At 69.3% G+C, this 113,697-nt stretch carries 105 protein-coding genes, 3 tRNA genes and 2 pseudogenes (2 of these 110 only partly in view); 38 read left to right on the forward strand and 72 right to left on the reverse strand.

Features of this window, described 5'->3' with window-relative positions; all coding sequences use genetic code 11:
- A protein-coding gene (locus tag ASH02_RS00905) for a carboxyl transferase domain-containing protein (protein WP_327152741.1) crosses the window boundary here: on the reverse strand, nt 1–914 show its 5' portion. It extends 679 nt beyond the left edge of the window; the window shows 914 of its 1,593 coding nt (coding positions 1–914); it begins with the start codon at nt 912–914; its stop codon lies off the left edge, out of view.
- Between the two features lie 117 nt (nt 915–1,031).
- On the opposite strand from ASH02_RS00905, the gene ASH02_RS00910 reads away from it, so the two are divergent.
- The 3 genes from ASH02_RS00910 to ASH02_RS00920 all read left to right on the forward strand — a co-directional run bounded on the left by ASH02_RS00910 (nt 1,032) and on the right by ASH02_RS00920 (nt 3,383).
- Entirely contained in the window at nt 1,032–1,577 is a 546-nt protein-coding gene (locus ASH02_RS00910; protein ID WP_056684422.1) for an SACE_7040 family transcriptional regulator, read from the forward strand.
- 42 nt (nt 1,578–1,619) lie between these two features.
- Complete coding sequence (locus tag ASH02_RS00915; protein ID WP_056684418.1) at nt 1,620–2,198, forward strand: class I SAM-dependent methyltransferase; 579 nt, start codon at nt 1,620–1,622, stop codon at nt 2,196–2,198.
- A 273-nt stretch (nt 2,199–2,471) separates the two neighbouring features.
- Nucleotides 2,472–3,383, forward strand: coding sequence for an MBL fold metallo-hydrolase (locus ASH02_RS00920; RefSeq protein WP_056684415.1), 912 nt, complete (start codon nt 2,472–2,474; stop codon nt 3,381–3,383).
- Between the two features lie 96 nt (nt 3,384–3,479).
- Here ASH02_RS00920 and ASH02_RS00925 read toward each other — a convergent pair whose 3' ends face one another.
- From ASH02_RS00925 to ASH02_RS00940, 4 genes are all read right to left on the reverse strand, one after another.
- Nucleotides 3,480–4,181 (reverse strand): SWIM zinc finger family protein, encoded by a 702-nt coding sequence (locus ASH02_RS00925; protein ID WP_056684412.1) that lies wholly within the window; start codon nt 4,179–4,181, stop codon nt 3,480–3,482.
- The gene (locus ASH02_RS00930; RefSeq protein WP_057294110.1) at nt 4,178–6,901 is read right to left on the reverse strand and encodes a DEAD/DEAH box helicase; all 2,724 of its coding nucleotides are present in this window, start codon (nt 6,899–6,901) and stop codon (nt 4,178–4,180) included. Before ASH02_RS00930 ends, ASH02_RS00925 begins: the two co-directional genes overlap by 4 nt.
- Before the next feature lie 119 nt (nt 6,902–7,020).
- Complete coding sequence (locus ASH02_RS00935; protein WP_057294111.1) at nt 7,021–8,127, reverse strand: hypothetical protein; 1,107 nt, start codon at nt 8,125–8,127, stop codon at nt 7,021–7,023.
- 51 nt (nt 8,128–8,178) lie between these two features.
- Nucleotides 8,179–9,633, reverse strand: a complete 1,455-nt coding sequence (locus ASH02_RS00940) for a M28 family peptidase (RefSeq protein WP_057294112.1) — start codon at nt 9,631–9,633, stop codon at nt 8,179–8,181.
- A gap of 158 nt (nt 9,634–9,791) precedes the next feature.
- Here ASH02_RS00940 and ASH02_RS00945 point away from each other — a divergent pair, with 158 nt between their 5' ends.
- From ASH02_RS00945 to ASH02_RS00955, 3 genes are all read left to right on the forward strand, one after another.
- Nucleotides 9,792–10,916 (forward strand): GTP-binding protein, encoded by a 1,125-nt coding sequence (locus tag ASH02_RS00945; RefSeq protein ID WP_057294113.1) that lies wholly within the window; start codon nt 9,792–9,794, stop codon nt 10,914–10,916.
- 30 nt (nt 10,917–10,946) lie between these two features.
- Nucleotides 10,947–11,441, forward strand: coding sequence for a glutathione peroxidase (locus ASH02_RS00950; protein ID WP_056684399.1), 495 nt, complete (start codon nt 10,947–10,949; stop codon nt 11,439–11,441).
- A 158-nt stretch (nt 11,442–11,599) separates the two neighbouring features.
- Complete coding sequence (locus tag ASH02_RS00955; protein ID WP_056684396.1) at nt 11,600–13,156, forward strand: DHA2 family efflux MFS transporter permease subunit; 1,557 nt, start codon at nt 11,600–11,602, stop codon at nt 13,154–13,156.
- Between the two features lie 104 nt (nt 13,157–13,260).
- On the opposite strand, the gene ASH02_RS00960 is transcribed toward ASH02_RS00955, so the two are convergent.
- The 4 genes from ASH02_RS00960 to tpx form a co-directional block, all read right to left on the reverse strand.
- Nucleotides 13,261–14,721 carry a hypothetical protein gene (locus tag ASH02_RS00960; protein WP_057294114.1) on the reverse strand — a complete coding sequence of 487 codons (1,461 nt, stop codon included), beginning with the start codon at nt 14,719–14,721 and terminating at the stop codon, nt 13,261–13,263.
- A gap of 116 nt (nt 14,722–14,837) precedes the next feature.
- A complete protein-coding gene (locus tag ASH02_RS00965) occupies nt 14,838–16,973 on the reverse strand; it encodes a RecQ family ATP-dependent DNA helicase (protein ID WP_056890482.1) in 2,136 nt (711 codons plus the stop codon).
- A gap of 66 nt (nt 16,974–17,039) precedes the next feature.
- Nucleotides 17,040–17,531, reverse strand: a complete 492-nt coding sequence (locus tag ASH02_RS00970; RefSeq protein WP_056890483.1) for a glutathione peroxidase — start codon at nt 17,529–17,531, stop codon at nt 17,040–17,042.
- 124 nt (nt 17,532–17,655) lie between these two features.
- On the reverse strand, nt 17,656–18,150 hold the full coding sequence (gene tpx / locus ASH02_RS00975; protein WP_056684386.1) for a thiol peroxidase: 495 nt from the start codon (nt 18,148–18,150) through the stop codon (nt 17,656–17,658).
- Nucleotides 18,151–18,269: 119 nt separating this feature from the next.
- Between tpx and ASH02_RS00980 the strand changes: the two genes are divergently transcribed.
- Together ASH02_RS00980 and ASH02_RS00985 are read left to right on the forward strand one after the other, a co-directional pair.
- Nucleotides 18,270–19,601, forward strand: a complete 1,332-nt coding sequence (locus ASH02_RS00980) for an MFS transporter (RefSeq protein ID WP_057294115.1) — start codon at nt 18,270–18,272, stop codon at nt 19,599–19,601.
- Between the two features lie 128 nt (nt 19,602–19,729).
- Nucleotides 19,730–20,434 carry a calcium-binding protein gene (locus ASH02_RS00985; RefSeq protein WP_056890485.1) on the forward strand — a complete coding sequence of 235 codons (705 nt, stop codon included), beginning with the start codon at nt 19,730–19,732 and terminating at the stop codon, nt 20,432–20,434.
- Nucleotides 20,435–20,445: 11 nt separating this feature from the next.
- Here ASH02_RS00985 and ASH02_RS00990 read toward each other — a convergent pair whose 3' ends face one another.
- From ASH02_RS00990 to ASH02_RS01050, 13 genes are all read right to left on the reverse strand, one after another.
- Entirely contained in the window at nt 20,446–21,246 is an 801-nt protein-coding gene (locus ASH02_RS00990; RefSeq protein ID WP_057294116.1) for a 2-phosphosulfolactate phosphatase, read from the reverse strand.
- Nucleotides 21,243–23,201, reverse strand: coding sequence for a M13 family metallopeptidase (locus ASH02_RS00995; protein WP_056684373.1), 1,959 nt, complete (start codon nt 23,199–23,201; stop codon nt 21,243–21,245). The genes ASH02_RS00990 and ASH02_RS00995 overlap by 4 nt, the downstream gene beginning before the upstream one ends.
- Nucleotides 23,202–23,268: 67 nt before the next feature.
- The gene (locus ASH02_RS01000) at nt 23,269–24,240 is read right to left on the reverse strand and encodes an NADPH:quinone oxidoreductase family protein (RefSeq protein WP_056684370.1); all 972 of its coding nucleotides are present in this window, start codon (nt 24,238–24,240) and stop codon (nt 23,269–23,271) included.
- 21 nt (nt 24,241–24,261) lie between these two features.
- On the reverse strand, nt 24,262–25,476 hold the full coding sequence (locus ASH02_RS01005) for a M15 family metallopeptidase (RefSeq protein WP_056684368.1): 1,215 nt from the start codon (nt 25,474–25,476) through the stop codon (nt 24,262–24,264).
- Between the two features lie 98 nt (nt 25,477–25,574).
- Nucleotides 25,575–26,588: an electron transfer flavoprotein subunit alpha/FixB family protein gene (locus ASH02_RS01010; RefSeq protein ID WP_057294117.1), complete on the reverse strand. Its 1,014-nt coding sequence runs from the start codon at nt 26,586–26,588 to the stop codon at nt 25,575–25,577.
- A complete protein-coding gene (locus tag ASH02_RS01015; protein WP_057294118.1) occupies nt 26,585–27,358 on the reverse strand; it encodes an electron transfer flavoprotein subunit beta/FixA family protein in 774 nt (257 codons plus the stop codon). The genes ASH02_RS01010 and ASH02_RS01015 overlap by 4 nt, the downstream gene beginning before the upstream one ends.
- The gene (locus ASH02_RS01020) at nt 27,358–29,880 is read right to left on the reverse strand and encodes a GcvT family protein (protein WP_057294119.1); all 2,523 of its coding nucleotides are present in this window, start codon (nt 29,878–29,880) and stop codon (nt 27,358–27,360) included. The genes ASH02_RS01015 and ASH02_RS01020 overlap by 1 nt, the downstream gene beginning before the upstream one ends.
- Before the next feature lie 166 nt (nt 29,881–30,046).
- On the reverse strand, nt 30,047–31,036 hold the full coding sequence (locus ASH02_RS01025; RefSeq protein WP_056684356.1) for an ABC transporter substrate-binding protein: 990 nt from the start codon (nt 31,034–31,036) through the stop codon (nt 30,047–30,049).
- Nucleotides 31,037–31,081: 45 nt separating this feature from the next.
- A complete protein-coding gene (locus ASH02_RS01030) occupies nt 31,082–33,121 on the reverse strand; it encodes an ABC transporter permease (RefSeq protein WP_057294120.1) in 2,040 nt (679 codons plus the stop codon).
- Nucleotides 33,118–34,167, reverse strand: coding sequence for a quaternary amine ABC transporter ATP-binding protein (locus tag ASH02_RS01035; protein WP_056684352.1), 1,050 nt, complete (start codon nt 34,165–34,167; stop codon nt 33,118–33,120). The genes ASH02_RS01030 and ASH02_RS01035 overlap by 4 nt, the downstream gene beginning before the upstream one ends.
- Nucleotides 34,164–35,894, reverse strand: a complete 1,731-nt coding sequence (gene betA / locus ASH02_RS01040; protein WP_057294121.1) for a choline dehydrogenase — start codon at nt 35,892–35,894, stop codon at nt 34,164–34,166. The genes ASH02_RS01035 and betA overlap by 4 nt, the downstream gene beginning before the upstream one ends.
- Before the next feature lie 49 nt (nt 35,895–35,943).
- The gene (locus ASH02_RS01045; protein ID WP_057294122.1) at nt 35,944–37,416 is read right to left on the reverse strand and encodes an aldehyde dehydrogenase family protein; all 1,473 of its coding nucleotides are present in this window, start codon (nt 37,414–37,416) and stop codon (nt 35,944–35,946) included.
- A 132-nt stretch (nt 37,417–37,548) separates the two neighbouring features.
- On the reverse strand, nt 37,549–38,319 hold the full coding sequence (locus ASH02_RS01050) for an IclR family transcriptional regulator (protein WP_056890491.1): 771 nt from the start codon (nt 38,317–38,319) through the stop codon (nt 37,549–37,551).
- A gap of 102 nt (nt 38,320–38,421) precedes the next feature.
- On the opposite strand from ASH02_RS01050, the gene purU reads away from it, so the two are divergent.
- Nucleotides 38,422–39,309, forward strand: a complete 888-nt coding sequence (gene purU, locus ASH02_RS01055) for a formyltetrahydrofolate deformylase (protein ID WP_056684341.1) — start codon at nt 38,422–38,424, stop codon at nt 39,307–39,309.
- A 149-nt stretch (nt 39,310–39,458) separates the two neighbouring features.
- Here purU and ASH02_RS01060 read toward each other — a convergent pair whose 3' ends face one another.
- Nucleotides 39,459–40,898, reverse strand: coding sequence for a trimethylamine methyltransferase family protein (locus ASH02_RS01060; RefSeq protein WP_056684337.1), 1,440 nt, complete (start codon nt 40,896–40,898; stop codon nt 39,459–39,461).
- Nucleotides 40,899–41,019: 121 nt separating this feature from the next.
- Between ASH02_RS01060 and ASH02_RS01065 the strand changes: the two genes are divergently transcribed.
- From ASH02_RS01065 to ASH02_RS01085, 5 genes are read left to right on the forward strand one after another with little or no spacing between them, the layout of a single operon-like run.
- Nucleotides 41,020–41,799 (forward strand): IclR family transcriptional regulator, encoded by a 780-nt coding sequence (locus tag ASH02_RS01065; protein ID WP_056684334.1) that lies wholly within the window; start codon nt 41,020–41,022, stop codon nt 41,797–41,799.
- Complete coding sequence (locus ASH02_RS01070) at nt 41,796–42,491, forward strand: corrinoid protein (RefSeq protein WP_200951170.1); 696 nt, start codon at nt 41,796–41,798, stop codon at nt 42,489–42,491. The genes ASH02_RS01065 and ASH02_RS01070 overlap by 4 nt, the downstream gene beginning before the upstream one ends.
- A gap of 49 nt (nt 42,492–42,540) precedes the next feature.
- Nucleotides 42,541–43,422: a dihydropteroate synthase gene (locus tag ASH02_RS01075; protein ID WP_056684331.1), complete on the forward strand. Its 882-nt coding sequence runs from the start codon at nt 42,541–42,543 to the stop codon at nt 43,420–43,422.
- Complete coding sequence (locus ASH02_RS01080; RefSeq protein ID WP_200949904.1) at nt 43,419–45,455, forward strand: ASKHA domain-containing protein; 2,037 nt, start codon at nt 43,419–43,421, stop codon at nt 45,453–45,455. Before ASH02_RS01075 ends, ASH02_RS01080 begins: the two co-directional genes overlap by 4 nt.
- Nucleotides 45,382–46,098, forward strand: a complete 717-nt coding sequence (locus tag ASH02_RS01085; RefSeq protein ID WP_082563919.1) for a DUF1638 domain-containing protein — start codon at nt 45,382–45,384, stop codon at nt 46,096–46,098. Before ASH02_RS01080 ends, ASH02_RS01085 begins: the two co-directional genes overlap by 74 nt.
- 6 nt (nt 46,099–46,104) lie before the next feature.
- Here ASH02_RS01085 and ASH02_RS01090 read toward each other — a convergent pair whose 3' ends face one another.
- The 11 genes from ASH02_RS01090 to ASH02_RS01140 form a co-directional block, all read right to left on the reverse strand.
- The gene (locus ASH02_RS01090; protein WP_056684328.1) at nt 46,105–46,962 is read right to left on the reverse strand and encodes a methylenetetrahydrofolate reductase; all 858 of its coding nucleotides are present in this window, start codon (nt 46,960–46,962) and stop codon (nt 46,105–46,107) included.
- A gap of 107 nt (nt 46,963–47,069) precedes the next feature.
- Complete coding sequence (locus ASH02_RS01095) at nt 47,070–47,660, reverse strand: TetR/AcrR family transcriptional regulator (RefSeq protein ID WP_056684324.1); 591 nt, start codon at nt 47,658–47,660, stop codon at nt 47,070–47,072.
- Nucleotides 47,661–47,683: 23 nt separating this feature from the next.
- Entirely contained in the window at nt 47,684–47,875 is a 192-nt protein-coding gene (locus ASH02_RS01100) for a ferredoxin (protein WP_056684321.1), read from the reverse strand.
- Complete coding sequence (locus ASH02_RS27345; RefSeq protein ID WP_057294123.1) at nt 47,875–49,332, reverse strand: fatty acid desaturase; 1,458 nt, start codon at nt 49,330–49,332, stop codon at nt 47,875–47,877. The genes ASH02_RS01100 and ASH02_RS27345 overlap by 1 nt, the downstream gene beginning before the upstream one ends.
- A 217-nt stretch (nt 49,333–49,549) precedes the next feature.
- Complete coding sequence (locus ASH02_RS01110) at nt 49,550–50,317, reverse strand: ABC transporter permease (RefSeq protein ID WP_056684315.1); 768 nt, start codon at nt 50,315–50,317, stop codon at nt 49,550–49,552.
- Nucleotides 50,314–51,339, reverse strand: a complete 1,026-nt coding sequence (locus tag ASH02_RS01115; RefSeq protein ID WP_056684312.1) for an ATP-binding cassette domain-containing protein — start codon at nt 51,337–51,339, stop codon at nt 50,314–50,316. The genes ASH02_RS01110 and ASH02_RS01115 overlap by 4 nt, the downstream gene beginning before the upstream one ends.
- A 162-nt stretch (nt 51,340–51,501) precedes the next feature.
- Entirely contained in the window at nt 51,502–52,257 is a 756-nt protein-coding gene (locus tag ASH02_RS01120) for a maleylpyruvate isomerase N-terminal domain-containing protein (RefSeq protein WP_057294124.1), read from the reverse strand.
- Between the two features lie 39 nt (nt 52,258–52,296).
- Entirely contained in the window at nt 52,297–54,279 is a 1,983-nt protein-coding gene (locus ASH02_RS01125) for a hypothetical protein (protein ID WP_057294125.1), read from the reverse strand.
- Nucleotides 54,279–54,701, reverse strand: coding sequence for a cyclic nucleotide-binding domain-containing protein (locus tag ASH02_RS01130; RefSeq protein WP_082620762.1), 423 nt, complete (start codon nt 54,699–54,701; stop codon nt 54,279–54,281). Before ASH02_RS01130 ends, ASH02_RS01125 begins: the two co-directional genes overlap by 1 nt.
- Nucleotides 54,702–54,805: 104 nt before the next feature.
- Entirely contained in the window at nt 54,806–55,450 is a 645-nt protein-coding gene (locus ASH02_RS01135; protein WP_056684306.1) for a PadR family transcriptional regulator, read from the reverse strand.
- A gap of 33 nt (nt 55,451–55,483) precedes the next feature.
- Complete coding sequence (locus ASH02_RS01140; RefSeq protein WP_056684303.1) at nt 55,484–56,866, reverse strand: NAD-dependent malic enzyme; 1,383 nt, start codon at nt 56,864–56,866, stop codon at nt 55,484–55,486.
- Between the two features lie 107 nt (nt 56,867–56,973).
- Between ASH02_RS01140 and ASH02_RS01145 the strand changes: the two genes are divergently transcribed.
- The 3 genes from ASH02_RS01145 to ASH02_RS01155 all read left to right on the forward strand — a co-directional run bounded on the left by ASH02_RS01145 (nt 56,974) and on the right by ASH02_RS01155 (nt 60,542).
- Nucleotides 56,974–57,561, forward strand: coding sequence for a TetR/AcrR family transcriptional regulator (locus tag ASH02_RS01145; protein WP_200959027.1), 588 nt, complete (start codon nt 56,974–56,976; stop codon nt 57,559–57,561).
- A 56-nt stretch (nt 57,562–57,617) separates the two neighbouring features.
- Nucleotides 57,618–59,987, forward strand: a complete 2,370-nt coding sequence (locus ASH02_RS01150) for an MMPL family transporter (RefSeq protein WP_056684297.1) — start codon at nt 57,618–57,620, stop codon at nt 59,985–59,987.
- A 78-nt stretch (nt 59,988–60,065) separates the two neighbouring features.
- Nucleotides 60,066–60,542 (forward strand): SRPBCC family protein, encoded by a 477-nt coding sequence (locus ASH02_RS01155; RefSeq protein WP_057294128.1) that lies wholly within the window; start codon nt 60,066–60,068, stop codon nt 60,540–60,542.
- Here ASH02_RS01155 and ASH02_RS01160 read toward each other — a convergent pair.
- Entirely contained in the window at nt 60,539–61,201 is a 663-nt protein-coding gene (locus ASH02_RS01160) for a hypothetical protein (RefSeq protein ID WP_057294129.1), read from the reverse strand. The two genes, ASH02_RS01155 and ASH02_RS01160, sit on opposite strands and share 4 nt — an antisense overlap.
- Before the next feature lie 26 nt (nt 61,202–61,227).
- Entirely contained in the window at nt 61,228–61,830 is a 603-nt protein-coding gene (locus ASH02_RS01165; protein WP_056684288.1) for a nitroreductase family protein, read from the reverse strand.
- Between the two features lie 61 nt (nt 61,831–61,891).
- On the opposite strand from ASH02_RS01165, the gene ASH02_RS01170 reads away from it, so the two are divergent.
- Together ASH02_RS01170 and ASH02_RS01175 are read left to right on the forward strand one after the other, a co-directional pair.
- On the forward strand, nt 61,892–62,260 hold the full coding sequence (locus tag ASH02_RS01170) for a hypothetical protein (protein ID WP_056684285.1): 369 nt from the start codon (nt 61,892–61,894) through the stop codon (nt 62,258–62,260).
- Complete coding sequence (locus ASH02_RS01175) at nt 62,254–62,646, forward strand: hypothetical protein (RefSeq protein ID WP_057294130.1); 393 nt, start codon at nt 62,254–62,256, stop codon at nt 62,644–62,646. The genes ASH02_RS01170 and ASH02_RS01175 overlap by 7 nt, the downstream gene beginning before the upstream one ends.
- On the opposite strand, the gene ASH02_RS01180 is transcribed toward ASH02_RS01175, so the two are convergent.
- From ASH02_RS01180 to ASH02_RS01195, 4 genes are all read right to left on the reverse strand, one after another.
- Nucleotides 62,597–63,037, reverse strand: coding sequence for a VanZ family protein (locus tag ASH02_RS01180; RefSeq protein WP_056684279.1), 441 nt, complete (start codon nt 63,035–63,037; stop codon nt 62,597–62,599). The genes ASH02_RS01175 and ASH02_RS01180 overlap by 50 nt on opposite strands.
- Before the next feature lie 34 nt (nt 63,038–63,071).
- Entirely contained in the window at nt 63,072–64,367 is a 1,296-nt protein-coding gene (locus ASH02_RS01185; RefSeq protein ID WP_057294131.1) for a hypothetical protein, read from the reverse strand.
- The gene (locus tag ASH02_RS01190; protein WP_056684273.1) at nt 64,364–64,876 is read right to left on the reverse strand and encodes a SigE family RNA polymerase sigma factor; all 513 of its coding nucleotides are present in this window, start codon (nt 64,874–64,876) and stop codon (nt 64,364–64,366) included. The genes ASH02_RS01185 and ASH02_RS01190 overlap by 4 nt, the downstream gene beginning before the upstream one ends.
- A 161-nt stretch (nt 64,877–65,037) precedes the next feature.
- Nucleotides 65,038–65,868, reverse strand: a complete 831-nt coding sequence (locus ASH02_RS01195; protein WP_057294132.1) for an alpha/beta fold hydrolase — start codon at nt 65,866–65,868, stop codon at nt 65,038–65,040.
- A 207-nt stretch (nt 65,869–66,075) separates the two neighbouring features.
- Here ASH02_RS01195 and ASH02_RS01200 point away from each other — a divergent pair, with 207 nt between their 5' ends.
- The gene (locus tag ASH02_RS01200; RefSeq protein WP_056684267.1) at nt 66,076–66,324 is read left to right on the forward strand and encodes an SHOCT domain-containing protein; all 249 of its coding nucleotides are present in this window, start codon (nt 66,076–66,078) and stop codon (nt 66,322–66,324) included.
- A gap of 419 nt (nt 66,325–66,743) precedes the next feature.
- Here the strand turns inward: ASH02_RS01200 and ASH02_RS01205 are convergent, their stop codons facing one another.
- Both ASH02_RS01205 and ASH02_RS01210 read right to left on the reverse strand, forming a co-directional pair.
- Entirely contained in the window at nt 66,744–67,256 is a 513-nt protein-coding gene (locus ASH02_RS01205) for a hypothetical protein (RefSeq protein WP_057294133.1), read from the reverse strand.
- Nucleotides 67,257–68,436: 1,180 nt separating this feature from the next.
- A tRNA-Leu gene (locus ASH02_RS01210) sits at nt 68,437–68,520 on the reverse strand.
- A gap of 143 nt (nt 68,521–68,663) precedes the next feature.
- Between ASH02_RS01210 and ASH02_RS01215 the strand changes: the two genes are divergently transcribed.
- From ASH02_RS01215 to pknB, 6 genes are read left to right on the forward strand one after another with little or no spacing between them, the layout of a single operon-like run.
- On the forward strand, nt 68,664–69,404 hold the full coding sequence (locus tag ASH02_RS01215; protein WP_056684260.1) for an FhaA domain-containing protein: 741 nt from the start codon (nt 68,664–68,666) through the stop codon (nt 69,402–69,404).
- A complete protein-coding gene (locus tag ASH02_RS01220; RefSeq protein WP_056684257.1) occupies nt 69,401–69,874 on the forward strand; it encodes an FHA domain-containing protein FhaB/FipA in 474 nt (157 codons plus the stop codon). Before ASH02_RS01215 ends, ASH02_RS01220 begins: the two co-directional genes overlap by 4 nt.
- A gap of 4 nt (nt 69,875–69,878) precedes the next feature.
- Nucleotides 69,879–71,510 carry a PP2C family protein-serine/threonine phosphatase gene (locus ASH02_RS01225; protein WP_082599367.1) on the forward strand — a complete coding sequence of 544 codons (1,632 nt, stop codon included), beginning with the start codon at nt 69,879–69,881 and terminating at the stop codon, nt 71,508–71,510.
- Nucleotides 71,511–71,521: 11 nt separating this feature from the next.
- A complete protein-coding gene (locus ASH02_RS01230) occupies nt 71,522–72,904 on the forward strand; it encodes an FtsW/RodA/SpoVE family cell cycle protein (RefSeq protein WP_056684254.1) in 1,383 nt (460 codons plus the stop codon).
- Entirely contained in the window at nt 72,901–74,376 is a 1,476-nt protein-coding gene (locus ASH02_RS01235) for a peptidoglycan D,D-transpeptidase FtsI family protein (RefSeq protein ID WP_056684251.1), read from the forward strand. The genes ASH02_RS01230 and ASH02_RS01235 overlap by 4 nt, the downstream gene beginning before the upstream one ends.
- Before the next feature lie 28 nt (nt 74,377–74,404).
- On the forward strand, nt 74,405–76,168 hold the full coding sequence (gene pknB / locus ASH02_RS01240) for a Stk1 family PASTA domain-containing Ser/Thr kinase (protein ID WP_056890504.1): 1,764 nt from the start codon (nt 74,405–74,407) through the stop codon (nt 76,166–76,168).
- A 10-nt stretch (nt 76,169–76,178) separates the two neighbouring features.
- On the opposite strand, the gene ASH02_RS01245 is transcribed toward pknB, so the two are convergent.
- Nucleotides 76,179–76,928, reverse strand: a complete 750-nt coding sequence (locus ASH02_RS01245) for a DUF881 domain-containing protein (RefSeq protein ID WP_082563917.1) — start codon at nt 76,926–76,928, stop codon at nt 76,179–76,181.
- 69 nt (nt 76,929–76,997) lie between these two features.
- Here ASH02_RS01245 and ASH02_RS01250 point away from each other — a divergent pair, with 69 nt between their 5' ends.
- A complete protein-coding gene (locus ASH02_RS01250) occupies nt 76,998–77,492 on the forward strand; it encodes a cell division protein CrgA (RefSeq protein WP_056684245.1) in 495 nt (164 codons plus the stop codon).
- 570 nt (nt 77,493–78,062) lie between these two features.
- On the opposite strand, the gene ASH02_RS01255 is transcribed toward ASH02_RS01250, so the two are convergent.
- Entirely contained in the window at nt 78,063–78,902 is an 840-nt protein-coding gene (locus tag ASH02_RS01255) for a rhomboid family intramembrane serine protease (RefSeq protein ID WP_235532614.1), read from the reverse strand.
- Between the two features lie 101 nt (nt 78,903–79,003).
- The gene (locus ASH02_RS01260; protein ID WP_056684237.1) at nt 79,004–79,519 is read right to left on the reverse strand and encodes a peptidylprolyl isomerase; all 516 of its coding nucleotides are present in this window, start codon (nt 79,517–79,519) and stop codon (nt 79,004–79,006) included.
- A 145-nt stretch (nt 79,520–79,664) separates the two neighbouring features.
- Here ASH02_RS01260 and ASH02_RS01265 point away from each other — a divergent pair, with 145 nt between their 5' ends.
- Nucleotides 79,665–80,606, forward strand: a complete 942-nt coding sequence (locus ASH02_RS01265) for a sunset domain-containing protein (RefSeq protein ID WP_057294134.1) — start codon at nt 79,665–79,667, stop codon at nt 80,604–80,606.
- A gap of 20 nt (nt 80,607–80,626) precedes the next feature.
- On the opposite strand, the gene ASH02_RS01270 is transcribed toward ASH02_RS01265, so the two are convergent.
- The 5 genes from ASH02_RS01270 to ASH02_RS01290 form a co-directional block, all read right to left on the reverse strand.
- The gene (locus tag ASH02_RS01270) at nt 80,627–80,977 is read right to left on the reverse strand and encodes a DUF3817 domain-containing protein (RefSeq protein ID WP_235529988.1); all 351 of its coding nucleotides are present in this window, start codon (nt 80,975–80,977) and stop codon (nt 80,627–80,629) included.
- Entirely contained in the window at nt 80,974–81,750 is a 777-nt protein-coding gene (locus ASH02_RS01275; protein ID WP_162262565.1) for an SURF1 family protein, read from the reverse strand. The genes ASH02_RS01270 and ASH02_RS01275 overlap by 4 nt, the downstream gene beginning before the upstream one ends.
- Nucleotides 81,751–81,911: 161 nt before the next feature.
- Nucleotides 81,912–82,217, reverse strand: a complete 306-nt coding sequence (locus ASH02_RS01280) for a hypothetical protein (RefSeq protein WP_056684229.1) — start codon at nt 82,215–82,217, stop codon at nt 81,912–81,914.
- A 46-nt stretch (nt 82,218–82,263) separates the two neighbouring features.
- On the reverse strand, nt 82,264–83,295 hold the full coding sequence (locus ASH02_RS01285; protein WP_057294136.1) for a hypothetical protein: 1,032 nt from the start codon (nt 83,293–83,295) through the stop codon (nt 82,264–82,266).
- 50 nt (nt 83,296–83,345) lie between these two features.
- On the reverse strand, nt 83,346–83,903 hold the full coding sequence (locus ASH02_RS01290) for a TetR/AcrR family transcriptional regulator (RefSeq protein WP_057294137.1): 558 nt from the start codon (nt 83,901–83,903) through the stop codon (nt 83,346–83,348).
- Nucleotides 83,904–83,990: 87 nt separating this feature from the next.
- Here ASH02_RS01290 and ASH02_RS01295 point away from each other — a divergent pair, with 87 nt between their 5' ends.
- Nucleotides 83,991–84,383: a nuclear transport factor 2 family protein gene (locus ASH02_RS01295; protein ID WP_057294138.1), complete on the forward strand. Its 393-nt coding sequence runs from the start codon at nt 83,991–83,993 to the stop codon at nt 84,381–84,383.
- Here ASH02_RS01295 and ASH02_RS27420 read toward each other — a convergent pair.
- From ASH02_RS27420 to dnaA, 14 genes and pseudogenes are all read right to left on the reverse strand, one after another.
- Nucleotides 84,372–85,229, reverse strand: coding sequence for an Ig-like domain-containing protein (locus ASH02_RS27420; protein WP_057294139.1), 858 nt, complete (start codon nt 85,227–85,229; stop codon nt 84,372–84,374). The two genes, ASH02_RS01295 and ASH02_RS27420, sit on opposite strands and share 12 nt — an antisense overlap.
- A 29-nt stretch (nt 85,230–85,258) precedes the next feature.
- Nucleotides 85,259–85,774: pseudogene (locus tag ASH02_RS27425) on the reverse strand (Ig-like domain-containing protein); the annotation flags it as partial.
- Between the two features lie 29 nt (nt 85,775–85,803).
- A pseudogene (locus ASH02_RS27430) lies at nt 85,804–86,178 on the reverse strand (Ig-like domain-containing protein); the annotation flags it as partial.
- A gap of 144 nt (nt 86,179–86,322) precedes the next feature.
- Nucleotides 86,323–86,398: transfer RNA gene (locus tag ASH02_RS01315), tRNA-Ala, on the reverse strand.
- Between the two features lie 39 nt (nt 86,399–86,437).
- Nucleotides 86,438–86,563, reverse strand: a complete 126-nt coding sequence (locus ASH02_RS26845; RefSeq protein WP_235530147.1) for a DLW-39 family protein — start codon at nt 86,561–86,563, stop codon at nt 86,438–86,440.
- Nucleotides 86,564–86,601: 38 nt separating this feature from the next.
- A tRNA-Ile gene (locus tag ASH02_RS01320) sits at nt 86,602–86,675 on the reverse strand.
- A gap of 158 nt (nt 86,676–86,833) precedes the next feature.
- On the reverse strand, nt 86,834–87,346 hold the full coding sequence (locus ASH02_RS01325; protein WP_056684212.1) for a DUF3566 domain-containing protein: 513 nt from the start codon (nt 87,344–87,346) through the stop codon (nt 86,834–86,836).
- Nucleotides 87,346–90,027, reverse strand: coding sequence for a DNA gyrase subunit A (gene gyrA, locus ASH02_RS01330; RefSeq protein WP_057294142.1), 2,682 nt, complete (start codon nt 90,025–90,027; stop codon nt 87,346–87,348). Before gyrA ends, ASH02_RS01325 begins: the two co-directional genes overlap by 1 nt.
- Nucleotides 90,028–90,084: 57 nt before the next feature.
- Nucleotides 90,085–92,232 carry a DNA topoisomerase (ATP-hydrolyzing) subunit B gene (gyrB, locus tag ASH02_RS01335; protein WP_082599584.1) on the reverse strand — a complete coding sequence of 716 codons (2,148 nt, stop codon included), beginning with the start codon at nt 92,230–92,232 and terminating at the stop codon, nt 90,085–90,087.
- Between the two features lie 349 nt (nt 92,233–92,581).
- On the reverse strand, nt 92,582–93,208 hold the full coding sequence (locus ASH02_RS01340; RefSeq protein ID WP_235538937.1) for a DUF721 domain-containing protein: 627 nt from the start codon (nt 93,206–93,208) through the stop codon (nt 92,582–92,584).
- Nucleotides 93,198–94,457: a DNA replication/repair protein RecF gene (gene recF, locus ASH02_RS01345; RefSeq protein ID WP_082620764.1), complete on the reverse strand. Its 1,260-nt coding sequence runs from the start codon at nt 94,455–94,457 to the stop codon at nt 93,198–93,200. Before recF ends, ASH02_RS01340 begins: the two co-directional genes overlap by 11 nt.
- 6 nt (nt 94,458–94,463) lie before the next feature.
- Nucleotides 94,464–95,438: a phosphogluconate dehydrogenase (NAD(+)-dependent, decarboxylating) gene (gnd, locus tag ASH02_RS01350; RefSeq protein WP_082599582.1), complete on the reverse strand. Its 975-nt coding sequence runs from the start codon at nt 95,436–95,438 to the stop codon at nt 94,464–94,466.
- Between the two features lie 62 nt (nt 95,439–95,500).
- Complete coding sequence (dnaN, locus tag ASH02_RS01355; RefSeq protein ID WP_056684206.1) at nt 95,501–96,646, reverse strand: DNA polymerase III subunit beta; 1,146 nt, start codon at nt 96,644–96,646, stop codon at nt 95,501–95,503.
- Nucleotides 96,647–97,003: 357 nt separating this feature from the next.
- Nucleotides 97,004–98,470 (reverse strand): chromosomal replication initiator protein DnaA, encoded by a 1,467-nt coding sequence (gene dnaA, locus ASH02_RS01360; protein WP_056891719.1) that lies wholly within the window; start codon nt 98,468–98,470, stop codon nt 97,004–97,006.
- Between the two features lie 589 nt (nt 98,471–99,059).
- Between dnaA and rpmH the strand changes: the two genes are divergently transcribed.
- From rpmH to ASH02_RS01395, 8 genes are all read left to right on the forward strand, one after another.
- Complete coding sequence (rpmH, locus tag ASH02_RS01365) at nt 99,060–99,197, forward strand: 50S ribosomal protein L34 (protein ID WP_056684200.1); 138 nt, start codon at nt 99,060–99,062, stop codon at nt 99,195–99,197.
- A gap of 24 nt (nt 99,198–99,221) precedes the next feature.
- Nucleotides 99,222–99,560, forward strand: coding sequence for a ribonuclease P protein component (rnpA, locus tag ASH02_RS01370; RefSeq protein ID WP_056684197.1), 339 nt, complete (start codon nt 99,222–99,224; stop codon nt 99,558–99,560).
- A complete protein-coding gene (gene yidD, locus ASH02_RS25435) occupies nt 99,557–99,805 on the forward strand; it encodes a membrane protein insertion efficiency factor YidD (protein ID WP_082563911.1) in 249 nt (82 codons plus the stop codon). The genes rnpA and yidD overlap by 4 nt, the downstream gene beginning before the upstream one ends.
- A 33-nt stretch (nt 99,806–99,838) precedes the next feature.
- Entirely contained in the window at nt 99,839–100,786 is a 948-nt protein-coding gene (gene yidC, locus ASH02_RS01375; protein ID WP_056685222.1) for a membrane protein insertase YidC, read from the forward strand.
- Nucleotides 100,787–100,794: 8 nt separating this feature from the next.
- Nucleotides 100,795–101,313: a Jag family protein gene (locus ASH02_RS01380; protein ID WP_414858579.1), complete on the forward strand. Its 519-nt coding sequence runs from the start codon at nt 100,795–100,797 to the stop codon at nt 101,311–101,313.
- Between the two features lie 70 nt (nt 101,314–101,383).
- On the forward strand, nt 101,384–102,055 hold the full coding sequence (gene rsmG / locus ASH02_RS01385; protein WP_057294143.1) for a 16S rRNA (guanine(527)-N(7))-methyltransferase RsmG: 672 nt from the start codon (nt 101,384–101,386) through the stop codon (nt 102,053–102,055).
- A 116-nt stretch (nt 102,056–102,171) separates the two neighbouring features.
- Nucleotides 102,172–103,152 (forward strand): ParA family protein, encoded by a 981-nt coding sequence (locus ASH02_RS01390; protein WP_200959031.1) that lies wholly within the window; start codon nt 102,172–102,174, stop codon nt 103,150–103,152.
- Nucleotides 103,149–104,213: a ParB/RepB/Spo0J family partition protein gene (locus tag ASH02_RS01395; protein WP_057294144.1), complete on the forward strand. Its 1,065-nt coding sequence runs from the start codon at nt 103,149–103,151 to the stop codon at nt 104,211–104,213. The genes ASH02_RS01390 and ASH02_RS01395 overlap by 4 nt, the downstream gene beginning before the upstream one ends.
- 205 nt (nt 104,214–104,418) lie before the next feature.
- Here ASH02_RS01395 and ASH02_RS01400 read toward each other — a convergent pair whose 3' ends face one another.
- Nucleotides 104,419–105,189, reverse strand: coding sequence for a lysophospholipid acyltransferase family protein (locus ASH02_RS01400; protein WP_057294145.1), 771 nt, complete (start codon nt 105,187–105,189; stop codon nt 104,419–104,421).
- A gap of 46 nt (nt 105,190–105,235) precedes the next feature.
- On the opposite strand from ASH02_RS01400, the gene ASH02_RS01405 reads away from it, so the two are divergent.
- Nucleotides 105,236–105,955 (forward strand): GNAT family N-acetyltransferase, encoded by a 720-nt coding sequence (locus ASH02_RS01405; protein ID WP_235530145.1) that lies wholly within the window; start codon nt 105,236–105,238, stop codon nt 105,953–105,955.
- A gap of 2 nt (nt 105,956–105,957) precedes the next feature.
- On the opposite strand, the gene trxA is transcribed toward ASH02_RS01405, so the two are convergent.
- From trxA to ASH02_RS01440, 7 genes are all read right to left on the reverse strand, one after another.
- A complete protein-coding gene (trxA, locus tag ASH02_RS01410) occupies nt 105,958–106,284 on the reverse strand; it encodes a thioredoxin (RefSeq protein ID WP_056684178.1) in 327 nt (108 codons plus the stop codon).
- Nucleotides 106,285–106,399: 115 nt separating this feature from the next.
- Nucleotides 106,400–107,404, reverse strand: a complete 1,005-nt coding sequence (trxB, locus tag ASH02_RS01415; protein WP_056684175.1) for a thioredoxin-disulfide reductase — start codon at nt 107,402–107,404, stop codon at nt 106,400–106,402.
- Nucleotides 107,405–107,484: 80 nt separating this feature from the next.
- On the reverse strand, nt 107,485–108,243 hold the full coding sequence (locus tag ASH02_RS01420) for a hypothetical protein (RefSeq protein ID WP_056684172.1): 759 nt from the start codon (nt 108,241–108,243) through the stop codon (nt 107,485–107,487).
- A gap of 70 nt (nt 108,244–108,313) precedes the next feature.
- Nucleotides 108,314–108,970 carry an RNA polymerase sigma factor SigM gene (sigM, locus tag ASH02_RS01425; protein ID WP_156388765.1) on the reverse strand — a complete coding sequence of 219 codons (657 nt, stop codon included), beginning with the start codon at nt 108,968–108,970 and terminating at the stop codon, nt 108,314–108,316.
- A complete protein-coding gene (locus ASH02_RS01430) occupies nt 108,967–110,778 on the reverse strand; it encodes a protein kinase family protein (RefSeq protein ID WP_056684169.1) in 1,812 nt (603 codons plus the stop codon). The genes sigM and ASH02_RS01430 overlap by 4 nt, the downstream gene beginning before the upstream one ends.
- Nucleotides 110,779–110,843: 65 nt before the next feature.
- Nucleotides 110,844–112,472 (reverse strand): murein biosynthesis integral membrane protein MurJ, encoded by a 1,629-nt coding sequence (gene murJ / locus ASH02_RS01435; RefSeq protein WP_057294146.1) that lies wholly within the window; start codon nt 112,470–112,472, stop codon nt 110,844–110,846.
- A 52-nt stretch (nt 112,473–112,524) separates the two neighbouring features.
- A protein-coding gene (locus ASH02_RS01440) for a DUF6049 family protein (protein ID WP_057294147.1) crosses the window boundary here: on the reverse strand, nt 112,525–113,697 show its 3' portion. It continues 984 nt past the right edge of the window; 1,173 of the gene's 2,157 nt are visible here — the last part of the coding sequence; its start codon lies beyond the right edge, outside the window; the stop codon is at nt 112,525–112,527.

The raw sequence follows: 113,697 nt of genomic DNA on the forward strand, positions 1-113,697 counted from the left end.
ACGCGGCGGATCACCTCGCGGACGTCGTACGGCGTGCGGGTGTCGCTCGGCACCACGTCGTACAACGTCTCGGGCGCCTCGTGCGGCTCCTCCGGCTCGAGCACCTCCCACGGCGTGGAGGTGGGCCTCGGCACAGTCTCGATGATGCCGCGCACGATGGCCAGCGCGTGGGCGTCGTCGTTGGCGAGGTGGTCGACCACGCCGGACTTGCGGGCGTGCACGTCGCCGCCGCCGAGGTCCTCCGCGGTGACGACTTCCCCGGTCGCCGCCTTCACCAGGGGCGGGCCGCCGAGGAAGATCGTGGCCTGGTTCTTCACGATCACGGTCTCGTCGGACATGGCGGGCACGTAGGCGCCGCCGGCGGTGCACGAGCCCATCACCGAGGCGATCTGCGGGATGCCCTCGCCGCTCATGTTGGCCTGGTTGAAGAAGATGCGGCCGAAGTGCTCCTTGTCGGGGAAGACGTCGTCCTGCATCGGCAGGAACGCGCCGCCGGAGTCGACCAGCGAGATGACCGGGAGCTTGTTGGCGCGGGCGATCTCCTGCGCGCGCAGGTGCTTCTTGACCGTCATCGGGTAGTAGGTGCCGCCCTTGACCGTCGCGTCGTTGGCGATGATCACGCAGGTGCGGCCGCTGACCTGGCCGAGGCCGGTGACGATGCCGGCGCTGGGCACGGCGTTCTCGTCACCCTCCTTGCCGTACATGCCGGTCGCGGCCAGGGCACTGAACTCGAGGAAGGGACTGCCCGGGTCCAGGAGCCTGTTGACCCGCTCGCGCACCAGCAGCTTGCCGCGGTCGGTGTGCTTGGTGCGGGCCGCCTCGTTGCCACCGGCGCCGTCGTTGCGTACGGCGGCCAGGCGGTCGCGCAGCTCGTCGACGGCAGCCCGCAGGCCTCCGGACTCGGTGTCGGTCACGTGCCCTCCCAGAAGATCTTGTTGGTTAATGATCATTAACCGTTGCTTAGGCTACGACACAACCGAGGATTGCGCACCCTCGTCGTCCTGAACAGTGCGTGGCCTACTCTGTCGCGCATGAGCCGACGCGAACAGATCCTCGCCACCGCGGCGACGCTGTTCGCCGAACGTGGCTTCCACGGGGTCTCGGTCGGCGAGCTCGGCGCAGCGTGCGGCATGAGCGGCCCCGCGCTCTACAAGCACTTCCCGGCCAAGGACGCGATCCTCGCCGAGATGCTGGTCGCGATCAGCGAGGAGCTCCTCAGCGTCGGGCGCTCTCGAGTGGCCGCGTCGACCGACCCGCGCTCGGCCCTGGAAGCGCTGATCGACTGGCACATCTCCTTCGCGTTGGCCAACAAGGCGCTGATCGTCGTACAGGACCGGGACTGGGCCTCGCTGCCTGCCGAGGCGCGCGAGAAGGTCCGCACCCTCCAGCGGTCGTACGTCGACCTGTGGGCCGGCGAGCTGCGCAAGGCCGACGACTCGTTGACCCTGGTCGCGGCCCGGGCCAGGGCCCACGCCACGTTCGGCCTGCTCAACTCGACGCCGCACAGCGCCTTCCTGCCGGAGAAGGAGATGCGCCGACTGCTCCAGGACATGGCCGCCCGCGCGCTCGGCCTCTGACCGAGCCGGGTGGCCGTCCGTCGGCGTGGGAGACTCGGGAGCGTGAGCACCAGGTGGTTCGACGAGCGGTCCCTCGAGCAACGTGAGGACTACAGCCAGCGGTTCGTGAAGATCGCGGCCCAGGGCAAGGACGTCGACGGCGAGGCCAGGTTCACCGACGCGATGGCGAAGCGCGGCTCCCGGATCCTCGATGCGGGCTGCGGTGCCGGACGGGTCGCCGCCGCACTCGCCCGGGTCGGGCACGACCTGGTCGGCGTCGACGCCGATCCGCTGCTGATCGAAGCGGGCCACGAGCAGCACCCCGACGTACGCCTGGAAGTGCTCGACCTCGTCGACCTGACGCCGTCGCTCGGCACCTTCGACGTGATCGTGTGCGCCGGCAACGTGATGGTCTACGTCGACCCGGGCTCCGAGCCGCGGGTGCTGGCGGCGATGGCCTCTGTGCTGGTGCCGGGCGGCCGGGCGGTGTTCGGCTTCCACCTCGACCGGCCCTACTCGACCTCCGATCTCGACCGTGACGCGTCCGCTGTCGGTTGGACCCTCGAGCACCGCTTCGGCACCTGGGAGCTCGATCCCTTCACCGATGCCTCCGACTGGGCGGTCTCGGTCTACCGCGGTTGACCCGGCCCGTCGTCCAGCCCGAGCCAGCCGTCGACAGGCGCTGAGCGGATCCCCGGCCTCGCGCGTAGGTCCCCAGAGAGTCCATCGCGCGCTCGGTCGGCCGGGCCGATTGGCCTCGAATGCTGACCGCAGAGGGGGCCAATCGGATCGGCAGATGCAGCGAGACACCGACCTGGCCGTCGCCGTGAGCCCAACGCACACCCGACAGCACGCCCGCTGCGGAAGGACGTCGACACGGTCCTCCTCGGTCGGTCCAAGGTCTAGCCTCGGGCCATGCGCCTTCGCTTCGGACGCCCGGACCTCGCCCAGTACGCCGACCGGTTCGACGTACCTGCTGCGGACAGTGACCTCTCGGTGACCTTCCTGGGAGTGGCCACCCTGCTGGTCAGCGACGGCGAGACCTCGTTGATGACCGACGGGTTCTTCAGCCGGCCGAGCCTGCCCAGGGTGGCGCTGCGCGCGTTGAACCCGGACGACTCACGCATCGACACTGCGTTGAACCGGGTCGGCGTCGACCGACTGGCCGCCGTACTGCCGGTGCACAGCCACTTCGACCATGCGATGGACTCCGCCGTCGTCGCTGAGCGCACCGGTGCGCAGCTGGTCGGCGGCACCTCGACCGCGAACATCGGGCGCGGCCACGGACTGCCCGAGTCACGCATCGACGAGGTGGCGCCGGGCGACTCGCTGACCTTCGGCGACTTCACGCTCACCCTGGTCGAGAGCCACCACTGCCCACCGGACCGCTATCCGGGCACGATCGACACTCCCGTGGGTACGCCGGCCCGCGCGTCGGCGTACAAGTGCGGCGAGGCGTGGTCGACGTTCATCCGGCACGCGTCGGGGCGTTCGGTGCTCGTCCAGGGCAGCGCCGGGTTCGTCCCCGGTGCCCTCGCAGAGCAGAGCGCGGACGTCGTCTACCTCGGCGTCGGTCAGCTCGGGGTCCAGTCCGAGGAGTACATGACCACGTTCTGGCAGGAGACGGTGCGCGCGGTGGGCGCCCGACGCGTGGTCCTGATCCACTGGGACGACTTCTTCAGGCCGCTCGACGAGCCGATGCGGGCACTGCCCTACGCCGGTGACGACCTCGACGAGACGATGCGGGTGCTCGACCCGTTGGCGCGTGCCGACGGCGTCGACCTGCACTTCCCGACGGTGTGGCGTCGCGAGGACCCCTGGGCCTGAACCGACCACCAAGAATCCACGGTTCGGACGTCCAGAACCCACGGCTCGCGCATCAAGAATTGCAGGTTCGCGACGCAAGGATTGACGGTTCGTGGGTCAGAGGAGGTGGTCGACGTCGGCGCCTTCTTCGAGCAGCTCCAACACGCGTGCGGCCCGAAGGGCAGCATCGACTCCCACGTCGACATCCGCGAGAAGCTCGGGGTCTGCGCCGCCTTCCGCTGACTGGGGTTCCGTCTCGGCGCTCTGCACCTGGCGGGCGTGCAGCTGGGCGAGCAGCTCCTCGCGCGGGAGGCCGCGCAGGTGGAGCAGGGCCAGGGCGTCGTCGTCGATCAGCCAGGTGAACTGGGTCAGCACGGCGAGGCCGTGCACGCACGGCTGGGCCCACGCCTCGCAGCTGCACTCGGCCGACAGCTCCCCGCCGTACGGCAGCAGCTCGACGCCGGCGTCCTCGGCGTCCTCGACCAGCTGGTGCGGGAGGTCGCCGTCGAGCAGCCGGGCGATGCGCCCGGACTCGGCGGCCACCAGCTCGACGAACGTGGCGATGCCCTCACCCGACAGGGTGGGCATCGCGATCTGGACCGTCCAGGCGTCGTCCCCCTGCTGCACCGCGGCGAAGAGGCTGCCCCGGTCGAGGGTCAACGCGCCGACGTGCCCGCCCCGGGCCAGGGCTCGGCCGGTGCGCAGGTCGGTGAGGTGGTAGGCCGCCTCCTCGACGGCCCGCGACCAGGCCTTGCTCCACCACGGAGCTGACCTGGTCGAGCGGCGCGGGGCGAACCGGGGATGGGTGACCGCGCTCAATCGGTGCTCCGCAGGGTGACCAGGTCGCGCAGGTCGTCGTTGCTCAGCTCGGTCAGCGCCGCCTCGCCGCGGGCCAGCACCGAGTCGGCCAGTGCCCGCTTGCGGGTCAGCAGCTCGGCGATGCGCTCCTCGATCGTGCCGCGGGTGATCAGCCGGTGCACCTGCACCGGCCGGGTCTGTCCGATGCGGTAGGCCCGGTCGGTGGCCTGCTCCTCGACGGCGGGGTTCCACCAGCGGTCGAAGTGGATGACGTGGTCGGCCGCGGTCAGGTTGAGCCCGGTGCCGCCGGCCTTGAGCGAGAGCAGGAAGACCGGCACCTCGCCCCGCTGGAAACGGTCGACCATCGCCGAACGCTCCTGCACGAGCGTGCCGCCGTACAGGAACTGGGTCGGGACGCCGGTGTGCGCCAGGTGCTGCTCGAGCAGCCGCGCCATCTGCACGTATTGGGTGAAGATCAGCACCGCGCCCTCCTCGGCGAGCACGGTGCCGAGGAGCTCGTCGAGCAGGTCGAGCTTCTCGGAGCGACCGGCGAGGCGGGAGCTGGCCTGCTTGAGGTAGTGCGCCGGGTGGTTGCAGATCTGCTTGAGCCCGGTCAGCAGCTGGAGCACGAGGCCGCGGCGGGCGTGCTCGTCGGCCTGCTCGATGCGCTCCATCGACTCGCGCACCAGCGTCTCGTAGAGCACCGCCTGCTCGCGGGTGAGCTGGAGCGGGTGGTCGGTCTCGGTCTTGGCCGGCAGCTCGGGCGCGATCCCGGGGTCGGACTTGCGACGGCGCAGCAGGAACGGCTCGATCAGGTCGGCGAACTGGCGCGCCTTGGTCGGCTCGAGGCCGGACTCGATCGGGCCGGCCCACACCTTGCGGAACGCGTTGCGCGAGCCGAGCAGCCCGGGGATCGCCCAGTCGAGGATCGCCCACAGCTCGGTCAGGTTGTTCTCGACCGGGGTGCCCGACAGGGCGATGCGGGCCTGGCCGTCGATCGTGCGCAGCGCCCGGGCCGTGGAGGACTGCGGGTTCTTCACGTGTTGCGCTTCGTCGGCGACCACGAGGTCCCACTCGACACCGGCCAGCTCTCGCTTGCCCTTCGGCTGTCCGTCGGCGCGCATCGTGCCGTACGTCGTGAGCACGAAGCCCGATTCCAGCCCCTCGAGGGTGCGCTGGCCGCCGTGGAAGCGGCGTACGTCGACTCCGGGGGCGAAGCGGTTGATCTCGGCCTCCCAGTTGCCCAGCAGTGAGGCCGGGCAGACCACCAGCACCGGTCCGGTGTGGCCGCACTCGAGTCGGTGCAGGTGGAGCGCGATCACGGTGATCGTCTTGCCCAGGCCCATGTCGTCGGCCAGGCAGGCACCCAGGCCGAGGGAGCTCATCTCGGCCAGCCAGGTCAGGCCGTGCAGCTGGTAGTCGCGCAGCGTGGCCCGCAACGCGGATGGCGCGGCGAGCGGATCGCGGGTGGCGGCAGTGCGGATGCGCTCGCGTACCTTCTCGAGCGTCGCCCCGACGATCACCGACGTGTCGACCTCGTCGACGGCGATCGTGCCGGTCAGGGTGGCGGCCAGGGCCTGGGCCGGCCTGGCGGTGCTGATCAGCCGCTTCTTGGCCCGCTTGGCGACCTTGGGGTCGACCAGCATCCAGTTGTCGCGCAGCTTGATCACCGGGCTGGTGGCGGCGGCCAGCTCGTCCATCTCGGCCTCGGTGAGCGGGTCGCCGTGCAGGGCCACCTGCCAGTTGAAGCTGAACAGCGCGTCGGTGCCGAAGAGCCCGTCGACCAACGGCTCCTCCTGCTTGCCGCCCCCGGGCCGAAGGACCGCGCGGGTGGTCAGGTCACGCCCGAGCGAGCGTGGGAAGAGCACGTCGACCCCCCGGGCCTGGAGCGCGCTCAACCCGTCGTCGAGCAGGCTGGCGACCTCGATCGAGTCGAGGGTGATCTGGTCGGGGACGCGCAGCTCGAGGAGTCGCTCGAGCACCGGCCAGGCCTCGGCCGCGGCCCGGAGCGCCTGACTGGCATGGATGTGGGCGCGCGAGCCGAAACCGTGGGTGGCGTCGGCCGGGCGCTCGGTCCACAGCCGCGCGGCGTCGGCGAAGTGGAGCGGATTCTGCTCGTCGTGCACCTGGAGCACGAGGCGCACGGAGCCGCCGATCAGCTCCTCCTCGTCGGCCTCGATGCGCAGCCCCAGGGAGACGAGGTGGGGCAGGTCGTCGGGCCGGGCCAGCCGCGACACCCGCTCCTGGATGCGGGCGGTGACGTCGGCGTGCGGAGCCCTGCGCTTCAGGCCGCCGGGACCTCCACTGCCGATGCCGGTGGGGCGCGCGGGTCGTCGTACGGACGTGGAGGACGGGGCGGAGCGGGCCATCGCGTCGGCGACGGCGTGCACCACACCTCGCACGAGGCCGAGCGGGTCGGTGGTGCCGTCGTGGTCGCGGGACTCCGCGAGCAGGCGCAGCCGCTCCTCGTCGGCGTGCTCGAGCGTCGCGATGCGCCAGCCGCCGGTGCCGGGCTCGAGCTTGCCGGCAGCCACGAACTGCATGCCGAGCAGCGCCGCACCGGCCAGCAGACCCACACTCGGGTGCACGTCGTCGCGGCCGCGGGCCCGGGTCAGGACCGGAAGGGCGGCCCGCATCGGCAGGCTGACCGTGCGCCGGTCGTCACTGAACTCGACCACGCTGTCGCGGGCCGGGTCGGCGACGTGGAAGGTCGCCGGTCCGGTGACGGGGACGAAGCTCAAGCGGGGCCTCCCAGGTGGCCGAGGTGCGGGCTGCCGACGTTAGCCGGTGCAGCCGACAGTGTGCCGTGCCCGCACAAGCCACCTCGTCCCTGTCGCCGCCGGGAAGCGAACGGGTCCGCTCAGACGGGAGGCCGGGTCGGCGCCTGGCGGTTGTTCGGCAGCATGCCCAGCGCCCGGCCGACGGCCAGCGCGAGACCGATGGCGCCGAGCGCGGCCAGCACGACACCCCACCAGGTCGGGTGCTCGACCGCGAGCGCGAACGTGGCAGCGGGAAGGATCGAGGTCAGCATCGCCAGGATGAGCACGCGGTAGCCGTCGTGGCCGCGCAGCCACCAGGCGGCCGCCCAGACGAGCGTGAGGATCGCTCCGAAGACGAGCAGGAACCACACGTCGTTGGTGTAGGGGTTGTCCGGCTGCTTGGGCTCCCCTCCGTCCATCTCGTCGAACCCGGAGAACGCCATCGACACGGCAGCGATGGCGACGAGCGCCACCAGCGTGACCGCGTAGGCGCCGACCGCGAAGGAACCCACGATGAGCGCGGTCAGGTCACGGGTGGGCAGGAACCATCCAGCGACGGTGATCATCAGTGTGAAGACGAGGACGACGAGGCCGAGGGCGATGCCGAAGTTGTCGCCGTCGATGTCGTCGACGCCGTAGGTGTCGTCGAAGACCTGCACGTAGAGCAGGAAGATGCCGACGATGGCTGCGACCACGAACGCGGGCTGGCGGATCAGGTAGTAGCCGCCGGCGCAGAGCGCCACGATGACCACGCCGACGCCGTAGACGGCGAAGTCGTTGTCGTCCAGGCCGACGCCGATCATCTGGCCCACTCCGATGGCCCCGAGTGCACCGGGCCACGACATCAGGTTGGCCTTGCGCGCCGGGTCCTGCACGAGGAACCACCCGGCGGCGGCACCGGCCAGGAGGACGACTGTGGCACCGATGCCGACCAGGTAGTTCGACCAGTCGATGTCGCCGTCCTCGCGGGTCCACACGGTGGAGACGGCGACGGCCGCACTGAGCAGCGCCGTGCCGAAGACCACCAGGAGTACGTCGGGACGCAGCCACACCGGCACCAACGAGTTGGCGAAGAACGGCGCGCGTCCTGCGCCGGCACGCGTGGCGTCCAGCGCAGCCTGGGCCTGGTCGGGAGACAGCTGTCCGGCGGCCACGAGCTGGTTGAGCGCCTGGTACGTCGGGTCGTGCTGCTGCGGCATCTGCGTCATGACAGAACCTTCCCCCGGTGGCGCAGCGATCAAACGCGCGCCGCGCCGAGGTCACCCGGCAGAAGTGAGGGACACGTCGTCGATGACGAAGTCCGAGGCCAGGTAGGCGTCCTCGGTTCCCACGAAGGTGAGCGCCACCGACTGCCCGGCGTACGCCGACAGGTCGAGCGCGATGCTCCGGTAGTCGCCTGCGTCGAGGTTCGACCACGTGCCGAGCGTCGTGGAACCAGCCTTGACCCGGAGCGTGTCGTAGGCCTGGCCGGTGGTGTCCTCGTCGGTGTCGACCCTGAGCCAGAACGTGAGCCGGCCGGCGTCGGGCACGGTGACGGTCTGCGCGACGCTGTCGGTGTGCGCCCGGCCGTAGCCGTTGAGCCACGCCTTGCCCGAACCGCCGTGCGCGGACTGGTCGAGGTCGGTGGTGACCACGCCGTTGGTGGCCTGCCATCCGGTGGTGCCGTCCTCGAAGCCGCCGTTGGTGATCGCGTCGTCGCCGGTCGGCGGCTCCGTCGTGCCGCCACCGAAGTCGTGGTCGGCCCACGCCCACAGGGTGTCCGCGATCAGGTCGGCGTTCAGGTCGAGTGCCGCGGTGTCGAGGTTGTCGATGTCGTCGCAGGCGGAGTGGTAGCACGGGTCATAGGCCTGCCCGGCCTGCCCGCCCCACTTCGCGGCCTGCGTCGAGGTCTTGGTGCCCTCGGCGCCGGAGAACGTGCCGGCGGTGGGAATGCCGCGTTGCATGAACGCGGCGTGGTCGGAGCGACCGTCGACGTCGATGTAGTCGGAGTCGATGCCGGCCGCGTCGTACGACGCGGTCAGGCTGTCGCGCAGTTCGGTGCCGTTCGCGTCGTCGTCGTAGACGAAGTAGCCGGGGTTCGGCGAGCCGACCATGTCGAAGTTGAAGTACGCCGCCAGGTCGTCGACCTCCACTGTCGAGAGGCTGTCGACGTAGTGCGTGGAGCCGAGCAGACCGAGCTCCTCCGCGCCCCAGAATCCGAAGCGCACGTGGTTCGTCGGCTCCGCGCCGCTCTGCGCGAACGCGAGGGCGCTGGCCAGGATCGCTGCGGAGCCGGTGCCGTTGTCGTTGATGCCCGGCCCCTCGTCGACGCTGTCGAGGTGGCCGCCCATCATCACGGTGTTCGTCGGGTCGCCGCCCGGCCAGTCGGCGATCAGGTTGTACGACGTACCGGCCCGGGTGCTGAACGACTGCACCTCGGTGACGAACCCTGCGGCGTCGAGCTGGGCCTGGACGTAGTCGAGCGAGGCGCGGTAGCCGGGCTGCCCGGTGTAGCGGTTGCCGCCGTTGGCCTCGGCGATCGACTGGAACTCCTCGAGATGCGTGGTCACCGCGCTGAGCGGGATGTCCGGTGCGTCCGGCACGGCTGTCGGCTGAGGGTCGACAGTGGCGCTGCCGGGCCGGGCGGTGGCGCTGCCGGGCAGGGCAAGTGCGACTCCGGCGGCGAGGGTCGCGATGCCGGCCAGGGCCGCGATGCGAGTGCGTGCGGGTGTCATGCGGTGGATCCTCCCGAGTGGGGATGGCCGTCACCTCGACGGCCGGGTCGAGCCCAACACTCGGGTCTGGGCCGGAGTCCGGCAAGGCACCCGACCCCGTTAACTTTTGCCGCATCTCGGGTTGCGTTTGAGAACCATTCTCATTTAGGGTCGGGGCCATGCGTTCGTTCACCAGCCGCCAGACTCCCGTCGTCGTCCTTGCCGGCCTCACCCGTGAGGCCCAGGAGCCGGTCGAAGCCAGCCTCGCGTTCACCCTGCCCGACTCGGCCCTGGCCCGCTTCGAGCTCGACGTGATGGGCCAGACGATCACCCGGGTCGTCTCCGACGCGACCGGCATCCTCGAGCGCGAGACCGTGCCCCTCGACCACGCGTGCCTCTCCTGCGCACTGCGCCACGAGATCGTGCCGACGCTGGCCCGCCTGTCCGAAGCGGGTCGCTGGGCCTCACTGGTGCTGAGCCTCCCGCCGGCCGCCCACACCTCGGCACTCACCGCGGCCCTGCCGCCGATGCTCGAGCGCCGGCCCCTGCTGACCATGGGCGCGGTCGTCGCCGCCCTCGACGGGTCCCGCCTGCTCGACGACCTGTGCGGCGACGATCTCCTGCGCGAGCGCGACGACCAGCGCCACGCCGGCGACATCCGCGCCGTGGGCGAGGTGCTGGTCGACCTGCTCGGCGCTGCCGACCTGCTGGTGCTCGACGGCGCCGCTGACGACGTGGCCCGGGCCCTGGTCGACGAGGTGCGCGCCCCCGGCGCCGTGCTCGTCCCCGAGTGCACCGAGCTGACCGCCGGGCAGCTGCTCACCCCGGGCACCGCCCCGTCGTCGTACGACGCGCAGCAGCCGGCCTTCCTCCCCGCCCGGGTCGACGAGGACGGGGTCACCGACTGCACGTCACCCCTGGCCGAGGAGACAGGCGTCTGGACGGTGATGCTCGACTCCTGGCGGGCCTTCCACCCGCAACGACTGATGGACTCGATCGAGTCCCTCGGCGGTCACTCCTACATCGGTCGCGGCACCTTCTGGCTGCCCACCCATCCCGACAGCGTCGCACTGTGGGCCGGCTCCGGTGGCCAGCTGAGCATCGGCACCGCCGCGCACCGCCCCGTCCGCGGGCCCCGCACGCACCTGGTGATCACCGGATGCGACGAGCGGCGCGACCAGGTCCTCCACGACCTCGACGCCGCCCTGATGACCGACGCCGAGCTGGCCGCCGGCCTGGCCCGCTGGGTCGGTCGCGACGACGGCTTCGGCCCGTGGCTGGGTGCCCGCTCGGCCAGCGCCTGACTCCTTCCGGACTCCGGCTAGGCTCGCCGCATGAGCATCCTCGACGCCCCCATCGCCCGCCTCGACGGCACCAGCGCGACCCTCGGCGAGATCACCGGCGGCAAGCCCGCGCTGCTCGTCAACGTCGCCTCCAAGTGCGGGCTCACCCCGCAGTACACCGCTCTCGAGCAGCTGCACGAGCAGTACGCCGACCGCGGCTTCTCGGTCATCGGCATCCCGTGCAACCAGTTCGGCGGCCAGGAGCCCGGCACGTCGGACGAGATCGCCGAGTTCTGCTCCGCGACGTACGGCGTGACCTTCCCGATGACCGAGAAGGTCGAGGTCAACGGTGACGGCCGGCACCCGATCTACGCCGAGCTGGCCAAGGTGCCCGACGAGGAGGGTGAGGCCGGCGACGTGCAGTGGAACTTCGAGAAGTTCCTGATCGCCGCCGACGGCAAGGTCATCTCGCGGTTCCGTCCCGGCGTGACCCCCGACGACCAGCGCCTCGTCGACGGCGTGGAGCGGCTCACCTCGGGTTCCTGAGCCTTGCAGGTTTCCCCGGTGCACCGGGGAAACCTTCGCTCCCCACGGGACATCTGCCGTGGGGAGCGAATGTTCTCCGTGGGAGGTGAGTGAGGTCACGCCCCCGGACAGACAAAAGTAGGGTGCGCCGGACCTGAGCGCTTCCGTATTCTTCTTGGGTGTCTACAACCATCCCGGAGCCCACCGCCGCTCCTCAAGACGACAAGCTCGACAAGAAGGTCCTGATGGTGGCGGGCGTGGTCGTGCTCGGCGCGATCATGTCCATCCTCGACATCACGGTCGTCTCTGTCGCACTCGAGACGTTCCAGAACGACTTCGACGCCACCTCGGCCGAGGTTGCCTGGACCATGACCGGCTACACCCTCGCCCTGGCCTCGGTGATCCCGTTGACCGGCTGGGCAGCCGACCGCTTCGGAACCAAGCGCCTCTACCTGATCGCGGTGACCCTGTTCACCGCCGGGTCCGTGCTCTGCGCGACCGCAGGCGACCTCAACACCCTCGTGCTCTACCGCGTCCTCCAGGGCCTCGGCGGCGGCATGCTGATGCCGCTGGGCATGACGATCCTGACCCGCGCCGCCGGCCCGCACCGCGTCGGCCGCGTGATGGCCGTCCTCGGCATCCCGATGCTCCTCGGACCGATCTTCGGCCCGATCCTCGGTGGGCTCCTGATCGACAAGGCCTCGTGGCACTGGATCTTCCTGATCAACCTGCCGTTGGGCATCCTCGCGTTCGTCTACGCCCAGATCGTGCTGCCGAAGGACAACGTCGAGCCGTCGGAGACCTTCGACTGGCTGGGCATGATCCTGCTCTCCCCCGGTCTGGCCGCCTTCCTGTACGGCGTCTCGTCGATCCCCGAGGCGGGCACCATGTGGGACCGCGAGGTGCTCATCCCCGCCGGAATCGGCGCCGTGCTGATCATCGCGTTCGTGCCGTGGGCGCTGAACAGGCGCAACATCCACCCGCTGGTCGAGCTGCGGCTCTTCCAGAACGTGCAGATGACGATCGCCGTGGTCGCCATGGCGCTCTTCGCGATCGCCTTCTTCGGCGCCAGCCTGCTGTTCCCGCTCTACTTCCAGCAGGTGCGTGACGAGACCGCGCTGGGTGCCGGGCTGCTGCTGGCCCCCCAGGGCATCGGCGCGATGATCACCATGCCGATCGCCGGGTTCATGGCCGACAAGCGCGGTCCCGGCAAGGTCGTCATGGTCGGCATCACGCTGGTCACGATCGGCATGGCGATGTTCACCCAGCTCGACGACGACACGTCGTACGCCTACATCCTCGGCTCGCTGTTCGTGATGGGCCTCGGCATGGGCTCCACGATGATGCCGATCATGAGCTCAGCGCTGGCCACGTTGACCGACCACAACATCGCCCGTGGTTCGACGCTGATGAACATCACCCAGCAGGTCGCTGCCTCGATCGGTACGGCGCTCTTCTCGGTGATCCTGACCAACGAGATCAAGGGCAGCCGAGACGCCGGGATGTACGTGTTCCTCAGGTCCAAGCTCTCTCAGGCCTCAGGAGAGAAGGCCACCCAGCTGAAGGCGCAGCTCGACGCCATTGCTCCTGACGCACTGCCCGACCTGGCGTCCGCGTTCGCGACTGTCTTCATCGTCGGCACGGTCCTGGTCGGCTGCGTGCTGATCCCGTCGTTCTTCCTGCCCCGCAAGCCCCCGGAGAAGCCGGTCGACCCGACGGCGATGGTCGGCCACTGAGGTCTGGGCTCACGCTGCACTGACAAGGATGCGATCCGCACTCACCTGGTGACTGCGGATCGCATCCTTTGCCGCATTTCGGCTGGACAGGTCGGCTGCAGGCCTCAGACCGGCACCTCGTGGCCCGGCCCCCGGTGCACCGGCGGCGGAGGCGGCGGCGCCGGCATGCTGCCGTCGTCCTTGCGCATGTCGACGAGTTCGGCCGAGTGGTTGCGCATCTTGTTCTCGGAGTCCTGGTCGGCGTCGGAGTAGGCGTTGGCGGCCGCGTCGAGCTGCACCCCTGCGTCCCCGATGATGATGCCGTTGTCGCCGATGATGTCCTGGAGCATCGTCACGCAGTTGGCGTACTGGTCGGCGGCCCCGGTGTAGCCGTAGCCCAGCCCGGCGACGCGGTTGCGGGTGGCCGAGGGTGAGTTGATCGCGCAGGCGCTCGAGGCAGTGCGGGCATCGCCGGCGGCGTCGATGCAGGTCTGGGCGAACGAGCGCAGGTCCTTGATCTCCGAGACCTCGAACTGGTCACCCCGCACGCCCACGTCGTAGGGGTCGGTCGATCCGAGCAGGGCATCGGCACCCGTGCCGATGAAGGCGGTGCGCACGTGGAGCTTGTCCTGGAGCGCCTTGAGGTCGGTGTGGATCGCGTGTTCGGCGTCCCAGATCTCGTTCTCGAAGGTGGTCAACCCTGCGTCGAGCTTGGAGAAGACCGCGTCGGGGGTCTCGGCACCGAAGCTCATCTCCTTCGCCTGCTTCTTCTCACCCTTCATGGAATCTGCGACGGCGAGGCTCCCGACGGCGGCGGCCAGGGCCACCTGCCCGGCGACAGGGATGGCCACGCCGACCACACCTGCCGCGGCGGCGAAGATCGCAAGCGCGACCTTGTCGTCGGGCTCCGGGCCGTCGGCACCCTTCATCGCGGACACGGCGTGGTCGGCGGTCAGGGCGATCTGCTCCCGCGCCTTGGTCCACATCGCCTTCTCACGCTCGATGTTGCCCTTGAGCATGGCCAGGGCAGCGAACTGGTTGGAGAGGTTGGCGGGCCAGGTCTTGAGGTACTTGTCGCGGAACGCGGTCGCCGCCGCACCCGACCAGCCGAGCATCTTGCCGCTCTCACTGCCCACCTGCCACAGGTGGTAGTCGAGGTTGGTGCCCTCGAACCTGGTGTCACCGATCTTGAAGCCGCCACCGTTGAGCGTGGTGCCGGTCAGGTCCAGGTCGGACGACTCCCGTGCGAAGTGTTCGGGGTAGGGCATGCCCAGGTACTTGTCGAACAGGGGTGGGATCGCGGTCTCCCACTTCGACTTCCAGGCCAGGAAGGTGCCCGACGGGTCGAGAGGGGGCGTCACGCCGTTGTCGTGAGACGTGCGGATCACCGCGCCGGTCGACCAGTCGAACTCGACCTGGCATCCGAGTGCGGGTCGCGCCGCGAAGGTGTACGTGACGCGTGTCGGGTTCTCCTGATCGTCGGCCAACCAGTTGTTCGGGAACTTGGTGGCAAGGCGCATTTCGGCGAGGATCGCCTGCGTCACGATGTCGTCCACGGTGCTGGCGAGTGCGTCGTACGTCGACATGGGGTTCCTTCCCGAGACGGAGCGTCAGCTCCCGGTGTGCGTCCGGGGTTCCGGACACACAGGAGGTGACGCCGACAGTCCGGGAAAAGTTCGCGAGCGCCTGCCGACCGGGTGGATCAGGCCTGCGTGCCCAGGGCCAGCGGGTGTACGTCGGTCGCGCCGGCCTGCCTGAGCGCACGGGCCGCGATGGTCATCGTCCAGCCAGTGCCGACCAGGTCGTCGAGCAACAGGATCGGACCGGCCGGGATCTCGCCCTGCAGCGCGTAGCGCCGCAGCACGGCGGCCACCCGCTGGGCGGAGTTGGCGGACCCGTGCCCGGGCTCGACCGACGGGTCGACGATCGCGAAGCGGCCTACGACCGGCACCTGGAGGAACCGGGAGAGCCCGTCGGCGAAGTCGGCGGTGAGCGCTGCCTTGCGCTGGGACTCGACGAAGACGATGCCCGCGACCTGCGGCCGCCAGTCGCCGAGGACCTCGATGACGGCCTTGACCAGGGGCACGGGCACCGGGCCGTCCTCGGCGTCGTCACGGAACAGGTCGCGCAGGGCCTGCCCGTAGCCGAGGTCGGTCAGCCGGGCCACCGCGCGTCCGGTCGACGAGGCGTCGGCGATCTTGCCCTTGAGCTCGATGCCGAGGTTGGCCAGGGCTGTCGGCCACATCTTGCGGGGCGCGATCTCGACACCGGGCCTGGTGAGCTGGGTGCGCGCCTCGTCGAGCGAGGCGTCGGACACCTCGGAGTCGAAGGAGACGCCGCCACAGTTGTCGCACCGCCCGCACGGAGAGCCGACCTCGTCGTCGAGCTGGCTGCGCAGGAACGTCATGCGGCACTCGGTCGAGGAGATGTAGTCGAGCATCGCCTGCTGCTCGCGATCACGCGCGGCCTTGACCCGGTCGTAGCGCTCCTGGTCGTAGCTCCACGCCTGGCCGGTGGACACCCACCCGCCCTGGACCCGCTGCACGGCACCGTCGACGTCGAGCACCTTCAGCATCATCTCGAGGCGCGAGCGGCCCAGGTCGACGTACGTCTCGAGGGCCGGGGTGCCGAGCGGCTTCTCGGAGCCCTCGAGGGCGGAGAGCACCTGCCGCACCTGCGGCTCGGGCGGGAAGGCGAGGGAGGCGAAGTACTTCCAGATGTCGCGGTCTTCGAGGGCGGGCAGCAGCACGACGTCGGCCCGCGGCGTGCCGCGTCCGGCACGGCCGACCTGCTGGTAGTAGGCCACCGGTGACGAGGGCGCGCCGACGTTGATCACGAAGCCGAGCGTGGCGTCGAAGCCCATGCCGAGCGCGCTGGTGGCGATCAGCGCCTTGACCCGCCCGGCGGCGAGGTCGGCTTCAAGCGCCTCGCGCTCGGTGGTCTCGGTCTGCCCGGAGTACGCCGCGACGGTGTGGCCGCGGGCCCGCAGGAACGCCGCGATCTCCTGGGTCTGGGCGACGGTGAGGCAGTAGATGATGCCGGAGCCGGTGAGCGAGCCGAGGTGGTCGGCCAGCCAGCCCAGGCGCTGCTCGGCGGTCCTGAGCCTCACCACCGCGAGATGCAGGGACTCACGGTCGAGCGAGCCGCGCTGCACGAGCACGCCCGGCCCCGAAGGCTCGCCCTCGCTGACCGCCAGCTGCTCGGACACGTCGAGCGTGACCCGCTCGTTGGCCGTCGCCGTGGTGGCCAGCACCGGGATGCCCGGGCGCAGGTCGGAGAGCATGGTGCGGATGCGCCGGTAGTCGGGCCGGAAGTCGTGGCCCCAGTCGGAGATGCAGTGCGCCTCGTCGACCACCAGCAGGCCGGTGGTCGCGGCCAGCCGGGGCAGCACGTTGTCGCGGAACGACGGGTTGTTGAGCCGCTCGGGCGACACCAGCAGCACGTCGACCTCGCCGGCGTTGATCGCCGTCTCGATGCGCGTCCAGTCCTCGTTGTTGGTCGAGTTGATCGTCACCGCGTGGATGCCGGCGCGCTCGGCGGCGGCGATCTGGTTGCGCATCAGGGCGAGCAGCGGCGAGACGATCACGGTCGGCCCCGCTCCCTGGGCACGCAGCAGCGCGGTGGCCACGAAGTAGACCGCGGACTTGCCCCACCCGGTCTTCTGCACGACCAGGGCTCGCCGCTTGTCGACGGCGAGCGCCTCGATGGCCGTCCACTGGTCGTCGCGCAGCTCCGCGTCGTCGCTGCCCACCAGCGCCTTGAGGTGGCGTTCGGCGTCGGCGCGCGCAGAGCGGCGTACGTCGTCGGGGGCGGCGGTCTCGACATCGGGGGAAGTCATGTCCGCATGTCTACCAGCGGCCCCGGACAGTCCGTGACCGCCGTCCACAGGGTCAGGCGGCCGGGCTCAGGCGGCCAGCGCCTTCTCGATGTCGGCGCTGATCTTCTCCGGCTTGGTGGTCGACCCGTAACGCTTGATCACGGTGCCGTCCTTGCCGACCAGGAACTTGGTGAAGTTCCACCGGATCTTCCTGCCCAGCGCGCCGGGCTTCTCCGCGCGCAGCCACTGGTAGAGCGGGTGTGCGTCGTCGCCGTTGACCTCGACCTTCTCGAAGATCGGGAAGGTGACCCCGAAGTTCCGCTCGCAGAAGCTGCCGATCGCCTCCGCGTCTCCGGGCTCCTGGCCGCCGAACTGGTTGCAGGGGAAGCCGAGCACGGCCAGGCCTTGGTCGGCGTACGCCTCGTGCAGCTCCTCGAGCCCCTTGTACTGCGGGGTGAAGCCGCACTGTGAGGCGGTGTTGACGATCAGGGCGACCTTGCCGGCGTACGCGCTCAGCGGCTGGTCGGTGCCGTCGAGCAACCTGGCGTTGAAGTCAGAGAGGGTGTGCGGGGAGGGCATGCGGGACTCCTTGTCCGATTCGGCGGGCAGTGGTCATTCGGCGCCGACCGCTCATTGGATGGGCCCCGCGGGAAATGCGCCGAGCCCCGGTCGGGCGACCGGGGCTCGGAGAGAAGGAGTCGGGTCAGGCCAGCGCTGCGATCGCGGCGTCGTAGTCGGGCTCGGTGGTGATCTCGGGGACGAGCTCGCTGTGCACGACCTGGCCGTCGGCGTCGAGGACGACGACCGAGCGGGCCAGCAGGCCGGCCATCGGGCCGTCGGCCATGGTCACGCCGAAGTCCTCGCCGAAGGAGGAGCGGAAGGCGGAGCCGACCTTGACGTTCTCGATGCCCTCGGCGCCGCAGAAGCGGGCCTGGGCGAACGGCAGGTCCTTGGAGACGTTGACGACGGTGGTGTTCTCGAGGCCTGCGGCGAGCTCGTTGAACTTGCGCACGCTCGCGGCGCAGATGCCGGTGTCGATGCTGGGGAAGATGTTGAGGACGGTGCGGCCCTGGACGTCGGACGAGGCGAGCGAGGAGAGGCCCTCACCCACCAGGTCGAACGCCGGGGCGCCGGCGCCTACGGCGGGCAGTTCGCCGACAGTGTTGACGGGGGATCCCTTGAAAGCAGTGGTAGCCATGCCCCATTCCTACAGGGATCGTCCATGTCCACGCCGCGCGGGTCCACTCCTCAGACTCACGTTCACCCCTTACTCTGTTAAGTCAATGATCTTTATTGACTATCTTCAGGAGTGAGCACATGGCACCCACCGCAGCCTCCCCACGGAAGGTCGCGGTCGCCTCGGCGGTCGGCGCGACGATCGAGTGGTACGACTTCTTCCTCTACGGCACCGCCGCCGGGCTGGTCTTCGACAAGCTCTTCTTCAACGGCCTGAGCGGGCCGACGGCCCAGTTCGCCGCCTTCGGCACGTTCGCCGTGGGGTTCCTCGCACGTCCGCTCGGCGGCGTCATCTTCGGCCACTTCGGTGACCGCATCGGGCGCAAGACGATGCTGATCTGGACGCTGGTCATCATGGGCGTCGGCACCGCCGCGATCGGCCTGCTGCCCACCTACGACTCGATCGGCGTGTGGGCACCGATCCTGCTCGTCGTGCTCCGCGTGCTCCAGGGCATCGGCGTCGGCGGCGAGTACGGCGGCGCCGTGCTGCTCGCCGTCGAGTTCGCCCCGCCCGAGAAGCGCGGGTTCTTCGGCAGCTTCGCGCACATCGGAGTCCCGGGCGGGCTGTTCCTCGCCTCGGGCGCCTTCGCGATCGCCAGCCAGCTGCCCGACGAGGCGTTCCTGTCGTGGGGCTGGCGGGCCTGCTTCCTGCTCAGCATCCTGCTGCTCGGCATCGGCACCTGGATCCGGATGAGCGTCATCGAGACCCCGGCCTTCCAGAAGGTGCAGGAGGAGAAGGAGCTCTCCGCGATGCCGGTGACCGAGCTGGTCCGCCGCCAACCGCGACACCTCCTGCTCGGCATGGGCACCCGCTTCATCGAGGGCTTCACGTTCAACCTGTTCTCGGTCTACCTGCTGGCCTACGCGGTCAAGGAGGTCGGCGTGCCCAAGTCGACCGTGCTGAACGCGATCATGGTCGGTGCCCTGCTCGGCGTGGCGCTGACCGTCTTCTCCGGCCACCTCAGCGACCGGTTCGGCCGCAAACGTGTCTACAACACCGGCACCGTCGCCGCCCTGCTCTTCGCCTTCCCCGCCGCCTGGCTGCTGCAGACCGGCAACACCGTCGCGGTCGCGGCGACGTTCATCGGCGGCCTCGGCGTGCTGTACGGCGTGATCTACGGACCGTTGGCCGCCTTCTGGAGCGAGCTGTTCGACACCCGCTACCGCTACTCGGCGCTCAGCACGCTCTACCAGATCTCCGGGATCGTGGCGTCGGGGTTCACGCCCCTCATCGCGGCCTGGCTCGTCTCTCTCTCCGACGGGACGCTCTGGCTCGTGGCGACGTACAACGCCGCCATCGCGCTGTTCAGCCTGGCCTGCGCGCACTTCCTACCCGAGACCCGTGGCCGCGACCTGCACGTCGACCTCGCACCGCGGGTTCCCACGGGGCACGACGAGCTCGTCGGCGCCTGAATCGGTGCCCGTGCCGGAGCAACGCCCGGAGAAATCGTTCGCTCCGCCGCAACGTTTTGACCGCGTGGGGTGTCTAGGTGTGTGTAGGGCAGTCACGGGGGCTGTCCGCGCCTACGGAAGGTCCCTCCATGCGTTCGCTCCGGACTCTCGCGCTCCTCGCCGCCACCGCACCGCTGATCGCCGTGGGGGCACCTGCCTTGGCCTCGGCACCTGCCGCGAACCCCTCGACCCGTGCCGTCACCGCGCCGCCGACCTGCTTCGGCAAGCCGGCCACCATCGTGTCGCGCACCGGATCCTTCGTGCGGGGCACAGCGGGCGCCGACGTCATCGTGGTGCTCGGACACGCCAGCGTGTCGAGCCTCGGGGGCGCTGACCGCATCTGTGGCTCCCACCTGGTCAGGTCCGGCACGGGCAACGACAAGGTCTCCTTCCACCGTCGCGGGGTCGTCACCGACTACGCCGAGTTCGACCTCGGCTACGGGAACGACCTCCTGACGATGACGGCTCCGGACTCGGCCGTCATCAGCGCCGGCGGCGGCCGGGACCGGGTCCAGACCGGCGCCGGTTGGCAGTACGTCGACGGCGGCAACGGGGTCGACGTGATCAGCACCGGCCGGGGCCACGACGAGCTCCAGGGCGGGTCCGGCGACGACCTGCTCTACGGCCAGGACGGCAACGACGAGTTCCTCGGCGGCCAGGGTGACGACCTCATGTTCGGGGGCGAGGGCAACGACGTGCTGCGGGAGATTGTCGACCAGGGGTTCGACATCGGCCGAGGTGGCGCGGGCACCGACCGGTGCCGGGGAGACGTGGAGCGTCGCTACAGCTGCTGATCCGGGCGAGCTCAGTCGACGGAGGCGAAGCAGCCGTCGGTGAGCACCGGCACGACGTCGCTCACGTCGAGCTGAGAGGCCACCTCGACGTCGTCGGCGAAGCCCTTGGCCGCCAGCTCGCGCCCGCCGGCGCACGCGGCGACCTCCCCGACCAGCTCGGGCTCGACCGCGCGGAACGCCTGCTCGGCGACCCGGGCCTCCGGCGAGAGTCCCTCGACACCCAGGTCGACCAGGGCGGCCAGCACGGCGCCGGAACCCCACAGGTCCTCGGCGCAGGGCCGCAGTGAGTCGTCGGGCCACCGCTCCCCGCCGGCGATGACGGTCAGGCTCGGGGCGTGGCCGACCGCCGACGGCGCCCAGAGCCTGGTGGCCAGGTGTGCAGCGACCGCGCGACGGTTGCGCAGGCTGGCCGCCAGCACGGTGCAGCCGGAGTCGGCCAGGCCGAAGCTGATCGTCGAGCCGTTCGGACTGGGCAGCACCAGCCTGGTGATGTCGTGGCTCTGCAACAGCGACGCCGGCGACAGCGACACGTGCCGACCCTCGAGGGCGAGAGCCTCGAAGCGACCCACGGCCAGGGTGGCGCCCAGCCGCATCGCCAGCTCCTTGGCGCGGGCGTCACGCCACGGATGAGGGAACACCTCGATGCCCTGCTCCACGGCCACGGTCACCGTCGTGGTGAACGACAGCACGTCGACCACCACGGCGTACGCCGCCCCGGCCGGGCCGATCGTCGCCTCAGCGCCGGTCGGCCCCCAGTCGAACCGGACCGGGTACGCCGACTGGCCGTGCTCCGGATCGAACTCCGTGTTCACCAGATGCGCACGCGCTGCGAGGGGTCGAGCCAGAGCCCGTCGCCCTCGCTGGTGCCGAACGACACGTGGAACTCGTCGAGGTTGCGCACGATGTTGGCGCGGAACTCCGGCGGGCTGTGCGGGTCGATGGTGAGGTACTGCTGCTCCTGCTCGGTGCGACGCTTCGTGCGCCAGCAGTAGGCCCAGTTCATGAAGAGCCGCTGCGAGCCGCTGGCGTCGGCGGGCGCTCCCTCGACCGGCGCACCGAGCGAGATCTGGTAGGCCTTGTGGCCGATGGTCAGGCCGCCGAGGTCGCCGATGTTCTCGCCGACGGTCAGGGCGCCGTTGACCTTCTCGCCCGGGAGGTTGCGCGGGGAGAATCCGTCGTACTGCGCGATCAGGGCCTTGCTCTTCACCTCGAAGGCGGACTTGTCGTCGGGCGTCCACCAGTCGTTGAGGTTGCCGGCGCCGTCGTACTGTGCGCCCTGGTCGTCGAAGCCGTGGCCGATCTCGTGACCGATCACCGAGCCGATGCCGCCGTAGTTCTCCGCCGGGTCGGCGTCGGGGCTGAAGAACGGCTTCTGCAGGATGCCCGCGGGGAAGCAGATCTCGTTGGTGCCGGGGTTGTAGTAGGCGTTGACGGTCTGCGGCAGCATGAACCACTCGTCGCGGTCGACCGGCGCACCGATCTTCGCCAGCTGGCGGTCGGTCTCGAACGCCGCCGAGGCCGCCACGTTGCCGATCAGGTCGTCGGAGGTGACCAGCAGGCCGGAGTAGTCACGGAACTTCTCGGGGTAGCCGATCTTGGGGCGGAAGGTGTCGAGCTTCTCGTAGGCCCGCTGCTTGGTCTCCTCGGTCATCCAGTCGAGCGCCTCGATGGAGACTCGGTAGGCCTTGAGCAGGTTCTCGACCAGCTCGTCCATCAGCTCCTTCGAACGCGGCGGGAAGTGCCGGGCGACGTACTCCTCGCCGACCGCCTCGCCGATGGCGCCCTCGACGAAGGCCACCGCCCGCTTCCAGCGCTCGCGCAGCTCGGGGGTGCCGTTGAGGGTGCGGCCGTAGAAGTCGAAGTTGGCCTCGACGAACTCGTCGGGGAGGTAGGGCGCGGCCGAGCGCAGCACCCGGCTGAGCATCCACGCGCGCCACTGCTCGATCGGCACCTCCTCGAGCACCGTCGAGAGGTGCTGCAGGTAGGACGGCTGGCGCACGCAGGTCTCGGCCAGCGTCTGCTCGTTGCCACCGAGGTTGGTGGCGTAGGCCTTCCAGTCGAAGTTGGGGGCCAGCGCCTGCAGCTCGTCGTACGTCGTGAGGTTGTAGGTCTTCTGCACGTCGCGGGTCTCGGCGCGCTCCCAGTGGCCCTTGGCGAGGCGGGTGTCGACGTCGAGCACGGCACGGGCCGCGCCCGCCGGGTCGGCGATGCCGCCGAGGGTGAAGAGGCGCTCGAGGTAGCCGACGTACTTCTCGCGGATCTCGGCGAACTTCTCGTCGCGGTAGTAGGACTCGTCGGGCAGGCCGAGGCCGCCCTGGCCGATGTTGAAGAGGTAGCGGTCGGAGTTGCGGTCGTCGGTGTCGACGAACGAGCCGAACAGGCCCGCGCCGCCGAGGCGCTCGAACTCACCGATGAACGCAGCCAGGTCGCGTACGTCGCGCAGGGCGGAGGCGGCGTTGAGCAGCGGTTCGGCCGGTGTCAGCCCTCGGCGGTTCACCGTGTCGGTGTCCATGAAGGAGGCGTAGAGGGCGGCGATCTTCGCGCCGTTCTCGGACAGCGTGTCGCGCTGCGTCGCGGCGAAGTCCTGGATGATCTCGCGCACCTGCTCCTCGGCCACGTCGGCCAGCTGCACGAACGGCCCCCAGCTCGACCGGTCGCTCGGGATCTCGGCCTCGTCCAGCCAGCGCCCGTTGACGTGACCGAAGAGGTCGTCCTGCGGGCGGATGTCGGGGTTCATGCCCTCGCGGGCGTCATCGAGAATGCTCACGGCGACGACACTAACTGAGGGGTGTGCGTGCGGGAATCACCCGTTGGGGCCGAACTCGCGAGTAGGTCTACTTGTCCTGGAGGACGACGACCGACTTGCCGAGCGTGCGGCGCTCGTCCATGTCGACCAGGGCCTGCCCGAACTCCTCGATCGGGTAGACCCTGCCGATCGGCGGCTTGACCGCCCCCGACTCGAGGAACGGCATGATCGCCGTCCACTGCTCCTGCATGTAGCCGGGGCGCACCATCGCGTAGGCGCCCCACCCGACGCCCCGGACGTCGATGTTGTTGAGCAGGAGCCGGTTGACCTTCACCTCGGGGATGCCCTGCCCGGCCGCGAAGCCGACCACCAGCAGGCGGCCCAGTGGGGCCAGGGAGCGCAGCGAGTCGGTGAACAGGTCGCCGCCCACCACGTCGAGGACGATGTCCACGCCCTTGCCGTCGGTGAGTCGCGCGACCTCGTCCTTGAAGCCCTCGGGGCGGATCACCTCGTCGGCCCCGGCCTGCCGGGCGATCTCGGCCTTCTCGTCGGTCGAGACGACGGCGATCGTGCGGGCGCCGTACGCCTTGGCCAGTTGGAGGGTGGCGGTGCCGACGCCGCCGGCCGCGCCGTGCACGAGCACGGTCTCGCTCTCGCGCAGGTTCCCGCGTACGTCGAGCGCGAAGTGGGCGGTGAGGTAGTTCATCGGCAGCGCGGCACCCTCGTCGAACGAGAGCGTGTCGGGCAGCGGGAACGTGAAGATCGCCGGGCAGGCGACGCGCTCGCTGGCGCCGCCATGGGGCAGTACGCCGACCACGCGCTGGCCCGCCTCGAACCCGTGTGCGGCCTCGACCACGGTGCCGGCGAAGTCGACGCCCAGCGTGAACGGCGGCTCGGGCTTCATCTGGTACTCACCCCGGCTGAGCAGCAGGTCGGGGAAGGAGATCCCGACCCGGTGCACGTCGATGAGGACGTCGTCGGGGCCCGGCTTCGGCTCGGGGACCTCGTTGACGACAAGGGCTTCGGGACCGTCGTTGCTGACCACCTGGACTGCGCGCATGGACCCGACCCTAACCGGGGTTCAGCGGACCTCGAGCACCTGGTTCAGCTCGAAGTGCATGGGGTCGGTGTAGTTCCAGTCGCCGCCCCAGCCGAAGCCCCACTTCTTGAAGATGTCGACGACGGTGCGGTCCATCTGGCCGACCGTGCCGCGGCCGTTCTCGGCGGAGTTGATGTCGATCGCCATGCCGAAGGCGTGGTTGGACAACGACGTGGTGCCGGCGATGAAGCGCGGGTAGTAGCAGCCCGCGGTCTGGTAGACCTTGTCGGCCAGGTCGCGCTCGACGACCTCCTGGAGGGCCGCGCGCAGCTGCGGGAGCATCGCCTTGTGGCAGGTCACCCGACCCAGGATCGGCACCTCCTCGGTGCGGATGTTGGCCGCCACCCAGGCCGCGTCCGGGGTCACCCGGCCACCGATGACCCGGTAGTTGTAGACCCCGACCGCGGCACCTACCGAGGTCCCCGTGGGTACGGCGGTCAGTCGCGCGCCGGGGTCGAGGCCGTAGCGGGCGACCGCGTCGAGCATCTGGATCGAGACGTCGTCGTCGCCGATGATCTTCTGGATCGGCTTGCGCACCGACTGCGGCGAGGTGGCGCCGGTGGCGATCACCAGGGCGTTGCCCTCGACCATCTTCAGCTCCTCGCCCCACTTCTGGTTGACCACGAGGTCGACGCCGTAGGGCTGGTCGGTGTAGGCGCCGACGTGCACGGACGGCGCCTCCTTGTCGGCACCGAGGCGCACGAAGGCCTGCTTGTCCTGGATCCGCTTGCCGGTCGCCTGCGAGGTGGCGAGCTCGCCGCCGGCGACGCGGGTCCAGATCTCGTCCTGCTTGCCGGAGATCGTGAACCGGCGGAACGTGGCGGGGTCGACCGCGGCGAGCGTGACCACACGGTTCTCGATCGGCACCGAGGCAAGGGAGAACTGCTCGGCGGCCTCGACGCCCTTGAGGTCCTTGATCCGCTGGATCATGTCGTCCGAGAGCGGCTTCGTGCTGTAGACGAGGATGTCGGCGATCTCGAGCGACTCCTTGAGTGGCCCGGGCGGGTCGACCGCGTGGTCGGGGTCGGCCACCGGAACGCCTGACCCGGACCGGGACGGGCTCGGCGTGCTGGTCGGCGACGACTTCGCGTCGCCGGGCTCGTCCTTGCCGTCACCCTTGTCGCCGCAGGCACCCAGCAGGGTCGCTGCACACACCAGCGTCAGTGCTGCCGCGGTCGCGCGTCGACGTACGAACATCCGTCAGGTCCTCCCCCGAGTCGTGAAGAGTGTAGAGGGAGTGGCCTCGTGGGCGCGGGACGTGCTCGGCAATCCACGAGTGGCCCGCTGATTCGGTCTCAGGAGCCGGAGCGGCGCCGGATCTCCTCGACGATCGCGGGCACGACCTCGTGCATGTCACCCACCACCGCATAGGTCGCCTTGGCCATCATCGGGGCCTCGGCGTCGGTGTTGACGGCGAGGATCGTCTTCGAGCTCGCGCACCCGGCCCAGTGCTGTATCGCGCCGCTGATCCCACAGGGAACGTAGAGGTCGGGGGCGATCCGGCTGCCGGTCTGCCCCACCTGCTCGTGGTGCGGACGCCAGCCGAGGCTGGTGACCACGCGGGAGACCCCGAGCTGCCCACCGAGGAGGTCGGCGAGCTCGCTCACCGCGCCGAAGCCGTCGGGTCCGCCGGCGCCACGCCCCGCGCCCACCACCACGCGCGCCGACCTCAGGTCTCCGGACCGGTCGGGGACGCCGGGCTCGGTGGACACCACCCGGGCGACGAGGTCTCCGGCGTCGAGCGCCGGCTCGAGCTCCTCGACCACTGCCTCGGTGGCGGCGTCGGCCGGTCTGGCCTCGACGGCGTGGCCGGCCACCGTGAACACGGCCGGGCGCGCGGTCAGCTGCATCTCCTCCAGCGCCGCACCGCCGGCCACCTGCCGGGTCACGACGAGGGGTGCCAGCCCGTCGAACGCCACCGCGTTCGCGGCCATGGGTACGTCGAGGCGCGCGGCCACGTGGGCAAGCACCTCGTTGCCCCGCGGCGTCCCGGCGGCCGTGACCACCACCGCACCCGCACGGTCACGCGCCTCGATGATCGCCGCGGCCCAGGCGGAGGCGCAGTACGACGCGAAGCCCTCGCCACGAGCCACGAATAGCGTGGAGATCCCGTGCTTGCCCAGCTCGTCGACCAGCACCTCGGGAGTCACCTCGCTGCTCGAGCCACCGTCAGCGAGCGAGGTCGGGACCACCAACCCGTGGACCGGCACCCCGCCACCTTCGACGGCAAGGTCGCGGGCGAAGCGGATCGTCTCCAGGGAGGTGTCGGCGACTCCGTCGGCACCGGTCTCGATCAGGACCAGGATCATCGGAGCACTCCCAGGGACTGGAACAGGTCGACCACCGCGGGAGCCGCCTCCGGGCCCTCGCCCAGCACCTGGACGGTGGAGGGAGCCGGCGGCGGGAGCGTCAGCCGGACCCGGCCCGAGCCGCGCGGGGCACGGGTCGGCGTACGCATCTCGATCTCCACCTTCTTGGCCCCCATCCGACCCTTGATCGTCGGATAGCGCGGCGAGACACCGCCCTCGGAGACCGCCACCACTGCAGGCAGCGGCAGGTCGTAGGTCTCCCGACCCCCGTCCGGGGAGTCGCCGTGCGCCGTCGCCCGGCCTTCCTCGATCGCCACGGTCTTGATGCCAGTGACCACCGGGCGTCCCAGTGCGTGTGCCAACCGCACCGGCACCTGGAAGTCGCCGGTGTCGGCGGCGTCGTTGCCCAGCAGCACAAGGTCGTGGTCGCGGCCCTGCGCGGCGTGCGCCCGGACCACCTCGGCGATCTCGTGGGCGATGTCAGCAGGCCCGAAGTCACGCAGGTCGGTCTCGACGAGGGTGGCCGCGGAGGCACCCACGGAGAGGGCGCTGCGCAGTTGCTCGACCGACTCGGGCGGTCCGACCGAGACCAGGCTGACGGTGCCACCGTGGACCTCCACGAGCTGGGTGGCCAGTTCGACCGCGCAGTTCTCGTGGTCGCTCAGCGTGCAGCCGACGTAGCGCGAGTCGACCGCCTGCGCGTCAGGGGTCAGCAGCACCTCGCCGGACGAGTCCGGCACCCTCTTGACGCAGACCAGGATGTCGACCATCAGCGGATCCGGGCGTTCTCGGGGTCGAGCAACGGTGTGGAGTCGACCGACTCGATCGTCACGGGGTAGAGCTCCTCCATGTAGGAGACCGCCAACCGGTTGCCCAGGGAGGCCTGGTCGGGCGGCAGGTAGGCCATCAGCACGTGCTTGCCCAGGCTCGGGGCGGACCCGGCGCTGGTGACATGGGGGTGGTGCCCGTGGCCGTCGGTCAGGGTGCCGCCGTCGCGGGTCAGGATCGGCTCCCCGCCCAGCATGTAGCGCTTCACGCCGGACGACGACGTGTGGTCGTCGACGGTCAGCGTGCACAACACCGTCTTCGGGTCCTCCTCCCGCTGCTTCACGTAGGCCTCGCGCCCGATGAAGTCGGCCTGCTTGACCTTGGGCCGTTGCATGGCGGCTTCGACGATGGTGCGTTCGCCGTCGAGCTCGAAGCCGAAGGCCCGGTAGCCCTTCTCGATCCGGCCGGTGGTGCCGTAGACGCCGATCCCGACCGGGACCGCGCCGTCGGGCTCGCCGGCTTCGTGGAGAAGCGACCAGAGGCGAGCACCCTCCTCCATCGGGACGTAGAGCTCCCAGCCGAGCTCGCCGACGTACGAGATGCGGGAGGCCAGCACTCCGAGGTTGCCGACCTCGATGTCGCGGCAGCTGAGGAAGCCGAAGCCGCCGTCGCTGATGTCGTCGTCGGTGAGCCGGCCGAGGATGTCGCGGGCCCGCGGGCCCCAGAGTCCGATCGTGGAGTACGCCGAGGTCAGGTCGACGACAGCCGCGGCACCCGTCGAGCCGTCACCGGCCAGGTGGTCGCTGAACCACTTCTTGTCGGCCATGCCGTGCAGCCCGCCGGTCACCACCCGGTAGCGGTCGTGGGCCAGCCGCATCACGGTCAGGTCGGACTTGAAGCCACCCCGCTCGTCGAGGACCGGGGTGTAGATCACCTTGCCGGGAGCCACGTCCGCCTGCGCGACGACGATGCGTTGCACGGCGTCCTTGGCGCCGGGGCCGACCACGTCGAAGATCGCGAACGCGGTCAGGTCGACGATGCCGGCGCGCTCCCGCATGGCCAGGTGCTCGGCGTTGATGATCGGCGACCACCAGCGGCTGTCCCACTCGTGCTCACGCGGCATCACGCGGTCGCCGTACTCGCCCAGGAGCCCCTCGTTGCCGTCGTACCAGTGCGGTCGTTCCCAGCCGACGGTCTCGAAGAACCGGGCGCCCTGCTCCTGCTGCTGGGCGTGCATGGGCGCGAGCCGCTTGCCGCGCTCGCCCTCCCACTGCTCGCCGGGGTGCACGATGCCGTAGGTCTTGATGAACGCCTCGGACGTGCGCGCCTTCACGTGGGAGCGGGTGCGCTGGTGGGGGTAGAACCGGGCGATGTCGCTGTGGTGCACGTCGATCTCGGAGCTGCCGTGCGTCATCCACTCGGCGACCGCACGCCCGACGCCGGGCCCCTCCTTGATCCAGACGGCCGCGGCCGACCAGAGGCCCTTCACCTCGGGGGTCTCTCCGAGTATCGGTGCCCCGTCGGGGGTGAGCGAGAGGAGTCCGTTGATCGCGTAGCGGATCTCGGCACCGTCGGCGCCGAGGGCCTCGGGCATCAGGTCGAAGGCCTGCTCCAGCTGGGGATCGAAGTCCTCCTGGGTGAACGGCATCTCGGTCGGCGACAGGCGGGCCTGCTCGATGGACGGGATGTCGTCGGGCTCGTGCAGGATCGCGCGGTGGGCGTAGGAGCCGACCTCCATGTCGGCGCCGTGCTGGCGCTCGTAGCAGAAGGTGTCCATGTCACGCACGATCGGGAAGCTGATCTCTCCGGGCCGTTCGGCGAGCTGCGGGATCGGGCCCACCGAGATCATCTGGTGCACTGCCGGGGTGAGTGGAATGGCCGCGCCGGCCATCTTCGCGATGCGCGGGCTCCACACGCCACAGGCGACCACGACGGTCTCGGTCTCGATGGTGCCGCCGGAGGTCTCGACGGCCGTGATCCGGCCGTCGGTCACCACCAGGTCGGTGACCTCGACGTTGGGCACTACGGTCAGGGCGCCCAGCTCGAGAGCCTTCTCACGCATGATGGTCCCGGCACGCAGCGAGTCGACGACACCGACGGACGGCGTCCAGAAGGCGCCGAGGATCTCGTCGGTCTCGATGAAGGGGATCTTCTCCTTCACGTGCTCCGGGCCGACCAGCTCCGACTCGATCCCCCAAGCCTTGGCGCTGGACATCCGGCGACGCAGCTCCTCCATGCGCTCCTCGGTGCGAGCGATCTCGTAGCCGCCCGACTCGGTGAAGACGTCCATCTCCTTGTACTGACGCACCGAGTCGAGGGTCAGGTCGGTGATCTCGCGGGAGTGGTCGACCGGGAAGATGAAGTTCGAGGCGTGACCGGTCGAGCCGCCCGGGTTGGGCAGCGCACCCTTGTCGATCTGCACGATGTCTCGCCAGCCCAGGCGGGCGAGGTGGTGCACGAGGCTGTTGCCCACGATGCCGGCGCCGATGACGACGACACGGGCGTGATTCGGAACGTCTGCCATGGATCCGCCTATCGGTTGCGCAATGCGCAACATAATGCGCATTAAGGAACACCACCAGCGTCCGCCCGGGCGCCTTGTGTGTCAAGGGAATCGCCCTCGAAATCACGACAGCCCCACGGTGATCTCCGTGGGGCTGTCGTGCGCGTCCGACGCGGTCAGGGCTGGTTCAGCGGCCCAGCCATGCATCGACCTTGTCGGGGTTCTCCTTGATCCACTTCTTGGCGGCGTCCTCCGGCGACATCTTGTCGTCGGCGATGTACTTGGCCACCAGGTTCTGGTCCTCGTTCTTCCAGGTGAAGTTCTTGACGAGGTCGACCATCGCTCCGCCGTCACTGGACCAGCTGGTGGAGACGACCTTCTTCAGGTCGGTCTCCGGGTAGTCGCAGGCGACCTTGGCCGGGTCGTCCTGGCAGCCGTCGGTGTACTCGGGCAGGGCGACCTTCTCCAACGGAATCTCGGCCAGCAACCACTGCGGGTCGTAGAAGTAGCCGATCAGCCACTCGTGGTTCTTCTCGGCCTTCTGGAACGCGGTGATGCTGGCCGCCTCACCACCGGAGAAGACCACCTTGAAGTCGAGGTCGAGGTTGGCGACGATCGCCTCGTCGAACTGGACGTAGGACGGGTCGGACCCCAGGAACTGTCCCTTGCCGCCGGACTCCGAGGTCTTGAACTTGTCGGCGTACTTGTTCAGGTTCTTGTAGTCGAGGATGTCCGGGTGCTCCTTGGCGAGCCACGGCGGCACGTACCAGCCGATGATGCCTATGTTGCCGGTCGACCCGAAGTCCTCGGCCGAGCCGTCGCCCTTCTCGGCGAAGTACTGCTTCTCCAACGCCGGGTGGCCCCAGTCCTCGATCACCACGTCGACGCCGCCGCTCTTGAACTCCTGCCAGGAGACGTCTTCCTTGAGCTCCTTGTAGTTGACCTTGCAGCCGAGCTCCTGCTCGGCGAGGGTGCCGACCACGTAGGCGTCGGCCGCCATCCCGACCCACGGGTTGACCGCCAGGTTGAGCTCGCCGTCGCCACCGCACTCGGCCTGGGCGTCCTTGTTCTCGTCGGTCGCCTTGTCGATCGACCCGTCACCACACGCGGCGAGGACGAGGGCCAGGCATGCCGACACTCCCAGGAGCTGGACTCCCCTGTTCCATCTGTTCTTCATCTGGATCTCCTTCTTCTCATGGCCGAGTCGCTTGGCCGAGTCGCTTCATCCGGTGACGGCCAGCGGCGCGTCACGGTCGGTCGATTCCTCCTCCGCAGTTGCGTTGCGTCGTGACCGGCGACGGACCGGAGCGGCCGACCCCGTCACGGCGGCAGCACGGAAGATGCGGTCGAGCATGATGCCCAGCAGCACGATGCTCAGGCCTGCGGCCAGTCCCTTGCCCCACTCCTCGAACCGCGAGAAGCCGAGTACGACGTCGTACCCCAGCGCCCCGGCTCCGGCCATCCCTCCGATCACCACCATGGAGAGCACGTAGAGCAACCCCTGGTTCGCGGCCAGGACCAGGGAGCGTGAGGCCATCGGCAACTGCACCTTCGTGATCTCCTGCCACGCTGTGGACCCTGCGGACCGGCCGGCCTCGAGGGTGGTCTCCGGAACACCGCGTACGCCGTCGGCGACCAGCTTGATCGCCACCGGGGCGGCGTAGACGATCGCGGCGAAGATCGCGGTGAACCGCGTCTGGTCGAACAGGTAGAGCACCGGCACCAGGTAGACGAACGGCGGGATGGTCTGCCCCATGTCGAGCACTGGCCGCAGGAGCAGGTCCACCGTGGGCCGGCGGGCCATCCAGACCCCGAAGATCACCGCCAGGATCATCGTCAGCAGGGTGGCGACCAGCACCATGTTCAGGGTGATCATCGTGTCGTGCCACAGGTCGAGGTACCAGATGCCGGCCAGGCAGGCGACGACCCAGCCCACCACGGCAACCGTGGTGGCCATCGTGCGGAAACCGCCGATCACCACGGCGAGCAGCAGGATCGCGGCGCCGCTGACGAACCACGGCGATTCGGCGAGCACGCTCTGCATGGGGTTGAGCAGGCCATAGCTGACCAGGTCCTTGAATGCCTCGCTCACCCCTCCGATCGCGTCGACCACCCAGCTCGAGAACTTGTTGATGCCGTCGGCCAGGTCGGAGGACCAGCCGGTGGACGGGTACGTCGCCGCCCACGAGTAGAACCGCGACATCTGGATCATCACGACCACAACGACCAGACCGACGGCGAGACCGGCCCACCTGAGTCGGCGGTTGCCTCCCCCGATTCGGGCAAGTTGCTCCGGCCGTTCGCTGGCGGCGGTGGTGGTGCGGTCCAGCATGATGGCCAGCAGCACCAGCATGGCCCCCGGAACCAGCCCGCGTCCGATGTCGGCGATCTGCAGCGCGGCGACGACCGGCCTGCCGAGCCCGGGTCCGTTCACGTAGGAGGCGATGACCGCCATCGCGAACGCGGCGAGCGTGGTCTGGTTGAGCCCCACGATGATGGTGCGCCGGGCCATCGGCAGCTGCACCTTGAAGAGGCGTTGCCAGGCTCGTTGACCCATCGAGTCGGTGGCCTCGATGGCCGTGGGCGAGACCTGCCGGATGCCGAACCCGGCGACACGGATCAGCGGAGGCAGCGCGTAGACCAGGGTCGCGACGATGGCGGCGGGTGCACCGGTCCCGAAGAAGAGCACCACCGGGATCAGGTAGACGAAGGTGGGCATCGTCTGCATCAGGTCGAGGATCACGCCGATGATCCGGTTCGCCCAGTCGCTGGTGCCGATCAGCACCGCGATGGGCAACCCGATCACCACGGCGCAGATGACCGACAGCAGGGTGACGATCAAGGTGTCGACCGCATCGGCCCAGAGACCCATCACCGCGGCGACGAACATGACCGAGCCGGTCAGCACGGCGTACTTCCAGCCGGCGACCGCGTGCGCGATCCACATCATGATGCCGAGCAGGCCCAGCCAGCCGATCTCCGGCACGGGTCGCGGATAGTTCGGCTTCGAGAGCATTCGCTGCAGCCAGTCGACCGCGTTGAGCGCACCCTCGGCGACGTTTCCGGTGAACTGCATCAGCGGGTTGTCGTCGCGGCCGGCGATCAGGTCGTTGCGCCACCCGGTCATCTCGTTGTGCAGGTCGGTGTGCTCGCGGCCGGGAAGGGCCAGCGTGTGGCTGCCCTTCATGAGCCACCAGGCGAGGATCCACGCCCCGACCACGACCAGCGCCCAGGCCCAGCGCGGCATCCGGCCGAGACTCACACCGACTCCTCGGCCACCACGACCCGCAGGATCGCGTCGTCGTCCACGATCCCGACCAGCTTCCCGTCATCGATCACGCGGACCGGATGGTCGGAGGCCAGCGCCGCCTGCGCTGCAGCCCGCACGATGGTGTCGGAACTCATCACCGGCCCCTCGCTCGAGTCGTCGGGCCGCGGGTCGCGCATCACCCACTTCAGGGTCAGCACGTGCGAACGGGGTACGTCGGAGGTGAAGTCCCGGACGTAGTCGTCGGCGGGCGCTCCGACCACCTCGTCGGGCGTGCCGATCTGGACGATCTCGCCGTCGCGCATGATCAGGATCCGGTCACCCAGCTTGAGTGCCTCGGCGAGATCGTGGGTGATGAAGACCATCGTCTTCTTCAGCTCCTCCTGGAGCCGGATCACCTCGTTCTGCATGTCCCGGCGGATCAGCGGGTCGAGTGCCGAGAACGGCTCGTCGAACAGCATCATCGCGGGGTCTCCGGCCAGTGCGCGGGCCAGGCCGACCCGCTGCTGCATGCCCCCGGAGAGCTGGTCGGGGTAGGAGTTCCCGTAGCCGGTCAGTCCCACCAGGTCGACCACCTCGGCCGCCTTGGCACGCCGCTCCTTCTTGCCGACGCCCCGGATCTCCAGGCCGTAGGCGATGTTGTCGATCACCTGACGGTGCGGCAACAGCCCGAAGTGCTGGAACACCATCGAGACCTGGTTACGGCGCAGGTCCCGCAGCCCGGCCGCGTTGGCGGCGGTCACGTCGATGCCGCCGATCTCGACCTCGCCCGCGGTCGGCTCGATGAGCCGGGTCAGGCACCGGACCAGGGTCGACTTGCCGGACCCGGAGAGGCCCATCACCACGAACACCTCGCCGGGTGCGACCTCGAAGGACACGTCCTTCACACCGACCACGCAGCCGGTCTTCTCCTTGAGGTCGGCGCGAGAGAGGTCGGCGTCCGGCGTACCGATGATCCGGTCCGCGCGGTTGCCGAAGATCTTCCACAGTCCGCGGACGCTGACAGTGGCAGCCGTCTCGGTCGAGTTCTGCTGGCTCATCGTGTACCTGCCTCATCGATGGAGTTGCGTGGGTCGCCCGGCGGATGGAGCGGCGTGCCGTCGCGGTAGCGGTAGTACGGCGCGGGGTCCGGCGCCAGCGGAGTGTTCCCGAGGATCAGATCGGCGGCCTTCTCGGCCAGCATCATCACGGGCGCATAGATGTTGCCGTTCGTGACGTACGGCATCGCCGACGCATCGACCACCCGCAGCCCGTCGATGCCGTGCACCCGCAACGACGTCGGGTCGAGCACGCTCATCGGGTCGGTGCCCATGCGGGCCGTGCACGACGGGTGCAGCGCGGTCTCGGCATCCTTGGCCACCCAGTCGAGGATCTCCTCGTCGGTCTCCACCCCCGGTCCGGGTGACACCTCGCCGCCGTTGAACGGGGCGAACGCCGGTTGCTCGAGGATGTCGCGGGCCACCCGGATCGCCTCCACCCACTCCTGGCGGTCCTGCTCGGTGGAGAGGTAGTTGAAGCGCAGCGCCGGATGCCGCGACGGGTCGGTGGAGGTGACCTTCACGCTGCCCCGGACGTCGGAGTACATCGGCCCGATGTGCACCTGGTAGCCGTGGGCACCCTTCTCCAGGCCCGCCGGAGCGCTGCCGTCGTACCGGATCGCGATCGGCAGGAAGTGGAACATCAGGTTCGGGTAGTCGACCCGGTCGTTCCCGCGGACGAACCCGCCGCCCTCGAAGTGGTTCGTGGCGCCCAGGCCCTTGCGACGGAAGAGCCAGTCGGCGGCCAGCTTGGGACGGTTGCGCCACTTGAGGCCGGGGGCGATCGACACCGGCTGCGTGGCGGCGTACTGGATGTAGACCTCGAGGTGGTCCTGCAGGTTCTCCCCGACCCCGGGGAGGTCGTGGCGCGGCGTGATGCCGAGCGCCTCCAGCTCCGCGGCGTTGCCGATGCCGGACAGCTGCAGCAGCTGCGGCGAGTTGATCGCCCCACCACACAGGATGACCTCGGCGGCGTACGTCGTGTGCCTGCTGCGGCCACGCGACCACTCGACGCCCACGGCACGTTGACCCTCGAAGACCAGGCCCCCGACGAACGCATAGGTCTTCACGTCGAGGTTGGGGCGATGCATCACCGGGTGTAAATAGGCCTGCGCGGCCGAGAAGCGACGGCCGTGGAAGACATTGCGGTCGAAACGGGCGAAGCCCTCCTGGCGGTAGCCGTTGACGTCGTCGGTCAGCGGATGACCCGCCTGCTGGGCCGCCTCGAAGAACGCCCCGAAGAGCGGGTTGAGTGCCGGGCCACGCTCCAGTCGGAGCGGCCCGCTGCCCCCACGCCACCGGTCCGCGCCGACGCTGCCGTCGGGAAGCAGGAGGGTCTCCATGCGCTTGAAGTAGGGCAGGCAGTGGGCGTAGCCCCAGGTCTCCATGCCGTCGTCGGCCGCCCAACGCTCGTAGTCGAGCGGGTTGCCGCGCTGGAAGATCATGCCGTTGATGCTGCTGGAGCCGCCGAGCACCTTGCCGCGGGCGTGGTAGACCCGTCGGCCATCCATGTGCGGCTCGGGCTCCGACTCGTACTTCCAGTCGTAGAACCGGCTGCCGATCGGGAACGGCAGCGCCGCCGGCATGTGGATGAAGGGGTCGATCTTGTAGTCGTTGCGCCCTGCCTCGAGCACCAGCACCGTGGTCGCGGGGTCGGCCGAGAGCCTGTTGGCGAGGGCGCACCCGGCGGAGCCGCCTCCGACAATGACGAAGTCGTAGCGATCGGTCATGCGCACCCACTCCCTTTCACGATTCGGCTCTCCGCGGCCTGTCACGCTGTCACGCCCCGTCGAACCACCCCTGTGGTTCTGGGCGCAGGTTCTGCCAGATGTGCTTGGTCTCCTGGTACTCCTCCAGCCCCGCGCGACCGAGCTCGCGCCCGATCCCGGACTGCTTGAACCCGCCCCACTCGGCCTGGGGCACATAGGGGTGGTAGTCGTTGATCCACACGGTGCCCATGCGCAGTCGGCGCGCCATCCGCTGGCCGCGGCCGGCGTCACCGGTCCACACCGCGCCGGCCAGGCCGTAGATGCTGTCGTTGGCGATGCGCACCGCGTCGTCCTCGTCGGTGAAGGTCTCCACCGTGAGCACCGGACCGAAGGACTCGTCCTGGGTGACCGACATGTCGCTTGTGCATCCGTCGAGCACCGTGGGCAGGTAGTAGAACCCGCTGGCCAGCGCCGGGTCGTCGGGCCTGGCTCCACCGCACCGGAGCACCGCCCCTTCGGCGATTCCCGCCTCGACGTACGCCTCGACCTTGGCACGGTGGGCAGCACTGGTCAGCGGACCGGTCTCGGCCTCGGTGCCAAAGGGCCCGCCGAGCCGGATCAGCCTGGCCCGCTCGACAAGGGCGTCCACGAACTCGTCGTGGATCGACTCCTCGACGACCAGGCGGGCGCCGGCCGAGCAGACCTGGCCCGAATGAAGGAAGACCGCGGTCAGCGCCATGTCGAGGGCTGCCTCTCGAGGTGCGTCGGCGAAGACCACGTTGGGGTTCTTGCCACCCAGCTCGAGCGCGACCCGCTTCACGGTGCCGGCGGCGTTGGCCATCAGCAGCTTGCCGACCGCCAGGCTCCCGGTGAACGACACCAGGTCGACGCGCGGGTCGGTGCTCAACGGACTGCCGGCCCCGGGACCGTCGCCGAGGACCAGGTTGCCCACTCCCGCCGGAAGGCCCGCCTCGCCGAGGATGCGCATCAGGTGGATCGCGGAGTGCGGCGTGATCTCACTCGGTTTGAGCACGAACGTGTTGCCGGCTGCCAGGCAGGGCGCGACCTTCCACGACGTCTGCAGCAGCGGATAGTTCCACGGGGTGATCAGCCCGCACACGCCGAGGGGTTCGTGGACGACGGAGCTGGCCACGTCGCGGTTCCCGGTGTCGACGACCCGGCCCGCGTCCTCGGCGGCCACGTGACCGTAGTGACGGAACACGCCCACCACGTCGGCCACGTCGTACTCGCTCTCGACCAGGCGCTTTCCGGTGTCGAGGGACTCCGCACGCGCCACGGCATCCTTGTCCCGCTCGAGCAGGTCGGCCACCCGCAGCAGCAGGTCGCCACGCTCCCGGGCCACCGTTCCGGGCCATGGTCCGGCATGGAACGCACGGTGCGCGGCCGCGATCGCGGCGTCGGTGTCGGCGGAGTCTCCGTCGTCCACCTCGGCGACCAGGCTGCCGTCGGCCGGGCACCGGATCTCGCGCCGCCCCCCGCCGCGCGCGGCACACCACTCGCCGTCAATGTAGATCTCCGGCACCTCTGGCCCCACCTCTCCGGACGATGTGATCGCGTATCACGCAACAGGTTTCATGTCGCGCAACGACCAGGTCACCCTTTTGCAGGATTGCCCCCTCACCGGACGGCGTCAAGTGGGTCGACGAAACTTGCCCTAACGGTGACCCCAGCCCAAGCGGTACGACACCTCGGTGGCCGCCGCCACCAGTTGCTCGACGACCTCGTCCACGCGCTCCTGTCGCAGCCGCAGCGTGGGGCCCGAGACACTCATCGAGGCGATGACGTCATCGTGGGCGTTGCGGATCGGTGCCGCCACGGCCGTGAGGCCGACCTCCAGCTCGTCGACCGCCACGGCATACCCGACCTCGCGGACATGATCGAGCTCCTTGCGCAGCTTGCCCTTCCGGGTGATCGTCAGCTCGGTGTACGCCGGGAGGGCGCCGAGGAAGTCGTCCAGCTCGTCCGGGTCGAGACTGCTGAGCAGGATCTTGCCGTTGCTGGTCGCATGCAGGGGGATGTGCTGGCCGACCCAGTTGTGTGACTGCAACGCCGAGGACCCCGCAACCTGGTCGAGATAGAGCGCCGAGTGCTCGGAGAGCACCGCGATGTTCACCGTCTCCCCGGTCTCGGCGGCCAGGTTCCGGCAGACCGGACGCGCCTCCTGGACCACGTCGAGCCGGGCCGTGGCGGCACCGGCGAGGCGCAGGATGCCCATGCCGAGGCGGTACTTGCCACGCTCGGCCGTCTGTTCCACGAGCCCGTGCGACTCGAGCGTGGCCACCAGGCGGAACGCGGTGCTCTTGTGGACCCCGAGCTCGCCCGCGATCTCCGTGACTCCGGCCACCCCGACGCGGGCAATGCCCTCGAGGATGCTCAACGCGCGGTCGACGGACTGGACTCCGTCGACGGTGCGGGGCTTGTCCATGACGCGACATTAGCGCAGGCACTGGCGCAGCCGCTGTTGCGTATCGCAGACTGATGACGCGAACTACGCAACAGTCCGTCGTTGCACCGAACAGGGGTCACCATGGTTCTCCGCTACTCCGCCAACGCCGGCGACCCGGCCGGTGACTTCGTCCTCACCCTGGTCTGTCCCGACCGCCCCGGCATCGTGCACGCCGTGTCGGAGTTCCTGGTGCGCAACCGTGGCAACATCATCGAGAGCCAGCAGTTCGGTGACCGGCTCACCAATCGATTCTTCATGCGCATCGACTTCGAGGTCGAGGGTGCGGTCCCCGACGTCGCCACACTCCGCGAGGATTTCGCCACCGTGGCCGCGCAGCTGTCGATGACCTTCGAGATGTGGGACGCCGCTGCGCCGTACCGCACCTTGATCATGGTCTCCAGGCACCTCCACTGTCTCAACGACCTCCTCTTCCGCACGTCCACCGGGGCCCTGCAGATCGAGATCCCCGCCGTCGTGTCCAATCACCCCGACGCCGAGGCCCTGGTCCGGTCCTACGACATCGACTTCCACCACATTCCGGTGACTGCCGCGACCAAGCCCGAGGCCGAGGCGGAGGTGTTGCGCCTCGTCGCCGAGCACGAGGTACACCTCGTCGTACTGGCGCGCTACATGCAGGTGCTCTCCGATCCGATGTGCCGTGCGCTGTCCGGCAAGGCGATCAACATCCACCACTCGTTCCTGCCGAGCTTCAAGGGCGCCAAGCCCTACCACCAGGCCTTCGACCGGGGAGTGAAGCTCGTCGGCGCCACCGCCCACTACGTCACCGCCGACCTCGACGAGGGGCCGATCATCGAACAGGACGTGATGCGGGTCGATCACAACCACAACCAGGCACAGCTCGTCTCCGCCGGACGCGACGTGGAGGCCCAGGTGCTCTCACGGGCGGTCCGTTGGCACTCCGAGTCCCGGGTGCTGCTCAACGGCCCCCGCACCGTCGTCTTCCGCTGACCCTGGTCCCGGGCACTGCTGGTCGGCCCTCGCCAGCGAAGTGTTCACTTGGACATACAGTTCAGCCCGACGTGCCGTTGTCCGAGCGCGAGCGGGCGGGCACGTTCGCGAACTGCATGTTCAAGTGAACATCGTGAGGTGGCAGAGAGTCAGTCGCCGAGCTCCTTGCGGCGGCGGGTCACGAACTCCTCCAGCTCCAGGCGTACGCCGTCGTCGAGCGCCGGCGGCTCGAACTCCTCGAGCTTGGTGCGGTAGATGTTTCCCGCACGCGCCGCGGTGTCGAGTCCGCCGCCTCGAGTCCAGCGCTCGAAGTTCTCCGACGAGGAGAGCATCGGTCGGTAGAAGCAGGTGCGGAAGCGTTCCATGGTGTGCTGCGCGCCCAGGAAGTGGCCGCCGTGGCCGACCTCCTTGTGGGCGTCGAAGGCCAGCGACGCCTCGTCGATCTCGAGCGGGGTGAACTCCGCCTCGAGCATCTGCAGGATCTCGGTGTCGATGATGAACTTCTCGTACCCCGAGACCAGGCCACCCTCCAGCCAGCCGGCCGCGTGCATCACCCAGTTCGCCCCGGCCAGGAAGGTCGGCAGCATGGTCATCAGCGCCTCGTAGCCGGACTGCGCATCGGGGACCTGGGAGGAGGTCAGCCCGCCACCGGTGCGGAAGGGCAGCCCGAAGTGGCGGGCGATCTGGCCGGTGCACAGCAGCCCGATCCCGGACTCCGGCGTGCCGAAGGTCGGTGAGCCGGACTGCATGTCGATGTTCGAGAGGAACGACCCGAAGACCACGGGTGTCCCCGGCCGGATCAGCTGGGCCAGCGCGATGCCGGAGAGCGCCTCGGCGATCTGCTGCACCAGCGCCGCGGGCACCGTCACCGGCGACATCGCCCCCATCAGCAGGAAGGGCGTGAGGATCACCGGCTGACCGGCCGCGACGTACTCGAACATCGACTCCAGCATCCGGTCGTCCCAGTGCAGTGGCGAGTTGCAGTTGATCAGCGAGATCGTGGCCGGCGTCTTCTCGATCGCCTCCCGCGAGCCGAAGACGATGTCGCACATCGACAACACGTCACGGGCGTTGACCGCCGAGACGACGTTGCCCATGAACACCTTGTCGGTCTCGGTGAGCAGGGCCAGCGTCATGTCGAGGTGTCGACTGTCGAGCGGAGTGTCGTTGGGTTCGCAGATCACTCCGCCGGCGGAGTCGAGCACCGGGAACGTCTGCGCCAACCGGCTGAAGTTTCGGAAGTCGGCCATCGTGGCGTCACGGCGCATCTCTCCCTCACGGACGAAGGGCGGGCCGTAGACGGCGGCGAACGCCATCGCGTCGCCACCGATGTGGACGGTGTTGTCCGGGTTGCGGGCCTGTACGTCGAACTCGGCCGGCGCCTTGGCCACCTGGGCCAGCACGAACTCCGGATCGAGGAAGACGGTGTTCTCCTCGACCTTCTGGCCTGCAGCGCGAAAGAGCTCCAGTGCCCGCGCGTCCATGAACTCCACACCGATCTCGGTGAGGATGCGTCGCCACCCGCCGTCGAGGGTGGACATCGCATCGGCCGACAGCACTTCGTAGCGCGGCATGCGGTTCCGGAACATGCGTCCTCCTGTGTCGCTCTTGACCTGCCCTTGTCGAGATCCTAACCTCATAATATGGATCAGTGGTTCCATAATGTGGAACACTCGGAAACCGATCCAGTCGACCGCGAGAAAGGCACAAGTGAGCAACACCGGCAGTGAGCCCGTCACCGGAACCCAGGCCCTCGACCGTGCGGCCGCGTTGATCCGCACCGTGGTGAAGGCCGACGAGCCGCTGAGCTTCGTCGACCTCTTCGAGGAGTGCGGCCTCCCGAAGTCGACCACCTCACGCCTGCTGACGGCCCTCCAGCGCACGGAGCTGCTCGAGCGCACTGCCGACGGCTCCTACGTCGCCGGCCCGCTGTTCTGGCTCTACGCCACCCGGCACGATCCCTGGGAGGAGCTGGTCCGACTGGCCCGTCCGACCATGCAGAAGGTCGGAAAGGACAGCCTCGAGACCGTCAACCTCGCGGTGACGCGCGGTGACCGCGTGGTCCAGGTCGCCCAGGTCGACACGGCCTACATGCTCGGCACCCGTGACTGGACCGAGGTCGAGGTGCCGGCGCACTGCTCGGCTCTGGGCAAGATCCTCTTCACCCACGGCGTCCTCGACCTTCCGTCCGGCCCCCTCGACCAGCTCACGGAGCACACCGTCGCCGACGTCGACGGCCTGCGCCGCCACCTCGACCAGGCGCGTCGGCGCGGCTACGCGACCACGGTCGACGAGCTGGAGATCGGTCTCACCGGCGTGGCCGCCCCCGTGCGTGGCGCCGACGGCACGGTGATCGCCGCGCTCGGCATCTCGGGCCCCACCCAACGGCTGCAAGGCCGGCTCGATGACGTCGGGCGCACCCTGATCGACCGGGCGGACCAGCTCTCCGTGCTGCTCCGACGGCGAACCCGAAAGGAGGGGGTGGCATGACCTCCCCGAAGCTGACCTCCCCAGAACTGACTCCCGAAGAGATCCTGCAGGGCCTCTACGACGACACCCTCGTCGGCAACGCCCCGCATGTCCTCGAACTCACCCATCAGGGCCTCGCGCTCCAGATGGAGCCACAGACCCTGCTCTTCGACGCACTGATCCCCTCGCTCGAGGAGGTCGGTGCCCGGTTCGAGCGCGGGGACTTCTTCGTCCCCGAGATGCTGATCGCCGGCCGGGCCATGGCCGGGGCCATGGAGGTGCTGCGACCCCTGCTCGCCGAGACCGGCGCAGAGACCATCGGCAAGTTCCTCATGGGCACCGTCAAGGGCGATGTGCACGACATCGGCAAGAACCTCGTCAACATCATGCTCGAGGGCGCCGGCTTCGAGGTGATCGACCTCGGTGTCCAGGTCGCTCCCGAGAAGTTCGTCGCCGCCATCGAGGAGCATCAGCCCGACATCGTGGGGTTCTCCGCGTTCCTCACCACCACGATGCCGATGTTCAAGGCCAACATGAACGCCCTGGAGAAGTCCGGCGTGCGCGACAGCGTGATCGTGATGGTCGGCGGCGCGCCGGTGACCCAGGAGTACGCCGACGCGGTGGGCGCCGACGGCTACGCTCCCGACGCGTCAGCGTGCGTGAAGAAGGCGAAGGCACTGATCAAGGAACGGCGCGCCAGGGTGCCGGCATGAACACCCCAGCCAAATCCTCGCTGCGCTGCGGTTTGCCCAGGGACCCCGCATGAGCGCGCCCGCGGAGCCTCTCGAGACGGTCCTGCGCTCGGCGAGCCGCGAGGTCGTGATCGGCCACGGGCGCCGGTTCTGCCTGATCGGGGAACGGATCAACCCGACCGGTCGCCGCATCTTCCAGGAGCAGCTGCGGGCCGGCGACCTGTCCGCGATCGAACGCGACGTCCACGCCCAGGTCGCGGGCGGGGCCGACGTGCTCGACATCAACATGGGGGTGCCGCTGACGGACGAGGCCGACCTGCTGGTCCGGGCGATCCGCATGGTGCAGGGCCTCACCGACCTGCCGGTCTGCATCGACTCCAGCGTGGTCGAGGCCCTCGAGGCCGGGCTGGCGGCGTACGACGGCAGGGCGCTGGTCAACTCCGTCACCGCTGAGGACGAGCGTCTCGAGCAGATCCTGCCGCTGGTGAAGAAGCACGACGCCGCCGTCATCGCCTTGCCCAACGACGAGCACGAGATCCCGATGGAGGTGGAGAGACGGCTCGAGCTGACCGAGAAGATCATCCGGGTCGCCACCACCGAGTACGGCATCGCCGCCGCCGACATCGTCATCGATCCGTTGGCGATGCCGATCGGCGCCGACACCTCCACGCTTTTGACCACGTTGGAGACCATGCGCCGGATCCGGCACGAGTTCGGCGTCAACATGACGTGTGGCGCCTCCAACGTCTCGTTCGGCATGCCCGACCGCCACACCCTGGGAGCCGCCTTCCTGCCGATGGCCATGGTCTCCGGGTTGACCAGCGCCATCATGGATGCCCGCGCACCCCAGATCGTCGACGCCGTCAAGGCGGCCGACCTGCTCCTCGACCACGACGAGTGGGGCTCCGCCTGGATCGCCGTACACCGCGCGAGGAGGGACGAGTCGGCGTGATCCGGGCAGAGGGTGAGTCCGAGGTGGCCCTCGATCCGGGCGTGCCCGACGGCCAGGAGCTGCCTCCCGACGCGGAGCCCCCGGAGGTCTCCGTCATGGAGATCCACCGCGAGGGGCTGCTCGAGGCGCCCGGGGCCGACGCCCCGCCGCACGACGGACTCGGTCGGGTGACGCTCTCGTTCACCGTCGACACCGGTCCGGAGAGTCCCGCCGCGCAACGCTCGGTCCGGGTGCCGCCGGGGGTCAGTGTCTTCGACTCCGCGTCGTGGAACGGGATCGCCGTCGACTCGACCTGCGGCGGCCACGGCACCTGCCACAAGTGCCGAGTACGCGTCGAGGGTGCCACGCCGGTGACCCGCCACGACGTACGCACCTTCACCCCGGATCAGCTCGACGAGGGATGGCGACTCGCCTGCCTGGTGCCGGCCACGCGCGACCTCGAGGTCTTCGTGCCGCCGTTGACCACCCGCCCCAAGGCCGCCACCGTCGGCGTCGGACGCCAGGTGATCCTCCGACCGGCCGTGCAGAAGCGGTACGTCGAGCTCGAGGAGCCGACCCTCGCCGACCAGCGCAGCGACATCGTGCGGCTGCTCGACGCGATCACCGACCTGGTGCCGTCCCCCGACCTGCACGTGCTGCGCCGACTGCCCGGCGTGCTCCGCGCCGCCGACTTCAAGGTGACCGCGGTGATCGTCGACGAGGCGCTCGTCGAGGTCGAGCCCGGCGACACCACCGGGCAACGTCACGCGATCGCGTTCGACCTCGGCACGACCACGGTGGTCGCCACGCTTCTCGACCTGACCACCGGCACCCCCGTCGCCGTGGCCTCCATGCTCAACAAGCAGCAGCCCTTCGGCGGCGACGTGATCAGCAGGATCAGCGCCACGATGATGGACGACCGTGCGCTGGCCCGGTTGCAGGACGCCGCCGGAGCCACCCTGGCCGAGCTCGCCGAGCAGGTCTGCCGCGAGGGTGGGGTGGCCGCGGAGTCGGTCTACGAGGTCGCCGTGGCCGGCAACGCCACGATGGTCGCCCTGGCACTCGGGATCGACCCCGAGCCCATCGGCGTCGCTCCCTTCGTGATGACCACGGCACTGCCACCCACCGTGCTGGCGGCAGAGCTCGGCCTCTCGCTGCACCCGCGGGCCCGAGCCGTCATGTTCCCCGCGCTCGGGGCGTACGTCGGGGGCGACATCGTCTCCGGCATGCTCGCCACCGGCATGGATCGTGACAAGCGGACCCGCCTCTTCATCGACGTCGGCACCAACTGCGAGATCGTGCTCAGCGACGGCGACACGATTGTGGCCACCGCGGCCCCGGCCGGGCCGGCATTCGAGGGCGGCGCCATCCGCTGCGGCATGCGCGCCGCCGACGGCGCCATCGAGGTGGTGAGGCTGCACCCCGAGGCAGGGGCGACCGACCCGGTCGAGCTGCAGGTCATCGGCGACGTGGCCCCCCGCGGTCTCTGCGGGTCCGGCCTCGTCGATGCGGTGGCCGAGCTGGTGCGGGTCGGGCTCCTCGACGACTCCGGCCGCTTCATTCCCGACGAGGCCGCGGCCGACGTCGCTCCGGGCCTGGTCGACCGGTTGACCCGCATCGGCGAAGAACGCGTGTTCGTGCTGCACCGGCCCACGCCCGACGCCGACCCGGCCGACTGCGTCGTGCTCTCCCAGCGCGACGTCCGCGAACTGCAGTTCGCCAAGGCCGCGATCTCCACGGGGTGGTCGCTCCTGCTCGACGAGCTCGGTCTCGAGCACCGCGACGTACAACAGGTCCTGCTCGCGGGCTCGTTCGGCAGCTACCTCTCCCCCGCGGCCGCCGTACGCATCGGCCTCGTGCCCTCGTTGCCGCTGCTGCGGATCGTCTCGGCGGGCAACGTCGCCGGCGAGGGCGCCAAGATGGCGCTGCTCTCCCTGCCGGAGCGGGCCGGCGCCCTGACCCTGGTGGAGGAGGTGACCTATGTCGAGCTCTCCGACCGCCCCGACTTCAACGACCGCTTCGTCGAGCACCTCGGCTTCGCCAAGGGCTCCTGACGGACGCACGGTCCTGATCGCGTGCGGCGCCCTCGCCCAGCCGGCCGCGCAGATCGCCGACCTCCGAGGATGGCCCCTCGACATACACCCGCTTCCGCCGCTCCTGCACAACCAGCCGCACCTCATCGCCGACCAGGTGCGCACCCTGGCCCTTGAGCTGCGGGCCCGCGGCGCCCGCGTGGCTGTGGGGTACGCCGACTGCGGCACGTACGGCGCCCTCGACGAGGTGTGTGCCGAGCTCGGGCTCGAGCGGCTGCCGGGACTGCACTGCTACGACGTCTTCGGGGGAGCCTCGAGGATCGAGGAGTTCTTCTCCGAGCAGCCCGGCACCTACGTGCTGACCGACTTCCTCGTGCGATCGTTCGAGCGCAGCGTCGTGCGAGAGCTCGGCCTCGATCGCCACCCCGAGCTGCGCGACGACTACTTCGGCAGCTACACCCGCGTCGTCTGGCTCGCCCAAGAGCCTGATGACGAGCTGTACGCGCTCGCCGCCGAGGCCGCCGCCAGGATCGGGCTGCCACTGACCGTCGTACCCACCGGCCTGTCCGGCCTCGAAGGCGCACTTGCCGGGCTGCTCGACTCCGCCGCGCTACCGAACAGTCCTCAGGTAATTTCCACCAGAAGCATGCGGACTGTTCGGTAGCGGCAGCTAGAGGCGCTGCAACAGGTCGGTGCGCCACGCCTCGGTCTCCGCGATCTGGTTGAACGTGAAGACGTGCAGCCCTTCGACGAACGCGGTGGGGGCGCCCAGCGCCGGGGCGCACCTGGCCAGGAACCGCTCGCCGGTGAACCCGCCGGGGGCGGCCAGACGAGCGAACGTGCCCTTGTGCTTGGCCAGGAACCGGGTCGACTCACCGACCCCGATGCGGGTCGCCATGCCCAGCAGCTTGGTGCGGTCGACGGGTCCGGGCATCCCGAGCAGCAACGGCATGGTGATGCCGCGCTTCCGCATGCGTTCGAGCCACACCTTGATGACAGCCGGATCAAAGGTGAGGTTGCTGACGATGTGCGTGGCGTGCCGGCGCTTGTCCCACATGGCCTGCACGGTCATGTCGTCACTGATCTGCGGGTGCGACTCGGGGTAGCCGGTGATCCCGACGTGGGCGAACGGCCGCCCCAACGCGACGAGGTCCTCCAGCAGCGACAGGGCATCGGGGTAGTCGCCGGCCGGCTCGGCGTCACCACCAGGGACGAAGACACGGGTGATGCCGCCGGAGGTCAGCCGTTCGCAGATCTCCGCGAGCTCACTGCGGCCGCTGACCATGCGCGCTGCCAGGTGGGGTACGACGGCGTACCCATGGCCGGTCAGCCGCTCCGCCAGGTCGAAGGTCGCGCCCAGGCCCTTGCTCGGCGACGCGGTCACGGTGATCATCCGGTCGAGTGGAACGTTCTCGACGACCTTCTGCTCGGTCGATTCGGTCGGCAGGACCTCGTACCTCGCTTGCTCGAGCAGACGACGCATCGTCTGGTTCCGAGTCTTTCCCCCCACGTCCAACTTGTTGCGCATCGTGCACCTTGATTTCGTCATACGCACCACGGTGGACTCAGCGTAGACCCGCGGACCGGCCCGGAACAGGGGTCGGCACCGACCACTTTGCGACGACGTGGCGGAGGTCAGGGGCGCAGCACGCGCTCGGCGATCCACGACACGTCGTCGGCGGTCTCCGCCGGTGTGGCCGAAGGTTGCATCACGTGGCTGAGGACCACGCGGACGACCATGTCGATGGCCGCCTCGAGCCTGGCCGGCGAGATGGCAATCTCGAAGGGTTCGACGCGCTCGTGCACCACCAGCTTGGCCACCCCGAGCAGAGACTGCGAGTGCGTGGTCAGCAGCGGCAGCAGCTCGGTGTCGGCGCCATGGGTGGCGGAGACGACCGCATGGAGCAGGGGGTTTCCCTCGGCGAACTCGAGCACTGCCTGCGACGCACCCCGGATCGCCGCCACGAGGTCCGTCGGGTTCTCGTCGAACGCCCGGTTGACCAGGTCGAGGAACCGGGCCAGCTCGCCCAGGATCATCGCCTCTGCGAGGGCCGGCTTGGTGCCGATCTCGTTGTAGACCGTCTGCCTGCTGACCCCGGCCGCGTCGGCGAGCTTCGACATGGTCACCCAGGCCCACCCGTGCTGCGTGGTGAGCTCGGCAGCCTTGTCGACGATCCGGTCGCGCGTGGTGACCGGCTCGTCGTCGAGGTCGGTGACGGACGCCATGCGTCCATCGTAGGTAAGCGTGGTCAACCGGCCAGCGTCAGGGCCAGCACCGGGCACGAGTTCACCGCCGCGGTGAGCTCCTTGCGGTGCTCCTCCCCCGGGTTCTCGTCGAGCACGTGCATGACGTCGTCGTCATCGACCTCGAAGAACTCGTGGGCCATCGCCTCGCACATGCCGAGACCCTCGCACTTGTCGCGGTCCACCTCGATGCGCATCAGACGGCCGCCTTGTCGATCGGGACGAAGTCGATCTTCTCGCGCACCCCGCAGTCGGGGCAGCACCAGTCGTCGGGGATGTCGGCCCACGCCGTACCGGCGGCGAAGCCCTCGTGCTCGTCACCCGCGTCGACGTCGTAGACGTAGTCACAACCGGGGCACCGCGCGGCCAGGACCTCCTCAGCCAGGAGCACCTGGAGGGCAGCGGCCTCGTCGTCACGGGTTTGGCGGTCGGCCTTCGCGGCGTCGATCGCGACGCCGTACCGGGCCAGGATCTTCTCGCGCTTGCCGGGCTGGAGGTTGGCCAGCGTCAGGTCGCCGTCGAAGTGGGCGATGACGCGGGGGTCCATCACGCGTCGCCAGACCGGCGGGAGGAGCGCGAGCACGATCATGCCGGCGTACCCGGTCGGGAGCACCGGGGACTCCTCGAAGTCACGCAGCGTCTGGTAGCGGCGGGTCGGGTTCGCGTGGTGGTCGCTGTGCCGCTGCAGGTGGTAGAGCAGCACGTTGGTGGCGATGTTGTTGGAGTTCCAGCTGTGCGACGGGGCGACCCGCTCATAGCGCTCCTTGCCGGGCTTGCCGACCCTCTGGCGCAGCATGCCGTAGTGCTCCATGTAGTTGACGACCTCGAGAAGGCTGAAGCCGACGACGGCCTGCAGCACCAGGAACGGCAGGATCTCCCAGCCGAGCCAGATGGTCAGGCCACCCCACAGGACGGCGGTCATCAGCCAGGCGTTGAGCACGTCGTTGCCGAGGCGGAACGGGTGCTTGTCCTTGCGGGCGTAGCGCCTCTTCTCGAGGTTCCACGCGCTCTTCAGCGAGCCGCCGACGGTGCGCGGCCAGAACCGGTAGAAGGTCTCGCCCATCCGGCTGCTGGCGGGGTCCTCGGGCGTGGCGACGCGCACGTGGTGACCGCGGTTGTGCTCGATGTAGAAGTGTCCGTAGGCCACCTGGGCCAGCGCGATCTTGGAGAGCCAACGCTCGTTGGCCTCCTTCTTGTGGCCGAGCTCGTGGGCGGTGTTGATGCCGATGCCGCCGATGCAGCCGATGGAGACCGCGATGCCGACCTTCTGCCACAGCGTCATCGGGTCGTCGAGCAGTCCGAAGAGCGTGCTGCCGCTGACCAGCATCATCGCGCCGACGAAGCCGATGTACTGGATCGGCAGGAACAGGTAGGTGATCCACCGGTAGTACTTGTCGTTCTCGAGCTGCTCGATCACGTCGTCCGGCGGGTTCGACCGGTCCAGACCGGTGAGCAGGTCGATCGCCGGCACGACGACGAGGATGATGATCGGGCCGAGCCACAGGATCGGGGTGAACTCGGTCAGCGTGAAGATGCCGATCGCAACCAGGGCCAGGGAGGGCACGACCAGGCCGATCAGCCAGAGGTGGCGCTTCTTGTCGCGCCACACCTCGGTGGATCCGTCGGGAACCGTTCCTGCTGTCCTGATCGCCATGGCGAGCCTCCTCGTAAGGGACGCCGTGGTCGAATGTGTCGTGTGATCGGCGTCGCTTTACAAAACAGCATGCTTTGTACAGTGCGATCTGTCAACCCTCACTCCTCGCCGACCCGTCGCCAGTTCTGACTGACCTGTCGCCAGTTCTGCCCGGGAGCGCGGAACTGGCGACAGGTCGATCAAAGCTCACGACGGGTCGATCGGAACTGGCGACAGGTCAGGCGTTCTCCTTGCGGAACACGTTGGTGCCCCACCAGAGCGCGAGCACGAACAGCAGCGCCGCCCAGCCCACACCCCAGGCCATCGCCGAGGTGCCGAGGTCGCCGACGAACGTGTCGCGCACGGCGTCGGTGATCCAGCGGAACGGCATGAAGTCGCTGATCCGCTCGAGCCACGACGGGCCGAGCGTCATCGGCAGCATGATTCCGGAGAGCAGCAGCACCGGCATCATGATCATGTTGATCAGCGGCGCCATGACGTCTTCGCTCTTGGTGGTCAGGGCCAGCGCGTTGGACGCCGCCGCACAGGCGCCACCCACACAGAGGGTGAGCACGACGCCCACGACCACTCCGGCGAACGGTGCCCGCATGCCCATCCAGAAGCCGAGGCCGATCAGGATCAGCGCCTGCACCAGCAGCTGCAGCAGGTCACGCATCAGGCGGCCGACGAGCAGCGCCGTACGGCTGGCCGGCGTGACGCGCTCCGCCTCGACGACGCCCTCACGCCACTCGGCGATCAGGCCGAAGCCGGCGAAGAACGCCCCGAACATGCCCAGCTGCACCAGCAGGCCGGGCACCAGGAACGTGTAGGGATTGTCGGTGGGCAGGTCGAACTGCGCGACCAGCGGCTTGAGCAACGGGCCGAACAGCACGAGGTAGAGCACCGGCTGGAGCACGCCGATCAGCACCCACGCGGGGTTGCGCAGGTTCATGCGGATCTGGCGGCGGAAGACGATGAACGACTCACGCCAGAACAACGGGGTCATCGGGTTGCTCCTTCGAGCTCGTCGGTGGACTCGCCGTCGGCGGCGCCGGCGGCATCGGATGCGGCATCGGCGTCACGCAGCGAACGGCCGGTCAGGGTGAGGAACACGTCGTCGAGCGTCGGACGGTGCACCTCGATGGAGTCGAGGGCGACACCGCCGGAGTCGAGGTCGCGCAGCAGGCCGGGCACGACCCGGCCGGCGCGCTCGACGCGTCCGCGGACGTGTCGTCCCTCGACCTCGACACCCTGGGCGATCGAGCCGAGCTTGTCGCGCGCGACGGCGATCTGCTCGTCGCCGGCCACCTCGAGGTCCACCAGGTCACCGGAGACCTGCGCCTTGAGGTTGTCGGAGGTGTCACTGGCCACGATGCGGCCCTTGTCGATGATGACGATCCGGTCGGCCAGGTGGTCGGCCTCGTCGAGGTAGTGCGTCGTGAGGAAGACCGTGACTCCCTGCTTGGCCCGCAGCCCGGCGATGTGCTCCCACAGGTTCGCCCGCGCCTGCGGGTCGAGGCCGGTGGTCGGCTCGTCGAGGAAGACCAGGTTCGGCTCGTGGATCAGGCCCATCGCGATGTCGAGTCGGCGCTTCTGGCCACCCGACATGTTCTTGGGCATGCGGCGCCACAGGCCCGGCAGGTCGAGCTGCTCGAAGAGCTCCTTGCCCTTGCGCTCGGCGTCGCGCCGCGACATGCCGTAGAGCATGCCGTGGTCCATCACCTCGTCGCCGGCGATCGCACTGGAGAACGTGGAACCCGCCTGCGAGACGTAGCCGATGCTGCGGCGTACGTCCTGGGACTGGGTGACCACGTCGTAGCCGGCCACTGTGGCAGTGCCCGCGGTCGGCTTGAGCAGCGTGGTCAGCATGCGCAGCGTGGTGGTCTTGCCCGCGCCGTTGGGGCCGAGGAAGCCGACGACCTCGCCCTCGGCCACGTCGATGTCCACGCCGTCGACCGCATGGACCTCCGTCTTCTTCTTGCCCTGACCCGTCATGAAGGTCTGCACGAGTCCCCGTGCATGAATCATCCGATGCTCCCTAGATCCAGGTTCAAACGCTGTGTTCAAGTTTGAACAGCGACAGTGTTCAAGATTGAACACCCCGTCGTCAAGTTGCTTTTCGTGGGCGCCGGGCGCGCCGATCTCGCCCCACCGCGAATCAGACCACCTGCCACCGACGAACTCATCGGTTCACCAGCTGATCTGTGCCCCGTCGCGCCACATGTCGGCGAAGGACTCGAGGGCGGTGATCTCGTCGGAGCGGTTCCACAGCGTCAGGTAGAGCGCCACCGGCGACCCGGCGAGGACCACGTCGGCGTCCGCGTCCGGCGTACGCGTGGTCACGGCGGGGTCGGCGCTGACCGCGACCTGCCAGCCCACCGCGCTGCCCTCGGGGCGTACGGCGATCGTCAGCGGCTCGTCACTGCGCAGCCGGGACGTCGTGCGGGTCAGGAAACCGGTCAGCAGCTCGTCGATGCCGTCGAGTGCGACCTCGTCGGTGATCCAGGTGTCGGCGGCCCTGGGCTGCCGGCCGAGCGCCGCGGAGAGCGCGTCGACCGCATGCATCGTCGTCTCGTGGCACTGGCGCCGGGCCCAGAACCGCCGGGCCGGGGGCGCGTCGTTGAGGAAGACCAGCGCCTCGAGGTCGTCGGGCGCCTCGGTGATCGCCTGGGCCAGCTCGATCGCCCCGTCACGCAGCCACTCGAGCGGGTCGGGAGCTGACTGACCCTCTCGCTGGTAGCGGTCGGGATCGGCCGGCTCGCCCCTCAGGATCTCGGCCGCCCAGCGGTGCACCATGCCCTGGTGCGCGACCAGGCGTCGGACGGTCCAGTCGGGCGTGGTGGGTACGGCGGCACGCAGGCCGGCGCGATCGGCGTACCGCACGAAGGACACCAGTGCAGTGCGCAGCCCTTCGAGGTGTTGCGGCAGGGAGAGATCGGTGGCCATGCACCAAGCGTGGCACGTCGACGACCGGACCACCTGCCATTAAATCGGCGTCAGGTGCACCCAGCGTGCGGTCTCGGCGATCGTCGGATCCGGATCGTCGACCCACGGTTGCGCCAACTCGGCAGCGTCGGCACCGAGCACGCCCGGCGCGGCGTAGAGGCCGCAGGCTCGAAGCCAGGGCTCGTCCCAGGTGCCGTCCGGATCGGTCACTAGGTCGCGGACATGCTCGGCCGCCGAGCGGCACGATCCCGGGCCGTGCGCTTCCAGCGCTCGACGACGCGCCACGTCGTCGAGCGCCGGATCCACGAGCGCGAGTGCCAGAGGGGCGACACCGCGACCACAGGTGACCTCGAGCATCTCCAGGGCCAGACCACGCACGTGCTCGACAGGTGAGGCCAGCGCCGACACGGCCCGGACCACTTCCTCGTGCCCGTGCGCGAGGGCAAGCAGGTCCCTGGTCTGTCGGGCCGATCCGGCGATCTCGTCGCGCAGGGCGCTGCGCAGAGGAGCCGTCCCGCGGGAATCGTCGAGGGTGCCCAACACCTCGAGCAGCATCGCCACCCGCTCCGCCTCGACGACCAGGGCCCCGTGCACGTCGTGCGCCGGCCCGGCCGGCATCTCGACCTGGGTCATCCCCCACTCCCCATGCGTGTCGCTCAGCGCGGTCAGCCCGACCTCGACGTCGCGTGGGTCATTGCTGGCGAGCAGCCGGTCCACGGCGGCCTGCTGGGCCGCGTTGCGGATCCGCAACGGCACCGGCACCCACGGGGGCCGCGCGAGCAGCCGGCGCAGCCCGGCGCCGTACTTCCGATGGGCCCAGACCGCCAGGCCCAACCAAGCCAGCGACATCATCAGGGCCACGACCTCGACCACCAGGATGTCGAACCCCAGTGCCCGGTTCAGGAGGAGGAATCCCCCCACCAGGCCCAGGGCCACGGGTACGCCGGCAGCCTCAACGCCGGTCTGGGCACGGAGTCGCTCGGCCATCGGCATGGCCTGGTACGTCGCGTTGATCGAGGTGCGGGTCATCCCGTCGGTGAGCGCGATGTCGGCCACCTGCTGGGCACAGACCACGACGAAGAACAGGGTGGACCCCGTGCCGGACCCGAGGCCCAGCACGGTGCCGGCGGCCACCAGGACGACCACGGCGCCGGGGTTGGCGGCCAGGCCCAGGGCGACTCCCCATCGGGTGAGCAGCCGTCCCGCGAGCAGCGCCACGAAGAGGACCGCCGCGAAGTTGATGATTGCCCCGAACACGCCCTGGAAGCGCGCCAGGTCGGACGGGTCCGGGAATCGCGCGGCGGCCCGCTCCCAGACCAGGTAGTCGAGCAGCTGGGTGACCGCCGCGGACAACACCTGGTAGCCGAACACCACTAGCACCAGGCGGTTCCCGAGCAGTGCCCGGAGCGCCGGCCGGCCGGTGACCGCACCGGGCAGCGGGTCCGGTGTGGCTCGCAGCTCCGCGGGGAAGCGACGCGCGGTCTCGACCACCAGGCCGAGCAGGCACACCCCGACGACGGCATCGATGCCGAGCAGGGGCACCGGCCCGCCGAGCGGTTCGACCAGTGCTGCTGCCGCCAGCCCTCCGATGCCGAAGCCGAGCGAGAACCCGCCCATCACCCTTGGCAAGTGCGCCTTCATCTGGCGTACGTCGAGCAGTCGACCGGACTGGGCGCCGACCAGCATGAAGCCCAGCGGGATGATCAGTGGAAAGAGCACGAGCAGGGGGAAGGTGACCCACAGTCCGTCCGACATCCCGAGCACGGTCCAGGCTGCGGTGACCATCACGACGTACGTCGCCAGGACGGTCACGGCGAGCGAGGCCAGGCTGAGCCGGTTCTGGGCGCGCCGCATCGCCATCGACACCGCAACCCCGGCGGCCGCGACCGCGAGATAGGCGAACGGCAGCGCGTCCGCGCCGTACCGAGCCAGGAACAGGGCACTGGCCGGCACCACGAGGAACGCCACCATCGCGCCGAGCGCGGTGGTCTGACCCGTCAGCAGCGCCAGCCGGGTCCTCATCAGCCGGGCGAGCCCTGGTGGTTCTCGCGCAGGCGACCCACCAGTTCCGCGATCACGCCGAGGGCCACCTCGGGTCGGGTCCGGACCGCCTCGTCGAAGGCGGGCTTGCTGAGCCGGAAGGCGAGCACCGGTGTGAGGGCGGTGACCGTCGCGGAGCGGGGTCGGGGATCGAGCACCGCCAGCTCGCCGACCACCGATCCGGGCCCGAGCTCCACCCGGCGGTCGGGGCGAACCACGTCGACGTTGCCGTTCACGATGACGAAGAGCCAGTCCTCGATGTCCCCGACCCGGATCAGCACCTCGCCGGGGAAGAACTCCACCTCGTCGAGCACCGAAGCCACACCGGCGAGCACGCGATCCGGTGTGGCGGAGAACAGGGGGACGTGGCGGAGGTGGGCCACCCGCTCCACGGTCAGGAGCATGACCGATGGTAGGACTGCGGCGATGCCCGCGTGAGAGGAACGGCGAAAGTTACCCTGTTGAGGCCGGTACAGGCCATGCGACGCGTGGTGAGGAGCGTGGCAGGTCAGCGCCCGAGAAGCGCGCGATATTTCTCCCGGTCGACGTTCATCTGCCAGCCCGGGTCGTCGGACGGCGGCTCCCAGCCCCAGTCGTCACCCTGCTCGAACTTGAGGGCGCCGGACTCGATGTCGCGCAGCGTCGAGGTGAGCCAGGCCAGCTCGGTCGCCACCGAGTCGCGCCACAGGAGCATCGAGCGGAACGCATGCGGGGGGCCGTACTCCGGTCCGACGTGCCGCGGCGACGGGAAGCCGTCGAGGGTCTCCTGCAGCACGCGCTTGCGGCGGCCCAGGCTGTGCACGACCTGCGCACGGTCGAGCAGCGGCAGCATCGAGAAGGCGGTGTGGAAGGCGACCCGGTCGTAGGGGTCGACCTCCTCCAGCGCCCTGATCTGCAGCTGCAGCAGCTCGGCGCGACCCTTGGTGGTCATCTCGTAGACCGCCACCTCACGCGTGCCGTCGCGGAGGTCGTGGCGCTTCAGGTGGCCCTGCCGGGTCAGCGTGGTCAGGCCGTTGTAGATCGAGCCCGGGTTGACGTGGGCCCACTTGTCGATCTCCCACGAGACCAGCTCGCGGCGGATCTGGTAGCCGTTGATCGGCTCGAACATCGCCACTGCCCCCAACAGCAGCATGCGTGTCTCGGACCCGGCCATGGGGCGAGTGTAGGGCCCGCCCCGGGCGTGCGGTCAGGCCATCGGCTTGCCGCTGATCGCGGCGGCGACGGCCTTGGGCACGTCGGGGTGGAACACGCTCGGGATGATGAACGACGGGTGGAGCTCGTCGTCCTTGACCACGTGGGCGATCGCCTCGGCGGCGCGCAGCAGCATGTCGATGGTGACCTCGCTGGCCCGTGCGTCGAGCAGCCCGCGGAAGACGCCGGGGAAGGCCAGCACGTTGTTGATCTGGTTCGGGTAGTCGGAGCGGCCCGAGGCCACCACGGCGGCGTACTTCGCGGCCTCGGCCGGGTCGACCTCCGGGTCGGGGTTGGCCAGCGCGAACACGATGGAGCCGTCGTTCATGGTCTTGATCCACTCGGGCTGCAACACGCCCGGTCCCGAGACCCCGATGAACACGTCGGCGCCGTCGAGCGCGGCCTGGAGGTCGCCGCGCCGCAGGTTGGGATTCGTGCGTGCCGCCAGGTCCGCCTTGGCCGGGGAGAGGGCCGTGTCGTCGCGACAGAGCACGCCCTCGCGGTCCCACACGCTCACGTCGACCGCGCCGCCGGCCAGCAGCAGCGAGACGATCGCGGAGCCGGCCGCTCCTCCGCCGGCCACCACGATGCGTACGTCGGCCAGGTTCTTCTCCACCACGCGCAGCGCATTCATGAGGGCCGCGAGCACGACGATCGCCGTACCGTGCTGGTCGTCGTGGAAGACCGGGATGTCGAGCGACTCGCGCAGCCGCGCCTCGATCTCGAAGCAGCGGGGTGCCGCGATGTCCTCGAGGTTGATGCCGCCGAACCCGGGGGCGATCATCTCGACGGCCTTGACGATCTCGTCGACGTCCTGGCTGGCGAGGCAGATCGGCCAGGCGTCGATGTTGGCGAACTTCTTGAACAGCGCCGCCTTGCCCTCCATCACCGGCAGCGCCGCTCCGGGGCCGATGTTGCCCAGGCCCAGCACCGCGGAGCCGTCGGTGACCACGGCGACCGAGTTGCCTTTGATGGTCAGGCGCGACACGTCCTCGGGGTTCTCCGCGATCGCCATGGAGACGCGGCCGACGCCGGGCGTGTAGGCCATCGACAGGTCGTCGCGGGTCTTGAGCGGCACCTTGGAGGTGACCTCTATCTTGCCGCCGAGGTGGATCAGGAAGGTGCGGTCGGAGACCTTGTGCACCTCGACGCCGGCGATCGCCTTGACCACCGCGACGAGCTCGAGGGAGTGCGCCTCGTCGGCGGCGGAGCAGGTCACGTCGACCACGAGGCGGTCGTGGCTGGACTCCGCGACGTCGATGGCGGTGACGATGCCACCGGCCTTCGCCAGCTCGGTGGCGACGGTGCCCACCACGCCATGGTCGGGGGCCGTGTGAAGGCGCATGGTGATCGAGTACGACGACGCGGTGGCTGCCATGTGGCAACCCTCCACCCGGGCGCGGGTTACCAGCAAGTCGGCTCGGGTGCGGAGGGTCACACGCGCCGGAATTGCACTCTGTCCAGGAAAGTGCAAAACTGCACTCTGTGAACGAAAGTGCAACTTCCCCACGCAAGGTGACCACCGGTCACCGGATCACCGTCTGCGCGCAGCAGCTCACCGACGCGCACGGCTTCGACGGCTTCACGATGGACGAGCTGGCCGAGGCCGCGGGCGTCTCCCGCCGCACCCTGTTCAACTACTTCCCGGGCAAGATCGACGCCGTCCTGGGCAACATTCCGGCCCTCCCCGAGGACCTTCTCGAAGAGTTCACCGAGGGTGGCCCCGGAGGCAACCTGGTCGATGACCTGTGCTCGATCCTCGTGCACATGGTCAGCACCAAGGAGTTCACCCGCGACGAGGCCGAGGTGGCCCGCCGCGTGGTGAAGGCCAACCCCCGCCTGATGGCCGCGGCCCACGAGCGCTTCGAGGGCATGGCCGACAAGTTCGCCGCCCTGATCGTCCAACGTGAGGGTGAGGACTTCGGCACCCGTCGCGCCCACCTGCTGATCTCGATGGTCGCGTGCCTCTACGGCGTGGCGCTCAACGACGTACTCGCCAACGACGCCGACGGGCTCGCCCTCGACGTCGCGTTCGTGGAAGCCCTCTCCACGCTGCGCGCCCTGCTCGCCTGAGCAGAGACTCTCTTCCCAATCTCGTCCCGAAACACCGACCACAGGAGCCACCACCCATGGCAACGCTGCTCTATCGACTCGGCAAGACCGCCTACCGGCGGTGGCCGATCTTCCTCGCCGCCTGGCTGATCGCCATGGTGGGCGTGGCTGGTTTCGCCGCCACCATGTCCAAGCCCATGACCGACGCCTTCTCCATCCCGGGCATCCCCTCGGAGAAGGCCGCCGACCTCCAGAAGAAGCTGTTCCCCGACGCGGTCGACGCGTTCGACCAGGCCAGCGTCAACGTCGTGGTCGCCGCGCCCGAGGGCCACACCCTCGAGGAGAAGAAGTACGCCGACGCGGTCGACGCACTGGTCGCCGACCTCGCCGACAACCCGCAGATGCCCGACGCGAAGAGCCCCACCGCGCCGGTGAACCCGGTCGCCGCGATGGCCGGCCAGCGGCAGCAGATGATCGACGCCGCCGTCGAGGGTGGCGCGACGAAGGCGGAGGCCGTCAAGAGCACCGACGCCCAGATCGAGGGCATGGCCACGATGCTGCCGACCAGCGAGGACGGACGCGTCGGCGTGATCACCTTCGACTTCGACGTCGAGACCCCGATGGACGTCAAGGTCGACTCCCAGGACGCGGTCAAGGACTCGATGGACAAGGCCCGTGACTCCGGCCTGACCGTCGAGGCCAACGGCGCCGGCATGAGCTCGATGGCCCCGCCCGGCGGCGCCTCCGAGCTCATCGGCATCGGCCTGGCCCTGCTCGTGCTGATCCTGACCTTCGGCTCCCTCGTGGGCGCCGGCCTCCCGATCATCACCGCCGTCCTCGGTGTCGGCCTGGGCATGACCGGCATCACCGCGATGACCGCGTTCATGGACATCGGCTCCTCGACCCCGATGCTGGCCACGATGATCGGCCTCGCCGTCGGCATCGACTACGCCCTGTTCATCCTGGCCCGCTATCGAACCGAGCTGCACCACACCGAAGACCGTGAGGAAGCGGTCGGCGTCTCGGTGGGCACTGCCGGCTCGGCCGTCGTGTTCGCCGGCCTGACCGTGCTGATCGCGCTCGCCGCCCTCGCCGTCGTGGGCATCCCGTTCCTGACCGCCATGGGTCTGGCCGCGGCCGGCACCGTCTTCATCGCCGTGATGGTCGCGTTGACCCTGCTGCCGGCCGTGCTCGGCCTGCTCAAGTCGAAGGCCTTCGGTGGCCGGGTCCGCAAGTACAACCCCACGCGCGACGCCGACGGCAAGATCCTCAACAACGGTGTCCGCTGGGCCCGCCTGGTCGGCAAGCGTCCGGTCGCCGTGGTGCTGCTCGTGGTCGTGGCACTGGGTGCGCTGGCGATCCCGCTGAAGAACCTGCACCTCGCGTTCCCGACCGACAGCACCTCCTCGACCGACACCACGCAGCGCAAGGCCTCCGACCTGCTCACCGACAACTTCGGTCCGGGCCGTGAGGCGCCGATGCTGCTGGTCGTCGACGCGAGTGACGTCGCCTCCGAGGGTCGCCAGAAGGCGTTCGCCGACGTGGCCGAATGGGCCAGGAAGGTGGGCGGCGACGAGGTCGTCAACGCCTCGGTCGCCCAGGTCAACGAGACCGGCACCGGCGCGATGGTGATGGTCATCCCGGCCTCCGGACCCGATGACGTCGCCACCGAGAACCTGCTCGCCGACCTGCGCGACGGGCAGTCCGACATCGAGGCCGAGACGGGTACGACGACCGGCGTGACCGGCCTGACCGCGATCACCGCCGACGTGTCCGAGCGCCTTGCCGACGCACTGCCGGTCTACCTGGCCGTGGTCATCGGTCTCGCGTTCATCCTGCTGATGCTGGTCTTCCGCTCCATCCTCGTGCCGCTCACCGCCACCCTGGGCTTCCTGCTCTCGGTGCTGGCCACCCTCGGTGCGACGGTCGCGGTCTTCCAGGAGGGCGCGTTCGGGCTCATGGAGGGCCAGCCGATCGTGAGCTTCATGCCGATCTTCCTGATCGGCGTGGTCTTCGGGCTGGCGATGGACTACCAGGTCTTCCTGGTCACCCGCATCCGGGAGGCCCACGTGCACGGCGCCGACCCGCGCGAGTCCGTCATCGACGGCTTCCGCAACTCGGCCCGCGTCGTGGCCGCGGCCGCGGTGATCATGACCGCCGTGTTCGCCGCGTTCATGCTGCAGGACGACCCGATCATCAAGTCGATGGGCTTCGCGCTCGCCGTCGCGGTCATCTTCGACGCGTTCGTCGTACGCATGACGCTGATCCCGGCGGTGATGTACCTGCTCGGCGAGAAGGCCTGGTACCTCCCCAAGTGGCTCGACCGGATCCTGCCGAACGTGGACGTCGAGGGTGAGAACCTGCACCGTCCGCACCTCGCCGAGGGCACCGACGCCGGCATCGCCTCCGATGACGACGACGAGGACCGCGAGCTGGTCGACGCCTGACCTGCGTCGTACGACGAGGGCCGGCTCCGCGCACCACGCGCGGGGTCGGCCCTCCGTCGTCCCGGTAGCCTCGGCGTCATGCCCCAGGTGACCGCGAGCGTGACCGTGCCCTGCGATCCGGGCACCGCGTTCGCGGTCTCCCAGACCACCGGCAAGCTGCGCCTGTCGTGGGACCCTTTCATCCGCGAGCAGCACTTCCTGCACGGCGCCACCGCACCCGACAAGGGCGTGCAGACGCTCACGAAGGCGCGGGTCGGGCCCACGATGATCAGCCAGTACTCCTCCTACCGGCCGCCGACGAGCGTCGGCATGACGATGGTGAAGGGCCCGTGGTTCTTCGCGAACTTCGGCGGCGGCTGGCGGTTCAAGCCGTCGGCGGACGGCGGCACGGAGGCGACCTGGAAGTACACCTACTCGATCCGGCCCGGCTGGCTGCGCTTCGTCGCCGAGCCGATCGGCCAGTGGCTGCTCGGTCGTGAGATCAGGGCCCGGATCAACGCGTTCGCCAAGGCCTGCGCGGACCCGGCGGTGCTGGCCGCCGTACGACCCGACTAACGCGGTGGGACCTTGCGGCCGTGGGCCTCGGCGGGCTGCTGATGGCCCACCGGGTTGGCGAAACCGGCCAGGATCACCTTCACCCGCTTGCCCCCACTGACCAGCACCACGTGGTCATCCTCGATCTCGAGCACGTCGCCGCGCACCATGACGTGGCCGCCCTCGAGCTCCTCGATGAGATCGCCCGGCTTGCACCGCGCCACGTCACGGGTGGCCACGAGCTCGAGCACGTCGTGGCGGCGTACCCACAGCATCAGCGCGAACATCCCGAGGATGGCGAGGTCCGCGAGGAGGGTCAGGACCAGGCCCACGTTGCCCGGCGGCACGTTGCCGGCCGCGCGGTTCGCCGACGGATGGCCGACCAGGTAGGTCACCTCGATGCGGTCGGTCTCCTTCGCGGTCTGCCAGGTCGCGCGGGTCACTTCCTCCGCGTAGTCGTGTCGCTCGGGGTCGACGTCCCTGGGCAGCGTGAAGGTGACGAAGTAGCGCTTGGTGTCCCCGCTGCCGATCTCCTCGACCTTGTCCACGCTGGCCTGCGTGACCTGTCCGTCGGTGTCGAGCCGGTGGTTGGACCACCAGAGGTGGCCGATCGGCAGGTTGACGAGGAAGAGGAGGACGACGACCGCGACGATCGGCCAGAACCGCTTGGTCTTCGGCATCCGGCCATTCAACTACAGGCCGAGTGCTACAGCCCCGCGCCCGCGCCCCACGACCCGGCGAAGACGAAGTCGTCCATCGGCTTGCGGACCCGTGGCCGCTCGTCGCGCTCGGCGAGCACCGGGTCGGCGGCCCGCGGGTCGCCGTACGCACCGATCGCGAGGGCCGTGGTCACCCGCCAGTGCGGGGGTACGCCGAACTCCCGGGCCACCGCGTCGTGGCCGAAGCCGGCGAACTGGTGCACGGTGAGGCCCAGCAGCTCGGCCTCGACGGTGAGCATGGCGACCGACTGGCCGAGGTCGTACATCGCGTAGTCGGAGAAGGTCAACGCATCGTCCTCGGGACCCGATGCCGCCTGATGGGCAGAGACGAGCACGGCACTCGCGTGCGGCACCCACGAGGTGTTGCCGGCCGAGAGGTGCGGCAGGAACCGTCGGTGCGTCTCGTCGCCACGTCGCCCGACCAGGAACGCCCACGGTTGGCTGTTGCCGGCACTCGGGGACCACTGGGCGGCTCGCATCAGCCTGGCCAGGTCCTCGTCGGCGAGCACGTGGCCGGGGTCGTAGACGCGGGTGCTGCGCCGGTTGCGCAACAGGTCGGACAGGTCACCTTGTCTCACCGCGGTGTTCATGTCCCTTGCCAACGCGCGCACCGGGCCGACGATTCCCGCCCGGCACCGATACGCTCAGCCCGTGTCCTGGCTCCTCACTTCCGTCGTCGCGGTCTACCTGCTGGTGATCGCAGCACTCGCCGTCGGCGCGGCCGCATCGCCGACGATGGCACCCCTCGAGCCGATCGCCCGACTCGGCATGAAGATCGCCCAGGGCGCGATCGCGATCGTGGTGCTCTTCGCCGCAATCGCGTTGCTGCGTGGGCATGATCCCGACGAGCTGTGGATCTCGGTGGGCTACGGAGTCGCCGCCCTCGGCGTCCCGGTGCTGTTGCTCAATCGGCAGCCCGACCCCTCCGGTGCGCCGGTCGAGCCGCCCCACCTCTATGTGATCGCCGTCGCCGCGGTGACGTCGATGGTGCTGGTCATCAGGCTGCAGCAGACATGGTGAGGTCGCCCGGGCGGCAACTGTTGGTCGCGGTCTACGCGGTGTTCGCCGTCGCCGCCGGCGCGCGCTCCGCCGTACAGCTCGCCACGAAGTTCGACGAGGCGCCGGTCGCCTACCTGCTCTCGGCCGTCGCCGCGCTGATCTACGTCGTGGCCACGGTGGCGCTGCGCTACCGGGGGCCGCGCGCCACGCACGTGGCCGTGACCGCGTGCTCGATCGAGCTGGCCGGAGTGCTCGGCGTGGGCGCGCTCAGCGTCGCCGACCCCGACCTCTTCCCGGACGCGACCGTATGGTCCGACTTCGGCATCGGCTACGGCTTCGTGCCACTCGTGCTGCCGGTCATCGGCCTGTGGTGGCTGTGGCGGTACGGCGACCACGCCGCAACCTGACCGCGATCCATCGGAGCACCACGCCCACGGCCACGCCCGCCAGCGCACCGATCGTGTTGGCGACGAGGTCGGTCGAGGTGCCGTCGCGGTCGGGCAACGCGACCGTCTGCACGACCTCGATCAACACGCTCACGCCAACTCCCACGACGATCCAGAGCAGCGCGGAGGTTCGTCGCCAGATGAGCATGCCGAGCAGGGTGAGCGGCACGAAGAGCACGACGTTCAGGATGAACTCGACCATCGACGCCGTGATCGACGTGATGTCGCGCGCCTGGAGCTCGTCGACGATCCGCGCGATCGCGTCGGCCGGGGCGTCCGGCTGAGGCCAGAGCACCAGGTACGCCGCAGCTCCCAGGTAGACCGCGAGGGCGGCCATCAGAGCACGGCGCATGGGCACACCTTCTCAGGTGGGCCCATGCCGTCGGTCACGAACGGGGCAGGAAGAACCAGAAGTCGGTGCCGGGGTCGACGTCGGTGGCCCGCTCGAGGTCGCCGTCCAGACCCAGGCGCAGCAGCGCTCCGGGGTGCGGCTCGGCATCGGTACCGGCGAACACGTAGGCATTTACCAGCAGCGAGTCGTCGTCCTCCCAGACCACGTCGCCGTAGCCGAGGCCGTGCTCGTCGTGCAGGTTGATCTGGGTGACCACCTCCCCGGTGGCGGCGTCGAGAATCGCGATCGGCTGCGGGTCCGGGGAGTTGGCCTCGTAGGCGATCAGGTGGGTGCCGTCGGGGCTGAACCGACCCAGGCGCCACCCGTCCTTGTGCCAGATCTCCTCCCCGGTGGTGCCGTCGACGACCCGGCCGGTCAGGCCGTCGCCGGGGGCCTGCCCGGCGATGCGGTTGTTGATCTGGTCGGTGCCGGACGCGGAGCCCAACGTGTCGATGTCACGCACGTTGTCGGTGAAGTCGGCCACCTTCACCGTCGGGCCGACCCCCTCGACGGTCGGTTGGAAGACCAGCTCACCGACGCCGACGTACCCGACCGGGAGGACGTACGACGCCTTGCCGGTCTCCTGGACGGCGCCGTCGCCCTCACCCATGCCGCTGGCGCCGGCCGAGTGCAGCTCGCCGACCTTGTCCTTCTGGTTCCACGTCCACCACGCGAGCTGGGTGCCGTCGTTGCTGACCACGAGTGATCCGGCAGCCTCGGTGGCGCTGACCTCGGTGCCCTGCGCGTCGAACTGGCGCAGGGTCACGTCGCCGTTGATGCCCTCGTTGTCGGCGGTGCCCACCAGCCAACCGCCGTGGTACCCAGCCGCAGTGATGATGCTGGCTTGGGTCTGCGGAAGGGGGAGCGTGCTGCCGTCGGCGACGTGCACCGTGTTCTCGTAGACGTAGTCGACGCCGGGAGCATCGCCCGCGGGCAGGTCCTCCAGGGCCTGGGTGGCCGCGGCCTTGTCGTCGGCCAGTTGCGCGCCGCCCTTGTCGGAACCCTTGTCCGAGCCCTTGTCGGGGGACTCCGACGCGTCGGGCACCTGGGAGGTGCCGTCGGCCGGGCCCCGCTCGGAGCCGCGGTCATCGCCCTGGTTGAGCGCCAGGGTGGTCGGCACCGCGATCACAGCAAGTACGGCGGCAGCGGCCACCCCGGTGCCGATCCGGCGGCGACGGCGGATGCCACGCGCCTGCTTCTCCATGGCGCCGAAGTCGAGCCGGGAGTCGGCCATCACGTCGCTGCTGCTCGACAGTGCGCTGTGCAGCTTGTCGTTCCCGTGGTTGTTCATGAGTGCTCCTCGAGCTGGAACTCCGGACCGACGAGGGTGCGGAGGGTGGCCATCGCCCGACTGGCCTGCGACTTGACGGTTCCAGGGCTGATCTCGAGGGTCTCCGCGATCTCGGCCTCTGAGAGGTCCTCGTAGTAGCGCAGCACGATCACGGCCCGCTGCCGCGCCGGCAGCTGCTGCACGGCGGACCACAGCCCGGCCGCCTCGACGGGGTCGCCCACCTGGTCGACGTACCCGCTCTCGGGCAGCTCCTCGGTGACGTGCTCGCGCTTCTTCCACGGCCGCCGCCACAGCGAGTTGTTCTCGTTGATGATGATGCGCCGCATGTAGGCGTCGACGTTGCCGCGGGCATGCACCCGGTCCCAGGCAAGGTAGAGCTTTGCCGCCGCGGTCTGGACGAGGTCCTCCGCGGTCTGCTTGTCACCGGCGACCAGGAACGCGGTGCGGAACAGCACGCCCTGGCGGGCGGTCATCCATTCCGTGAACTCCTCGTCCCTTGACGATGGCATCGTCGCTCCCCTGCCCTGCCGTGCCCGCGTCTGTGCGCCATGGCCTGTTGCCATTGTCGAGTGCATGTCCACCTCCTGCACTCACCACACGCGGGCAGCCACGATCAGGTTGCACGTCGGCTCGACGCAGCGACTCGAGCAGCGAGTGATCGGGCGGGGCCTCACTGCTCCAGGAAGTGCAGCAGCGACCGGTTGAACTCGTCGGCGTGGCTCACGTTCAGGCCGTGCGGGCCGCCTTCGACCAGGACCAGCTCACTGTTCTCGATGGCCTCGTGGGTGCGCTTCCCGGAACCCTCGAAGGGAACGATGGCGTCCTTGTCCCCGTGGATCACGAGCGTGGGGACGGTGACCTTCTTCAGGTCCTCGCGGAAGTCGGTGCCGCCGAAGGCGTCCATGCACCCCAGCACGGCGTCCTGGTCGGACTTCGCACACAGCGCCAGGGCCTGCTCTCGCTGGTCGTCGCTCACCTTGAGCTCCCCGTCGACCGAGTAGAACTGGTCGACGAAGCCCGGGAAGAACTCGTCGCGGCTGCTCTCCAGGGAGGCCCGCATCTCGGCCGCGGCCTCCTCGGTCAACGGACCGTCCGGGTTGTCGTCGGTCTTGAGCAGGTACGGCGGGACGGCGGCCGCGAACACCACGCTGTGCAGCCGGTCCTCACCGTGGGAGGCGACGTAACGCGCCACCTCTCCCCCACCCATCGAGAAGCCGACCAGGGTGACGTCCTGGAGGTCCAGGTCCTTGAGCACGTTGTCCAGGTCGCCGGCCAGGCGGTCGTAGTCGTAGCCGTCACCGGGACCGGACTCCCCGAAGCCGCGGCGGTCATAGGTCACGACGCGGTAGCCGGCAGAGCGCAGTGGTTCCAGCTGCTCTGCCCAGGACGCTCCGGAGAGCGGCCACCCGTGGATCAGCACCACCGGGCGCCCGTCACCGCCGGAGTCGACGACATGCAGGTTGCCCTGGTCCGTGCTCTGTTCGTTGTCCTCGGTGCTCATCGGCTTCCCTTCACGATTGCGGGCGGGTCACCCCGGCGGTACCCATCGACGTACGGGATGCACCCTGCTGCGCGCACGGCCCGACCGGCGCGCTCTGTCCTCCGGCTTCCTACGCAGCGTTGCGTACGCCGGTTACGCCTTGGCGCTGACGTGGAAACGGGCCGATCCGACGAGCCTTGAAGCACCGTCAATCAAGGAGGTTCACCGATGTTGAACACACTCGTCATGTCCGCCGACCGCTGGGACGGCGACGCCCCGGCCTTCTGGCCCATCTTCCCGATCTTCTGGTTCCTGATGATCGTCACCTTCGCGTACCTGGTGATCCGCTGGGGTCGCCGCAACCGCGCGCAGTGCGGCGTGATCTCGGGCGAGTCCCGTCTCGCCGAGCGCTTCGCGGCCGGCGAGATCGACGAGGAGGAGTACCGCACCAAGCGGGCAGTCCTGCAGGAGAAGTGACCCACGGCGGGCCTTCTTCGAGCGCCGGGCGACCACGATCCACTACCTGGATCGTGGTCGCTCGCGGTGTGGTCGACGTACGCCCGGCCCTGTCCGCGGACCGTTCGACATGCAGTTCGGCGTACGACGCCGCGCCGCCACGCTCAGCATGGGCCACCCACGCTCGAACTGCATGTCCGATGGTCCGCCGGAGGCTGAACTGCTACTCGCCGTGACCGGCCACCACTGCGCCGAGCCAGCGTGGGACGAGGAACGGGTACGACGGCAGCGGGTGCTGTCTCGAGTGAAAAGCCGATCGGGATGCCACCGTCGAACGCTGCGGCGCCCCAATTTCGTCCAAACTGCTGCCAGCACGAAGCAGGCGACCCGGATCGTGCATGTGTCGGATCGTGGTCGCTCAGCGCCTCTTGTCTGCTGACCTAACGCGCGGCGGCCCTGACTTGTTGCAGCGTGGTGTCGAAGTCCTGGCCGCGCAACTTGCGCGCAAACCCGTCCTGGTCCGCAGTCGGGAAGGCCGTCTTGTCGGCCTCCTCGTCAATCAGGCCCTTGCTGTACACGACGTAATAGATGTTCTGAGCGAACACCCGTGGATCCTTCTTGGCCAGGCCGGGGATCGCTGCTCCTGCGCGACGGAGCGCGAAGATCGACTGCTCCCCGACCACGGGCCTCCACATGGCTGGTGAGACGTCAGCCGCGGGAACCGGGCCGAACGTGACGGTCACCGTCTCCGAGTTCTTGCCCAGAGTCCCGGCCAGCACCTCGTCGACCCGCACCTCCAGGTCGATCATCACCTCCGTGTCGACGTCCGACCCTTCGGCGTCGTTGATCCGTTCACCCGGTCCGCCACTCAGCACCGTGCCGAGCACCGTCACGTTGGCGGACCGGACCATCGAGCGAAGATTGGCGAACTGCTCGGCCTCCAGCCCTGTCATGCGGAATTGGGCCCAAGGGTTCGGAGTGGTGGAGGCGCTCGGTGTGGGCGTCGTGGTGCGGTCGCGTTCGGACGCTTCCGAACCTGTCTCGCCGCCACACGCACTCAGTGCGACAAGCGTGGCCACAGTCGCCAGAACTGGGCCACGCCCGAATGTCATCAAGTTCATTGGCACCCCTCAGTCAGTAGTGGCGGCGGACCGCGTAAACGTCTTCCATGGAATAGCTGGGAGTCGTGTCCCGAACTACTCGCATGCACGAGTCAGAGTGAAGCTCGGTCTCGTGTCGCAAACCCACTGTGTGACCGAGCTCGTGACAGGCGAGATACCGTTTGCCCGCCGGGGGCAGGGAGAACCGCAAGTTCACATTCAGGCGTTGGCCATAACACCACCTGTTGGGGTTGCGTCCACGCTCAGTCGCCGAGTTCGGGCAGTTGACCCAGCCAAGCAGGTTGTTTGACGCGCGGAAGTCACTGATACGAACGTCGTGATTGGTTCCATCTACCCAGTGCCAGCCAAACCCGAGGCGAGGGAACTGACGGTTGAGCGCCCATTTCATGGCTCCGCCTGTCGCACTCGTTGTGCTGTGGAAATCGACCCGGTGAATGTCGTTGTTCGCCAGGCTTACCTGCTGAGGAGGTCGAGCCCGAGAGGGTGGTGTCGAACCGAAGTCCCCAGAGGCCGGAGAAACTGCCACTCCGAGCATCGCGAGGACGAACGCTAGGGCCATCACGCGTACCAGACTGACAATCATGGCCGTATCCAAGGCGCACGGGGCGGAAGTCCCGTCATGGTCTTCGCGTCTCCACTGACGGCCAGATGGGTGTGAACACTGCCGGGCTTCGTCAGCGTCTGATTGGTATTTCGGTTCCTTCATCGTCGCCCCCGAGTGGGTCCAATGCTGCAGTCGTTATCGCGAGACATGACACTAGTCCGAGAACTCGACTGCCGGTTGGCGTGGCGACAGCACTGTGGATAAGTCACACGGCCGCTCGGCAAGGCGCTCCGAGGAAGTGGCGGCCGGTCCCAGCCCACGGCGCCCAAGCGGGCGACCCGGATCGTGCAGGTGCAGAGTCTGGACACAGGTTTCCGCGAACACGCGACCACGATCGTGCAGGTGTCGGATCGTGGTCGCTCCGAAAATGGAAGAAGGCCCCGGGAGACCGGGGCCTTCTGCTCAACGTGCGCGAGGGGGGAGTTGAACCCCCACGTCCTTTCGGACACACGGACCTGAACCGTGCGCGTCTGCCTATTCCGCCACTCGCGCGTGAAGCGGGCCAAGGTTATCCCAGTAACGAGGAATCGCCCAAACCGCGGTGCCATACGCAAGGTGGGTCACCCCGACCCCGATACGATCACGGCAACCGTCAGTGGCCGACGGCCCTGACGCATGACCGAGAGGAGGCACCGATGGGCGGACTGCAACGCTTCGAGAACAGGCTCGAGCAGATGATCTCCGGTGTCTTCGCGCGCGCCTTCCGCAGTGCGGTGCAGCCGGTCGAGATCTCCGCGGCCCTGCAGCGCGAGGTCGACAACAACGCGCAGATCCTCAGCCGTGAGCGCCGTCTGGTACCCAACAGCTTCCACGTCGAGCTCAGCCAGACCGACCTCGAGCGCCTCGCGCCGTACGACTCGGCGCTGGCCGGCGAGCTCACCAACTCGCTGCGCGACCACGCCGACCAGCAGAGCTACGTCTTCCCGGGCCCGGTGAAGATCGAGTTCGAGCAGGCCGACGACCTCACCACCGGCCGGTTCCGGGTGCGCAGCACCGCCCAGGCGAAGGTCACCACCAACGCCACCGACACGCAGGTCGGACGTGCGACAGTCGTCATCGAGGTCAACGGCGTGCGGCACCCGTTGAACCCTCCCGGACTCGTCGTCGGCCGCGGCACCGACGCCGGCCTGCGCATCAACGACCCCGGCATCAGCCGCCAGCACATCGAGTTCCGCACCGCCCGCAGCCACGTCGCGCAGGGCCAGACCCCGGAGATCACGGTCCACGACCTCGGCTCCACCAATGGCATGCAGGTCGACGGGAGCCGAGTCGAGCAGGCCACGCTCTACAACGGATCCACGGTCAAGATCGGCAACACCACGATGACCATCCGCGTGGTCGACGAAGCCCCGGCCCCCGGAAGCGCAGGCCCATGAGTGAACTGACCCTGTTCCTGATCCGGTTCGCGTACCTCGCGATCCTGTGGATCTTCGTGCTCTCGGCGATCAGCGTCATCCGCACCGACATGTTCGGCGCCCGCCTGCCGGCCGGAGCCAACCGCCAGGCCAACGGCCGGGCACCGAAGGCGCCCAAGGCCCCGCCCCGCCGGCGCGGCTCGCCGACCCACGTCGCGGTGGTGGAGGGCTCCAACGCCGGCGAACGCGCCGACCTCGCCCAGGCCCCGATCCTGATCGGCCGTGGCCCCGACGCCGCGATCCGTCTGGACGACGACTATGTCTCCACCCGGCACGCCCGCATCGCGGCCTCGGGTGAGCAGTGGTTCGTCGAGGACCTCGGCTCCACCAACGGCACGTACGTCGGCTCGGCGCGCATCACCCAGCCCACGACACTGGCACTCGGCACCCAGGTGCGGATCGGCAAGACCGTCCTCGAGTTGAGGAAGTAGACGCATGGGCGACGAGACGACCACGGAGACCGGGGCCACCGCGGAGTTGGTGCTACGTTTCGCCGCGCTCTCCGACGTGGGCCGGGTCCGCAAGGACAACCAGGACTCCGGCTACGCCGGACCCTGGGTGCTGACCGTGTGTGACGGTGTCGGTGGCGCCGCACGTGGCGACATCGCGTCCGCGACCGCCGTACAACAGCTCCGCAAGCTCGACGAGCGTCCCGGCGACGACATGCTCGGCCTGGTCGCCGGTGCCCTGCACCGGGCCCACGACCGCATCAGCGAGCTGGTCGAGCAGGACCCCAGCATCAACGGCACGAGTACGACGGCCACGGTCGCACTCTTCGACGGCAACCGGGTGGCGATCGGCCACGTCGGTGACAGCCGCGCCTACCTCTACCGCGAGGGTGCGCTGAGCCAGCTGACCAAGGACCACACGTTCGTCCAGTCGCTGATCGACGAGGGCCGCATCACCGAGGAGGAGTCGCGGGTCCACCCGCACCGCAACCTCATCCTCAAGGCCGTCGACGGGATACACGAGACCGAGCCCGACCTCTTCTTCGTCGACCTGGCGCCCGGCGACCGGCTGTTCCTGTGCAGTGACGGCGCGTGCGGCGTGCTCGACGACAGCCACCTCGCCGACATCCTCTCCACCGGCACCCCCGACTACGCCGTCGTCGAGCTGGTCCGCGCCAGCCTCGAGGCGGGCAGCAGCGACAACGTGACCTGCCTGGTCGCCGACGTCGTCGAGCCCGATGCGACCGGTGAGGGCGCCGGCCCGACCAAGGCCGAGATCGACGACCAGGTGCCGCTGCTCGTCGGTGCCGCCGCCGACCTGCCCCGGCGTGCCACCCGCGGCACGGCCGGCAGCCTGTTCCGCGGCCACCGCTCCGGCGACACCGGCGAGCTCGAGCCGGTCCCGGCCGAGATCCCGGTCGACGCGCCCGGCCACGCCATCCCCAACGACCCGATCGACCCCGAGCTGGCCCGCTACGCACCACGGCCCCCTCGTCGCTTCGCATGGCTCAAGCGCCTGGGCGTGCTCGCGATCTTGGTCGGCCTGCTGTGGGCGGCCGCCGGCGCGGCGTACGCCTGGACCCAGCGCCAGTACTACGTCGGCGAGCACGACGGTCACGTCACGATCTTCCGCGGGGTCGACGCCAGCCTGCCCGGCCTCGAGATGAACCGGCCCTACGAGGAGTCCGACATCTCGCTCGACCGGCTGCGCGACATCGACGCACGGGCCGTGCGCGAGGGCATCGACTCCGACAGCCTCGACGACGCGCGTCGCACCCTGGAGAATCTCGGCGAGGCGCAGACCGACTGCCCGTCGGAGGAGTCCACCGAGCCGTCGCCCGACCCGACCACGACGCCGAAGTCGACGCCGCCGAGCGGTGAAGGCGGCACCCAGGGCGGCACCGGCGGCGCAGTCTCCGACCCCAGTGACACCGGCTCGGCCACGAGCACCGGCACGTTCCGCTCCGGTGGCGGCCCGGCCGAGGAGAACGCCATCCTCGACACGGCCAGGCTCAACGCGGCCACGACGTCCCCGCTCGACACCGTCGTCGAGCTGTCCAGCCGGGTCGGCGCCACCAGCGGTTCGGCGGCCCCGGCCACGGCCGCGGACTGCGACTGAGGCGGGTGCCGATGACGCAGCAGAACAGCTTCCTGGGGTTCGTGCACCGGCGGCGCCGGGGCGCGGAGCTCTTCCTGCTCATCCTCGCGCTCTTCGTGGGCATCGGTGCGTACGCCGCCGTCGGCCTCGGCGTCGAGGGTGAGGTGCCCGCCGACATCATCGGGTACGGCGGCTGGCTGGCCGCCCTGACCATCGCCTGCCACGTGGTGGTCCGGCTGACCGCGCCGTACGCCGACCCGGTGCTGCTGCCGGTCGTGGCCGCCCTGAACGGCCTCGGCCTGGCCGTGATCCACCGCCTCGACCTCGCCGACGGCACGACCTTCGCCCGCCAGCAGCTGGTCTGGATGACGATCGGAGTCAGCCTGTTCGCGCTGACCCTGATCTTCCTGCGCGACCACCGCGTGCTCCAGCGCTTCACCTACACCAGCGGCCTCGCCGCGATCGTTCTGCTCCTGATGCCGATGCTCCCGTTCATCGGCGTGCAGAAGAACGGCGCCCGCATCTGGATCAACCTCGGCCCCGTCGGCATGCAGCCCGGCGAGGTGGCCAAGGTGCTGCTGGTCGTCGCGTTCGCCGGCTACCTCGTGCTCCACCGCGACGCGCTGGCGCTGGCCGGTCGCCGCCTCGTGTTCGTCGACCTGCCCCGCGGCCGCGACCTCGGCCCGATCCTGATGATGTGGCTGCTCAGCCTCTGCATCCTCGTCTTCCAGCGCGACCTCGGCTCCTCGCTGCTGTTCTTCGGCATCTTCCTGACCATGCTCTACGTCGCCACCGAGCGACCGGGCTGGCTGGTCGTCGGCGCCAGCATGTTCCTGGCCGGTGCGTTCCTCGGCTACAAGGCGTTCAGCCACGTGCAGGTGCGCGTCGACGCCTGGCTGCACCCCTTCGACGACTTCTACGGCTCCGGCAACCAGATCGGGGAGTCGCTCTTCGGCATGGCCTGGGGCGGGTTGCTCGGGCGAGGCTTCGGCCAGGGCAGTCCGTCACGCATCCCGTTCGCCGAGTCCGACTTCATCATGGGCGCGATCGGCGAAGAGCTCGGACTGACCGGTGTGATGGCGGTGATCGTGCTCTACGGCCTGATCGTCGAGCGCGGCCTGCGCGCCGCCCTGGTCTGCCGCGACGCGTTCGGCAAGCTGATGGCCTGCGGCCTGGCCTGCGTGCTGGCCCTCCAGGTCTTCGTGGTCATCGGCGGGGTCACCCGCCTCATCCCGCTGACCGGCCTGACCACCCCGTTCCTGTCGTACGGCGGCTCGTCGCTGGTCGCGAACTGGGTGATCATCGCCCTGCTGCTGCGCATCTCCGACCAGGCCCGTCGCCCGGTGCCCGACCTCTCGCAGGACAGCGACGAGACCAGTGACGCCGAGACCACCCAGGTGGTGAGCCTTCGATGAACAAGCCGATCCGCACCATGGCCATGTTCTGCATGCTGCTGTTCCTGGGGCTGCTGGCCAACGTCACCTATCTCCAGTACGTCGCGGCCGGCGACCTCAACGACGCCTCCAAGCACCCCGAGAACCGGCGGGTCATCGAGGCCGCGTTCTCGCGTGAGCGCGGGGCGATCCTGGTCGGGCGCAACGCGATCGCGGAGTCCAAGGAGTCCGACGACAAGTACGACTTCCAGCGCACCTACAGCAACCCGTTCATGTATGCCCACGTGACCGGCTGGTTCTCGTTCTACTCCCAGTCGGGCATCGAGAACACCCAGAACTCCGTGCTCTCCGGAGACGACTCACGCCTGTTCGTCTCGCGCCTGGTCGACCTGGTCAACAACGCCTCCCCCAAGGGCGGCACCGTCGAGCTCACCCTCGACCCCGACGCCCAGAAGGCCGCGTTCGACGGACTGTTCCAGAACCCCGAGCTCGGCAACGACGTGCAGGGTGCGGTGGTCGCCCTCGAGCCGTCCACCGGCAAGATCCTGGCGATGGTCTCGGCCCCGACGTTCAACCCGAACAAGCTGGCCTCCCACGACCTCGAGAGTGTCGAGGTTGAGGACAAGAAGCTCAACGACCGTGCCGACGAGCCCAAGCTCAACCGGGCGATCAGCACGACGTTGCCGCCCGGCTCGACGTTCAAGCTGGTCACCGCGGCCGCCGCGCTCGAGACCGGCGACTACGACGCCGACTCGATGGTCCCGGGCGGGCCGTCGTACCGCCTGCCCGGCACGAACACCAGCATCGGCAACGGCGGTCGCGCGTGTGGCACCGACAAGATCTCGATGACCCAAGCGCTCGAGCAGTCGTGCAACACGACGTTCCTGGCGCTGGCCAACGAGCTCGGCCAGGACAAGCTGCGCCGCCAGGCCGAGGCGTTCGGCTTCAACGACACCTCGCTCGAGGACCTCAAGGGCCAGGCCCAGAGCGTCTTCCCGACCGAGGAGATCTCCGACGACTTCCTCGCGAAGTCCGGCATCGGCCAGCAGGACGTCCGGGCGACGCCGCTGCAGATGGCGATGGTCGTCTCCGGCATCGTCAACGACGGGGTCGTGATGCGGCCCTACCTCGTCGACGAGGTGCGCTCGCCCGATCTCGACGTGCTCGACAAGACGTCGACCGAGGAGCTGTCCGAGGCCGTGGGCTCCGACAGCGCCAACGAGCTCCGCAAGATGATGGTCGCGGTCGTGGAGAACGGCACCGCCGGTGTCGCGGCGATCCCCGACGCCGAAGTCGGCGCCAAGACCGGTACGGCGGAGAACTGCAGCGCCTGCAACGACTACGCCTGGTTCGTCTCCTATGCCAAGAAGGACGGCAAGGACGTCGCCGTGGCAGTCATGCTGCAGAAGGTGCAGCTCAGCAACGCAGAGATCGCCGGCGGCAAGCTTGCCGGGCCGATCGCCAAGTCGGTCATGGAAGCAGTGATCGACTGATGACCCCCTCGGACAGGAAGAAGGGCACATGACGAACGAGGAGCCGATGATGGTCGGCGGCCGCTACGAGCTCGGCGAGTTGCTCGGGCGTGGCGGCATGGCTGAGGTGCGCAAGGGCACCGACTCCCGCCTCGGACGCGTGGTGGCGGTCAAGCGACTGCGCACCGACCTCGCCAGCGACGCCACCTTCCAGGCCCGGTTCCGCCGCGAGGCGCAGTCGTCGGCCTCGCTGAACCACCCGGCCATCGTCGCGGTCTACGACACCGGCGAGGAGATGTCCGACGACGGCGTCGCCCAGCCCTACATCGTCATGGAGTACGTCGCCGGCCGCACCCTGCGCGACATCCTCCGCGAGGGCCGCAAGATCCTTCCCGAGCGGGCCCTGGAGATCACCTCCGGCGTGCTCTCGGCGCTGGACTACAGCCACCGCGCGGGCATCATCCACCGCGACATCAAGCCGGCCAACGTGATGCTCACGCCCGGCGGAGACGTGAAGGTGATGGACTTCGGCATCGCCCGTGCCGTGTCCGACGCGTCGTCCACGATGACCCAGACCGCCGCCGTCGTCGGAACCGCCCAGTACCTCTCACCCGAGCAGGCCCGCGGCGAGACCGTCGACTCGCGCTCCGACGTCTACTCCACCGGCTGCCTGCTCTACGAGCTCCTCACCGGCCGCCCGCCGTTCGTCGGCGAGTCCCCGGTCGCGGTGGCCTACCAGCACGTCCGCGAGCCCGCGCAGCCTCCGTCGACCCACGACACCGAGCTCACCCCCGAGGTCGACGCGATCGTGATGAAGGCGCTGGCCAAGCGCCTCGAGGACCGCTACCAGTCCGCGGCCGCGATGCGCTCCGACATCGAGCGCTACCTGGCCGGCCGTCCCGTCCAGGCGCCGTCGGTGGCGGCCGCCGCAGCAGCCCCTGTTGCCGGCGCCACCACCGTGCTCCCGGCTGCCGGCCCCCGACCCGGTACGACGACCGCCACGGCCCCCGTGCGCGAGGACGAGGATCCGTCCAAGCGCACCGGCCTGTGGATCCTGCTCGGCGTACTCCTGCTGGCGCTGGTCGCCGCAGGGATCTGGATGTACAACAACAACAGTGACGACCCGGTCGAGCAGGTCGCCGTGCCCGACGTGGCCGGCATGACCCAGGCCCGCGCGGTGCAGGCCCTCAAGGCCGAGGAGCTCGTGCCTGTCATCGAGGAGGCCGCCCACGACACCGTCGCGGAGGGCAAGGTCATCGACACCGACCCCGAGGGCGGCACGGACGTCGACCCGGGCAGCGAGGTGACCGTGACGGTCTCCACGGGCAAGCCGGACCTGCAGGTGCCCACCGTGCTGGGCCTGACCCGGGCCGAGGCCGAGGAGAAGCTGACCACCGCCGGCTTCAAGGTGACCTTCCAGGAGCGCGACACCGACGAGCCCAAGAACCAGGTCGTCGACCAGACCCCCGCCGCCGACACCAAGGTGAGCTACGGCAGCGCGGTCACGGTCTTCGTCTCCGACGGCCCCGAGGAGGTCCCCTACGTCGTGGGCAAGACTCGCGAGGAGGCCACCAAGGCCCTCGAGGACGCCGGCTTCAAGGTGTACGTCGACGAGACCGACGAGGAGTCCGACGCCAAGCCGGGCGAGGTGGTCGACCAGAGCACCGCGAAGGGCGACACCGCCGACCAGGGCACCGAGATCCGGATCACCGTCTCCACCTACGAGGCGCCGAGCGAGACACCCACGGCGAGCGAGACACCGACGACGACAGAGCTGCCGACGGGCCTCCCGACCGACGAAACGACTCCCTGACGGGGGTTGGTCAGGAGGTCAGTGGCTGGGCGTACTCCAGGCCGCGCAGGCCGTCGTACGCCGGCACCGTGATGCCCTGCTCGTCCTGGACCTCCCAGCCGAGCTGGAAGCGATCGTCCTCGACGTACTGGCGGTAGACGTTGACTCGGTAGTCGCCGTCGATGCTCGCCTGCATGGCCTCGGGGTCACCGACCGCGGTGATCACGTAGGGCTGCGGGTAGGGGATGCCCTGCAGCTCCACGGAGTTGCCGGCGCACTTGATGCCGGTCGTGGAGATGATGCGCTGGCCCTGGATCATGATGCCCCGGGCGCCGGCCCGCCACATCGCGTTCACGACCGCCTGGATGTCCTGCTGGTGCACCACCAGGTCGTTGACGTTGTCGACGTCGTCGCGCAGCTCGTCGGGCCCGTCGGAAAGCGTCACCGTGAGGCCGTCACCGTGGACCGCGCTGAACCCGGCCGGTCCTTCCAGGCGCCTGGCCCCGGCCCGGGTGCGACGTACCTGGTCGTCGTCGACGCGCGCGGAGAGCCGCTCGACGTCGTCGTTGAGGGAGCGGGCCTTGTCCTGGAGCTGTTCGTACTGGCGACTCTCGCTGCGCACCAGTGAGGGCAGGTCCTCGACCCGCCCCGGACGCAGGTCGGTGCCGCCGCTGCTGGTCGCGCTGACCACGAAGAGCGCGCCGGCGGCCGCGAACACGGCAGGGGTGCTCAGCCGCCAGGCGACGCGTTTGGCACGGTGCTCGTGGGTCGGCGGGGTCATGGCGACTACGCTAACCCGGTGCGCCCGGGAGTCCAGACGCACCCGGTGAAACATGCAGAGGAGAAGTCGGTGTCGAAGTCCAAAGACAAGCACGAGCTCATTGATCCGGATGCGGTCAAGGGACCCATCTTTTCAGTGAGGCTCCTGCTGTCCGTGCTGCTGATCGCCGCGGGCATCGCGTACGTCGTGATCTGGACGCTCTACGTCCGCGACCTGCGCGACTTCGACCAGGCGTTCCCGAAGCCGAAGGGCGGCGAGCCCGACACGTTGATCCCCAGCATGGACAAGCTCAAGGACTGGAACTGGGCCGTCGGGTTCGGCCTGATCTTCATCGGCCTGATCGCCGCGGCGCACCCCAAGACCCCGCTGGGCCGCGGCCGCGGAGTCGTGGTCGGCATGCTCGGCTGCTTCCTGATCGGCCTGATCTGGATCTGCACCTTCTACGTCTTCGCCGACCGCCCCGAGGGCGAGATCTGGCTGCTCGGCGACCTCGGCCAGCTCAACCTGGCCGTCGGCATCGGCTTCATGGCCGTCGGATTCACCTTCGCCACCCGCTGGGAATGACCAGCAGCTCAACCACACGACAGGGCCGGTACTCCACCGGCCCTGTTGGCATTTCAGGCCGCTGACCTGCGGAATCACACGCCTGTAAGTTCTCCACAGGAGTTATCCACAGTGTGCATAACTCGTCTCGGTGGCGGTGAGGGTGGGTGGGCGGAGCCCTGTTCTCGGTGCACAGCCTTGCAGCCAGTTTGATGCGAGCGGCACGGTGCACAAGCTGGCGCACGCCGAGCATGGAGGGGCTCGAAGTACGCCGTACGCCCGTGGTTGTTCACTTCGACCTACAGTTCACGCCGCAGGTGCGTCCGCAGAGCGTGATCTTGGCACTGCCGCGGCTGAACTGTATGCCCAGGTGAACATCCCTGGTCTTCGGCGACCGGTCCATGCCCACGTGAACGCGCCGAGGCGTGGCGGAATGGGGAGCCGCGGGCGGCGTCGAGGGGCTTGGCCGCGGCGCCGGCAGCGGTGGTCGGGCACAAGGAGCGGCCCCCGAGCGACGCGACGCCGCAGCGCCCGCGGTTCCCCCGCGCAGCCGCGGCCCCGTCGGATCTCCCCAGGCCGAGCGCCGCGGAATTAGACGAGGACGGAGGTGCGGGCGGCGATGATGCCGAGCACGGCGACCAGGACCAACCCGACGCCGAGCGCCTGCCAGAGCGGCCGGCGGTTCTTCGGCGCGTAGGCCAGGACCGCGGCGAGCGCGGCACCGCCGAGGAACCCACCGAGGTGGCCCTGCCAGGAGATGTTGGCGCCGGAGAAGGTGATGAAGACGTTGAGGCCGATCCAGACCAGCAGCTGGCTGACGTTGCCGCCGGCCTTGAGGCCGACCACGAGCAGGGCACCCATCAGGCCGAAGATCGCACCGGAGGCGCCGAGGGTCTGGCTGCCGGTGTCGCTGAGCCAGTAGACCGCCGCGGACCCGGCCAGTCCGGAGACCAGGTAGACGGCCAGGAAGCGGGTCCGGCCGACGAGTCGCTCGAGCTCGGGGCCGAGGAACCACAGCGCGAGGAGGTTGAAGGCGATGTGCAGGATGTCGACGTGCGAGAACATACTGGTGACCAGCTGCCACGCGTCGCCGCCCGCGACGCCGCCCGCCCACTCGGTCGCCTGCCCGGAACGGTTGGCCGTCTCGCACGCGTATTCCGAATCGAGCCCGGGGTAGTACGACCCTGGCTGGTCGGGGGCCAGGCACCTGCCCAGCGGGGTCAGGGCCAGTCGCGCCACCCATTCGCTGTCGTGACCGCCGGTGGCCCGGATCAGCAGGAAGACCAGGGCGTTGAGCCCGATCAGCACCATCGAGGTCAGCCCGGGGTTGCCTGACTGCGAGCCGCCGTACGGCGTACGCCCGCTGCGGGTCTCCTTGGATCCCCGGTGCACGCACTCGGGGCACTGGAAGCCGACCGATGCCGGGATCATGCAGTCCGGGCAGATCGGGCGCTCGCAGCGCTGACACTTGATGTACGCCTCCCTCCCCGTGTGCCGGTAGCACACGGGGACGGAGGACTCAGGCGGTGTGCTCAGGGCCGGACGACCTCGACGCTGTTGATCACGACGTCTTCGGTCGGGCGGTCCATGCGACCGGTCGGCGCGGTCGCGATGGCGTCCACGACCTTGCGGGACTCCTCGTCGGCGACCTCACCGAAGATCGTGTGCTTGTTGTTCAGGTGCGGGGTCTGGCCCACCGTGATGAAGAACTGCGAGCCGTTGGTGCCCGGGCCGGCGTTGGCCATGGCGAGCAGGTAGGGCTTGTTGAACTGCAGCTCGGGGTGGAACTCGTCCTTGAACTGGTAGCCGGGGCCACCGATGCCCTGGCCGAGCGGGCACCCGCCCTGGATCATGAAGCCGTTGATGACCCGGTGGAAGATCAGGCCGTCGTAGAACTTCTCGCCGGAGCGTCCGGCGTCGTCCTTGTACTCCTTGGTGCCCTCGGCGAGGCCGACGAAGTTCTCGACGGTCTCGGGGGCGTGGTTCGGGAACAGGTTGATGGTGATGTCACCCTTGTTCGTCTTCAGGGTGGCCTGCAGGTCAGCCATGACTGCCTTTCGTCGAGTGGTGTTCGGGACGATCTTCGCAGGCCCGGACAAGCCGGGGAAACAGCAGGTGCCGGACGCGCGGTTGGTTGCTGCCCACCTTTGGTGTTGGATCGAAGACAACGAACCGAAACGGGAGGCATTCACGATGGGCAAGCGCCACAAGAACACCCTGCTCGAGTCCGCAGCCGAGGCCGCCGAGAATCTCCGGCCCCACCTCGAGTCCGCTGTCGACACCGCCAAGGAGGCGGTCGAGAACGCCCGTGACCGGGCCCTGCCCCTCCTGGAGGACGCCCGCGACAAGGCCGCTCCGATCATTGCCGAGGGGCGGGCGCTCGCTGCCGAACGAGCCCACGAGGCACGTGAGAAGGCCGGCCCGCTGCTCGCCGAGGGCCGGGCGCTGGCCACCGAACGAGCCCACGAGGCACGTGAGAAGGCCGCTCCGCTGCTCGCCGAGGGCCGGGCGCTGGCCACCGAACGGGCCCTGGCCGGACGCGACGCGACCGTGGCCAAGGTGAACGAGCTGCGCGGCATCGAGCCCGAGCCCAAGGGCGGCAAGCTGAAGAAGCTGCTCTTCTTCGGCGTCCTCGTCGCTCTGGGCGGCGTGCTGGTCAAGAAGCTGCGTGGCACCCAGGGCCCCGGCGACAACTGGCAGTCCACCTACACCCCCGCACCCGCACCGAGCGCGGCCAAGCCCACGGAGAAGCCGGGTGCACCGGCCGAGCGGGCCGAGGACGACCAGGCCGCCGCGACTCCCGACGAGGCCATCTCCGACGCCGTGGAGTCCCCGCACCCCGACACGACGCCGGACGACCCGGCCGAGGTGGTCGACCTGAAGGCGTTCGCCGACACACCGGCTCCCGCCGATGTTCCCGCCGAGGGGCCGTACGGCGCGGGCTCGGCCGCCCCGCTCGAGGACGGCGCGGGACCCGACGACTCGTTCACCGTCAAGGGGAACGCCGACTCGATGCTGTACCACACGCCGGAGTCACCCTCCTACGCGCGCACCAAGGCGGAGGTGTGGTTCACGGACGCCGAGACCGCGGCGGCCGCGGGCTTCAAGGCCTGGAACCACAAGCAGCAGCACTGATCACCGCGTGGGGGTCCGGGTCAGGCGTCGAGCGCCTCGGCCCGGGCCCCTTCTTCGCGCACCCGCCGCGTTGCCCGGTGCTCGGCCCAGAAGCTGAGCACCGGGATCGTGCCGCAGATCAGCGTGACGACGGTGAACGGCAGCTCCCACCGCTCCCGGCGGGCCAGCAGGAACGCGGTCACCAGGAAGATCATGTAGAGCCAGCCGTGGGCGACGCCGAGGTACGTCGTGATCCATTCGCCCAGGTGCTGCAGGTCGGTGCCGTCCTCGAAGAGGTACTTCAGCGGCACGCCGATCAGGATGAGGACGATCAGCAGGACACCGACGATGGTGGCCATCACGCGATAGCGGGTCAGGGCTGGGTTCTTCACGCGGCCGACCCTAACCGCTCGGTCTCGTCCTTCACCCAGCGCCACCAGATGAAGCCGGCGAACAGGCCGAAGACCCACCACTCGATGGCGTAGAGCAGGTTGCGCAAGGCCGTCGTACGCCCGACCTCGGGGAGCTGGTCCAGGCTGGCCGCGGAGAGTCCGTCGGTGCCGTCGTTGATCGCCGTGTCGCCGTGGGGCCAGTCCCCGTCGGCGACCTCGTCAGCCACCACGGCGTAGGCGCCGTACAGGTCCTGGTCGACGTGCTGGAGCGCGTCGGCGAGCCGCACCTGCGGCAGCACGTCGTCGTTCGGGTCGTCGTCGACCGCGCCGGTGCCCTCGGCCGGCTGGAGGAGCGCGACGAACCCGGTCTCGCCGGTCGGTGCCGGCGGCGCGTCCTCGACCTCCTCGGTCCAGCCGCGTACGACGAGCAGGGCGGCGCCGTCCTGGCCGTCGATGGCCACCGGGGTCATCACCCAGTAGCCGTCGTGGCCGTCGTGCTCCCGGCCGCTGACGTAGAGCGTCGCGTCGGGCACCCACGTGCCGCGTACGACGACGGGCTGGCCGACCTTGCGGCCCGGGAAGGCGGCGTCGGGCCCGATCACGTCGGTCAGCTGCTCGGGCTCGACCCGGGTCAGGTCACGCGCTTCGGCGGCGCGGTGCGCCTGCCAGGCGTTGAGCTGCCAGACGCCGAGCGCGCCGGCGATGGCCACGAGCACCAGGGCCAGGAGGTGGAATCCCCAATAGCGTGGAGCAAGGAGGGGACTGGCGGGCACGCCCCAACTGTACGGAGCGTGACCACAGTCGCCCGCTTCGGGATCATCGACGGACGCCGTCGTGCCTTCCAACGGGCACAACGGCCGGATTTGGCCCGATTCCGAGGGTGAGAGCGTCGTTGTGCCCGTTCTTCGGCACGCCCAGGTTGCTCAAGGTTGCTTCAGCCGAAGAGGGAGACCAGGAGCAGGCACCCGAGGGAGGCGAGGGCCCAACCCGCGGAGGCACCCAGGAAGACTGAGGTGGCCACCGCGCGACGTCGCAGGATCAACGCGACCAGGAACAGCAGGACGGTCACGTCAAACGTGAACCTGACCTTGTCGCCGAGGCCGGAGGCAAGCGCGAAGACGGTCCCCACCAGGGCCCCGGCCACCGCACCGTAGGCCAGCCAGTGACGGATCGGGGTGGCGAACCGGAGCCGCCGCTCGTGTCTCTCCTCCGGCGGGTTCGGCTGGTCGATCCGGGACATTCGGTGGATTCTCCTGGGCTGGGTCGGGCGAACGGACGACGCGCCGTCAGAGACCGGTCGGCTCGTCGAGCGGCACCAGCTCGTTGCACACGGCGAATGGCAGGTGGTCGCCGAGGACAAGGTTCGCAGCCGCCACCGGATTGCGCACCTTCCAGCCGATGCGCCCGGTCGAGGGGTCGCCCACCGGCATGCCCTTGAACGCGTCGTCCCACGTGATGGTGCCGGTCTCGGGCCAGAGGTCCATCAGGTCCGCGCGATCGTCCAGGTCGGTGCGGTCGACGTCCATCCGTGCGGTCGCCACCTCGTCGGAGAACGTCACGGAGAACGCGTCGAGGGGCAGCAGGTCGCTGACGTCGTACCTGTTGCCGAGCTGGTCCTGATCCTCGAAGTCGGCGTCCGGGCCGAGCGCATCGTTGACGGGGATGCAGCCCTTGCGGAGGTACGTCGACTCGGCGGCATCGTCGTCGAGCAGCTCCGGCAGCGACGGTTCCGCGGCCCAGACCGGGTCGCCCTCGTCGGCGATGCCGGAGACCAACAGGTGCTGGTCGGCCAGCACCGTGGCGTCCTCGAGCGGTGCGACGTCGTCCTTCACGGCCCTGCTCACCTCGGACATGTCCTGGTCTGGCCGGAAGCCGAGCACGTAGCCGGAGCCCTCCGGCCCGGTGAAGCGCGCCTCCCAGTCGACGTCGTCCTGGGTGAAGCCGTGGTCGAGCCACAGCCGGGAGTGCTCCTCGCGCAGCAGGCCGGCGGTCAGCATCACGCTCTCGCGATCGGCCTGTTCCCAGAACGCCGTACGGTCGGTCATCAGCGAGTCGCTGGTCAGGTCGTCGACGCCGAACCGGGCCCGGATCTCGTCGTAGTCGGTGATCGTCAGGATCTCCGCCTCGGCCGGAACGAGCGCGAGCACCAGGCGCGGGTCACTCACTGCCTGGTGCTCAGGGGGCTGCAGCTCCTCGGGCACCGCCGTCGGGAGCACGGTCGGCTCGGCCTTCTCGCGCTTCGGCCGGTCGTCCCCGCCGCAGCCGCTGGCCAACGACGCGACGAGCAGGAGCGAGGCAACCAGCCGAGTCGGTTTCACGCCGGGATCGTACCCGGGACCGGACGTGGAGGACCGAGCCCGGCGCGCACTCAGCCGATGAGGAGGGCGGCGAGGTCGCGGGCGGCGCGGGCTGGGTGCGGGTTGCCCCGGGTGGAGCCCATCACGAGCGTTCCCTCGATCAGCAGGTGCAGCTGCTCGGCGGCCCGACCCGGGTCGTCGTGACCCAGCGCGGTGAGCTCCGTGACGAGTAGTGCGCGCAGGCGTTGCCGGAAGGCGTCGGTCTCGGCATGGGCCGGGTGCTGGGGGTCGGTCAGCGCCAGATCGGTCGCGAAGTAGCGGCAACCGCGGAAGTCGGCGTTGGCGACGAGCTCGTCCAGGCGGTCGAAGAGTCCGAGCAGCCGGGTGCGCGGCTCCTCAGCACCGGCCAGCGCCTCTTCGTACCACGCGATGTCCTGCTCGGAAGCCCGACGGATGACCGCCTCGATCAGGCCGTCCTTGCCGCCGAAGTGCTCGTAGAGCGACCTGCGGGCGACGTTGGCCTGCTTCAGCAGGGCGTCGACGCCGACTGAGGCGCCCTGGGAGTAGAAGAGATCCTGCCCGGCCTCGAGGAGTCGCTCCCTGGGTCCGGGTGCCTTGTCGGCGCTCATCTGTGGATCCGAATCCTTCCCTTGACGGTAGAACGATCAGTCTATACCTTCGGAAGTAGACCAATCGATCTACTTCTGGAGGACGCAATGAGCACCACACCTGACACTCGCGACACCGCCGAGACCGTGGCGTCGTTCAACGAGGCGTTCCGCACCGGCGACACCCGGGCCATGGCCGACCTGGTCCACGACGACTGTCTGATGGTCACGGCCCAGCCGGCACCCGACGGCACGGCGTACGTCGGGAAGGACGCGTGCGTCGCGTTCTGGGCCGAGCTGATGGACGACGAGTCCACGACGTTCGAGGTCGAGCACGTGTTCGCGGACGAGGAATGGGCGACCGTGCGCTGGCGGTACCGGTTCGGTCCCAGCGACGCGGAGTCGGTCCTGGGCGTGAACGTGACGCGGGTCAGTGACGGTCGGGTCATCGAGCAGCTCGGCTACACCAAGACCCCGGGCAGCCTGCCGCTACCCGAGTGAGCCTCGGCTGCGCATCAGGACTCCGCCTCCCACGACCAGAGCCAGTCCGAGCCAGAGCAGACCCAGTGGCGGACCGCCGGTGTCGGGCAGGCCGGCCTCGTCGGCTCCCGATGCCGGGCCCTTCACCGTCGTCGTCCCATCGGGGGTGGTGGGCGCGGGGTTGGTGTCGGCCGGCGCGACTCGAAGCCTGACCAGCTGGGGCGCCGACGTCATGGCCGCGTTGCTGGCGGTGTAGGTGAAGGAGTCGGAGCCGACGTAGCCAGGCGTCGGTGTGTAGGTGAAGCCGCCGCCGGGGCTCAGGGTGAGGTTCCCGTGGCGCGGCTCGACGTCGACCGCTGCGGTCAGCCCGGCGAGAGCACGCGGGGCAAGAGCGATTCGACGCGTGCTCGGTGCCGGAGCACCCGTGTCCGGGTCGGAGTCGTTGCCCAGCACTCCGTCATGGTCGGAGACGGTCAAGGTCTCCCCGGCCGTGGCGTCGTACCCGTCGGCGCGCGTGACCGGTGCGTCGGGTGACGGGCCCACCTCAATGGTGGCGAGGCCGTTCGCCTCCAGGCCGTCGGGATCGGTCACGGTGTAGTGGAACTCATCGGGGCCGAAGTGGTCGGCCGCGGGCGTGTAGGTGAAGGAGCCATCTGCCTCGAGGGTGAGAGAGCCGCCCTTACCGGTGCTGATCGCGGTTCCGATGCCGGCATCCTCACCGTCGACCTCGCTGACCGTGAGGGTGTCTCCGTCGGGATCGCTGTCGTTGGTCAGGACGTTGCCCGTGGTCGGAACGTCCTCGACCGTGGTGATGGGGTCATCGCTGGCGACGGGGGCGTCGTTGACGGGGGTGACGGTGATGGTCACTGTGCCGTTGTCCGTGCCGCCGTTGCCGNAAGGGAGTCCTCGCCGTTGAAGTTCGCGTCGGGCGTGTAGGTGAAGGACCCATCGGCATTGAGCACGACCGTCCCGTGCGTCGGGCCGCCCACGAGCGCAGCAGTGAGGCCGTCACCCTCGGGGTCCGTGTCGTTGGTCAGGACGTTCCCGGTCGTGGGGACGTCCTCGTCGCCGGTGACCGAGTCATCGACGGCGGTGGGCGCCCGGTTGGCTGTATCCACGGTGATGGTGGCCCGGCCTTCGTCACACAGGGACGGAGTGTCGTCGTCGCACACGTTGTAGAGGAACGTGTCGGTGCCCTGGAAACCGAGGTTCGGTGTGTAGGTGAAATCTCCGTTGCGCCAGAGGATGATGGTTCCGTTCACCGGAGCACTCCAGAGGGCGGCGTTGAGCCCATCGCCCTCCAGGTCGATGTCGTTGGTGAGGACGTTGCCATTCGCCGATCCCCCCTCCACGGCGGCGGTGTCGTCGTTCGCCACCGGGGCGTCGTTGACGGGGGTGACGGTGATGGTCACTGTGCCGTTGTCCGTGCCGCCGTTGCCGNGAGGGAGTCCTCGCCGTTGAAGTTCGCGTCGGGCGTGTAGGTGAAGGACCCATCGGCATTGAGCACGACCGTCCCGTGCGTCGGGCCGCCCACGAGCGCGGAAGTGAGGCCGTCACCCTCGGGGTCCGTGTCGTTGGTCAGGACGTTCCCGGTCGTGGGGACGTCCTCGTCGCCGGTGACCGCGTCATCGGTCGCGACCGGGCCGGCATTCACGACGCTGGCCCGATGCAACGGAGCACCCGCGGCCGGGCCGGCGAACACACCCGCGGACCCGGAGGCCAACGCGACGGCCAAGGCGGCGACCAGCACGCGGCGACGGAGCCACTCTCGGTGCTGACGGACAGGTGCAGGGCGAGCGGGCAGGGTGCCAGTCATGAGTGCTCCTCGAGTGCAGTCGATCAGCACGCTAGCGACATCCGGGCCTGCGCACCCCCGGAATGCAAAAAGTTGTGTCGCCCAACGACGTCGGCCGAGTCCACCCGAAATGCCAGAAACCGCAGGCTGAGCTGCGGTTTCAGATGGTGGAGCCTAGGGGACTCGAACCCCTAACCCCCTGCTTGCAAAGCAGGTGCGCTACCAATTGCGCCAAGGCCCCGGACGACCGGGCCGGTCGGGGCCGGAACGGTCGGGTGGGTCAGTTCTTCGAGACGTCGTCGGTCGCGGCGGCCCAGAGAGCCTGCTCGTTCTTCGACTCGTCGAGCTTCTTCTTCGCGAAGACGGCGCCGGCGGCGGCCAGCAGGACAAGGATGATCTTCTTCATGGGAGTGCTCCCCTTCGTTGCGACGTGGGATCTTTGGGTGGGCCTAAGAGGACTTGAACCTCTGACCTCTTCCTTATCAGGGAAGCGCTCTAACCGTCTGAGCTATAGGCCCGTGCTGCTTCGGTCGACCAAGGCCAACCGACGGGGAAGATTACCCCACCGGCTGGGCGGCGTACAAAACGGGGCGATCCTGGTCTCGATACGGTCGCTGCGCGACCTACTCGACCACCGAACAAAAGCGCCGTCCGACTCGATCACCGGAGCGGCAGTTCAGCGCTCGTCCTCGGCGAGGGTCAGTTCGACCCCGCCGAGCAGGGCCGCGGCCATGTTGTAGAGGAACGCACCGAGGGTCGCCATCGCGGTGAGGAGTACGACGTCGATCACCGCGACCAGCATCGTGAAGCCGAGGACCCGCGACATGCCGAGGTAGTCCTGGACGTCGAAGCTCGTGCTGTCTTCGCCGATGACTGTCTCGACCATCTGGTTGACCGAGTCCCAGATGCCCGCCATGCCCAGCACACCCCACACGATCGTCACCGCGACAATAGTGACGATGCCGAACGCGACCGAGAGCAGGAAGGCCGTCTTCATCACCGACCAGGGGTCGATGCGGGTGAGCCGCAGGCGCGCCCGACGCGGACGGCGACCGCCCGACGTCTTGGCCGCGCGCTCGGCTGCCTTGGGCGACTCAGGGTTCGCGCTGGCCCGCATCTCGTCGGCCGCCGAAGAGATGGCGGTGCTGATGCGGGCGCCCAAGGTGGCCGGTTTCTGGCTCTCGGCCATCAGTCATCACTCTCCTCGGAGGCGGGGTCTGCCTCGGCGGGGTCGGTGTCCGTGGGGGTTTCCACGGAAGCGTCGGCCTCGATTGTTGCACCCTCGACCACGGAATCCGACTCGTCGGCGAGCTCCTCCTCCTCGCGAGCCTCGACCGAGCGGGCCACCACGGCCACCTCGTCGCCCTTCTTCGGGGTGACGAACTTGACCCCCATCGTCGAGCGTCCGGTCGACCGGAAGTTCTCGTTGATCGGGCTGCGGACGACCTGACCGGAGTTCGTGATCGAGAGGACCTCGTCGCCCTCCTCCACGATGAACGCGCCGACCAGGCCGCCGCGGTCCTCGTTGGCCAGTGACATCGCCTTGATGCCGATGCCGCCACGGGACTGCAGGCGGTACTCGGTGATGCGGGTGCGCTTGGCGAACCCGGCGGCGGTGATGGTGAAGACGTACTGCGGGTGGACGCCGAAGTAGGCGCCCGGTGCGGCGGCCTCGGCCTCGGACTCCGCCTCGACCTGCGCGGCGCGGATCACCGACATCGAGAGCACGGAGTCGCCGTCACGGAACTTCATGCCCGAGACGCCGGAGGTCGCGCGACCCATCGGCCGCAGCTGCGAGTCGTCGGCCGGGAAGCGGATCGCCTGGCCCTTGCGGGAGACCAGCAGGATGTGGTCCTCGCTGTTGACCAGCTCGGCGCCGATCAGCTCGTCGTCGTCCTCGCGGAAGTTGATCGCGATGACGCCGGCCTGGCGTGGGCTGTTGTAGTCGCCCAGGCGGGTCTTCTTGACCAGGCCGTTGCGGGTCGCCAGCACGAGGTACGGCGCCTGCTCGTAGTCACGGATCGCCAGCACCTGCGCGATCGACTCGTCGGGCTGGAAGCTGAGCAGCCCGGCCACGTGACCGCCCTTGGCGTCACGCGACGCCTCGGGCAGGTTGTAGGCCTTGGTGCGGTAGACCCGACCGGCCGTCGTGAAGAACAGCAGCCAGTGGTGGTTGGTGGTCGAGATGAAGTGGTCGACCACGTCGTCGCCGCGCAGGGTCGCGCCACGCACGCCCTTGCCGCCGCGCTTCTGCGTGCGGTACTGGTGGCGCAGGGTGCGCTTCGCGTAGCCGCCACGGGTGATCGAGACGACCAGCTCCTCATCGGGGATGAGGTCCTCCATCGACAGGTCACCGTCCGCCGCGATGATCTGCGAGCGACGCGCGGTGCCGTACTTCTCGACGATCTCGGCGAGCTCCTCGGAGATGATCCGGCGCTGCCGGGCCTCGTCGGCGAGGATGTCCTCGAGGTCGGCGATCTCGAGCTCGAGCTCGGCCAACCGGTCGAGGATCTTCTGGCGCTCGAGAGCGGCCAGACGACGCAGCTGCATGTCGAGGATGGCCTGCGCCTGGATCTCGTCGATCTCGAGCAGCGCGATCAGCCCGGCGCGAGCCTCGTCGACGTCGGGGGAGCGGCGGATCAGCGCGATGACCTCGTCGAGGGCGTCGAGCGCCTTGCCGAGACCGCGGTAGATGTGGGCGGCCTCTTCGGCCTTGCGCAGGCGGTACTTGGTGCGCCGCTGGATGACCTCGACCTGGTGGGTGACCCAGTTGCTGATGAACTGGTCGATGCTCAGGGTGCGCGGCACACCGTCGACCAGGGCCAGCATGTTGGCGCTGAAGTTGGTCTGCAGCTCGGTGTGCTTGAGCAGGTTGTTGAGCACGACGCGGGCCACCGCGTCGCGACGGAGCACGACGACGAGGCTCTGGCCGGTGCGCGAGGACGTGTCGTCGCGTACGTCGGAGATGCCCTGGACCTTGCCGGAGTCGGCCAGCTCGGCGATCTTCAGCGCCAGGTTGTCCGGGTTGACCATGTAGGGGAGTTCCTTGATCACCAGGCAGGTGCGACCCTTGGCGTCCTCGTCGATCTCGATGACCGCGCGCTGGGTGACCGAGCCGCGACCGGTGCGGTAGGCCTGCTCGATGCCCTGGCGTCCGACGATCAGCGCGCCGTTGGGGAAGTCGGGGCCCTTGATGCGCTCGAGGAGGGCCTCCTGGAGCTCCTCACGCGTGGCGTCGGGGTGCTCGAGCGCCCACGTCGCGCCGTCGGCCACCTCGACCAGGTTGTGCGGCGGGATGCTGGTGGCCATGCCGACCGCGATGCCGGCCGAGCCGTTGACCAGCAGGTTGGGGAACCGGCTGGGCAGGATGGTCGGCTCGGAGGAGCGGCCGTCGTAGTTCGGCTGGAAGTCGACGGTCTCCTCGTCGATGTCGCGGACCATCTCCATGGCCAGCGGCGCCATCTTGCACTCGGTGTAACGCATGGCGGCCGCGGGGTCGTTGCCCGGCGAACCGAAGTTGCCCTGGCCGAGGATCAGCGGCGCCCGCATCACCCACGGCTGCGCGAGACGCACCAAGGTGTCGTAGATCGCGGTGTCGCCGTGCGGGTGGTACTGACCCATGACGTCGCCGACGACGCGCGAGCACTTGCTAAAGCCCCGGTCGGGACGGTAGCCGCCGTCGTACATCGCATAGAGCACGCGACGGTGCACCGGCTTGAGACCGTCGCGTACGTCGGGCAGGGCTCGCCCGACGATGACCGCCATCGCGTAGTCGATGTAGGAGCGCTGCATGGAGGTCTGCAGCTCGATCGGCTGGATGCGACCGTTGTCGTTGCCGCCGCCGTGGGTGCCCGTGGGTGTCTCGGTCATGACTGTCTCTTGTCTCTCTCGTCGCTTCTACCCGAATCTAGGAACTGTGTTAGAGATCTAGATATCGAGGAATCGGACGTCTTTGGCGTTGCGCTGGATGAACGACCGACGTTGTTCGACGTCCTCGCCCATCAGGATCGAGAAGATCTCGTCGGCCTGCGCAGCGTCGTCGAGCGTGACCTGCAGCATCAGGCGCTGGTCGGGGTTCATCGTGGTCTCCCACAGCTCGTCGGCATTCATCTCACCGAGACCCTTGTAGCGCTGGACCGGGTTCTCCTTGGGCAGCTTCTTGCCAGCCGCGAGACCGTCCTTCATCAACGCGTCGCGCTCGGAGTCGGAGTAGACGAACTCGTGCTCGGCCGGCTTGTTCCACCGCAGCCGGTAGAGCGGCGGCTGGGCCATGTAGACGTAGCCGTGCTCGATCAGCGGCTTCATGAACCGGAACAGCAGGGTCAGCAGCAGGGTGTTGATGTGGTGGCCGTCGACATCGGCGTCGGCCATCAGCACGACCTTGTGGTAGCGCAGCTTGTCGAGGTTGAACTCCTCCTGGAGGATGCCCGTGCCGAGTGCCGAGATGATCGCCTGGACTTCCTGGTTGGCCAGCACCTTGTCGATGCGGGCCTTCTCGACGTTGAGGATCTTTCCGCGGATCGGCAGGATCGCCTGGATGCGCGGGTCGCGGCCCTGCTTGGCCGAACCGCCGGCCGAGTCACCCTCGACGATGAAGACCTCGCACTCGGCGGGGTTGGTCGACTGGCAGTCGGCGAGCTTGCCGGGGAGTCCACCGCCACCGAGCAGGCCCTTGCGGCCTCGGGCCAGGTCGCGCGCCTTGCGGGCCGCGATGCGTGCCGATGCCGCGGCCTGCGACTTGCGGACGATGTCGCGCCCCTCGGCCGGGTTCTGCTCGAGCCAGGCACCGAGCTCTTCGTTGACGGTGCGCTGAACGAAGCCCTTGGCCTCGGTGTTGCCGAGCTTGGTCTTGGTCTGGCCCTCGAACTGCGGCTCGCCCATCTTGATCGAGATGATCGCGGTCAGGCCCTCGCGGATGTCGTCACCCGAGACCCGGTCCTCGCGCTTCTTGATCAGGCCCCACTCCTCGCCCCAGTGGTTGACCAGGCTGGTCAGTGCCGAGCGGAAGCCCTCTTCGTGGGTGCCGCCCTCGTGGGTGTTGATCGCGTTGGCGAAGGTGTGCACCGACTCGGTGTAGGAGGTGTTCCACTGCATCGCCATCTCGAGCGACATGTGGTTCGTGGCGTTCTCCGGGCTCTCGGCCTCGAACGCGATGATCGTGGGGTTCGCCTTGTCCTTGCGACGGTTGAGGTGCTCGACGTAGTCGACGAGGCCGCGGTCGTACTTGAAGACCTGCTCGATGCCGCCGCCCTCGTGGCGCTTGATCGCGTCGGCGCCGGCCTGGTCGATGTCGTTGCTGATCGTGTCGTCGGCAACCGCGTCGGCGACGTCGTCGGCTGAGGGACGCTCGTCGCGGATCACGATCTCGAGGCCCTTGTTGAGGAAGGCCATCTCGCGGATGCGGTGGGTGATCGTCTCGAGGGAGTACTGCGTGGTCTCGAAGATCTCCTCGGAGGCGTAGTAGGTCACCGTGGTGCCGGTGCCCTCGCCCTCCTCGAGCTTGCGGACCTCGAACAGGTCGGCGTCGGGGACACCGAGCTGGAAGCTCTGCTCCCACAGGCTGCCGCGGTTCTTGACGTGGAGCACGAGGCGGGTCGACAGCGCGTTGACCACAGAGACGCCGACGCCGTGCAGGCCACCGGACACCTTGTAGCCGCCGCCGCCGAACTTGCCGCCCGCGTGGAGCATGGTCAACGCCATCGTGGCGGCCGGCAGCTCCTGGCCGGGCGCGGTGTCGGTGGGGATGCCGCGGCCGTCGTCCTCGACGCGGACGCCGCCGTCGGCCTGCAGCGTGAGCACGATGCGGGTGCAGTAGCCGGCCAGGGACTCGTCGACCGCGTTGTCCACGATCTCCCAGATCAGGTGGTGCAGGCCGCGTTCACCGGTCGAGCCGATGTACATGCCCGGGCGCTTGCGCACCGCCTCGAGGCCTTCGAGCACGGTGATCGCCGAGGCGTCGTACGTCGTGCCCTCGTCGGGTGCCGTGTTGACTGCGTCGTGGGAAACGGTGCGGGCCCCCGAGTCCGGCGGGATGGTTGCCTCAGTGGTCTCGACGACCTCGTCGTTGTCCGGCACGCGTACCTCTTCTGTTCGTCCTCGACATGCAGAAGGTCGCTGCTTCTGTGAGCGTGCGACCCAACCGTCATATTACCCGCCGGAAGCCGGGAATCCACGGCGTGACCCCTGGAATCGGGGGATCTGTGGATGAAATTGCCCATTTCCCGGCTCTGCAGGGCGGCGCGGACGCGTTGGCAGGGGGTCGGCTGGGTCCCCATACGTACGGCGACCCCGCAGATCGGCATTTCGGCGCGGGCGGCAGCGCTCGACGTACGCGCTTCGACTCGTGCGCCCTTGTTGACACTTTGCACCCGGCGGGCGGGGTGCAAAGTGTCGTGGACAGCGCGTTACTCGGGGGAGAGGACGGTCAGCCGTAGGTGTCGCGGGGGCCGCGGCCGTCGCGGACCCCGAGCCGGCCCTTCTTCCACGACGGGAGGTTGGGTCCCTCGACCTCGATCAGGGTCACCGCCCCGTGCCCGAGGTCCTCGTTGAGCCGCCGGACCAGGGTCGGTGCCAGCAGGCGCAGCTGGGTGGCCCAGGCCGTCGAGTCGGTGCGCACCGTGAGGCGGCCGTCGGCGTACGTCGTGGGCGTGCAGTGCTGCGCGACCTCGTCGCCGACGATGCTGTCCCACCGACCGAAGACGCCGTGCACCTTGAGGTCGAGCGCCCACCCATGGTCGGAGACCAGGCGGCCGAGCGTGGTGTCGAGGGTCTGCGGGTCACGCTCGTCGGGGAAGGCGCCCGACGACTTCGGGCGACGACCGCGGGGCATGCCCTCGGGCAGGTCACGGCGACGGCGCTTCTTCCGGGCCGGGCTCAGCGCCGAACCGGCCACCGACTTGGCGATCGACCTGGCCAGGTCGAGCCCGGTGTCGTCGTGGTCGGGGCTGACCCAGAACGTCGAGTCCGGGGTGGGCTCGTCCGGGGTCTCGACGGAGTCGGCCATCGGATCGGCCGCCTCGTCGACCGGGCCGTCCTCCGGTTCAGGTTTCACGGGAAACACTGTCCTCCACGGCCGCACCGTCTGCCACTGGACCGTCTTCCTGACCCGCACCTGCCTGGCCGGTGTCGCCCGCGCGCTCCGCGCTGACCGCCCCCTCGCGGGTGACCGTGCCGTCGGCCACGACGTACCGCACCCCGGCCAGCGCGGCCGGCACGTCCTCCGGAACAGCGGCGGTGACCAGGACCTGCTCGGCCCCGGCGACCAGCTCGGCCAGCTGCCGGCGGCGTTGCACGTCGAGCTCGGCGAACACGTCGTCGAGGATCAGGATCGGGTCGTCGCCGTCACTGCGCAGCAGGTCGTACGACGCCAGCTTGAGTGCCAGCGCGAACGACCATGACTCGCCGTGTGACGCGTAGCCCTTGACCGGCAACCGCGCTTCGGTGCTGCCGAGGGTGAGCAGCAGCTCGTCGCGGTGCGGCCCGACCAGGGAGATGCCGCGGTCGAGCTCGTCCTTGCGGCGCACCTCGATCTCGGCGAGCAGTGCCCCCTCGATCGACGACTGCTCGACCAGCACGCCCTCGAGGTCGAGCGAGGGCTTGTAGGTCAGGTCGGCGTCGTCGCGCGAGGCGCCGCGGGCGACGGTCTCGTAGGCCTTGCCGACGTAGGGACGCAGTGCCTCCACCAGCCGGATCCGCGCGACGAGAAGCTCGGCACCGAGTCGGGCGAGGTGCTCGTCCCACACGACCAGAGTCGCCAGGGCGCCCTCCTGCGAGCTCGAGCCGCGGCGCGCGTTGCCGGCGGTCTTGAGCAGCGAGTTGCGCTGCTTGAGCACCCGGTCGTAGTCGGATCGCATGCCGGCCAGCCGCGGCGTGCGCAGGATCAGCAGGTCGTCGAGGAAGCGGCGGCGGTCGGACGGGTCGCCCTTGACCAGGGTGAGGTCCTCGGGGGAGAAGACCACCGTGCGGACCAGGCCGAGGATCTCCCTGGCCCTGGGCAGGGGAGAGCGGTTGATGCGGGCGCGGTTGGCCTTGCCGGGGTTGAGCTCCACCTCGAGCACGGCGGTGCGACCGTCACGCACCACGGCCGCGCGGACGATCGCGCGCTCGGCGCCCGAGCGGATCATCGGCGCCTCGCTCGACACCCGGTGCGACGACAACCGCGAGAGGTAGTCGATCGCCTCGACCAGGTTCGTCTTGCCCTGCCCGTTGCGGCCGATGAACGCGCAGACCCCCGGCTCGAGGGGTACGTCGATGGCGGCGTACGAGCGGAAGTCCTGCAGGGTGAGGTGGGCGACGTGCAAGTGGTGCTAGCTCTCCGACGGGGGCGACTGGTCGCCCGAGCCCGCCTTCTCTGCGGCGCCGGTCTGGTCGGGGGCGCCGCCGCCTGCCGCGTCGCCGCCCTTGGGGGCGTCGGTCTTCATGGCGTGTCCACCGAACTGGTTGCGCATGGCGGCGACGGCCTTCATCGCGGGGGAATCGTCCTGGCGCGAGATGAAGCGGGCGTAGAGCGCGGCGGTGATGGCGGGGGTGGCGACCGCGTTCTCGATGCCGGCCTCGACGGTCCAGCGGCCCTCGCCGGAGTCCTCGGCGTAGCCGGCAATGCCCTCGAGTCCGGGGGCGTCGTCGAGTGCGGCGACGAGCAGGTCGAGCAGCCAGGAACGGATCACCGTTCCCTCTCGCCAGGAGCGGAACACCTCGGTCACGTTGTCGACCGACTCGACCTTCTCGAGAAGCTCCCAGCCCTCGGCGTACGCCTGCATGATGGCGTACTCGATGCCGTTGTGGACCATCTTGGAGAAGTGGCCGGCGCCGACCTTGCCCGCGTGGACCGAACCGAACTCGCCCTCGGGACGGAGCGCGTCGAAGGCCGGCTGGACCTTCTCGACGTCGGCCGCGTCGCCGCCGTACATCAGGGCGTAGCCGTTCTCGAGACCCCAGACGCCGCCGGAGACACCGCAGTCGACGTACCCGATCTTCTTGGCGGCGAGGAGCTCGGCGTGGGCGATGTCGTCGGTCCATCGGGAGTTGCCGCCGTCGACCACGACGTCGCCCTCACCGAGCAGCTCGCCCAGCGCGGTGACCGTCTCGCGGGTCGGGTCGCCCGCGGGCACCATCACCCAGACCACCTTGGGGGAGGGCAGCTTCTCGACCAGTTCCTCGAGCGAGGCGACGTCGCTGACGTCGGGATTGCGGTCGAAGCCGACGACGGTGTGGCCGGCGCGGCGCAACCGCTCACGCATGTTGCCGCCCATCTTGCCGAGCCCGATGAGTCCGATTTCCATGCCTTCTCCTCAGTGGTGGTGGGAGGTGTGCGTTGTCGGGAAGCGGTGCCGGACCCGCGGGGTCAGGAGAGCAGGCGGCGCGGCATCAGCAGGTAGCGGAAGCCGCTGCCCTTGCCGTCGACGCCGTCGCCGGAGGTGCCGCTCATCACGACGGGCTTGGACGCCTGGGTGAAGGCGAGCTCGACGACCGGCTCCTCGATGGCGGTCAGGCCGTCGAGCAGGAACTGCGGGTTGAACCCGGTGGTGATGTCTTCACCCTCGATCGTCGCCTCGATCGACTCGCTCGCCTGCGCCTCGTCGCCGGAGCCGGCGTCGAGGGTCAGCACGCCGTCGCTGAACGCCAGCTGGACGGCGGTGTTGCGCTCGGCCACCAGGGCGACGCGCTTGACCGACTCGATCAGCGCGGCCTTGTCGACCTTCGCGACGGTGAGGTGCTCGTTGGGGAACAGGCTGCGGACCTTCGGGAACTCGCCGTCCAGCAACCGGGTCGTCGTACGACGCACACCGCCGGGGGCCGCACCCTCGAAACCGATGATGCCGTCGCCGGAGCCGCTGGCGGCCAGGGCGATGCTGACCTCGCTGCCCGACGTCAGGGACTTGGCGGTGTCGGCGAGGACCTTGGCCGGCACCAGGGCGGCCACGCTCTCGTCGGGAGTGCGCGGCGACCAGCCCAGCTCGCGGTGGGAGAGCCGGAACCGGTCGGTGGCCAGCAGTGAGATGGCCGAGCCGTCGATCTCGATGCGGACACCGGTCAGCACCGGGAGCATGTCGTCGCGACCGGCCGCGGTGACGGCCTGGGCCACGGCGTGGGCGAACACGTCGCTCTGCACGGTGCCGGTGGCGGCGGGCATGTCGGGCAGCGACGGGTAGTCGTCGACCGGCATGGTCTGGAGGCTGAACCGCGCCGAGCCACAGGTCAGCGAGACCCGGGAACCGTCGATGGTCATCTCGACCGGCTTGTTCGGCAGGCTGCGGCAGATGTCGGCGAGGAGCCGGCCGCTGACCAGGGCCGTGCCCTCGTCGGCGACGTCGGCAGCGAGGGTGGCGCGGGCCGAGGTCTCGTAGTCGAACGTGGAGAGGACCAGGCCCTCGTCGCCCGCCTCGATGAGCAGACCGGCCAGGACAGGGACGCTGGGCCGGACCGGAAGGCTGCGGGCAGCCCAGGCCACGGCATCGGCGAGAGCATCACGCTCGACGCGGAACTTCACGGTTCTTCTGCCTCCGGATGGGTGTCGTCACAAGTCTGGACTGTGCATCCTGCCATGACGGTGGGTGTGTGGTCATCGGCCGGTGTAGTTCTCCCCAGAAGCCCGCTCGCTTGAAGTTCACGGGCATTGGGAGTCCAGATAGGTCTCATCGTTGTCGTAGGTTCGGTGGAAATTGTGCATAACTGTCATCGTGGCTGGTCAGAGGCGGTTTTGGAGTGCACAGTCCCTGTGGGCCAAATCGTGACGAACGGCTGGGCCGTGTGCATTCGGGCCGGGTGGAATGACAACTTGCAGTGCGAGTCCACAACTCACTCATTTGTGTTTCGTGGTGATCGGGCCCGGTTGTCCACAACGTCGTCAGGTCTGGCGGGCCTGCATCTTGATCCGGTTGGTGAGCTCGCTGACCTGGTTGAAGACCGACCGGCGCTCGGCGAGCAGGGTCTTCATCTTGCGGTCGGCGTACATCACGGTGGTGTGGTCGCGGTTGCCGAACTGGGCGCCGATCTTGGGCAGCGAGAGGTCGGTCAGCTCGCGGCAGAGGTACATCGCGATCTGGCGACCGGTGACCAGGTGCCGGCTGCGGCTCGGGCCGGTGAGGTCCTCGATGGAGACCCCGAAGTACGCCGCGGTCTGCGCGATGATCGCCGCCGCGGTGATCTCGGGCTCCCCGCCCTCGGGGATGAGGTCCTTGAGCACGATCTCGGCCAGGGTCAGGTCGACCTCCTGGCGGTTCAGGCTGGCGAAGGCGGTGACCCGGATCAGCGCGCCCTCGAGCTCGCGGATGTTGGTCTGGATCTTGCTGGCGATGAACTCGAGCACCTCGGGTGGCGCGGTCATCCGCTCGATCGCGGCCTTCTTGCGCAGGATCGCGATGCGGGTCTCGAGGTCGGGCGGCTGCACGTCGGTGATCAGGCCCCACTCGAACCGGCTGCGCAGCCGGTCCTCGAGTGCCTCGAGCCGCTTGGGCGCCCGGTCGGAGGTGAGCACGATCTGCTTGTTGGCGTTGTGCAGCGCGTTGAAGGTGTGGAAGAACTCCTCCTGCGTCTGCGTCTTGCCCTCGAGGAACTGGATGTCGTCGATGAGGAGTACGTCGACCTCGCGGTAGCGCCGCTGGAACGTCTCGGGGCGCTTGTCCTTGATGGCGTTGATGAACTCGTTGGTGAACTCTTCGGACGAGACGTAGCGCACCTTGGCGCCGCGGTAGAGCGAGCGCACGTAGTGGCCGATGGCGTGCAGCAGGTGGGTCTTGCCGAGCCCGGAGTCGCCGTAGACCAGGAGCGGGTTGTACGCCTTGCCCGGGGCCTCGGCCACGGCCACCGCTGCGGCGTGTGGGAAGCGGTTCGAGGAACCGATGACGAACGTCTCGAAGGTGTACTTCGGGTTGAGCCGGGTCTCGAGCACACTCCCCTGGACATTTGTCGACATGTCGACAAGTCCACTTGTCTGCATGTCGTCGATCGCGTGGTCGGCGCGGCCGCCGCCCTGGTGGTGCAGGTCGTCGCGGGTGTCCGGGACCGGCGGCGGTGTCACGGCCTGGTCGTCGAACGTCGCTTCGTCGAGCTGCGGGTCGACAGTCACCGCAATGCGGACCCGGTGGCCCAGTGCTTCGGTGAGCGAGTCCTCGAGGCGGGTGCGGAGCCGGCCCTCGAGCTGACCCCTGGTGAAGTCGTTGGGCACGGCGATGATGGCGGTGTGCTCGTGCAGGGTGACCGGTTCGCTCGAGCGCAGCCACGCGCGCTGGTTCGGCTGCAGGTCGTCGACGAGGGTGCGCCAGACCTCGTGGAGCGTGGGCTGCCCGGGAGTTGCGCCGTCGCTGTTGTCCACCTGTGGATCCCCCAACTTGTTGCTTGCGGGGCGGCCGGAGCCGCCGATTGCCTCACATCGTCCTGCTGCACCGTTCCTCGGCGAGGTCGGCGGAAATCTTTCCACAACTTTGTCCACAGGCTGTGAACGCCGGGTGTTCCTTGTGGAGAACCCGGCCCCATTCCGCTCCGGAGCAATCGATCGTGGTGCGTTTTCCCAGTTCAGAGGCCCTTTTCGGGACAATGTGACGGGGATCACGGACGCATGCCCGTTGATCCGGAATCGGGGTCGTGGGGAACCTCGGTAGAGGCGAACGTAACAAGCGGAAGGCCCCCGGATCAACCCGTCATCCACAGGCTGGTGGATGGTGAGTTTGACCCTCTCTTCGCGCAACGCGTACCGTTACTTGGTCACCCCGGTGTCGACCGGTGCCGCATGTCCACGACTGCCCTGCCTGCAGGGCCTTGCGTGGGTGGGCGGTGCCAGCCGAATAGCTGCCCGTCGCGTTGGGCACCGTGTGAACAACAGCGGAATGGCCACAACGCCAGTCCAGAACGATCAGATCAGAACGTCAGTCCTGAACACCCATCCTCCAGGGGAGATAAAGCTCGTGAGCAAGCGTACCTACCAGCCGAACAACCGCCGCCGTCACAAGGTGCACGGTTTCCGTCTGCGCATGCGCACCCGCGCCGGCCGGGCCATCCTGTCCACGCGCCGTCGCAAGGGTCGCAGCAAGCTCGCTGTCTGAGCCCGCTGCTGAATCTGCGCGGCCGTGCTGCCCCGGGAGCACCGCCTCACCACCGGCGCTGACTTCCGTTCCGCATCTCGCAACGGCCGCCGTGCCGGTTCGCGGACGCTCGTCGTACACCTCTGGGTGGACGACGCGACCGACGCACCGGTCCGTGTCGGGTTCGTGGTGAGCAAGGCAGTCGGGAATGCGGTCATCCGCAATCGCGTGAAGCGTCGACTTCGACACCTCGTCCGGGAGCAACTTTCGTCGCTCCCGGACTTCGGCGTGCTCGTGGTCCGTGCGCTGCCCGCCTCGGCCGAGGCGTCGTACGCCGACCTGGCCGACGACCTCGCCCGAACCCTCGGCCGGGTGAGCGCGTGAAGTACCCCCTGATCTGGTTCCTCAAGGCCTATCGCCTGTTGATCAGCCCGCTCTACGGGCAGGTCTGCCGCTATCACCCCTCGTGCTCGGCGTACGCGCTCGAAGCGGTCACCCGTCACGGCAGCATTCGCGGAAGCTGGCTGGCTGTGCGCCGTCTGGCACGCTGTCACCCGTGGGCCGCCGGCGGATACGACCCCGTGCCACCCAATCGTCCTGCCCCACCCGCCCCTCTCCAAGGAGCCTGAGTGTCCTTCCTCGGCGACATCGGCCACTTCATCATGGTCCCGCTGTACTACGTGATCTCCGTCGTGCTGGTGGGCTTCCACAAGCTGTTCAGCACGTTCATGGACCCGGCTGGCGGTGCCGCGTGGGCGTTGTCGATCGTCGGGCTGACGCTCGTGATCCGTGCCGCCCTGATCCCGCTGTTCGTGAAGCAGATCAAGTCTTCACGCAACATGCAGCTGCTGCAGCCCAAGGTCAAGGAGCTGCAGAAGAAGTACGGCCACGACCGGGAGCGGCTCGCCCAGGAGACGATGGCGCTCTACAAGGAGGCCGGGACCAACCCGTTCGCCTCCTGCCTGCCGATCCTGCTGCAGATGCCGATCTTCCTGGCCCTCTTCCGCCTGCTCGACCAGGCGGCGAAGAAGGGCAAGGCGCACGGCGTCCTGGACGAGACCGCCGCGCGTCAGTTCGGCGACTCGAAGCTCTTCGGCGTCGACCTCGCCGGCACATTCCTCAAGGCTGACGGCGACCACCGCCTGCAGGTCATGGCGCTGGTCTTCGTGCTGGCCATGCTGGTCACCACGTTCACCACGCAGCGTCAGCTGATGACCAAGAACATGCCGGCCTCGGCGATGACCGGCCCCTACGCCCAGCAGCAGAAGATGCTGCTCTACGTGCTCCCGGTGGTCTTCGCCGTCGGTGGCGTCGCGTTCCCGATCGGTGTCCTCATCTACTGGACCGTCTCGAACCTGTGGACCATGGGTCAGCAGTTCTACGTGATCCGCAACAACCCCGTGCCCGGCACGCCCGCGGCCGCCGCCAAGGCGGAGCGCGACAAGGCGCACGCCGCCCGCAAGGGCCTGAAGACCGACGCCGAGGTGTCCACCGACACCCTCACCGAGGCCGTCGAGGAGCCGAAGGTCGCACCCCGCGTGCAGCCGAAGAAGCAGCCTCGCAGCCAGCGGACGAACAAGAAGAAGAGTCCGCCGAAGAAGCGTCCCTGACCTACCCATTGCACCAAGGAGTTCCACACGTGAGTGAAGAAGTGACCGAGGACGCCACGCGTCCCTCCCGCATCCAGCGTCTCGAGCAGGAGGGCGACATCGCCGCCGACTACCTCGAGGAACTGCTCGACATCGCCGATCTCGACGGTGACCTGGACATGGACGTCGAGGGTGACCGCGCCGCCGTGTCCATCGTCGGCGCCGACCTCTCGCAGCTCGTCGGCTCCAACGGCGAGGTCCTCGAGGCCCTCCAGGAGCTGACCCGCCTTGCCGTCTACCGCGAGACCGGCGACCGGTCCCGCCTGATGCTCGACATCGGCGGCTACCGGGCCGACCAGAAGACGAGCCTGGTGAAGCTGGCCGAGGAGACCATCGCGCAGGTCAAGGAGACCGGTGAGCCGGTGTCCCTCGACCCGATGTCCCCCTTCGAGCGCAAGGTGGTCCACGACGCCGTGGCAGCCGGCGGCCTGCAGTCGGAGTCCGAGGGCGCCGAGCCGCGTCGCTTCGTCGTGGTGCTTCCGGCGTGACGGTCTCCTGATCGTGGTTTCACGTGAAACATCCTCCGCGCCCCCGGAGACTCCGGAGGCGGCGCGGAGGGTGTTCGCATCTTCGCGACTCCCCCTCATCGAGGCGTACGCCGCCTCCCTTGCCGACGCCGGCGTGGTCCGTGGGCTGATCGGCCCCCGTGAGGCGCCCCGCCTGTGGGAGCGCCATCTGTTGAACTGTGCCGTCCTCGGTGACGCGATACCCGAGAACATGAGCGTCTGCGACATCGGCAGCGGGGCCGGCCTCCCGGGGCTCGTGCTGGCGATCGCGCGGCCTGACCTCCAGATCACGCTCGTAGAGCCACTGTTGCGTCGCACGACCTATGTGAATGAGGTCGTCGAAGCCTTGGCGCTCGAGAACGTCGAGGTGGTCCGCGGCCGTGCGGACGCCCTGCACGGCCGTCGCACCTTCGACGTCGTCACTTCCCGCGCGGTGGCACCGCTGGGTCGGCTGCTGGAGTGGTCGATGCCGCTGGTCTCCGCCGAGGGAGCCCTCGTGGCGATGAAGGGATCGTCGGTCGAGGACGAGATCGTCGAGGCCGCTCCCGTGCTGGCGAAGCTGGGCTGCACTCCCCCGGAGACAGTCGTGCTGGGCGAAGGCTTGGTCGATCCGCTCACGTATGCCGTGAGAGTGGCATGGGCAGGCCTCCCGACGGTACGTTTGGACGCTCCGGCAGGTGGTGGCTCGAAGCGTTCCCGCCGGCAGGCCCGGCGAGGCTCATGAGCGGCCATTTCGAGTCACCTGCAGCACCCGATCAAGAGTTATCCACCGGGGAAAACACCTCTGCTGAGCGTGGTTCTCCACAGAGTCAGGTCCATTCTCCACAGGAAGAGGATTCCGTGGTTTCACGTGAAACATCGGCCTCCAGCCCCGGATTCGTGGTCCGAACGGCCGCGGAGGTCGCGGATTCGGAGCCCACCTTCCAGAGCGAGAGCACGCCGCTGGCGCGAGCCGCCGAGCACTCCATCCTGGCTCGACGCTCGGCCTTCGGTCGCCCGTCGGTCGGTCGCCCGGCCCAGACCCGGGTGATGGTCGTGGCCAACCAGAAGGGCGGCGTGGGCAAGACCACCTCGACCGTGAACCTGGCCGCCGCGCTCGTCCAGCTCGGCCAGCGTGTGCTCGTCATCGACCTCGACCCGCAGGGCAACGCGTCGACCGCACTGTCGGTCGAGCACCACCGCGGCGTGCCCTCGACGTACGACATGCTCGTCGAGGGCTCCCCCCTCGCAGAGGTCGCCAGCCAGAGCCCCGAGTTCGAGAACCTCTCGGTGGTCCCCGCGACCATCGACCTGGCCGGCGCGGAGATCGAGCTGGTCTCCGTGGTGGCGCGCGAGAGCCGCCTCCAGAAGGCGATCGACGCGCACCCCCTCGTCGGCACCGAGGCGGAGGCCGGCGAGGAGCGCTTCGACTACGTGCTCATCGACTGCCCGCCGTCCTTGGGCCTGCTCACCCTCAACGCGCTCGTGGCCGGCGCGGAGATGCTGATCCCGATCCAGGCGGAGTACTACGCGCTCGAGGGGCTCGGACAGCTGCTCGAGACCGTCGACATGGTGAAGAAGCACCTCAACAACCGCCTCGACGTCACCACGATCCTGATCACCATGTACGACGCCCGCACGCGCCTGGCCGCAGGTGTGGCCGACGAGGTACGAGAACACTTCGGCGACACGGTGCTCAAGACCTCGATCCCTCGTTCCGTCCGGGTCTCGGAGGCCCCTTCCTACGGTCAGACCGTGATGACCTACGATCCGGGATCACCGGGGGCACTCAGCTACCTGGAAGCGGCGCGCGAGATGGCGACCAAGGGAGCGAAGGCATGAACCAGAAGCAGACCCAGCGACGTGGCCTCGGACGTGGCCTCGGTGCGCTGATCCCGACCGCTCCCGCGGAGCCCCAGGACGCACCGTCAACAGACGGCACGCCGGATCACGCGTCGACCCCTACTTACTACGCCGTCGGCGCCATGTCGTCGGCAGCCACGCCGCAGGACGGTGCGGGCGCCGCAGCAGTCGACGCCGGCGACACTCCCTCAGTGGAGGCTCCCCTGGTCGCGGGGGCCTACTTCGCCGAGCTCCCGCTCAAGTCGATCACCCCGAACGCCCGTCAGCCGCGCCAGGTCTTCGAGGAGGAGGCGATGGCGGAGCTGGTCCACTCGATCCGCGAGGTCGGCCTGCTCCAGCCGATCGTCGTACGTCGCCTCGACGAGGACGCCGCCGACGGTGAGCCGGCGTACGAGCTGATCATGGGTGAGCGCCGGTGGCGGGCCTCGCAGGAGGCCGGCCAGGAGTTCATCCCGGCGATCGTGCGTCAGACCGGCGACAACGACATGCTGCGCGACGCGCTGCTGGAGAACCTGCACCGTTCGCAGCTGAACCCGCTCGAGGAGGCGGCCGCGTACTCGCAGATGCTCGAGGACTTCGGCTGCACGCACGAGGACCTCGCCGGCCGGATCGGTCGCTCGCGACCGCAGATCTCCAACACGTTGCGGCTGCTCAAGCTCTCTCCCGCTGTGCAGCGCCGAGTCGCTGCCGGGGTCCTCTCTGCGGGCCACGCTCGCTCACTCCTCGCGGTCGAGGACGGCGACATCCAGGACCGGCTCGCCCAGCGCGTGGTGGCCGAGGGGATCAGCGTGCGGGGCCTCGAGGAGATCGTCTCCGTGGGCGACCATGGCGGCAAGGGCACCCGTTCGGCGCGCAACAAGCCGACGGCACCCGGCCTCGCCGATCTCGCCGAGCGGCTCTCCGACCGCTTCGAGACCCGGGTCAAGGTCGACCTGGGACGCAGCAAGGGCAAGATCACCGTCGAGTTCGCCTCGATGGAGGACCTGCGCCGCATCGTCGATGTCATGGACCCCCGCAACCGCCAGGACCGCCCGATCTGAGTTCTGTGAACGCCCGGCCCCGGCGATCAGCCGGGGTCGGGCGTTCTGGTCTCGTCACAAGTCACGATATCGATATGTGGTTTTGTCGACAAAACCACATATCGCTTGTTTCACGGGGAACATCCCACGGAAAGCATGCGCTCCCCACGGCAGACCTCACGTGGGAAGTACAGGTTTCCCCGGCGCGCCGGGAAAACCTGCAGCATCACTTCTTGGCGGCCCGCTTGGCGGCTCGACGGGCGGCCCGCTCGCGCTTCTCGTTGGCGTCGAGCACCTCGGCCTCCTCGAGCGTGGGGGCCGAGCCGCCGTACGACTTGGGCAGCCACCAGGAGCCTTCGGGCTGCTCGGCGGCGGGGTAGGCCCGGATCGTCTCGTCGAGCAACTTCTGCAGGGCCGCCTTCAGCTCGGCGGCCTCGGCGACCGGGTCCTCGCCGGTCGGGTGCAACGGCTCACCCACGGCCAGCGCGATGGTCTTGCCGCGGGAGAAGTCCTTGGGGTGGTCCTTGGTGATGATCCGGTGCGTGCCCCACATGATCACCGGGAGGAGGGGTACGCCGGCCTCGGCGGCGATGCGGACGGCGCCGCTCTTGATCTCCTTGATCTGGAACGACCGGGAGATGGTGGCCTCGGGGAAGATGCCGACGGCCTCTCCCTCACGCAGGTAGCGGACCGCTTCGTGGAACGAGTCGAGGCCGTCGGCCCGGTCAACGCGGATGTGGTGCATGGAGCGCATCACCGGCCCGGCGATCTTGTGGTCGAAGATCTCGCGCTTTGCCATGAACCGGACCTTGCGGCCGGACGGGTTTGCGGCGAGGCCGCCGAACACGAAGTCGGCGTACCCGATGTGGTTGCAGGCCAGGAGCACGCCGCCCTCGCGGGGCACGTGCTCGGTGCCGGTCATCGTGAACCTGAGGCCGAGGGCTCGGAACAGGCCCTTGGCGGTGGTGATGATCGACGGGTACGTGAAGTCGCGCAACGGATGCTCCTCGGCGGGTGATGGTGACCACTAGCATGAGGGATGCATGGCGGTCGCGCACAGGCAGGGAGCCCTGACACCGTGGCGCGACCCCGGAGAGCCGGTGATGTCACGCAAGACGGTGCCCCTGACGCTGGACAACCTCGACGGGTTGCCCCAGCCCTGCCAGCACTGCCTGTTCTGGCAGCTCGACCCGGTACGCCGTGACCGGCTCGACGCCGAGGAGTCGGCCTGCGAGAAGGAGGCCTGGATCTCCGAGGTTCTCCGGGAGTGGGGCTCGTGCGGGCGGGTGGCCATGGTCGACGACGAGGCCGTGGGCTACCTGATCTACGCACCGACCGCCTGGGTGCCGGGTGTCTCGGCCTTCCCGACGGCGCCGGTCTCACCCGATGCGCTGGTCCTGACCACGGTGTACGTCGACCCGGCGTGGACCGGGCACGGCATCGGACGGTTGCTGATCCAGGGCCTGGCCAAGGACCTGATCAAGCGCGGGGAGGTGCGTGCCGTGGAGGCGTTCGGCTCGACGCGTGAGCAGGGCCTGGGGCACTGCGTCGTACCGGCGGGGTTCCTCACCCGGGTGGGCTTCAAGACGCAACGGGCGCACCCCACCCACCCGCGGCTGCGGATGGAGCTCCGGTCGGTGCTCACCTGGAAGGACGAGGTGGAGCAGGCGGTGGAGCGCCTGCTGGGTGTGGTGCGCCCGAAACGACCAGCGCCGAAGACCGCCCCTGGGGGGCTGCCTCCGGCGCGTGGGGGACTGAGCTGAGATCAGTTGATGAACTGGTCGAGTTCCTTCAGCAGCGCGGCCTTGGGCTTCGCGCCGACGATGGACTTCACGACCTCGCCGTTCTGGTAGACGTTGATCGTCGGGATGCCGGTGACGCGGTAGGTCGCCGGGGTGACCGGGTTCTCGTCGACATTCAGCTTGAAGAAGCCGATCTTGTCGCCGTGCTGGCCGGCGATCTCGTCGAGGATCGGGGCGACCTGGCGGCACGGGCCGCACCACTCGGCCCAGAAGTCCACGAGGACGGGCTTGTCGGACTTGAGGACCTCGGCGTCGAACTCGGCGTCGGTCACGGCTGCAATGTTGCCCACGGTTATCCCTTTCTGGTTCCCGGGCTGTCCGGGCTGGAAGCTTGGACTGGGTCGTGCACCTGACTCAACACGACCCCACCGACGATCATTCCCGGCGAGACCGGTGATCGCGGCCTCACGCGCCGGCGGTCTGGACTTCCTGGGTGATCGTCTCGGACTCGACGGCGGCGGCACCGGTGGCGGCCGCGTGGTCGAGGGCGGCGATGTAGCGCTCGGCGTCGAGAGCGGCCGAGCAACCGGTGCCGGCAGCGGTGATGGCCTGGCGGTAGTGGTGGTCGACCAGGTCGCCTGCGGCGAAGACGCCCTCGATGTTGGTGCGGGTGGAAGGCTGGTCGACGAGGACGTAGCCGTTCTCGTCGAGGTCGACCTGGCCGGTCAGGAGCTCGGAGCGCGGGTCGTGGCCGACGGCGATGAACAGGCCGGTGGCCTCGAGGGTGCGTTCCTCACCGGTGACCGTGTCGCGCAGGGTCAGGGACTCCAGCGAGTCGGTGCCGTTGATCGAGGCGACCTCGGAGTTCCAGGCGATGTCGAGCTTCGGGTCGGCGAAGGCTCGCTCCTGCATGATCTTGGAGGCGCGCAACTCGTCGCGGCGGTGGATCAGGGTGACCTTGGAGCCGAAGCGGGTCAGGAAGGTGGCCTCCTCGATGGCGGAGTCGCCACCGCCGACCACGGCGATGTTCTGGTCGCGGAAGAAGAAGCCGTCGCAGGTGGCGCACCACGACACGCCGCGTCCGGAGAGCTCCTCCTCGTTGGGCAGGCCGAGCTTGCGGTAGCCCGAGCCGGTCGCCAGGATCACCGAGCGCGCGCGGAACTCGCCGTCGGCGGTGCGCACCACCTTGGGGGTGGCGGTCAGGTCGACCGAGACCACGTCGTCGGGGATCAGCTCGGCGCCGAAGCGCTCGGCCTGGGCGCGCATCTCGTCCATCAGGGCCGGGCCCATGATGCCGTCGCGGAAGCCGGGGAAGTTCTCCACCTCGGTGGTGTTCATCAACGCGCCACCGGCGGTCACCGAGCCCTCGAAGACGAGGGGCTCGAGGTTGGCCCGGGCGGCGTACACGGCCGCGGTGTAGCCGGTCGGGCCGGAGCCGATGATGATCACGTTGCGGACGTCGGTGCTCATGGTGCGCAGGCCTCCCTGGCCGTTGGTCGATCCCGTGGGTCGATCTGGGTACGTCGGGTGCAACCGATCCTACGGGCGGGTCATTCCCCGGAGGGAAGGGTGACCGAATCGACGTAGCGGCCGCTCTTGGGGCCGCAGACGTAGAGGTCGACCCGGCGCCCGGTCGGTGACGGGGGGTGGAAGATGACCAGGGCGTCGCGACCGCGGTACGTCGCGGGCTGGAGCCAGGCGCCGGGAACCGCCTTGTCGGGTCCGCAGCGCCGGGTCAGGGTGGCAGTCTCTCGCGGGGTGACGTCGGCCTTGTACGCCTGGCCGTCCCGGAACGTGACCGGGCCGAGCTCGGAGGTCAGCTCACTCTCGAGGTCGTCCAGGTTCTGCGGCAGGCGTGCCGTGGTCGGTGGCTCCTCGGTTGCGGAGTCGGAGGAGCTGGGAGCGTCCTCGCCCTGGAGCGAGTCCTTGGCGGCGCCGTCGTCGGCGCTCCTGGACTCGGCGCTGCCGTTGTCGCCGTCGGGGGAGCTGTCGAGCATCTGGGTGACGCCGAGGCCGATGGCCGCCACGGCCGCGGCGGAGAGCAGTACGGCGGGCCAGCGGCGGGCCTTGCGCTCACGCCGCTCCGCGAGGGGTACGACGACAGCCCCGTCGGCGTCCGACGTGACGTCGGAGGAGGCGGCTTCGGGAGACGTGGCTTCGGGAGAGGTGGCGCGCTCACCCGAGAGGTCGGCCAGCACGTCGTCGAGGCGTGCCGCGACCTCGGCCGGCATCGGCTCGTCGTGGCGGGCGTCGGCAAGCAGGCGGCGGACCGCCTCGTTCTGGGCGGGGGTCAGCTCCGGGTCGGTCATGGCGATTCACCTCCTGGGTGGATGGGTGGCGAGGCGGGAGATCGAATGGTGGGACGGGGTCGGTGGCCGGTCAGGCGGGTGGCCCGCGCGGTGGGTCCGAGGATGAGACGGGGGAGGAGGCCGGCGGGTTCCCGGGCGTGGGCGGGCTCACGTCGGGTTCGCGGAGCACGCCCAGCAGCGGGGCCAGTCTGGCTCGCCCGCGGGCACACCGGGACTTGATCGTGCCGACCGCGCACTCGAGGATCTCGGCCGCCTCGGCGACGCCGTACCCCTCCATGTCGACCAGCACGAGGGCGGCGCGCTGCTCCTCGGGCAGGGTGCGCAGGGCGTCGAGGACCACGCGCCGGCGCTCACCGTCGGCGGCGGCGTCCTCGGGGAGTGGACCCTGGTCGGAGGTGCTGAGCGTGCCGCGTCCGGCGTACTCGTCGAGGTCGTCGGGCAGGGCCCCGGCGGCCCGGACCTTGTTGGCCCGGATCCGGTCGAGGCACGCATTGACCACCACGCGGTGCAACCAGGTGGTGACCGCGGCGTCTCCCCGGAAGCTGCCGGCCCGGCGGAACGCGGAGATCAGGCCGTCCTGGAGGGCGTCGGCGGCCTCCTCCGGGTTGCCCATGGTGCGCAGGGCCACTGCCCACAGCCGGTCCCGGTGCCTGCCGAACAGCTCCCCGAACGCGTCCGGGTCACCGTCGACGTGGGCGCGCAGGAGGTCGTGGTCGGAGCGGGTCACTCGCGCACCTGGATCTCGGCGACCCTGCCCCGGTAGGAGCCGTCGTTCGGCACCGAGGTCAGCCACAGCACGACCCACCGGCCGGTGGCGGCGTCGCCGGGCTTGAGCACAAGACGTCCCTGGCTCGAGGTCGCCGAGGCGACTGGGTCGAGGTCGTCGACACTCGCCGGGGCGGAGTCGCCGCCGACGACGTACAGCTCGGCAGCCGTGGGGTCGTTGAGCACGGTGGCCACGGCCGACCCGACCTGTTTCTCCTCGCCCAGGTCGACGACCAGGCCAACGCCGGGCTTGAGTCCGCCGGGTCCGAAGTTCTGGTCGTAGCCGGAGGTCTGCCAGGCCGTGGCCGCGTCGCCGTCGATGGCCAGCGGGGCCCGGTCTGAGTTCTCCTCGGGCGGGTCGCCGTAGGGGTCGAGGTCGGAGATGCCGACCGGTTTCAGCACGGCGCGCGCGGAGGTGGTGGTCGTCGCCCGGCTGTCCTCGTCGTCGTCGGAGGCACCGTCGGTGTCGCGGCCGCGGTTGAAGGCGTAGATCATCGCGACCAGGATCAGCAGTGAGGCGGCGATGATCCAGGCGGTGCGCATCCAGTTGCGGCCGGGGACGGAGTCGTCCTCGCCGGGGGTGTCGTCCGGGGCCGGGGGTACGGCGCCGGTGCCGGTCTCCCAGGGCCAGTACTGCGCGGAGTCCTGCTCGGCGCCGGGCCGGGGTGTGCGGACCGCCCGGCCCTCGGGCGGGTCGGGGGCGAAGAGCGGTCGCGCCGGCTGCTCCTCGAACGGCGGCGGAGGCGGGGGTGGCGGCGCGGGGCTGGGGCTGACCCAGCCCACGTCGCCGGAGTCGTCGTAGAACACGGGCGCGCCGGCGACGGTCTCCTCCGCCGGGCTCGGGCGCGCAGGCGGCTCGGGCTCCGGCGTCGGCTCGGGCTCGGGCTCAGGCTCAGGCTCGGGATCTGGTTCGGGCACCGGGTCCGGGGCGAGCACCAGTGCCTCGATGCGTGGCAGGCGCGGGTGGGTGTTGCCACGACGGCTGGCCGCCTCGGCCTCCGCCATCGCCGCGGGGTCGCCGACGTACTCCATCAGCGCGGTCGCGATCGCTGCGGCCGAGTCGTAGCCGTGGTCATGGGGTCCGGGGTAGGGGCTGAGCACCTCGTCGCAGAGTGTGTCGAGGATGCGGGGCACGCCGGCGCGGACCTGGCGTGGGCGCAGGGCTCGGCCGTGCTCCTGCGGGGCTGGCTTGACCGAGGAGGTCGAGATGCCGGGCCACTTGCCGGTGAGTGCGGCGTAGAGCAGGCCGGCGAGGTCGACGACCTCGGTGGAGGTGCGCCCCTCGGGCAGGCCGTGCAGCGCGGCGTCGACGGCGAAGCCGATCACCTTGACGGATCCGCGCTCGTCGATCAGGACGTTCTCGGGGACCAGGCGGCCGTGGGCCACTCCCGAGGCGTGGGCCGCGGCGATGGTCTCGCTGACCTCGCCGATCAGCCACGCCGCACGGCGGGGTGCCAGTGGCCCCTCGGCGAGCATGTTGTTGAGGGAGACGCCCTCGCCCCACTCGTTGACGACGTAGCAGTTGCCCGCGATCGTGCCGATGTCGAGCACCCGGAGCAGGCGCGGGTCGAGGAGGCGGGCCGAGCGCCGGGCCGCAGCACGCAGCTCGTCGGCCCGAGGGTCGTCCTCGCTGATCAGGTGCACCGCGACGTGGCGGGCCAGGATGTTGTCCCACGCCAGCCAGAACCGGGCGCCGCGCGCCTCGTTGAGCAGGTCGATGAGGCGGTAGCGGTCGACAATCACGTCGCCCGGTCGCCGGTACGCCGTCATCGTCGCTTCCCTCCCCATCGCGCGATCAACCAGATGAGCTTCCGGGGCTCATCGTAGGCCGCTTCTCAGCCGCGACGTGGGACCGGCAGGCGTCGCGACACGGTCTCGACGAGTTCGTTGACCTCGCGGATGTGCATGACCCGGGCCAGGACCAGGAAGACGAGGCCGTCGACCGCGGCCACGAGGGCCAGGAAGAGGACCGACGAGACCAGTCCGTCCCCGGTGCCGACGAGGGCGTCGAACCCGCGGGCCACGGCGTAGGCCGCCACGGCGGCACCGCCACCGGCGATCACGACACGGATCAGGAACCGCACCAGGCGCGGGGTCTGCAGGCCGCCGAGCAGGTGGCGGAGCAACACGTAGGAGCCGCACGCGCCCACGCCGTACGCACCGGCGTAGGCGAGGGCGAGCGCCGGGGCGGTGAAGTCTGCGTTGGTCGCCGCGACGAGCGCGACGGCCAGGGCGATGTTGACCACCGCGATCACGCACTGAACCCAGAAGACCGTGCGGGTGCGCTCGAGGGCGTAGAACCCGCGCAGCATGAGGTAGTGCACGGTGAAGAAGAGGATGCCCGGGGCGAAGAGCGCCACCGTGGGCGCGTAGTCGTCGTAGCTGTCGGCTGCCGCGCCGTACCCCCAGACCACCCGGGCGATGTCGTGGGAGAGCAGGGGGAGCAGCATCGTGAACGGCACGATGAAGGCCAGGCTGGTGCGCAGGGTGTCGGACAGGGTGCGGGCCAGGTCGGCGGGTCGACCGTCGGCCGCGCTGGCGGAGAGGGTGGGCAGGACAGCCGTGGCCAGGGAGACCGTCACGATGCCGTGGGGGACCATGGTCAGCAGGAACGCGCCGGAGTAGATGGTGTAGCCGGTGCCGTCCGCACCGTCCGCGGTGCCGCCGGATGCGAGTCGTACGACGACCGTGTACGCGATCTGGTTGACGATCACGAACAGCACCGTCCAGATGCCCAGCTTCAGCGTGTGGCCGAGGCCAGAGCCGCGGAAGTCGAAGCGCGGACGGTAGGTGAACCCCGCCTGCTTGAGGTAGGGCACCAGGATCAGGAACTGGGCGGCGATGCCGAGCGTCGAGCCGAGACCGAGCACCAGCTCCTCGCCACTGCTGTAGGCGCCGGTCGAGGACGGCCCGAAGACGACGAGGTAGGCCACCAGCACCACCATCGAGATGATGTTGTTGGCGATCGGCGCCCACATCATCGGCCCGAACCTGCCGCGGGCGTTGAGCACCTGGCCGACCAGCACGAACATGCCGTAGAAGAAGACCTGGGGCAGGCAGTAGCGGGCGAAGTCGACCACGCTCTCGCGTTCCGCTCCGGCGTGGCCGCCGTCGAGGTAGAGCGCCATCACCCAGGGCGCCGCGATGACCAGCACCGCCGTGACGCCGGCCAGGAAGAGCCCGGCCAGGGTGATGATCCGGTTGGTGTAGGCCTCGCCGCCGTCGGCGTCGTTCTTCATCGCCCGGATCAGCTGCGGGACGAGGACGGCGTTGAACACGCCACCCGCCAGCAGGATGTAGAGCATGTTCGGGATCGTGTTGGCGATGTTGAAGAGGTCGGCGTGACCGCCGGTGCCCAGGGCCGCGGCGAGCAGGATCGACCGGATCAGGCCGCTGAACCGGGACACGATGGTGCCGGCCGCCATGACGGCGCTGTTGCCGATGACGGTCTTCGGGGAGCTCATCCGGGGTCCCTGGGCAAACCGCAGCGCAGCGAGGATTTGTCTGGGGTGGTGTTCATGCTGCGCGTGACTTCCGGTAGCGACGGATCAGGCGGACCGGGATGGCAAGGAAGAGGATGCCGACCCCGACGCCGAGGATCACCCAGATCACCTTGCCGACCGAGTTGGAGCGCACGCTCATCTCCTCGGAGCTGCCCAGCGGGCGCCCCTGGCTGTCAGTGGCCACGAGGTCGACCGGGTGCACCCCGATCGAGCTGGCGGTGGCGTCGAGCTGGATGGTGCGAGAGGTCTTCGCCCCGATCTCGATGGTGCCCGGCGCCCGGATCTCGAGGTTGTCCTGGGTGTGCGCCTTGATCGAGAGGGTGACCGGGACCTCGAGGCCGTTGGTGATCTTGACCGCGAAGGGCCCGTTGGCCGCGGAGAGGATCACGAACGACGGCGCTTCGATCGTGACCTGACGCAGGCGGCTCTCGAGCCAGCTGGTCGCGCCGTCGGCCAGCTGCTCGGCGGCGAACTGGTCGTCGCGCACCATGTAGGAGGTGTAGGTGAGCGCCTCCTCGGCGGTCTGCCGCTCGATGCCGTCGGTGTCGGCCAGGATGTCGTCGAGGGTGGCGCCGGCCTCCATCAGCTCGCGGGCCGAGGTGAACGACGCGGAGCCCAGCTCGCGCTGTTCCTGGCGCCGCGGGTAGTCGACCTGCTTCACCTCACGGGTCCGGCCACCGGTGTTCGTGGAGAGACGGCGTACGTCGACGAAGGGTCGATCCAGGCCGGCAAAGAAGTCGGACGCCGACGTGCCGGGGTCGAAGTCGGTGGGCAGGTTCACCAGGAGTGGGTCGGTGTCGTCGGCCAGGGAGCGCACGGCGGCCTCGGCAAGGGTCCGCTGGCGCACGGTCAGCGCGTTCTGGACATCGCCTGCGGGAACGTTGAGCATCGTGGCGTCGTACAGGGACATCTGGTGGTCGCCCAGCTGCAGCCGGGACGGCTGGTCGGACTCCTCCTCGTCGTCAGCGGCGCCGGGAACCGCCTCGTCGGACATCAGCATCGTGGTGCCCGGGTCGATCCCGTCGATGGCGGCCCCGGGGAGGAGCCCGGACGGCGGTGCGACGGCGGGCGTGGCGCTGACCTTCAGCCGCTTGAAGACATCGCTCGAGAGCTTGCGCGACAACCCGTAGAGCAAGCCGTCATTGGCCGACGCGGCCGCGACGTCGAGGTCGCCGTACGGGAGGGC

The sequence above is a fragment of the Nocardioides sp. Soil796 genome, from assembly GCF_001429525.1.
GTDB lineage: Bacteria > Actinomycetota > Actinomycetes > Propionibacteriales > Nocardioidaceae > Nocardioides.

What these genes read in the sequence shown, in the direction of transcription:
- ASH02_RS01150 (WP_056684297.1), top strand. Translation starts at nt 57,618, where the DNA reads ATGGCAACGCTGCTCTATCGACTCGGCAAGACCGCCTACCGGCGGTGG.
- murJ (WP_057294146.1), bottom strand. Translation starts at nt 112,472, where the DNA reads ATGAGCTCCCCGAAGACCGTCATCGGCAACAGCGCCGTCATGGCGGCC.
- ASH02_RS01190 (WP_056684273.1), bottom strand. Translation starts at nt 64,876, where the DNA reads ATGCCATCGTCAAGGGACGAGGAGTTCACGGAATGGATGACCGCCCGC.
- ASH02_RS01200 (WP_056684267.1), top strand. Translation starts at nt 66,076, where the DNA reads ATGTTGAACACACTCGTCATGTCCGCCGACCGCTGGGACGGCGACGCC.
- ASH02_RS01005 (WP_056684368.1), bottom strand. Translation starts at nt 25,476, where the DNA reads ATGTTCGTACGTCGACGCGCGACCGCGGCAGCACTGACGCTGGTGTGT.
- ASH02_RS01020 (WP_057294119.1), bottom strand. Translation starts at nt 29,880, where the DNA reads ATGGCAGACGTTCCGAATCACGCCCGTGTCGTCGTCATCGGCGCCGGC.
- ASH02_RS01100 (WP_056684321.1), bottom strand. Translation starts at nt 47,875, where the DNA reads ATGCGCATCGAGGTGGACCGCGACAAGTGCGAGGGTCTCGGCATGTGC.
- tpx (WP_056684386.1), bottom strand. Translation starts at nt 18,150, where the DNA reads ATGGCTACCACTGCTTTCAAGGGATCCCCCGTCAACACTGTCGGCGAA.
- yidC (WP_056685222.1), top strand. Translation starts at nt 99,839, where the DNA reads ATGGTCCCGCTGTACTACGTGATCTCCGTCGTGCTGGTGGGCTTCCAC.
- ASH02_RS01140 (WP_056684303.1), bottom strand. Translation starts at nt 56,866, where the DNA reads ATGGCAGCCACCGCGTCGTCGTACTCGATCACCATGCGCCTTCACACG.
- ASH02_RS01395 (WP_057294144.1), top strand. Translation starts at nt 103,149, where the DNA reads ATGAACCAGAAGCAGACCCAGCGACGTGGCCTCGGACGTGGCCTCGGT.
- ASH02_RS01135 (WP_056684306.1), bottom strand. Translation starts at nt 55,450, where the DNA reads ATGGCCGGGTCCGAGACACGCATGCTGCTGTTGGGGGCAGTGGCGATG.
- betA (WP_057294121.1), bottom strand. Translation starts at nt 35,894, where the DNA reads ATGACCGATCGCTACGACTTCGTCATTGTCGGAGGCGGCTCCGCCGGG.
- ASH02_RS01025 (WP_056684356.1), bottom strand. Translation starts at nt 31,036, where the DNA reads ATGAAGAACAGATGGAACAGGGGAGTCCAGCTCCTGGGAGTGTCGGCA.
- ASH02_RS01155 (WP_057294128.1), top strand. Translation starts at nt 60,066, where the DNA reads ATGCCCCAGGTGACCGCGAGCGTGACCGTGCCCTGCGATCCGGGCACC.
- ASH02_RS01290 (WP_057294137.1), bottom strand. Translation starts at nt 83,903, where the DNA reads ATGAGCGCCGACAAGGCACCCGGACCCAGGGAGCGACTCCTCGAGGCC.
- ASH02_RS01205 (WP_057294133.1), bottom strand. Translation starts at nt 67,256, where the DNA reads ATGACAGGGCTGGAGGCCGAGCAGTTCGCCAATCTTCGCTCGATGGTC.
- ASH02_RS01070 (WP_200951170.1), top strand. Translation starts at nt 41,796, where the DNA reads ATGACCTCCCCGAAGCTGACCTCCCCAGAACTGACTCCCGAAGAGATC.
- ASH02_RS01060 (WP_056684337.1), bottom strand. Translation starts at nt 40,898, where the DNA reads ATGTTCCGGAACCGCATGCCGCGCTACGAAGTGCTGTCGGCCGATGCG.
- pknB (WP_056890504.1), top strand. Translation starts at nt 74,405, where the DNA reads ATGACGAACGAGGAGCCGATGATGGTCGGCGGCCGCTACGAGCTCGGC.
- ASH02_RS01015 (WP_057294118.1), bottom strand. Translation starts at nt 27,358, where the DNA reads ATGGTCGACATCCTGGTCTGCGTCAAGAGGGTGCCGGACTCGTCCGGC.
- ASH02_RS01160 (WP_057294129.1), bottom strand. Translation starts at nt 61,201, where the DNA reads ATGCCGAAGACCAAGCGGTTCTGGCCGATCGTCGCGGTCGTCGTCCTC.
- gyrA (WP_057294142.1), bottom strand. Translation starts at nt 90,027, where the DNA reads ATGACCGAGACACCCACGGGCACCCACGGCGGCGGCAACGACAACGGT.
- ASH02_RS01420 (WP_056684172.1), bottom strand. Translation starts at nt 108,243, where the DNA reads ATGACCGACCCGGAGCTGACCCCCGCCCAGAACGAGGCGGTCCGCCGC.
- ASH02_RS01035 (WP_056684352.1), bottom strand. Translation starts at nt 34,167, where the DNA reads ATGAGCCAGCAGAACTCGACCGAGACGGCTGCCACTGTCAGCGTCCGC.
- ASH02_RS01090 (WP_056684328.1), bottom strand. Translation starts at nt 46,962, where the DNA reads ATGCGCAACAAGTTGGACGTGGGGGGAAAGACTCGGAACCAGACGATG.
- ASH02_RS01325 (WP_056684212.1), bottom strand. Translation starts at nt 87,346, where the DNA reads ATGGCCGAGAGCCAGAAACCGGCCACCTTGGGCGCCCGCATCAGCACC.
- ASH02_RS01245 (WP_082563917.1), bottom strand. Translation starts at nt 76,928, where the DNA reads ATGACCCCGCCGACCCACGAGCACCGTGCCAAACGCGTCGCCTGGCGG.
- ASH02_RS01260 (WP_056684237.1), bottom strand. Translation starts at nt 79,519, where the DNA reads ATGGCTGACCTGCAGGCCACCCTGAAGACGAACAAGGGTGACATCACC.
- ASH02_RS01430 (WP_056684169.1), bottom strand. Translation starts at nt 110,778, where the DNA reads ATGACGGCGTACCGGCGACCGGGCGACGTGATTGTCGACCGCTACCGC.
- ASH02_RS00935 (WP_057294111.1), bottom strand. Translation starts at nt 8,127, where the DNA reads ATGACGCAGATGCCGCAGCAGCACGACCCGACGTACCAGGCGCTCAAC.
- ASH02_RS26845 (WP_235530147.1), bottom strand. Translation starts at nt 86,563, where the DNA reads ATGAAGAAGATCATCCTTGTCCTGCTGGCCGCCGCCGGCGCCGTCTTC.
- ASH02_RS00940 (WP_057294112.1), bottom strand. Translation starts at nt 9,633, where the DNA reads ATGACACCCGCACGCACTCGCATCGCGGCCCTGGCCGGCATCGCGACC.
- ASH02_RS01075 (WP_056684331.1), top strand. Translation starts at nt 42,541, where the DNA reads ATGAGCGCGCCCGCGGAGCCTCTCGAGACGGTCCTGCGCTCGGCGAGC.
- ASH02_RS01175 (WP_057294130.1), top strand. Translation starts at nt 62,254, where the DNA reads ATGGTGAGGTCGCCCGGGCGGCAACTGTTGGTCGCGGTCTACGCGGTG.
- ASH02_RS01050 (WP_056890491.1), bottom strand. Translation starts at nt 38,319, where the DNA reads ATGGACAAGCCCCGCACCGTCGACGGAGTCCAGTCCGTCGACCGCGCG.
- ASH02_RS01280 (WP_056684229.1), bottom strand. Translation starts at nt 82,217, where the DNA reads ATGTCCCGGATCGACCAGCCGAACCCGCCGGAGGAGAGACACGAGCGG.
- ASH02_RS01215 (WP_056684260.1), top strand. Translation starts at nt 68,664, where the DNA reads ATGGGCGGACTGCAACGCTTCGAGAACAGGCTCGAGCAGATGATCTCC.
- ASH02_RS01265 (WP_057294134.1), top strand. Translation starts at nt 79,665, where the DNA reads ATGGGCAAGCGCCACAAGAACACCCTGCTCGAGTCCGCAGCCGAGGCC.
- ASH02_RS01405 (WP_235530145.1), top strand. Translation starts at nt 105,236, where the DNA reads ATGGCGGTCGCGCACAGGCAGGGAGCCCTGACACCGTGGCGCGACCCC.
- ASH02_RS00980 (WP_057294115.1), top strand. Translation starts at nt 18,270, where the DNA reads ATGGCACCCACCGCAGCCTCCCCACGGAAGGTCGCGGTCGCCTCGGCG.
- ASH02_RS01230 (WP_056684254.1), top strand. Translation starts at nt 71,522, where the DNA reads ATGACGCAGCAGAACAGCTTCCTGGGGTTCGTGCACCGGCGGCGCCGG.
- ASH02_RS00920 (WP_056684415.1), top strand. Translation starts at nt 2,472, where the DNA reads ATGCGCCTTCGCTTCGGACGCCCGGACCTCGCCCAGTACGCCGACCGG.
- ASH02_RS01120 (WP_057294124.1), bottom strand. Translation starts at nt 52,257, where the DNA reads ATGGCCACCGATCTCTCCCTGCCGCAACACCTCGAAGGGCTGCGCACT.
- gnd (WP_082599582.1), bottom strand. Translation starts at nt 95,438, where the DNA reads ATGGAAATCGGACTCATCGGGCTCGGCAAGATGGGCGGCAACATGCGT.
- ASH02_RS00965 (WP_056890482.1), bottom strand. Translation starts at nt 16,973, where the DNA reads ATGACTTCCCCCGATGTCGAGACCGCCGCCCCCGACGACGTACGCCGC.
- ASH02_RS01010 (WP_057294117.1), bottom strand. Translation starts at nt 26,588, where the DNA reads ATGATCCTGGTCCTGATCGAGACCGGTGCCGACGGAGTCGCCGACACC.
- ASH02_RS01220 (WP_056684257.1), top strand. Translation starts at nt 69,401, where the DNA reads ATGAGTGAACTGACCCTGTTCCTGATCCGGTTCGCGTACCTCGCGATC.
- ASH02_RS01225 (WP_082599367.1), top strand. Translation starts at nt 69,879, where the DNA reads ATGGGCGACGAGACGACCACGGAGACCGGGGCCACCGCGGAGTTGGTG.
- ASH02_RS01180 (WP_056684279.1), bottom strand. Translation starts at nt 63,037, where the DNA reads ATGCGCCGTGCTCTGATGGCCGCCCTCGCGGTCTACCTGGGAGCTGCG.
- ASH02_RS01125 (WP_057294125.1), bottom strand. Translation starts at nt 54,279, where the DNA reads ATGAGGACCCGGCTGGCGCTGCTGACGGGTCAGACCACCGCGCTCGGC.
- ASH02_RS01130 (WP_082620762.1), bottom strand. Translation starts at nt 54,701, where the DNA reads ATGCTCCTGACCGTGGAGCGGGTGGCCCACCTCCGCCACGTCCCCCTG.
- ASH02_RS01185 (WP_057294131.1), bottom strand. Translation starts at nt 64,367, where the DNA reads ATGAACAACCACGGGAACGACAAGCTGCACAGCGCACTGTCGAGCAGC.
- ASH02_RS01295 (WP_057294138.1), top strand. Translation starts at nt 83,991, where the DNA reads ATGAGCACCACACCTGACACTCGCGACACCGCCGAGACCGTGGCGTCG.
- ASH02_RS01110 (WP_056684315.1), bottom strand. Translation starts at nt 50,317, where the DNA reads ATGACCCCGTTGTTCTGGCGTGAGTCGTTCATCGTCTTCCGCCGCCAG.
- ASH02_RS00985 (WP_056890485.1), top strand. Translation starts at nt 19,730, where the DNA reads ATGCGTTCGCTCCGGACTCTCGCGCTCCTCGCCGCCACCGCACCGCTG.
- ASH02_RS01235 (WP_056684251.1), top strand. Translation starts at nt 72,901, where the DNA reads ATGAACAAGCCGATCCGCACCATGGCCATGTTCTGCATGCTGCTGTTC.
- ASH02_RS01000 (WP_056684370.1), bottom strand. Translation starts at nt 24,240, where the DNA reads ATGCGCGCAGTCCAGGTGGTCAGCAACGACGGTCCCGAAGCCCTTGTC.
- ASH02_RS00910 (WP_056684422.1), top strand. Translation starts at nt 1,032, where the DNA reads ATGAGCCGACGCGAACAGATCCTCGCCACCGCGGCGACGCTGTTCGCC.
- ASH02_RS00970 (WP_056890483.1), bottom strand. Translation starts at nt 17,531, where the DNA reads ATGCCCTCCCCGCACACCCTCTCTGACTTCAACGCCAGGTTGCTCGAC.
- ASH02_RS00945 (WP_057294113.1), top strand. Translation starts at nt 9,792, where the DNA reads ATGCGTTCGTTCACCAGCCGCCAGACTCCCGTCGTCGTCCTTGCCGGC.
- purU (WP_056684341.1), top strand. Translation starts at nt 38,422, where the DNA reads ATGGTTCTCCGCTACTCCGCCAACGCCGGCGACCCGGCCGGTGACTTC.
- trxB (WP_056684175.1), bottom strand. Translation starts at nt 107,404, where the DNA reads ATGAGCACCGACGTCCGCAACGTGATCATCATCGGCTCCGGCCCGACC.
- ASH02_RS00960 (WP_057294114.1), bottom strand. Translation starts at nt 14,721, where the DNA reads ATGTCGACGTACGACGCACTCGCCAGCACCGTGGACGACATCGTGACG.
- ASH02_RS01115 (WP_056684312.1), bottom strand. Translation starts at nt 51,339, where the DNA reads ATGATTCATGCACGGGGACTCGTGCAGACCTTCATGACGGGTCAGGGC.
- ASH02_RS01085 (WP_082563919.1), top strand. Translation starts at nt 45,382, where the DNA reads ATGTCGAGCTCTCCGACCGCCCCGACTTCAACGACCGCTTCGTCGAGC.
- ASH02_RS01165 (WP_056684288.1), bottom strand. Translation starts at nt 61,830, where the DNA reads ATGAACACCGCGGTGAGACAAGGTGACCTGTCCGACCTGTTGCGCAAC.
- ASH02_RS27345 (WP_057294123.1), bottom strand. Translation starts at nt 49,332, where the DNA reads ATGGCGATCAGGACAGCAGGAACGGTTCCCGACGGATCCACCGAGGTG.
- ASH02_RS01255 (WP_235532614.1), bottom strand. Translation starts at nt 78,902, where the DNA reads ATGATCCCGGCATCGGTCGGCTTCCAGTGCCCCGAGTGCGTGCACCGG.
- ASH02_RS01195 (WP_057294132.1), bottom strand. Translation starts at nt 65,868, where the DNA reads ATGAGCACCGAGGACAACGAACAGAGCACGGACCAGGGCAACCTGCAT.
- ASH02_RS00950 (WP_056684399.1), top strand. Translation starts at nt 10,947, where the DNA reads ATGAGCATCCTCGACGCCCCCATCGCCCGCCTCGACGGCACCAGCGCG.
- ASH02_RS01095 (WP_056684324.1), bottom strand. Translation starts at nt 47,660, where the DNA reads ATGGCGTCCGTCACCGACCTCGACGACGAGCCGGTCACCACGCGCGAC.